A 115,343-nucleotide genomic window follows, 5' to 3' on the forward strand; every position below is an offset into this window, starting at 1 on the left:
CGGACTGGTGCATCCTCGACTTGGACGCCAAAGACGCCTCCTTCGAGCAGGCCATCGAGGTGGCGCGTTGTATTCATCGGTTGTGTGAAGGCATCGACCTGCCGAGTTACGTCAAGACCAGCGGCGCCACCGGCCTCCACGTTCTGATTCCCCTTGGCCGTCAGGTGACTTTCGAGCAGTCGCGGCAGCTCGCCGAGGTGCTCGCCAAGGTGGTGGCGGAGAAACTGCCGGAGATCGCCAGTGTCGCCCGCCGGCCGGCGGCGCGGCAGGGCAAGATCTATGTCGATTTTCTTCAGAACGGCTACGGCAAGCTACTGGTGGCGCCCTACAGCGCCCGGCCGCAGCCCGGCGCCACCGTTTCCATGCCCCTCGCCTGGGACGAAGTGCGGCCCGGTCTCGACCCGGCCGCTTTCGACCTTCGCACCGCGCCGCCTCGGCTGGCTGCCGAGGACGATCCTTTTGCCCGCTTGATGAACGCCGCGCCGGACCTGATGACCGCTCTCGGCCGCCTAGCCGAGCGCCTCTAGGAGGTCGCTGAAAAGGCCTTCGGCCGATGATTTCAGCTTCACTGCTCGTTTTCTTTTTCGGGGGCTGGGCGCCCGCACGCGGTCCGCCCCTCACCCGAAAATACCAGTGTTTTCGGGCTCAATCCTACGCGGGCCGCCCGTCCTCGGCGCCTCTGGCGCCGCCGAGCCCTGTGGGCTCGGTCGTAGGGTGCTGAACGTCCAATCGAAGTTTTCGGCACCCTGCTAACCGAGTGGCTCTGGCCGTTCTTCGGACGATTCGGGAAAGGTCTTCGCCATCGGGCCGGCGGTCAGGCCGTGGGCGAGGATGCTGAGCAGCACAGTGCAGGTGACGATGTGGATCAAGTGATCGTGCTCGCCCTGGGCGACTCCCTCGATGATCAACAGAGCGAACAGGATGGAGGCAATGCCGCGCGGTCCGAACCATCCCAGGAAGAGCTTCTCTTTGTTGCCGAGGCCAACGCCCAGGAGCGCCAGCAACACCGGCACCAAGCGGATCAGGGTCAGGCTGAGCAGGCCGTAGAGGAGGGTCGTCGGGGAGAGATGCGGCAGCGTTTCCGGCACCAGGGCGCCACCGAACACCAGGAACACCAGCAACGTGAGGAGCTGCGATTCGGTCTCCGAAAATTCCTCGATCTGGCACAGGGAGCGGGTTGAATTGCCGAGGGCCGCGCCGGCGCAGAAGGCAGCGATGAAGCCGTTGCCGTGCACCAGCTCGGCGCCGGCAAAGGCAAGCAGCGCCAAGCCGAGACCCGACAACCGGTGGAAGCTGGGATCCATCCAGCCGGTCTCCGTCGCCCGATCCACTAGGCGGCCGCCGAGCCAGCCCACCGCGATGCCCACCAGCGGTCCGAGGGTCACCTGGAGCAGGGCGAAGCGGACCCAGTACTCCACCGTGTGGACTTCCGCCGACGCGCAGGCGATAGACAACAGCATCAACACCAGCGGCAGGGCGATGCCGTCGTTCAGGCCGCTTTCTACGTTCAGGGACTGGCGCAGGCGCTCGGGCACCCGCGGGCTGGTCACCACCGCTTGGCCGAGGGCGGCGTCCGTCGGCGCCAGCACGGCGGCGAGGAGCGCCGCTTCCCAGAAGTGCAGATCCAGGAGCCACCAGGCCACCAGCGCGCCGGCGGCGATGGTCAGGGGCATGCCGATCGCCAGCAAGCGGATGGGGATGGCCCGCTCCATTTCGAGGCGCCTGAGGTCGATGCGCGAGGCATCGGTGAACAGCACCACCACCAGGGTGATCTCCGCCAGGGTGTGGATCAGCCCTTCCTCGTAGTCGAAGGGCACGAAGCCCAGTCCGCGCTCGCTGATCAGGTAGCCGAAGGCGACGAAGACCATGGGCGGCGTGATCGGGCTGCCCGTCAGGCGGCGCGACACCAGGCCGAAGCCCAGGATGCCGGCGGCGACCACGATGAACTCGAGATTCAACATGCGGATGCCCGCACGATGTCACAGCGACCCCGGCTCGCAAACTCCGGCGAGCAAGACACCAAGTTCCCGCCGATCGGTACGGTAGGCTCGACGCCTGAACACAGAGGAGATCTACTCATCATGACGAATGCCCGATGGAACTGTTCGATGCTCGTCCTCGCCGCCATCGCAGCGGCATTGCCGGCGTTCGGTGCCCTGAAGACCGAAGAGGTCACCTACCAGCACGGCGAAACGATGCTCAAGGGCTACCTCGCCTGGGACGACGCCAGTAAAGACTTGCGGCCAGGTGTGCTGGTGGTCCACGAATGGTGGGGACACAACGAGCACGCCCGAAGAAGCGCCGAGAAGCTCGCCGAAGCCGGCTATATCGCCTTCGCCGTGGACATGTACGGCGAGGGAAAGACGACGGATCACCCGCCGACGGCTGGCGAATGGTCGCAGTTCATTACCCAGAATCCAAAGATCGGTCAGGGGCGGTTCGATGTCGCCTACCAATTGTTGTCGGAGCACCGTTTGACAGCGCCGCGCCAGATGGCCGCCATCGGGTATTGCTTCGGAGGCACCACCGTCCTCACCTTGGCCCAAGGCGGGGTGGACCTGGACGGGGTGGTGAGTTTTCACGGCGGGCCGCCGGCCTATCCGCCGCAGAAGGCCATCGGTCCGAAAATTCTCATCCTGCACGGTTATGACGATCCCCTCGCCACCCGCAGCTCGATGATTCAGTACGAGAAGGCGCTCTCCGAGGTCGACGCCGACTGGCAGGCGACCTACTACGGCGGTGTCGCCCACAGCTTCACCAATCCCTCCGCCGACGGGCGCGGAATTCCCGGACTGCGCTACGACGCCGATGCCGACTGGCGCTCCTGGAACGCCATGCTGCTTTTTCTGGACGAGCTCTTCAGCCGCCGGTAGGCGGCAAGCACCCGGTCAGCGAGAGCGGATCGGGCAGACAAAGAAGCGCTTGTCGTCGCACCGGAGGCTCAGGGTGGGGTTTTGTCACAGCGGCGGAGGGTCCGCCGGGAGGTGGACGGCGGTAAGGCTGGCGGGTGTCAGGTTTCGGCGGGGGCGATTTCGAACAGCGGATCCCCGCCGTCGACGGCGTCTCCGGCGACGACGTGGAGCTGCTTGACAACGCCGGCCGTTTCGGCCTGGATCTCGTTCTCCATCTTCATCGCTTCGAGCACCACCACCCCCTGGCCGGCGGCGACGTCGGCGCCCTCTTCGGCCAGTACGGCGACCACCCGGCCGGGCATGTAGGCCTCCACCACCGCCGCTCGGCGACCCCCGGCGCCGCCGGCGCCGCCCTCCACCAGGGCGCTCAACGGGTCGAGGACGTCCACCACCGCCGCCCGCCACCGGCCGTGGACGTGCCGGCGGTGCTCGCCGGCGCGATGAACCGCCACTTCGTGGTGGGTGCTCGCCAGGGTGCGCAGGCTCAGCAGATTGACCGCCTGCACCGCCTCGACCCGATGCTCGACCTCGCCGATCCGGACGACATACTCGTCGCCGCTTCGCTCGACGGAAACCTGTTCCTCGCGCTCGCCGTGGCGGATGACCAGCTTCACGGATTCAGCTCCATTGGGGACTGCGCAGCGCTTCCCGGCGGCCGGCGTCCCGCCACCGGCTGGGTTGAGAATCCTGCGGCGAAGCGGCGGACGAGAGGACGCGGTGGGTGGCTTCGTACTCGGCGATCGCCGCCGCGATCAGGGGGATGTCTTCGAGCTGCTCGGGGGTGACGCTGGTGGTCAAGGTGCCTTCGGCGAGCTTGCGGTCGAGCATGCCGATGTCGAGGTCGCCGGCCAGGAAATCTTCATCTTCGAGCAAGGCCGCAAACAGCGGGGCGGTGGTTTCGATGCCTTCCACGCGCAACTCCGACAGGGCTCGCTTGAGGCGCGCCAGCGCCCGCGGCCGGTCCGCCGCCCACACGATCAGCTTGGCGAGCATCGGATCGTAGTGGATGGAGACTTCGCTGCCCTCGTAAACGCCGACATCGTTGCGCACCCCTGGCCCCGAAGGCCACCGCAGGTGGCGGATAGTGCCCGGCGACGGCGCGAAGTTGCGAAAGGGGTCCTCGGCGTAGAGGCGGACCTCCACCGCGTGGCCTCGAATGACGATGTCGTCCAACTCCGGCGGCAAGGGCTCGCCCTGGGCGACCCGGATCTGCATCTCCACCAGGTCGATGCCGGTGACCAGCTCGGTCACCGGATGCTCCACCTGCAGGCGGGTATTCATCTCCAAGAAGTAGAAGTTGCCTTCGCGGTCGAGCAGAAACTCGACGGTACCGGCGTTGGTGTAGTTCACCGCCTGGGCTGCCTGTACCGCCGCCTCGCCCATCCGCCGGCGCAGATCTTCGTCGACCACGATCGAGGGCGCTTCCTCCACCACCTTCTGGTGCCGCCGTTGGAGAGAGCACTCGCGCTCGCCCAGGGAGACGGCCCTGCCGTGGGCGTCGGCCAGGATTTGGATCTCGATGTGGCGCGGTTCGAGGATCAGCTTCTCGATGTAGACGGAGTCGTCGCCGAAGCTGGCTGCGGCTTCGGAGCGGGCGGCTCGGTAGGCGGCCGGCAGCTCATCCGCCTCGTGCACCTGGCGCATGCCCTTGCCGCCGCCGCCGGCGGCCGCCTTGAGCATCACCGGGTAGCCGATTTCCGCGGCGAAGGCTTGAGCGCTCTCCAGATCCGGCAGGGCGGAGTCGCCGCCCGGTACCACCGGCACCCCGGCCGCCATCATCCTCCGCCGGCTCTCGGTTTTCGAGCCCATCGCCGCGATGGCCTCCGGCGGCGGACCGATGAACACGATGCCCCGCTCCCGGCACATCTCCGCCAATTCCACCCGCTCGGACAGGAAGCCATAGCCCGGATGGATGGCGTCCGCTCCGATCTCCACCGCCAAGTCGGCGATCGCCTCGGCCCGCAGGTAGCTCTCCCGCGACGCCGCCGGCCCGATTGGATACGCCTCGTCGGCGAGCAGTACCGGCAAGGCGGCGCGGTCCGGCTCCGAGTAAACCACCGCGCCGCGGATCCCCATCTCGTTGACACCGCGCAGAATACGCACGGCGATCTCCCCCCGGTTGGCTACCAGGACCTTCTCGAAGCGGTGTTGCGGTGGTTGCGGTGGCATGAGGCGGGGCGAATCTTAACAGTGGATGGCGCGATTCTAAGGATTCCAGGTGGGCTTGGCTCGTTGGAGCGATCGTCTCGACCTTCACGCCGAGGTGTTTGGCGATGTCACCGGACCGATGGGGGCCGGGTCCCAGGGCTGCCATCGCCCGGAGGTAGTCCTTCTCCTTGGGCGTTGTTCGCTCGAACCGGACGAAGAAGAAGTTGTCATCCAACTGCGCCATGACGGTCGCGTGTGCTGCCGAGACATTCGGTTCAGAGATCGGCGACTTCTCCGCGACGTTCCACACGCGATAGCCCCATTCTTGGAGAAAGTATGGATATCCCCGGGCGTTCTCGACGATGCGATCGAGAGCTTTGCGTCGGAAGCGAACTCCATTCTTCTCGGCCGGGATGGCCAATGCGTCCGCGGCCTCTTCGGACTCGAGCGAACCGATCTCGGGGAAGTCGAAGAGCCTTTCGGTGTAGGACTTGGCCTCACCTGCCAGTCTGGGGAGTTGGGGGAGTCCGGCGCCGGCCATGACGACCGGTAGATCGAGTTGGGTGGTCCGGTGGATCGCTGTGATGAGAGCGGAAAGTTCCTCTCGATGGAGGTTCTGAATCTCATCCACGGCCAGAAAGAACCCCGTTCCGGACTCCTGAACCGCCTCGCCTACGGCGACGAGGAGATCCGTCAGGTCCTCCGTGAGGTCGCCCGAGTCCGCCTGGCCGGCCAGTGCTTCGAAATCCAGGCTGAAGGAAGAACCGTCGGGAAGGTGAACGGAGAATCCTCGCAGGACTCGAAGGGCTTTGCGAAGGGCGTTGGAAGGCTTGGATCGATGGAGGGCGAGCAGGCTCTTGCGGAGTCGATGGGCCAGTTTTTGGCCAAAGTCTCTGTTGCTGGAGGCTTCGATAAAGGAGGCTTCGAATCCTTCCTGCTCTGCAATGCCTGAAAATCGGTTGAGCAGGACGGTCTTGCCGACGCCCCGGAGGCCGATGGCGATGAGCGCCTTGTCGGGTTTGCGAGCCTGAGCGCGGCGAAGGGCAATGCCGAATTGATCGAGCAGCGCGTCTCTACCGATCAGGGCTGGAGGCTGGGTACCGGCTCCAGGCCGGTAAGGATTGATCGCTTCGTCCATTGAGTCAAAGCTTACAAGATTTATACGGACCTTACGGACCTTACGGAGCTTACGGAGCTTACGGACCTTACGGACCTTACGGACCTTACGGAGCTTACGGACAAGCTATTGCTTGCGATATGCCAACAGCGCCAGCAGCCCGAGAGCCCCCAGTCCCGTTCCCACCAGCGCCCGGTAAAACGGGCGCCGATTCAGTCGAACCTCCACTCGGTGCTCCCCCGGCGGCACTTCGACGGCCATGCGGTGGAGGTTGGCGACCTCGATGTCGGCCGGCTCGCCGTCGACTTCGGCTTCGAAGAGCGGTAGGTGGGCGCGCTGCCAAACCAGGACGCCGCCGTCCGGTGCTTTGATCTCAGCGCGCAGGAGAGTGGGGGACTTTTCGAGAACTCGCACCTCTCCGCCGGTGCCGAAGGCTTCGGGACCGCCCTCTCCGGGAAGCACGGTGGTGGTTTGCGGGTCAAAGGTCGCGCTCCCAAGCGCCGCGCGGGCGGCATTCATGTGGGGCGCGCGCAGGACACGGCGGGCCACGAAGACTTCCGGCGCCGGGTCCACGATCCGCCACACGCGCAGGGTCTTGCCGTAGCCGGGGCGCTCGGCTACCGGCCGCAGCAGGGCTCGGGCCGCGGGCTCCGGTTCGCGGGTGAGGAGGAGCCGGTCGACTCCCCAGGAGGCGAGCAGACGGATTCGCTCGACGTCGCTGCCGGCCTGGGCCACCGCCGCCTGGGCACTGCGGCTCAGAAACGAATCGAGGCCCTCCGGCGAGGCGTTCAAGTCGAAGCGCCGTTCCCACAGCGCGCCGGTGAAGGGGTAGACCTCCTCGAAGGCGCGCCGCTCCCACCAGCGGATATGAGGCTCCGGATAGTCGCCGTCCTGCAGGCTGGCGCGGCCGAAGAGGTCGTCGAAATCGCCGTGGACGCTGAGGCCGTCGGCGGGTAGGGCCACCAACAATTCCGGGTTCTGGCGGTAGGGCTCGGCGTCGTCCATGGGCACCACCGGCGCTAGGAAGAAGAGCTGGGTCGCCCCGTGGACGGTCAGCAGCAGGGCTCCGGCGTTGGGGCGGCGGGCGGTCAGCCAGGCGGTTGCCGCCAGCAGGCCGGTGGTGAGGGTGGAGAGCAGCGCGAGGCCGGCCCAGCGGATGCGCTCGCTGGCGACGAAGGCGTCCGGCAGCTCCCTTGGCATCAGGCTTCGAAGGATCGCTGTAGCGGCCTCCGGCGCGAAGCTCAGGAAGACCCAGAGGGCGGCGGTGACCAGACCGAGAAAGCCTAACGGCAACAGCGCTCGCCGCGCCCGCCCGTTCTCGCCGAAGGCTCGCTGGTAGCCGAAGCCGGCGAGGAGCGCCGCCCCCAGGGCCACCGCCAGCCACAGCTTGATCGGGTAGCGCAGGGCGTTCGATGGCCCGAGGGAGAGGAGCCAGGCGGCGACAGGGTTGAAGCGGCCGAGGGCGAAAAACACCCCACCGCCGATAGCGAGCCAGGCCCACCGGTGACCCCCCTCGTTGGTCCATGTCCCTCGCGGGCGTCCGGAGGCCACGACCAGAGCGAGGGCCAGGATGCCCGGATACAGGGTGAAGAAGAGCGGCGGGGTGTCGGTGTAGAAGGCGTGGCCCCAAAAGGTACCAGCGCCGGTCACGTCCGGCCGTCCGAAGGCGAAGGGCAGGAGCCACTCCAGGGTCTGGCGCGGGTCGAAACTGGCGACGGACCGGAGGGTCTCGCCATAACCCCGGTGGCCGCGGAAGGACAGCGGCAGGATGCGCAGGAATTCGACGATCTGCGGCAGGGCCAACAGGGTACCGGCGGAAACGCCGGCACCCAGGAGTGCCGCCGAGCGCAGGGCAGGGCGCCGGCTTGACGACCTACCGCCCAGCCGGGCGGCGGCAAGAGCCAGGGCGAGGGACAGGGCGGCGGTCAGCGGGTCGCCGCTCACGATCAAGAGTCCCCACAGCAGGCCGCAGGCGGCCGCTGCTCGCCGGCTGCCTCGCACCGTGTGGATCGCCGCCGCGCAGAGGGCCGGCGTCAAGGCCGCCGCGGCCACCAGGTTGTAGAGGTTCAGCAGCGAGAAGGTCCAGCCGCAGAAGGTCCAGCAGGCCGCTGCCGCCCAGGCCGCCGGCGGCGGCAGGCCGAAGGCGCGGCCGAGGGCCGCCATGGCAAACGGCGCGAGCAGCAGATGCAGCCAGAAGTGGGCGTTGTGGTGCCAGAGAAGCGGTAGCCCACGAAGCAGCCAGGCGTCCGGGTAGAGGGCGACGGTGTTGGGATTGGCGAGGAGCGGCTGCCCGCCGGCGCGGTAGGGATCGATCCACGGCAGGCGGCCGTCGCGCAGGGCCTCCGCCTGCGCCGCCTTCATCTCCAGGTGAGTGTTGAAGGTGTCGCGCAGAAAAAGCGTCCGATCGCCGAGAATGAGCGGCAGAGCCCACAGGACGACAAGGGCCGCGATCGGCAAGGCGAAGAGTGAGGAGCGGGGGCGGATCGTCATCGCTCATCTTGCGCCGTTTTTCGGCGGGGCCAGGCGAGGGCGACGATGCCCAGGAGGATTGCGAAGGAGCCCGCGGCAGCTGCTTTCTCGGGGTCCGAGGAGATCGACACTTCGACCCGATGTGTCCCCGGCGGCACATCCACGCCGAGCAGCAGGAGGTCCACCGGCAGGGTCCGGAGGTCGGCACTTTCCGGCGCCCCGGAACTCTGCTCTTGGACCAAGCGAGCGCGATACAGCGGCTGGTAGGCCCGCTGGACCACCACCAGACCCCCGTCGCTTTCCACTTCGAAGACGATGCGGTCCGGCTCCGCCGATACCTCTCGCACCGTGCCGTTGCCTTGCTCGATCGGTTCCGATGCCGTCACGGTGGCGGTGGGATCGAGCGTTCGGCTGGCGTGGACGAAGGCGTCGGCGGCCTGCGCTGCCACCACCCGCTGCGGCCACCACAGGAAGGGGGCAGGATCCTCGACGGCGTAGAGAGTGGCCGGAAGGCCCGGTCGCAGTTCAGTTCCCTCGCCGCGCAATCCCCTGGCCGGAGGATCGCCGAGGGCAATGACCGCATCCACCCCCAATCGCCGCAGCCAGCTTGCACGCTCCGCCATGGGGAGGGTGGGTAAATAGAGCAAGAGCGGCGTGTGGTTGGGAACCGCCAGGCCGTCGAAGTCCGCCGCCAGCGGGTACTGGTAGCCGCGCAGGACTCCCGGGACGCGGTCGAGATCGCGCGCTCCCAGGCGCAGCCGGCTGGTCACGGCGGAGTCCTGCGGCTGATAGGCGGCGCCGGAGCGGAAGGGGTCGTCCGCCGCCGCCGGCACCAGCGCGGCGCCGGCCGGCAGGTTCTCCGCCCAGGGCGAAGGCTGGCGGTAGGGCGCCGTGTGGTCGGTCATCACCAGGGGTCCCAGAAACAGCAGGGCGAGGAGCTGGGCGAAGGCCAGGGCGACCTTCGAGGGCCGCTCGACCGCCGCGCCGCAGGCGAGCAGCAGGACGGCGAGAAAGAAGGCCGAGGTGCCCAGCAGGGTGGCCTGCGCCGGCGCCGCACCGGCAAGGCTCGTCCAGGGAGCGAGGAGGCGTTCGCCGGCCACGAACATCGTCATCGCCAGGGCGAGAGCGAATCCGGCACCGACGCGACAGGCGGTGCGAAAGCGCTCCGGATTCGCCAGCGCTCCGCCGATCCCGTAGGCCGCCACGAGGGGCAGGGCCAGGGCCGGCCAGAACAGCAGTTTCTCCGGATAGCGGAAGAGACCGCCGGAGACGAAAGCGAGGATCGGTTCCCCGAAGCAGGCGCCGAGCAAACCCATTCCTGCGAGCATTGCCCAGCCCTTGGCCCTGCGGATTCCGGCGACAGCAAGGGCCAGGGCCGGGGCGCCGAAGTAGAGGCTGAGGACCAACGGCACCCGGGGCATCGCCGCGTCGCTCCAGAACCCCTGAAGCCCAAGATCTCCGGGCCGCCCGAAGGGCAGGGGCAGGGCGAGTTCGAGCAGACGCAAGGGAGATAGCGCATAGAGGCCGGCCGCCGCGCCCTCGGCGCCCATGACCGAGCGGAAGGTGAAGGGCAGAATGCGCAGAAAGGCCACAATCTGGGGCAGAGCGACCAGCGCTCCGAGGCCGGCGATGGCCGCGGCGATGCCGGCTCCTCTGGCGAGCCCGTGGCGGCCGATCGCCAGGCCGGCAAGGGGGACGAAGCCCAGGGCGACGATCTCCGGCGCCCCGGCCAGGAGCGCCATACCGCAGGCGAAGCCCCCCACCGCGACGCCGCTCTGCTGGCCGCGCACGCCTCCCCACAACACCAGCGGCCACCAGGCGGTAACGGCGATGATGTGGTGGAAGGAGAGGGCCGTCAGCGTCCAGCCGCCGCCGGCATAGGCCAGGGCGGCAACCACCGAGCCGGCACCGTCCAATCCCAGCGCACGGGCCAGCAACGCCATGGCCGCGAAGGCGAGAAGCCAATGGAGGGCGATGTGCAGGTTGAAGGCATTCCACACCGGCAACAAGCCGTAGAGCAAGTTGCTGGGGTAGAAGGCCGCCGCCTGGGGGTTGCCCCGGAACGGCTGTCCCAGGCCGCGGCCAGGCTCCAAGGCGGGGATCCGCCCTTCCCGCAACTGCTCCGCCCCAAAAGCCTTCAAGGGAAGGTGCACATTGAACACGTCGCGGTAGTAGAAGGTGCGGTGACCGGTGGCGAGGGGCACCGTCACCCACAGCCAGACGCCCAGCGCCAGGGCGATGACCACCAGCACGCCCCGCCGCTCGTCGAAGCGCCTCCGCACCTCCTCGGGATGGCTCATGGCCGCCTCCGCCAGCGGCGCGGCCGTGCGATCCAGCCGGCGGCGAACAGGGTGAGGAGGGCCGGAATCGCCGCCGTCACCTCCGGCCAATGGGCCACGTCGAGGATGACCCGGTGGCTACCCGCCGGCACGGCGATGCCGGTGAGGGTCAAATCTACCGGCAGCACTTCGAGAGGTGCGCCGGAGGCGCCATCGATGCGCGCTCGCCAGAGCGGGTGATAGGAGCGCTGCACCACCACCAGACCGCCGTCTCCGGAGACTTGCAGCACCCACCGGTCCGGTCCGGTGGACTCCACCGTGACCGCGCCGAGTCCTTGCCTTCGGGGTGCAGGCACGAAGGCTACGAGGGTGGGGTCCGTGCGCACCGCCACCGAACGCAAGGCGTCGAGAGGACCTTCGACCGCTGCGAGGCGCTCCGGCCACCAGGCTTCGGGCGCGGGGTCGTCCACGGCGAAGAGGGTCGTGGGAACGCCGGCCCGCAGGGTTTGGTCCAGTCGTTCCAAGCCGAGATCCGCCGGTTGGGGCGGCGATTCCGTCAGCACCGTGGCTTCGATGCCCAGGGTGCGCATCCAGGCGAGGCGCTGCGACCAGTCCATGCGGGCGAGGTTGAAGGTCAGGAAGGCGAAGTACTGGGAACTCAAGCCCTCAATGTCCGGATAGAGGGGGAAGGTCAGGCCCCACAGGGCGTTTGGGGCCGGCGCCAGGTCCGCTCCTTCGAGCCGTTCGAGGACCGCCTTGGAAGGGCCCTCCGCGCGATAAACCGGCGATGGGTGCCAGCGGGGAAAGATCAGGTGGGAAGTGAAAACGTTGGTGCGTTCCGCGGAGCGCAGCCGCTCGGCCCACTCCTCAGGCTGCCGATAGGGAGTTGTCCAGTCGGTGCGCAGCAGCGGCGCAAGCTGCAGGACGGCCAGGAGTTGAAGGGCGATCAGTGCCGCCGCCCAGCGCCGGCGCGCGGCGATCACCGCCGCGATCCACAGCCCGCCGCCCAATCCCAGGCCCAGCGCCCATATTCCCGTTTGGGCGCTCACCAGGTCGGCCGTCAGGGCGCCGCTCTCCGGTGCGAGGGCGGCCAACCGAGTGCGCGAGGCCAGGAGCACGCCGGCCAGGGCGATCATCACCGCGCCACCCGCGGTGGCGAGTCGCCCGCGGGGGCTCTCCGCCAATACCCGCTCCAGGCCCCAGCCGGTAAGCAGGGGCCAGGCGAGGGCGTAGAGCACCAAGAACTTCTCCGGATACCGGAACATCCCAAAGGTGAGGGCGATCAGCAGGTCGCCGTTCCAGCCGGCGATCCAAGACAGCAGCAGTCCCGCCGCGGCGATTCCCGCCCACAGGCGATGGCGTGGGGCCGCCCGGAAGGCCAGCCATAGGGCCGGAATGCCGCAGTAGAGGGTCAAGAAGAAAGGCAGCTCCGGCGCCACGTCCGCCGCCCAGAATCCGGTGGGTCCGAAATCCAGTGGCCGGCCGAAGGGAAAGGGTAAGAGCAGTTCCAGGAAGCGCCGCGGGTCGAGGGTGTAGCTCACCGCCTGGCTGGCGATCAGTCCGTGGCCGGCGCGAAAGGTGAAGCCGCTGACCCGCAGGGTCGCCACGATCTGCGGCAGGGCGATGACTGCCCCGACCGCCCCGACGGCGAGGGCGGTGAGGGTGCCTCGCCGAGGCCCATGGCGCTCAAAGGCGGCGGCCAGAGCAACGGCGCCGCCGAGGGCCGCCGTCACCGGCTCTCCGCCGAGGAGCGCCAGGCCGCAGGCGGCCCCGCCGAGGGCGATGCCCCGCCGGCCACCGCGCAGCACCCCGGTGAGCACCAGCGGCCACCAGGCGGCGACGGTGATCAGGTTGTAGAAGGACAGGCCGGAGAGAGTCCAGCCGCAGCCGCCGTAGGTGAGCCCCGCCAAGGTCGCGGCGGCGCGGCTCTGGCCGAACTCCCGGGCGAGCACGAACATTCCGAGGGCCGCCAGCAGCCAGTGCAGGGCGAAGTGCAGATTGAAGGCGCTCCAGAAGGGCAGCGCCAGGTAGGCCAGGCGATCCGGATAGAAGGCCTGAGCGCTGGGATTGCCGCGAAAGGGCTGGCCGAGCCCCCAGACCTCGTTGAACGCCGGGATCCGCCCTTCGGCGAGCTGCGCGGCGCCGTAGGACTCGAGTAGGAAGTGGTTCGAGAAGACGTCCCGGAAGAAGAGGGTGCGTTCCCCCAAGGCCAGGGGAATCGTCCAGGCGAGCCACAGCAGCAGAGCGGCGGCCTGGACGATACGAAGGCGGCGCGTGGCCGCGGGGTTCGAGGTCATGGCGAGAGCGCCATTCTCTAATAGCAAGTTGCTGAAAAGGGCTTCGCCCTATGATTTCAGCTTCCTTGCTAGGTTTTTCCTCGAGGGGGCTAGGCGCCCCCTCGCCTGAAAAGTACTGATTTTTCAGGCTCATCCCATCCTCGGCGGCTGCGCCGCCGCCTCGTCCGGGGGCGCCCAGCCCTGCGGGCTCGGAGCAGGGTGCGGCGACTTCGAATCAAACAGAAAGGGCCGGCACCGCACGGTACCGGCCCTCGATGAATCACCTGACCGAAGGAGATTGGCCTCCTTCTCTGAGCGTCAGATGGCAGTGCCGCGGAGGGGCACCTCGATCATCGGCTTGCGCTCGCTGTCGGTCCGAATCTGGATGGTGCCCTCGAAGTCGCCCTTCGGCATGTCCGGGGAGAGCGTCACTTCCAGGCTGAATCGGCGGCCTTCCTCGATCGGAGTGATCTTCAGATCCACGCCGGGCACGTTGGTCTCGGCGGAGGTCAGTTCGATCTCCTCGTTGGCGAAGGAGCGGATGACCATGCTGGCCTCGTTCTGCTCGGCGATGGCGATGTCCCCGAAGTCCGCTTCCTTCGGCGTGATGGCGATCATCGGCCGCACGAAACCGGATACCGGCACCTTGAGAATCGGCTGGTCCGGATGGTTGGTGTGGATGGTCACGTAGTCCGCCAGGGTTCCCACCGGCGCCTTGTCGTAGTCGAGGGTGAAGACGAAGATCCACTGGTTGCCGACGGCGTTCTCCCGCGGTTCGTCGTCCTCGGTGGCCTGGGTGTAGGTCACGTCGAGGAACGGATAGGGCGAATCCACCTTGAGCACCTGGAGATCATCGAAGGTGCGGGTGAAGAGAATCTGCTCCACCGATCCCGGATCGCTGTGCTGAGCCTGGATGAACCGCGCGAAGCCCGGCTGCACGAACAGATAGGGCTGGACGTCGGCCTTGATCGCCAGCTCTAGCCGCGGGTTGGCGGGATCATTGGTCAACACCGTGATGCCCTTGGAGATGGGGCCGGCGAAGGTGGTGGTGTCGAGCACCGCGTGGATCTTGCCGGAGGCGCCCGGGGCGATGGTCTTGTCGAACTCGGCGATGGTGCAGCCGCAGGCCGGGCGCACATCGACGATCATCAGATCCGCGGCGCCTTCGTTGCGGATCGAGAAATCGTGAGTGATCTTCTCGCCCTTGGGGGTGACACCGGCATCGAAAACCGGCTTCGGCAGCACCACCTGCGGCTGATCTTCGGCGAGGGCGCTGGGAACAAAGGCCGCGCCGGCTAGCAGGACTGCGGCGCAAAGTGTCAAAATGGCGGGGGTCTGAGCGCGATTCATGACCAATACTCCTTCAGGTACGTAACGAGGCTTCACCAGCAAGCTTCATCCACACAGTCGTTTCATCAACACATTGGGGCGAGATGAAAGTGTCTAAATCTTCAAGATCCGTGGGGCTCCGTCGCCGGTGAGCGGTACGCCGCGGGATCTGTACTTCATCGCAATCGGGGGCACCGGTATGGCGCCGCTCGCCTGTCTTCTGCAAGAGCAGGGCCACCGGGTACGCGGCTCTGACGGACCGCTCTATCCGCCGATGAGCACCCTGTTGGAGAACGCCGGCATCACACCCCATGTCGGCTGGGATCCGGCACACCTCCATCCGGCACCGGACCTGGTGGTGGTAGGAAACGCCGTGCCGCGCAGCAACCCCGAAGCCGAGGAGATGGAGCGGCGGGGCTTGCCGCGCCTCTCCATGCCCGAAGCCCTGGGGCAGTTCTTCCTCGTCGAACGGCGCCCGCTGGTGGTGGCCGGCACCCACGGCAAGACCACCACCACCTCGCTGGCGGCCTGGGTCTACACCGCCTGCGGCGGGGATCCGGGTTACCTGATCGGCGGCGTGCCGATCGGTCTTCCGGGCAGTTTTCAAGTCGGCGCCGGTGAGCGTTTCGTGGTGGAGGGGGACGAGTACAACGCCGCCTACTTCGACCGCGGCGCCAAGTTTCTGCACTACCGGCCGGAGACGGCGATCCTCACCTCCGTCGAGTACGACCACGCGGACCTCTACCCGGACTTCGATTCCCTGCGCGACGCCTACGGTCGCCTGCTGGAGCTGGTGCCGGACACCGGCCGAGCGATCCTGTGCGGCGATTCGGAAGAGGTGCGGCGTCTGGCGCCGCGGTCCGGCGGCGAGGTGGTGTTCTATGGCATCGGCGAGAACAACGACGTGCGCCTGGAGGGCGCCATCGAAGCGGCGGCGGGCGGCGGTACGCGCTTTCGGGTGCGCGATGAGGCGGGGGTTTACGAGGTGTCCTTTCCGATGACCGGTACCCATAACGTCGAGAACGCGCTTGCCGTGTGGGCGGCGGCGCGCGGCGACGGCTATTCGCCGGAGCAGGTAGCGGCGGCCCTCGCCGGCTTTCGGGGAATCCAGCGGCGACAGCAGGAGATCGGCACTGCCGGGGGGGTGACGGTGGTCGATGACTTCGCCCACCACCCCACCGCCGTCGAGCGCACCCTGGAGGGACTCCGCGCCCGCTACGGCGACCGCCCCTTGACGGTGCTGTACGAGCCTCGCAGTCTCACCGCCGCCCGCAGTTTCCTGCTCGACGCCTACCGGCGGGCGTTCCGGACGGCGGATCGGGTGTTGATCGCGCCCACTTTCCACGCCGGGCGCCTGGCGCCCGAGGAGCGGATCGATTTTTCGGCTCTGTCGGCGGAGCTGTCGGCACCCGGTGAGGCCGCGGCCCGGGCGTTCGATTCGATGGACGATCTCTTGGAAGCGGCGCTCGACGGAGCGAGAGCCGGCGACGTGCTGGTGACGATGTCGTCCGGTTCCTTCGACGGGATGCCGCGGCGATTGTTGGAAGGGTTGCGGGCGCAACCTGTGGGTCCGGCGGGTTAGGCGCCGGCGTCTTCCAGCGCCCATTCCACCACCTGGTGCCGTTCCAGGCGGGGCAGCCGCAGGTCGCGAGCCAGGTCGGCGAGATCGCCCTCCACCGCATGAGCCGGCAAGAGGCCGATCAGTTCGCTCTCATCGACCTCGGCTCCCGCTTTCCGCGCCCGGCTCTGCACCGCATCGAACAGCTCTCGCAGAGTCGTCGCCCGGGTATCCACCAGGTTGACGCTCACCTGCGCCCGCCGCCGGCTTTCGAGGGCGAGGCCGAGGGCTCGCACGCCGGCCAATCCGCCGGCGGCTTCCCGGATCTCCGCCGCGATGCCGCGCGCCAGGGCCAGATCCTCGCGGCTCAGTACGAAGTTGAAGGCGATCAGGAAATCCCGCGCGCCGATCACCGTGGCGCCAGCGGACGGATGCGGCCGTCGCGGGCCGAAGTCCGGCTCGCCGCCGGGTACTGCGAGGCGCTCGGCGAGTCTCTCGAAGCCCCCCCGGCGGACCTTCGGTAGGCGCTGCCGCTCCGGCCGCCGGGCCGCCTGTTCGTAGAGCAGTACCGGCAAACCGAAGCGTTCCGCGACGCGCCGGCCGAGGACCTCGGCAGCGGCGACGGCATCGGCCATCGGGCGGCTGGCCAAGGGCACGAAGGGCACCACATCCACGGCGCCCAAGCGCGGGTGGACGCCCCTCGGCCGTCGGAGATCGACTTCTTGAAGCGCCCTCTCGTAAAGGGCGAAGAGGGCGTCGATCAACGGTTCCGGTTCGCCGGCCAGGGTGAACACCGAGCGATGGTGGTCGGGATCCGAGGTTCGGTCGAGCAGCCAAACTCCGGGGCGGTTCACGGCCCTCGCCAGGCGGTCGATGACCTCCGGCCGCCTTCCTTCGCTGACGTTGGGAATCGATTCGAGCAACGGAAGGAGATTAGCAGCCGCGGCTTTGGTACGATGCGATCTCCGGTCGTCGGACCGAAAATTCCTTTGAGTTTTTCTTTGGGCGAGCGATCCCGCTATGACCTATTCTGGAAATCCCGCTCTCGCGCCTGATGTTCGCCAGCGCATCCTCACCACCTTCGAGCAGACCCTCGATCTGGCGGAACAGGGAAGCCGCAAGGAGGCGATTCTCGGTTGCGACTTCATCCTGAGGATGGATCCGCGCTTCCAGCCGGCGCGGGATCTCCTGGCCCAGCTCAACGACACCACCGGGCCGCTCGATGTGGCCCCCTACCGGGGCGCTTTGGACGGTGGGTCGGGAGAGGCTGCGGCCGATGGTCCCTCTGAGCCGGAGACGCTGGAGCCGAGCCCCGACAAGGCGCGCGATGCGGAAAGTCTCTTTGGCGATCTCGATGAACTGGACCTGGGCGACGAACCGCCGCCGCCCACCACCGTCGACGAGTTGGAAGCGGCTCTGTCGGCGAAGCTCGCCCGGCGCGACTTTTCCGGCGTCGCCCATCTCGCCGAGCGGTCGCCGCAGGAACTGCTGGCGCACCCGCGGGTGAGCGCGGTGGTGGAAGCGGCCGCCTCGCGCCGCGAGTCGGCCCCTTACGTTCAGAAGTTCCTCGAATCCGCCCGCCAGGCGGTGGATTCCGGCAACGTCGAAGAGGCGCGCTCCTTTCTCGACAAGGCCCATCAGCTCGACCCGACGCATCCCGGCCTACAGCCGCTCCTCGATCTGGCGGCCTCGCGCCAGGCGGCGGCCGCTGAGCCGGCGGAGGAGGCGGATGAGATGTCCGGCTGGGATCTCTCGGTGGAGGAAGAGGAGTCGCCGACAGCCGCGCCGGGGTTGGGCGCGGCCCCAACAGCCGCTGCGCCGGAAGCCGATCCGCTGGAACTCGAACCGCCGCCGCACCTCGAAACGCCCACGGCCAGTGTGCCTTCTCCCTCGGTGCCGGCTGCGGAAGCTCCCGGCAGGGCCTCTTCATCGACCACCCGCTCCGAGGGCGCGGAACGCATCGCCGGCCTGCTGGCCGAGGGGCAGGACGCCTTCGATCAAGGCCAGTACCAGACCGCCATCGACGCCTGGTCGCGAATTTTCCTGATCGATGTGGATCACGACGAGGCGTCGCGCCGCATCGAAGAAGCCCGGCGCCTGAAGGCCGAACAGGAACGCAAGGCAGAGGAGTTGTTCCACGATGCGGTGGGGCGTCTAGAGGCCGGCGACAGCGCCGGAGCGCAGAGTGGACTGCAAGAGGTGCTGGCCCTGCAGCCGGGCCATCTCACCGCCAAGGAGTACCTGGAACAACTCGCCGAAGGCGGCACTCCGGTAGTGGTGCGGCGCGACCAGCGGCCGACCACCGGGCCGTTCCAGAAGCCGGACCTCTCCTCCGGCGGTCCGGTCGTCGCGGCGCCGTCGACGTCGCCCGCTTCCGGTCCCGTGGCGGTGGAGGATCCCTCGCTGCCGGAGATCGAGGGGGGGGCGGACCTGCCCCTCGGCGCCGGGGTACCCACCGGCACCGTTCCGTTGCCCCCACCGAGCGCCTCGCTGGAGGTGGAGTCCCCTCCGACGGCACCGCCGCCGCGAGCCAAGGCGGATGGCGGCGCCGGGCGGCGCTTTTTGCTCATCGGAAGCCTGGTGTTCGTGCTGGCCGTCGCACTGCTCTATTTTCTCTACCTGAACCGCGGCCGTTTCTTCCCCAACGCGCGCGAGGAAACGACGGTCACCCAAGCGGCGGAAGATCCCATCGCCCGCGCCACCTCGCTGTACGAGGAAGGCCAAACGGATGTCGCCCTGAACCTGCTGCGCCGCATGCCGCCGCAGGCGCCTCGCTATGCCGAGGCGCGGGCGTTGATCTCCCAATGGGAGGCCGCCGAGCAGGCGGCGCAGGCGGCGGCCGAAGAGGTAGAGCCGGAGCCGGTGATTGACTTCGAGCGCCGCCAGCAGTTGATCGACGAAGCGCGCCGCCGGTTCGCCGGCGGCGAAGCGATCGCGGCCCGCGAACTGCTCGCCGAGGCGAAGAACATGGCGCCCTTCGAGGGCGAAGAGTTGGACTTCGAGCGCTCTGTCGATCAGCGGCTCGAGCCGCTGGAGCGCTACGTCGCCCTGTATGAAGGCGGCGACTATGAGTTCGGCCTGCCGGATCTCTGGCGGATGCACTCCAACGACCCGGACAATCCGGACGTTCGCCGCTTGATCACCGGTTCCTACTACAACCTGGCGGTGACGGATCTACAGCGGGGCGACGCCGAGTCGGCCTACGAGAAACTCGGCGAGGCCCTGGGAGTGACTCCCGGAGATCCGGTGCTGGAGCGACATCATCGTTTCGCCGAGGCCTATCAGGACCGCACCAAGGACCTGCAGTACCGCATCTACGTCAAGTACCTGCCGGTACGGTGAGGCGGTAAGTGAACGATCGCCGCGACGAACCTTGGCTGTTCGATCTCGACTTCGGAGACTCTTCCAAAGAAGAGCAGGAGGAAGACGAGGCGGGCGTAGACGAACCGAGCGTGGCGAGCGAGGAGTCCCAAGCCGCTGCCGCGGACGAAGCGCCCGCTCCCGCGGACTTCGCCTTCGGCGAGGAGTCCGCTGCGCCGCGCGATTCCTTTCCCTTTGACGATCCTCCCTCCGAACTCCCGAAGCCCCTGAGTCCCGACGAACTGCCGCTGTTTTCGGATCAGCCGTCAGAGGCGGTGACCGCCGTTCCTGCGGCGGCGGAATCACCCGCAGCGCCGGTCCTGCCGCTCGCAGACGACGGCGAGCCGGCCGCTGGTCCGGTGCCGGTCGAGGCCTCCGCCGAAACATCGGCCGGCGGCGGGATCGCCGCCTTCCGCGAGCGGGCGGTGGCGGTGGCGGTCGACGGCCTCCTGTTGGTGACGGTACTCGGACTGTGCCTGCTCGGCTCGATGGCGGTCGGCGGCCCCGGCAGTCCGTTGGCCCACGCCCTGCCCTTCGGCACCTTTCTGGTGGTCTTCTCCTTCGTCTACTCGGTGGTCAGCCTGGCCTTCTGGGGACAGACTCCGGGAATGGCGATCGCCGGAGTGGTGGCGCGGGCGCCGGGGGATCAACCGCTGACCTTCGGCCAGACCGGCATGCGCTGGCTCGGCGGGTTGTTGACGGTAGCCCTCGCCGGACTTCCTTTCCTCCTCTCCCTCACCGGCCGTTCCCTGGCGGACCGCCTGAGCGGCAGCGAGACCTTCCAGGTTTCCTAGCTGGATCGACCTAGGCGGTGCGTAACGGCGGCGCTCTGCTACTTGAGCAGAGCGCTTCCGAGCCCGAAGGGCGAGGCGACGCCAGAGGCCTCGAGGAAGGGGGTGAGCCTCCAAGAATGACCCTTCTTGGAGGCGAGGGGGCGGTCCCGCGTGCGGGCGCCTAGCCCCCGTGAGAACGCAGATAGCGGGCGACCGCCCAGGCCATCCACAGGTTGGCGACGAACGTTGTCAGGGCGAAGACCTCCAGCGAATAGCCACTCGGCCAGAGGGCCACCAAGCCGCCGCCCTGATAGAGCAGGCCGTAGGGCCGAAAGGCGCCGAGGGACAGGCCGCCCACGGCGTAGAAGGAGTGGCCGAGCAGCAACAGCCAGAGGGCCGGCAGCGCCCAGGCCAGCCCGGAGGTGAGAAGCAGCGCGGAGAGTGCTGCGGCGATCAGCGAGGTGTTGCCCTGCACCCGGAAGACCCAGCGCGACAGGCCGCCTTGGCCTTGGGCGGTCGGTCGGCCGCTGCTGAAGATGACCGCTCCTTCCACCGCGCCTCCGGCGAGCACCGCCACGGACCAGAGAATCAGCGAACCGGCGTAGCCGAAGGATTTGTGCACCGTGGTCGTCGCCAGGGCGGCCGCCGGCAGCAGGACTGCCCAGGCGATCCACGACCAGGGGCCTCGCAGGTAGGGTCGGCTGGCCTCCTCGAAGCGCGCCCGCACCTCGTCCAGGCCTTCCTGTCCGGAGGGGTCGGAAGAGCTGGCGAAGAGCGGATCGTATTCGGAAGGGGGCATGGTCGTCGGCCTCACGAGATCATACGTCCTGGCCGCGGCTCCGTTGGTCCGCGATGCCCGACGGGCGGGGTTGACCCTGGCTTTCGGCCGGTGATAGTTTTCTCTCGCCGGGACGGTGGTCTGGAAGGCGTTCGCCTCGACCCCAAACACCCCCGGAAAAACCAGCCGATCTCAGCGGGTATCCACTTCAAGACGACGACCACGGCTCGGAGACCTCCTCTGATCCCTCTTCGTCCGCCCCGCTCCAGGTCTCAGTCGCTCGCGATGGCTGGCGTTCATTGAGGAATTTTCGACGCATGGCGAAACGGACCCGCTCACCGGGCATGCGCTACCTCGGTATCGGTTTCGAGTTGGCGGCGGCCGTAGCGGGACTGACGCTTCTCGGTTTCTGGATCGACCGGCACTTCGGGAGTGAGCCGTGGGGCTTGCTGATCGGGTTGACGGTCGGTTTGGTCGGCGGTCTGTACAACCTGGTGCGAGGGACGTTGTCTTCGCTCAGGCGCGATGCCGAGCAGGCTTTGCCCTTGGATGAGGAGCGTTCGTGACGGATTCCGACGACGTGGGTAGTCCGGTGTCCCGGCGAATGCTCCGGTTCGCGCTCCTGGCGGCAGCGATCGCCTGGGTGATCGGGCTCCTCGGTTGGCTGCCGGTGCGCAACTGGGTGGGAGATGTCGGCCCACCGGCCCTGTGGGCCGCCTGCGCCGCCAGTTGGGTGGCGTCGATGGTCGGCGCGCTGCCGATGGTGGTGGGCCGCCGCGCCGGCGAACCGATCGTGGTTCGAGCGCTGGCCGCCACCGGCCTGAGGTTGATCACCACGCTGGTTCTTGGGCTGGTGTTCGGCGTCGGCTTCGGGCTCGAGCCGCGAGTGCTGCTGGTCGGTTTGGCGGTCAGTTACGCCGCCCTTCTGGCGGTGGACACCTGGTTCGCCCTCGGGCTGGCGAAGGCGGATTCGGCGGTGGGTTCAACGAAGTAGCGGGACGGAAGCTGCGAATACTGATGAAGGTGAACGAGAGATGAACCTCTTGAGTCTTGGACAGCACGGCTTGAAGCTCGACGGATGGGATCTGTTGGCTCGGTTTGGGTTCTCGCGGCTCGGTATGGGCTCGGGAGATCCCATCGATCACGTCGTTCAGCACCCGCTGCACACCGAGGAGGCGCATCTCGGAATGCTCACGCCGAACGGCGTGGTCACCCTGCTTTCGGATCAGATTGTGGTGATGATTCTCGCCGCCCTGCTGCTGATGATTTTTCTGCCCCTGATGGTGCGCAAGCGCAAGGGCAGCGACGAGGTCGGCCGGCTGGTGCCCGCCGGCGGCGCGAATTTGATCGAGTCCGTCTGCCACTACCTGCGCAAGGACATGGCCGAGCCGTTGCTCGAGGACTACACGGACCGCTTCATCAAATACATCTGGACCGTATTCTTTTTCATCCTGACGATGAACCTGCTGGGCCTGTTGCCCATCGCCGCCATCTCGATGGGGCTTTTCGGAAAGCACATCGGCGGCACGCCGACGGCCAACATCTGGGTCACCACGACCCTCGCCCTGACTACCTTGGGCATGCTGATCGTCAATGGTCTGCGGCTGGGCGGCCTCGACTACATCAAGCACTTCAATCCAGGTCCCTGGTGGATGGCGCCGCTGCTGGTGCCCCTCGAACTGGTGGGGCTGGTGGCCAAGGCGGCCTCTCTGGCGATCCGGCTGTTCGCCAACATGGTCGCCGGCCACATTTTGCTGGCGGTGCTGCTGGGCTTCATCATCTCGGTGGGCTCGGCGTCCGGCGCCGCCGCCGGCTTCGCAATCTCGCTGCCGGTGGTGGCCGGCAGCGTCGCGATCAATCTCTTGGAAATTTTCGTCGCCTTCCTGCAGGCGTACATTTTTACGTTTTTGACCACGTTGTTCCTCGGTATGTCGGTGATTTTCCACCACGAAGACCATGCGGAGGCGCACGCTCACTGATGTGAAGAATGTTGCGGAGGCCTTGGCCGAGAACGTCGGCGAAGGTGGAAGTGACTCGCACTACGAGGTCGATCGGAGGGGTCGGCCCACGGTTGACCAAGAAAGGAATTCTGGAGAGATGAGCAAGAAAGCTGCAAAGGTCGCATTGGCCATGTTCGTCGTGGGCTTGGCTCTGATGTTCGTGCCGACCCTCGCCGCCCAGGAAGCGGGTGGAGTGACCACCGGACTCGGACTGCAGAAGCTGGGTGGCGCCATCGGTGCCGGCCTGGCGGCGATCGGCGCCGGTATGGGTATCGGTCGCATCGGCGCCGGTGCTGTGGAGTCCATCGCCCGTCAGCCCGAGGCGACGGGTCAGATTCAGACCGCCATGATCATCAGCGCCGCGCTGATCGAGGGCGCCGCGCTGTTCGGCGTCGTCGTCGGCATGCTCGCTGTGACGGCCGGTTGATTCAACGCCGTTTCCGCGGGGCCGACGGAGGATCGGTCGGCCCCGGCGGCCATCCATTGAGGGCGCCTTCGAGGAGAGGGTGCCGTGTACAAGGGCATGGTGCTATGCGCAAGATCGAGACATTCTCGATGATCCGGCGGTGGTCCCTGATCGGGCTGTCCTCGCTGTTCCTGGTGGCCCCCGTGTGGGCGGCCGAAGGGGGCGGGGAATCCGGAAGTCTGTTCGCCGGCGACCTCGGCAACATGATCTGGACCCTGGTCATCTTCGTGATCCTGCTGGTGGTTCTCGGCAAGTTCGCCTGGGGGCCGGTTTTGAACGGACTCCAGTCGCGCGAGCAGTTCATCTTCGACTCTCTGGCCAAGGCCAAGGAAGAGCGCGATCTCGCTTCGGCCAAGCTGGCCGAGTACGAGGAGAAGCTGGCCCAGGCGCGCTCTGAGGTCGAAGAGATTGTGGACGAGGCCCGGCGCGATGCCGCCGTGCTTCGCCAGCGCGAGGAAGAAAAGGCCCAGGAAGAGGCGCAGAAGACTCTCGAACGGGCCAAGCGGGAGATCGAGATCGCCAAGGACACGGCGGTCAAGGATCTCTACTCGCGAGCGACCAGCTTGACCGTCGATGCGGCGTCGCGCATTTTGAAGCGCGAGCTGACGCCGAACGATCACGAGCAGCTGATCGCCGAGTCGATCGCCGCCATCGAGAAGATCAACCCGAACTGAGCCGGAAGGTCGAGGAACGAGCATGTCGAGCTTCAGTGACGACCAGATCGCCGTGGCGCAGGTCTACAGCAAGGCCATGCTGGCCCTAGCTCAACAGGCGGAGGCACAGCAGGCCGGCGCGGTCGATGACCTGCGCGAGGAGCTGCAGTCCATTGCCCGTCTGATCGAGCGCGATGAGACCTTTCGCGCCTTCCTGTCGTCGCCGTTGGTCGACTCCGACAAGCGGCGGGAAAGCTTGGAGAAGACCTTCCGCGGCAAGGCGAGCGATCTGCTGGTGGACTCCCTCCAGGTCTTGAACCGCAAGGGCCGCATCCACCTGGTGCCGGCCATCGCCTTTACCTATCGCCAGGAGTTGAACCAACTCCAGGGGCGGGTGGAAGCCCGGGTGATCTCGGCGGTGGCCCTTTCCGACCCGCAGCGCGAGCGGATTCGCGCGGCGGTCAAGGGAGCCACCGGCAAGGATGCCACCCTCGATGAGCAGGTCGATCCCTCGCTGATCGGAGGCATGGTGGTGCAGATTGGAGATCAGAAGGCCGATTCGAGCGTCGCCACGCGCCTAACCAACTTGAGCGACAAGCTCCTGAACCGTGCATCGCGCCAGATTCATCGCGGCGCGCACGTCGAGAACTGAGGAACCGCAAAATGAAGTTCAAAGTCGACGAGATCGCTTCCGTCATTTCGGAGGAGATTCAGCAATACCGCGGCGAGGCGGATCTCGCCGAGGTCGGCCGAGTGCTCGAGGTCGGTGACGGCATCGCCCGGGTCTACGGCCTGGGCAACGCCATGGCCAGCGAGCGGCTGGTGTTCGAAAACGGCGCCTCGGGCCAGGTGTTCAACCTGGAAGAGAATTCCGTCGGTGTCGTCATCCTCGGCGATTACCTCGGCATCAAGGAGGGCGACGAGGTGCGGCGCACCGGTGAGTTGCTCTCGGTGCCGGTGGGCGAGGAGATGGTCGGCCGCGTGGTCAACCCTTTGGGTGAGCCCCTCGATGGCCTCGGCGTGATCGAGACTCCGCATCGCCGTCCAATGGAGTTCAAGGCCCCCGGCATCGCCGAGCGGCAGCCGGTGACGGAGCCGCTGCAGACGGGCATTAAGGCGATCGACAGCATGATCCCGATCGGCCGCGGCCAGCGCGAGCTGATCATCGGCGATCGCAAGACCGGCAAAACCGCCATCGCCATCGACACCATCCTGAACCAGCGCGACAGCGGGGTGATCTGCGTCTACGTGGCGGTCGGCCAGAAGGACTCGACGGTCGCCGCGGTGGTCGAGAAGCTGCGCGAAGAAGGCGCCATGGACTACACCATCGTAGTGGCCGCTTCTGCTTCCGATCCGGCGCCGCTTCAGTACATCGCCCCCTACGCCGGCGCGGCGATGGCCGAATACTTCATGTACCAGGAAGGCCGCGCGACGCTGTGCGTCTACGACGACCTGTCGAAGCAGGCCCAGGCGTACCGCCAGCTCTCGCTGCTGCTGCGCCGGCCACCGGGCCGCGAAGCCTACCCGGGCGATGTTTTCTACCTGCACTCTCGCTTGCTCGAGCGTAGCGTCAAGCTGCGCGAGGAGTTCGGCATCGTGCCGCAGGACACGCCGGAGGATTCGACGGATCGTTCCATCGTCCGCAAGCATCCGGAAGGCCTGGCGGCGCCGGAAGAGCACCGTCCGGACGAGGCCACCGGCCTCTATCACCGGCACGAGGGCCAAGAGCGCGCCGAGGCGTGGCTCGCCAGTCTCGACGACAGGGACCAGTACCGGGTCCACAAGTACCCGGACAGCGGGGGTTCGATGACCGCCCTGCCGGTGATCGAGACCCTCGAAGGCGAGGTTTCGGCCTACATTCCGACCAACGTGATCTCCATCACCGACGGTCAGATCTACCTAGAGCCGGACCTGTTCTTCGCCGGCGTGAGGCCGGCGGTCAACGTGGGTATCTCTGTCTCTCGTGTGGGCGGCAACGCCCAGCGGAAGGCGATGAAGAAGATCTCCGGCTCGCTTCGCCTCGATCTGGCGTCCTTCCGCGACCTGGAAGCCTTCGCCCAGCTCGGAACGGAACTCGATGCCGCCTCGCAGCGTCAGCTCGATCGCGGCAAGCGCATGACGGAGCTTTTGAAGCAGCCTCAGTACGTGCCGTACAACGTCAACGATCAGATCCTCTCCATCTTCGCCGGCACCCAGGGATACCTGGACGACCTGCCGGTGGATCGTGTGCTCGAATTCGAGCATCGGCTGTTGGCTGTGTTCCGGGACGAATTCCCGGAGCTCGTCGACGAGCTGGACGAAAAACAGGCCATTTCTGACGAGCTGAACGAGAAGGTTCGCAACGTGATCGAGACCGCCAAGGCGGCCTTCGTGCGCGAGATCCAGGAAGACCAGGAAGACTGACCCATGGCCAACCGCCGAGCCATCGTCAAGCGCCGCAAAGCGGTGCGCAATATCAAGAAGATCACGCGCACCATGCAGCTCATCGCGACCGCCCGATTTCAGTCGGCGATGAACCGCGCGGTGCGGACGCGTCCCTACACGGACAAGCTGGCGGAGCTGATCGAGGATCTATCCGGCGTCACCGGCGACTACGAACATCCCCTGATGCAGCCGTCGGATTCCAAGCGCTCGGCGCTGGTGGTGTTGACCAGCAACCGCGGTCTGTGCGGCGGCTACAACGCCAACGTCATCCGCACCGCCAACGCCCACCTCAAGGCGCAAAAAGCGTCGGGTCTCGAGACGGACGTCTACATGGTCGGCCGCAAGGGCCTGTCGGCCTTCAAGTTCAGCGGCCGCGACGTCGAGCGCCAGATCCTGGACATCGACGACAAGCCGCGTTTCGAGCAGGTGGAGCCCATCGCCCAGGAGTTGATCGACGAGTTTACCGCCGGGCGCCTCGGCTCCGTTTACGTTGCCTACATGCGCTTCTACTCCCCTGGCAAGCAGTTGCCGGAGATCTTCCAGTTGTTGCCCCTGTCGCGCGAGGAAACCGCCGGCGAGGCGGAGGAAGAGACCGGAGCGCAGGGCATTTACGAAATTCAACCGTCCCCCGAGGAGCTGCTCGAGCGGCTGCTGCCGGCGGCGGTTCGCATGCGCCTCTTCCAGAGCTTCAACGACGCCGCCGTCAGCGAGCAGATCGCCCGCATGGCGGCCATGAAGGCGGCCACCGAAGCGGCGGAAGAGATGATCGGAAACCTAACGCGGGAATACAACCGGGCGCGCCAGAGCCAGATCACCCTGGAGCTGCTCGACATCGTCGGCGGCGCCAACGCCCTGGCTTGATGAGATTTTTCTAGAGAACACGAGGAAATCGTTCCATGGCAGAGACCAATTACGGCACGGTGACGCAGGTCATCGGCTCGACCCTCGACGCGCAGTTCCCGGAAGACCGGATGCCTGCGATCTACAACGCCCTCAAGGTGCCCGTCGAGCGCACGGTGCTCGGCGACACCTTCGAGGAAACCCTCTGGTGCGAGGTGGCCCAGCACCTCGGCGGCGGCCGCGTGCGCGCTGTCTCCCTGGGATCCACCGACGGCCTGAGCCGCGGTGCTCAGATCGAAGACACCGGCGCGCCGGTGAAGGTGCCCGTCGGTGAGGCCACCCTCGGCCGGGTGTTCAACATGGTCGGCGAGACCATCGACGGCCGCGGTCCGCTGGAGACCGCCGAAACCCGCGCCATCCACCAGCCGGCGCCGGACCTCTCCGAGGTTTCCGCCAAGACCGAGATGTTCGAAACGGGCATCAAGGTGATCGACCTCCTCTGCCCGTTGGTGCGCGGCGGTAAGGCCGGTCTGTTCGGTGGCGCCGGTGTGGGAAAGACGGTCATCATTCAGGAGCTGATCGCCCGTCTGGCCCGCTTCCACAGCGGCTACTCCTGCTTTGCCGGCGTCGGCGAGCGGACTCGTGGAGGCAACGACCTGTGGCTCGAGATGCAGGAAGCCAAGATCGGCGACACCGGCAAGCGAGTGCTCGACCAGACGGTGATGGTCTTCGGCCAGATGAACGAGCCGCCGGGCGCGCGTCTGCGCGTGGCGCTGTCGGCCTTGACCATGGCCGAGCACTTCCGCGACCAGACAGGTGCCGACACGCTGCTTTTCGTCGACAACATCTTCCGTTTCTCGCAGGCCGGTTCCGAGGTCTCGGCGCTTCTCGGCCGTATGCCTTCGGCGGTGGGCTACCAGCCGACGCTGACCACCGAGATGGGCGAGCTGCAGGAGCGCATTACCTCCACCGCCGCCGGCGCGGTGACCAGTATTCAGGCGATCTACGTGCCAGCGGATGACTACACCGACCCGGCGCCGGCCTCGGCCTTCACCCACCTGGACTCCACCGTCAACCTGGAGCGCTCCATCGCGGAGAAGGGCATCTATCCCGCCGTCGATCCCCTCGCTTCCAGTTCCCGCATTGTCTCGCCGGAACTCCTCGGCGAACGCCACTACGCGGTGGCCCGGCAGGTGCAGCAGATCCTCCAGCGCTACAAGGACCTGCAGGACATCATCGCCATCCTGGGCGTCGACGAGCTGTCCGAGGAGGACAAGGTCATCGTGGCCCGCGCCCGCCGCATCGAGCGCTTCCTGTCGCAGGCCTTCTTCGTGGCGGAGCAGTTCATCGGCATCCCCGGCGTGTACGTCAAGCCGGAGGACACCATCCGCTCCTTCGAAGAGCTCTGCAACGGCAAGTGGGATCATCTGCCGGAAGGTGCCTTCATGTACGTCGGCACCATCGAAGACGCGGCCAAGAAGGCCGAGGAGATGAAGTAGGCGTGGCGAGCAAGACCTTCAAGGTCAGCGTGGTCACCCCCGAAGGCGCCGCCCTCGAGGCGGAAGCCACCTCGGCGGTTTTTCCGGCCAACGACGGCGAGATCGGCATCCTGCCGAACCACGCGCCGCTGTTGTCGCTGGTGGGGATCGGCCTGCTCCGGGTGACCAAGGCGGACGGCGGCTCGGAGCGCCTGTATGTCGACGGCGGCTTCGCCCAAGTGGGCGACAACAAACTGGTGCTCTTGACCGAGCAGGCACGCGACCTCGACGACCTCGACCCGGCCGAAGCGACTCGCCTCGCCGCCGAGCACGGCGGACTCACCGTCGGTGAGAAGGCTCTGCAAGCCCGCGATGAAGCCGCCGAACGCGCCCGCGTCCAGCGGCGGCTGGCAAGGTAGCAGAGCCCAGCCGGTCGGTAAGCCTGAAAAGCCCCTTCGCTTCGGCGAAGGGGCTTTTTTTGTGGGCCACAGTACGATGTTGCGGCTGTCCCATACCCGTCCAGCAATCCGGCGGGTCGGACGGCCTCGTCGGTGCTCAGAGCCGAGTGAGCGGCTCCACTCGGTATTCGAGCGGCACCATCATGCCGTCGATGCGGGTGAAGACGGCCAGGCGATCGCTGCGCGCGCTGTAAACGATGTGGTGACCCTTGATACCTCCGGCGTTTTGCCAGTACGTCGCGTCGTCTGACAGCGGATTATGGGAAACGATGAAGGCCGTCGACTTCTTTTTCCCGAGGGCCCGGCGGAAGGCGACGACATCTCGCTTGCCATAGCCGGTGGGCTTGCCGGGGCGACGGAGCCGGATCCAGGTGAGCTGATGAGTCAGCTTCGGCTGGTGCCGGATGTTCACCACCGCCTGTCTTGTGACTTTCCCCAGCGGTGGCCCCGCATGACAGGCGATGAAGTCCTTGGAGAGGGCGACGTGCGGGCTCAGGCGGTAGAAGCGCCGCATCTCTTCGACGTAGCGCTCGCCCCTTGTCCGGTGTAGATGGGTTCGCCATAGGCGCCCCTGCTCGACTCCTCGCTTGGTCACCTCGTGGGAGAAACTGTCGTGATTGCCCAGTAGGTAGACCACGTGCCCCGGCAGGGCGCGCATCAGCCGCAGGATGAGGTCCATGGCGACGACGGAACTTCCCATCTCAGCGAGCTGAGACTCTTCCCGATGTACCGCATCGCCGAGGAGCACGAGGGCCGCTCGTTTTCGCTCCAGCTCGTCGAGAAAACGGTTTTCGGTCAGGATCTTGACCAGATTCTCCAATTTGGCGTGCAAGTCGCCCACCAGCACCGGCACGAGGTGGTCCGGAAGCTCGATCAGGCCGCCAGGTTCGCCGTCGCGGTTTGCGCGGCGAAGCGGGCTGGATTCAAGTTGCGCGTTGACGGCCTGAAGACATTCGAGGGCGCCTTTCGGTTCGAGCCGGTCGAAGGAGCCGCCGAAGATCTCTTTCAGCCTGGCCAACCGATGCGCTCGATCTGCAAGGAGAACCGGCTCCCCGGCTTCTCGCACCTCGCATCCCTTGGGGGAATGAAGATCGGCCAGGCACAGGTAGTCGCCTTCGAAGCTCATCTCCAGCCAGGGCCGAACATCCGAGGGAAGGGGGAGCGAAATCCGCTGGCTCGCTTCCCGTTGGCCGATGCGGGTGCTCTGGCCGGATCCGAGGCGGGTGAACCCGCTGATTCCTCGCCGGTACTCCGCGGGATCGAAGATCAACAGATCAGGCGACCACTCGGTACCGGGGGCGAGGGGATGATCCTGGTGGACCTGGAGCGCCTGGAAGCCGAGGTCGATCTCGACCGGAAGGGCCGATACCGGAATCCGAATCTGCTCTCCGGTGAGAGTCTGTCCATGCGGCACCTCGACGATTGGTGCGTCGTCACTCCGAATGATCCGCTTGAACGTGGTCTCGACGAGGCTGCGCCGGGGTCGCCTGGTGCTGCCGGCCGCTCCTGGGGACCGCTTCTCGGCGATGCGATGGGGTGGAGCTCCGAAACCGTCGCGAACGTAGACGGTCAGACCGGCACGGTGAAAAAGACGGGCGATCTCTCCGTAGATCCGCAACTCCTCGGCGGTCTTCTCCAGCGAAACCTCAGCGTCCACCGGGTGAGTCTGGAAGCTGGCGCGTTGGCGCCGGCTCTCGAAGACCTCTTCGGCCGGCGGCAGCAAGAACTCGAAGACCACCCTGCGGCGCCAGTCGACGAAGCTCCAGCGAGAAGGCTCCTGGGGTAGGTGGACGCGCTTCGGCTCGAGGACCAGCGCTTCTGGTGCTTCGAGAAAGTCCCTTTCGAACAGGGCCAAGGCCTGGGAGTAGCCGCGAAACGGAAATCCCAGATGGACTTCTCGGGGACGAAACGTCAGGATCCGCGACCGCCACCAGCGACTTTCGGTGAGATCGAGGAATCCTTCTTCCGGCCAGCCGCCGATGGATTGGATGAGGGTGGTCTTGCCGCAACCGTGGGGACCGGTAACCACGAGTTGCCGGTAGCCCGTGCCCTGGGCGAAGGGAATTCCGCGGATCTTCTGTAGTTCCCGGACGGGCTCGAGGTTCAGCTCGGCGTCTCTCATGCCAGGCATCTCCGCAGTCGCAAGGCGTCCGGACGCGGGATGAAAAGCACCCTGCTAGAGGAAGAGACCCTTAAAGAAAAAGAAGAAGAACGCCGCTAGCGCCGCTCCGATGGGCAGCGTGACCAGCCACGAGGTCACAATTCCCGCCACCACGCGCAGGTCGATGGCCGCAATGCCGCGCGCCAGGCCGACCCCCAGCACCGAGCCGACGATGATGTGAGTGGTCGACACCGGAAGGCCCAGACGCGAGGCGAGAACCACCGTCGAGGCGGCCGCCAGCTCGGCGCAGAAACCGCGGCTGGGGGTGAGTTCGGTGATCTTGGTGCCGATCGTCTTCATCACCCGGTAGCCCATGGTGCTCAAGCCGAGCACGATGCCGCCGCCGCCCAGGATCAGAATCCACAACGGCAGCGCCGAGGTCTGGGCCACCTCGCCGGTGTTGACGATGCTGACGATGGCGGCAAGTGGGCCGATGCCGTTGGCCACGTCGTTGGAGCCGTGGGCGAAGGCCATGGCGCAGGCGGTGAACACGCAGAGGGGGGCGAACACCTTCTCGACGCTGGCGTAGGCGAAGTCTCTTTCGGCCGAAGGGTCCACCTGAATCCGGCGCAGCAAGGTTCTTCCGACAAGGGCGACCAGCAGGCCGATGACGACGGCGGCGATGAACGACTGGCCGGTCGTGAGTTCGAGATCCAGGTGCTTGAGGCCCTTGAACATCGTCACTAGGGCGACGAGGGTACCCATCAGGAAGACATAGATGGGTCCGTAGCGTTTGGCGTTTTCGAACGGGGAGTCGGTATCCAGAATGAGCTTGCGCACGCTTTGTGTCAGCAGGAAGGCGATGGTGGCGCCGATCAAGGGCGAGATCACCCAACTCGCGACGATGCCGCCGACCTTCTGCCACTCGACGGCGCTCAGCCCGAGGCCGACCATTCCGAAGCCGACAAGAGCGCCGACGATGGTGTGGGTAGTGGAAACCGGCCAGCCGAAGTAGCTCGCCACCATCAACCACACTCCCGCTGCCAGCAGCGCCGAGAGCATGCCGTAGACCAGGATCTCCGGCGACGGCACGGCGGCGGCGTCAATGATGCCCTTGCGAATGGTGCCGGTGACATGACCGCCGGCCAAAAAGGCTCCCGCAAACTCGAAAATGGCGGCGATGATGATCGCCCGGCGAACGGTGATGGCGCCGGAGCCGACGGAGGTACCCATGGCGTTCGCGACGTCGTTGGCGCCGACACCCCAGGTCATGTAGAGGGCGAAGATGATCGCCAGGGTGACGAGAATCAGTGCATATTCCAAAGGGTCTCCCTCCCTGCAGTCCTCAGCGAGCGATCAAAAGTCGCAGGCGATCGCCGACGTTCTCGGCATAGTCGGCGAGGCGACCGATACGCTGGATCTGGTCATACCAAAAGACCACCGTCAGCGGCTTCAACTGGTCCTCGTTCTCGAACAGCGTTCGGCTGAGGTTCATGCCCATGTCGTCGGTCTCCGTCTCGAGAGCGTTCAAGGCATCGACCATCTCCTCTACCTTGTCACCGGCGCGACCGCGGAAACCCATCTCGATCAGCTCGTCGAGTTCGTGGATGACCTCCGCGCACTTGGCTACAGCGTCGCGGGTTTTCAGTACGTAGGGCAAGATTTGGCCTTTAAGAACGTCCGGCACCGTCATCTTTCTCAGGGTCAGAAGGCCGGCGACATCCTGAGCCGTGTCGGCGATGTTGTCCTGCGCGTTGAGAAGATCGAGCAGGTCGCGGCGATCGACCGGCAGGAAAAGGCCTTTAGGCAGGTGGGACCGGATTTCGTTCTTAATGCTGTCGGCTCTTCGTTCGAGTTCGAAGATCTCTTCCTTGCGTTCGAAGAGCTTTTCGTCGTCGCCGGAGGTTAGGGCTTTGAAGAGAAGAACGGTTTTCTCAACACACTCTTCGACGACTTCCATGTGCTGCTGCATGGGACGGAACGGAGATCTGCCGAACAGGCCGGCCAAGGTGCTTTTCGCCTTCATGCTGGGTCCTTTTGTTCGTCGTCCGGGGCCGGCGCGATGTCGGTCCCTATCCGGTGGCGCGATGCTTTCGACAGGCCGAGATTTCCTAGGCAAGGATCGGCGTCAGGCCGGTTTCTCGATGTAGGTAATGTCCGAGGCGAGACTACCACTCCAGGTGTCGCCGTGACCCGCGAGCGATTCGGTCAGACGTAGTAGAGGATCAAGCAGGCTGCGAGTAGCAGCGTGGCCCACAGCACCATGGTGCGGGTGGTCCAGATTCCGCCGAGCCAGCCGGTGGGGCCGAGGGCTTGGCCGGAGCGTTCGAGCAGGCGGTGGAGGCCGCCCACGAAGGCGGAGCGGAGAGCGCGGTCGACGGTGGCGCCGTGGCGGTGGAGCCACTCGGCCAAGGCGCGTCCCGGCTTCCTATAGAACCAGTCCGTGTCGAGCACCGTGGAGCGCAGCTCCGGTGGGTAGGCGCCGATGCGGTTCAACACCGTGAAGGCCAGGGCCGAGAACATCAGAAGCTGGATTTGGGTGATGACGTGGGCCATGGTGTACGGCTCATAGGTCACCGGGAAGGGCAAGAGCGGGTAGAGCAGCTTGTGCGGGAACATGCCGATGGCGAGGCAGGGCAACGCCGTCAGCGCCATCGCCCACAGCATGTTCTTAGGCGCCTCGCCTGCGAAGTCGCGCTTCTCGGGAGCGAACTTCTTCCACTTGCCGGTGTCGTGGTGGAAGAAGGCGAAGAAGGGGATCTTGATCCCCGAGTGGTGGAAAACGCCGGCGGAAGCAAAGAGCAGGATCAGGTAGACGACGGTGCGGTGCTGGTATGCCGCTTCGCTGAGGATCAACGCTTTGGCGACGAAGCCCGAGAACAGCGGGAAGGCCGAAATGGACGCCGCGCCGACGATGCAGAAGGCGGTGGTCCAGGGCATTTTCTTGTAGAGGCCGCCCAGTTCCGAGCCCTTGGCGGTGCCGGCGTAGTTCAGGACGGCGCCCATCGACATGAAGAGCAGCGCCTTGTAGAGGATGTGGACGAAGGCGTGCGCCGCCGTACCGTTCAGGGACAGCTCCGTTCCCAGGCCGATGCCCACCACCATGAAGCCGAGCTGGTTGTTCAGGCTGTAGGCCAGCACCCGCCGGAGGTCGTTCTCGATCACCGCGAAAAAGATTGGGAATGCGGTCATAGCGGCGCCGATGGGGATCAGAATCTCGGTGCCGGCGAAGCCGCGGGCCAAGGCGTAGATCGCCAGCTTGGTGGTGAAGGCCGAGAGAAAGACGGTGCCGGTGACGGTGGCCTCCGGGTAGGCATCCTGCAGCCAGTTGTGGAGGAGCGGAAAGGCTGCCTTGATACCGAAGGCCAGGAAGATCAGCAGGCCCCCCAGGGTGTCCAAGTTGAGGGCGCCAAAGGCCAGCGAGCCGGAATCCCCGAAGTGGTAGAGGGCGCCGGCCAGCAACAGCACGCCGGAACCCACCTGGGCCACCAGGTAGCGCATGCCAGCGTGGTGGGCGCGCTCGCGACGCCGCGCCCAGATCAGGAACACCGAGGAAAGGGCCGTCAGCTCCCAGTAGACGAACAGCGTCACCAGGTCGCCGGAGAACACCGCGCCGATGGCCGCGCCGGCGTAGATCAAACCGGAGACGTGCTGCAGGGTGTCCTCGACGTGGAAGGCGTACAGCGCGCTGACGAAGGCCGCCAGATGGAAGACATATCCCCACACCAGGCTCAGGCGGTCCACTCGCACCGGCATCAGCTCGTAGCCGAAGATCTCGTAGGCGACGGTGGTGCCTTCGGGCAAGAAACTCAGGAGGTGCCAGGCGCTCAAGAGCGGCAGGATGACCAGCGCCCAGCGCTGGATCCGGCCGCGCAACAGCGCGAGCAGTAGGCCGCCACCGATCAGCAGCAGACCGGGCGGCAGGGTGGCGAGGAAGTCAGCCATCGCTGGCCTCGCCATCGGAAGGTTTCTGCCCATCGCCCTCTTGGCCGTAGTAGTTCTCCGGCCGCTTGAGGATCAGGCGCATCGCCTTGGCGGCCATCACCAGGCCGATGGAGCCGAGGAAGCCGTAAAAGCCGAAGAAGCCGATCCAGCCCTCGAAGGCGAAGTGCGGGTGCTTGTCGTAGAAGAAATCGAGGATCACCAGAAGCCCGCAGGTGATGTACAGGCCGTAGACGATCTTGTCGACGTTCCGCGGCTCGTCGAGCCAACGACGATCCTTTTCCGGAAGGGGTTCGTGACCGCTCACGGCGAGCCTCCGGCGATCGGCATCAGGAGTTGATAGATGTCGTCCGCCACGAAGAACAGGGCGACGCATCCAAGAGCCGTCACCACCGGCGGCGCCACGCACAGCCAGGGCTCCTTGCGCTCGGGAAACGCTTTCGTGTCCGCTGCGGACAGCGGCGAGAAGAACGCCCGCACCGGGATCGGCATCAGGTACAGGATGTTCAAAAGCGAACTGATCATCAGCACCGCCACCAGGATCTGCTGCTCCGCCTCGACCGCCCCAAGGGCCAGAAACCACTTGCTCCAGGAGCCTCCCAGCGGCGGCACGCCGATCACGCTGAAAGCGCCCACCACGAAGGCGGCGAAGGTCCAGGGCATCACTCGGCCGAGGCCGGAGAGGTCGGGGATCTCTTTCTTGTGGGTGGCGACATAGATCGCACCGGCACAGAAAAACAGAGTGATTTTGCCGAAGGCGTGCATGGCGATGTGCATGCCGCCGCCGATCACCCCCCAGGCGTTGGCGAGCATCGCGCCCAGCACGATGTAGGAGAGCTGGCTGACCGTCGAATAGGCGAGGCGGGCTTTGAGGTTCTCCTTGGTCATCGCGACCAGTGAGGCGGCGAGTACCGTGAAGCCGGCGGCCCAGGCGATCCACAGGCTGATGTCCGTGTCGCGCAGCAGGTCCAGGCCGAAGATGTAGACCACGACCTTCAACACCGTGAAAACGCCGACCTTGACCACCGCTACGGCGTGCAGCAGGGCGGAGACCGGAGTGGGCGCCACCATCGCCGCCGGCAGCCAGCGGTGGAAAGGCATCAGAGCCGCCTTGCCGGTGCCGAAGGCGTAGAGGGCGAGGAGCACCGCCAGTACCGGAGTGGAGGCCTTACCGGCCAGAATGCCGCCGGGTTGAAAGTCGAGAGTGCCGGCGGCGAACCAGGTCCACACCACCGCCAACAGCAGGAAGGTGATGGAGGTGAAGAGCAAAACCCCCAGGTACACCCGACCGCCGCGCCGCGCTTCGGCCGTTCCGTGGTGGGTAACCAACGGGTAGGTCGAGAGGGTCAAGACTTCGTAGAAGACGAACAGGGTGAGCATGTTGCCCGCCATGGCGGCGCCGACGGCGGCGAAGATGGCGACGGCGAAGCAGGCGAAGAAGCGGCTTTGGTGGTCTTCGTTATTTCCCCGCAGGTAGCCGATCGAGTAGACCGTGGTGACGATCCACAGCATCGCCGCCACCAGCGCGAAGAGCATCCCCAAGGGTTCGACTTCGAAGGCGATGGCGAGCCCCGGCAGCATTTCGAACAGTTCGAGGGCTGGCCGCTCGCCGGCCTCGACCCGCGGCAGCAGCGACCAGGTGATCGCCAGCAGACCGCCGCCGGCCAGCAGGCTGAAGGTCTCCCGCAGATTCGGGCTGCGGTGGAACAGCGCTGAGGTGCCGGCGCCGGTAAGCGGCAGCAGCAGGGCCAGGGCGATAGCCGCGGTGGCGCTCACGGTCCGCCTCCGATGAGGGCCTGGGCGGCGCGCTGGGCAAGATCCACCGAGTAGGTCGCCCGGACGCCGAAGTAGACGCTGGCACCGATCAGAATCCAGGTGGGAATCAGCAGGCTCATGGGCGCTTCGGCGATTTGGCTGTGGCGCGACTCCGGAAGCTGGAAGTAGGCCACTTCGATCACCCGCCAGATGTAGATCACCGCCAGCAGTGAAGAGAGCAACACCGCCACGGCGAGGGGCCAGTCGCCGCCTCCGAGGGTTGCCCGCAGCAAATACCACTTGCTCACGAAGCCGGCGGTGCCGGGAATGCCGATCAGGCCGAGGCCGCCGATCACGAAGGCGAAGAACGTCCAGGGCATGCGCCGGCCCAGGCCGCGCAGGTCCCTTAGCTCCACTCGGCCGATACGAAGTACCAGGCAGCCGACGGCGAGGAACATGCCGCCCTTGGTCAGGGCGTGATTGAACAGGTGGGCGATCGAGGCGGTCAGACCGTCGACGGAAGCGAGGCTGGCGCCCAGGGTCATGTAGCCCACTTGGGCGACGCTCGAGAAGGCCAGCAGTCGCTTCAGGTCCGTCTGGTAGATGGCTACGCCTGACGCGAGGAACATCGCCGCCAGGGAAAGGGGCACCAGGATGTGGTGCAGTTCCAGCCGATCGAAAACAAACTCCACGCCGTAGATGGTGTACACGAAGCGCAGCAGGATGTAGAGGGACACCTTGGTGGAGGAGGCGGCGATGAAGGCCGACACGGTGGACGGCGCGAAGGCGTAGGCTTCCGGCAACCACTGGTGGAGCGGGAAGAGGGCCATCTTGAGGCCGATGCCGACGGTCAAGAAGGCAAAGGCGACGAGTACCGTGCGCAGGGACTCTCCCTCGACGATGCGCTCGACCATGTCCGCCATGTTGAGGGTACCGGTCATCTGGTACATCAGGCCGATGCCGATCAGGATGAAGGTGGCGCCCAGGGTGCCCATGATCAGGTACCGAAAGGCGGCGGTCAGGGAGCGGCGGTGCCGGCCAAGGGAGATCAGTCCGTAGGACGACAGCGACGAGATCTCCAGGAAGACGAACAGATTGAACAGATCGCCGGTGATGGTGATGCCGAGGAGCCCCGTCAAGCAGAGCAGGTAGAGGGCGTAGAACAGGTTTCGCTGGCTCTCCGCTACTTCCGCCGCCAGGCTGCGTGGCGCGTAGGTCAAGACCAGGGCGCCGATCCCCGAAACAAACAGCGCCAAGAAGGCGGCGAGTACGTCGATGCGGTACTCGATGCCCCAGGGGGCGCTCCAGCCGCCGAGGGCATAGACGATGACGCCCTCTTCGAGCACCCGTCCGAGGAGGGCGATGGACACTCCGAAGGCGCCCCAGCACACGGCGGTGGCCAGCACCGCGGCGGCGCGCCCGCGGCGGGCCATCACACACAGCGGCGCCGCTAGCAAGGGCAGGAGAACCTGCAGGATCGGAAGCTGCTCGATCAAGACGGGCGGTCCGGAGCGCCAGATGAGGACGACTGGAGTTGGCGTTGGTCGTCGAGGGCGCGGATCTCGTCGTCTTCGAGGGTGCCGTAGGCTTCGCGGATCCGCACGATCAGCGCCAGAGCGACGGAAGTGGTGGCAACACCGACCACAATGGCGGTGAGAATCAGCACGCTCGGCAGAGGATTGGTGTATACCTCGAATCCGTCGTCGACGATCGGCGCGGTGCCGTTTTGCACCTTGCCCACGCTGATGTAGAGCAAGAACACCGAGGTCTGAAAGATATTGAGGCCGATCACCTTCTTGACCAGGTTTTCCCGCGCGATGACGGTGTAGAAACCGACCATCATCAGGACGATCACGATCCAGTAGTTGTAAAGGCCGAGGATCAAGGACCCGGCTCCTCGTTCTCCACGTTGCCGTCGCCGTCGAGCAACGGCTCGGCCATCGGATCTTCCACCCGCTTGCGGCCGGCGAAGGCGTAGAAAATCGCCAGCATCACTGAGGCGACGGTCACGCCGACGCCGAACTCGATGATCAGGATGCCCAGGTGCTGGCCGTGTACCGGATCGTGCGAGTCCAGTGCGTTGTAGTCCAGGAAGTTGCCGCCGAAGAGCATCGAAGCCACGCCGGTGCCGGCGAAGATCAGCACCCCCAGGGCCAGGCCCGCTTCCACGGTGCGTTGGGGAACGATGCGGCGTGCGGCCCCGAGGCCGAAGACCAGGGCGTAGAGGATAAAGCCGGCGGCGAAGATCGCTCCCGCTTGAAATCCGCCGCCGGGGCCGTAGTCGCCGTGAAACTGCACGTACAGGCCGAATAGCAGGATGAAGGGAATCGCCAGGGTGGCGACTACTCGCAGAATCGACAGGCCCTTCATTTGAGAAGAGGGCGTTTGCGGTGGGGTGGTCACGATTCGTACTCCTCGCGCCGGCCCCGCAGCAACACCAGCACCACCAAGCCGGCGGTGAACACCACCACCGTTTCGCCCAGCGTGTCGTAGCCGCGATAGCTGCTGAGGACCGCCGTCACCACGTTCGGCACGTCGATGTCCTCGGCGCTGCGCTCGATGTAGGAAGGGTCCGGGTAGACCTGCGCCGGGGCGTTCGGATCGCCGATGTGGGGCATGTCGAAGGTGCCCCAGATCAGCGCCGCTCCGGTCGCCGTGACCACCGCCAGGGGAACCCAGGGCGGCCGTTTCGGCGGTTTCTCTTCGCGCGAGGTCAGTGCCAGGGTGCCGAGCATCAGCACCGTCGAGATGCCGGCGCCGACGGCGGCCTCGGTGAAGGCGACGTCCGGGGCGTCCAGGAGCATCATCCAACTTGCGCCGAGGAAGCTGTAGATGCCGGAGAGCATGACCGCTTCCCACAGTCCCCGGCGGCGCACGATGATCACCGCCGTGGCGGCGAGCAAAGCCAGCAGGACGACCGTCAACCACTGGGTCTCGTCGAAGGTCATTGGGTGGATGGCGGATCCTCCGGCGGCGCGTTTCTGCCTTCATCGTCCTCGTCACGGGGAGACTTTTCAATCACCTCCGGCACCAGGCCTTCGGCGAGGGCGGCCTTCGACAGGGCATGGCAGGAGGTGGGACTGGTCACCAGCAGAAAAAAGAGGATGATCGCGAGCTTGATGGTCACCAGGGAGATCCCTGACTGGAACATCAAGCCGATCAGCACCAGGCCGGCTCCCATAGTGTCCGTGATCCCCCCTCCGTGGGTGCGAGAGAAGAAATCCGGCAGCCGGATCAGGCCGATGCCGCCGATCGCCACGAAGGCCGCTCCGGAGACCAGAAACAAGCCGGTCAACACATCGAGGACGAGTTCCGGGTTCACTCGGAGTCCTCCGCCGCGAAGAATCCATGGCGGGCGAAGCGCAGCACCGCGATGATGCCGATGAAGTTCATCAAGGCGTAGACCAGAGACAGGTCCAGGAACTCGGGCCTGCCGCTCCAGAAGGCGAGCACCGCGATCAGCAACACCGTCTTGGTGCCGAACATGTTGACCGCCAGGATGCGGTCGAACACCGTCGGACCCAGCGCGGCGCGCACCAGGGCGAGGAGCATGGTGACCAGAATGCCGGCCAGGGCGGCGATGTAGATCACGCCTCGTCCCCGGTGCTAGGTCGAAACTCGTCGCCGTAGGCCTCTTCGAAGGTGATTTCGCCCTCGATGAAGCGAGCGACCTTGCGGTTCATCCGGCCGCGGCCGAGGGCATCGGCATTCTCTTGAGTCAGGGCGTGGACGAGCAGGTCCTCACCGTCCATGTCTACCGTTACGGTGCCCGGCGTCAGGGTCAGTGAATTGGCGTAGATCACCCGCCCGAGGTCGGTTTTCTGTTTGGCGACCACCCGCACGAGCTGCGGCTGGATGGGCATCGCGGGCGACAGGATGCGGCGCGCGATGTCGATATTTGTGCGGACGATGCGAAGGGCTAGCCAAGGGAGGTAGCGCACCAGCCGGGGTACCAGGGCGAAATGGCGCAGCTCGTCATCGACCGTCTCCATACGGTGGGTGAGAAAGGCGACGAACAGGCACGACGCCGCGCCCAGGATGATCACTAGCGGTTTGTAGATTCCCGACCACAGCAGCCAGATCGCCATCAGCGAGCCGGCGAGCAGCAAGGTGTTCCTCATCGGGCGCCCCCTCGCCGACTCCCGCGGTGGTGCTCGAAAAGCCAGCCTCGCAGTCGATTCATTGGCGGCAATCTACCATAGGGCCGGTACCCCGCCGGATGCCTTCTCAGGCCCCCTTTCAGCTTTTGTTTCAAGCCTTTGGACAGGGTTTCGGCCCCGACTCCGGGCACTCTTCGGCGCCTCGACAGGCGTCAAAACCTCCACCTTGCGGTGAGCCGGGCGGACCTCGGCTCGACCGGGTGGAAGTGTACGTCGTCAACTCCCTGGGCCGGCTCCCCCGGCAGGCGCGAGGGATAAAAATAGGCGATGTCGGCGTCCTCCCGGTCGAGCAGGTTGAAGCCTTCGAGGGCAACGCTGAGACCGCTGCGAAACGCATATCCGAGACGCCCGTTGACCAGGGCCGTGGCCCCGGACCGGACCGAGCCATCTTCGATCAGCGGGTAGTCACTGAGGTAGCGCAGGCGGATCGCGCCGAACCAGGGTCCCCGATCGGACACCGTGACTCCCGCCGCCACCACATGCTCGAGGGCTCCGGGGATCTCGTCACCGGTCGGGTCGCGATCCGTGAAACGGGCCTCGGTGAGGGCGACATCGAGATCGAACGAGATCCAGGGCAGCGGCTGGAAGAAATTGGTCCATTCAATGCCCGTTCGGCGGCTCGGGCGGCTCGCTTCGGTGCCGCCGGCATCGCCGACGAAAACCAGCTCCGAGTCGAGTTCCAGGAGGAAGACGGAGACGGTGCTTTGAAGATTCTGGATGCGGGTGCTCCGCAGACCGATCTCGGCGCCGCGGGCGCGGACCAGGGGATCGACCCGCCGGACGGGCTCGCCGGTCACCGGGTCGCGGCGGATGGTGGCGCCGCGTGCGTCGTTGCTGTGGAAGCCGCTTCCGAAGTTGACGTAGAGCTCGGTATTGCCCCAAGGCCCAAAGACCAATCCCGCCTTGGGACTCACCAGCAGGTCGTCGGCATTGCCGGAGTTGATGGCGCGGTTGCTCTCGACCTCCGCCCGGTAGAAGTCTGCTCGCAAACCCACGGTTCCTCGAAGCGAGTCGCTCCAGCGGATCGTAGCTTCGGCATAGGGACCGCCGGTCAGCAGCCGGATCGCGTCCTCCCGAACGGTGGCGAAACGCTCTAGCGCGGCCGTTCGGAACAACCCGTTTTCGATGTCGTCGAAGCGAATCTGCAGGCCGGTCTTGCCCTCGACCGGACGACTTCCGAGCCGAAGGCGGCGAGTGTGGCTGGCGTCGATGCCGCCCACCCATCGCCGGTCGGATTGCTCGAACTGATCCCCCCGCTCGGGATCGTCCAGGAAATAGGTGAACTGCGAGATCAGGCCGAAGTCGTAAAAGAGAGCGTAGGCCTCAACCCGCGACAGGGAATCGGAGTCGCCGCGATGGGCTGCGGCGGACAAGCTGTAGCGCTCGGTGGAGCCGCGAGGTCCGGGATCGATCAGGTCGAAGCGGTCGATTTGCCTCTGCTCGAGGGCGCGGCGCGGGATCTGGTCGGTCGATAGCCAGTCGCCGGAGTAGGCCATGGCGGTGAGCGAAGTGCCGCGCCCGGCGTCGCCCGTGGAGTAGCGAACCAGTCCGTTGAAACGCTCGAAGTCGTCTTCGCGAGTCCACGGTCCGTCGTAGTTGTAGATCTCGATCCCCGCCAGCAAATCGCCGCCGCCGAGAGAAAAGGAGTCGGCGATCACGGACCGCCGGAAACCGTCGTCGCCGCCGGAGACGGAGGCCAACCCCTCCGGCAGGGAGCGAAGCAGGTCGATGTCCACCCCGCCGGCGGCCGAGAAATCGCCCTTCTCGGCCGAATACGGTCCCTTGCGAAAGCGCACCCGGTCGATCAGTTCGGGGATCAGGAAGTTGAGGTCGGCATAGCCCTGGCCGTGCCCGTGGCTGGGCATGTTGACGGGGATGCCGGCAACGCTCACCGAGAAGTCGGTGCCGTGATCGAGGTTGAAGCCGCGCAGAAAGTACTGGTTGGCCTTGCCGCCACCGCTGTGCTGAGTGGCGATGACTCCCGGTACCGTTTCCACCACCTCGCCGGAGCGAAGAATCGGCCGCTGCATTAGTTGTTCGCCGCCGGTACTGCCCTCCGAGGCCGCTTCAGCGATGTGGGTCAGGTCGTCGCCGCGTTCGCGAACGTCGAGAACCTCGTAGATCCTCGGAACCTCACCGGACTCGGCGGGTCTCTGCTCCGCTGGTTCCGGTTCGGTTTGCACTTCGGGCGGCGGATGGTCACCGAAGGCCGACGCGGGCCAAGGGCCGAGGGTCAAGGCGACGAGCATGGTGGCCTTCCAGGTCGCCGGCGGGATGGGGGTCCTGCTCTCCGTAGTCTTATCTCTCACGAAGATTTCTCCTCATGGCACACAGATCTCTCGTTGCCGGGATCGGCCATGGTGAAGCCTCTCCGAGCACGCAAAGCTTGCTCGCCGGGATCGCCTTGCCGACTCGGGCAGCCGGCGGCGGGCGAGGTCAGGACGCGATCAGCGTCCCTCGGGAATCAGGGGTTGAGCGGAATCAACGAGAGCGCGGGCGGGCCGCGGGAGTGGACGGAGCGAAGGTTGGCGGTCCGCAGGGAGGGAGCGGCGGCCGGTGCAGCCGCTAGGGAGGGTGGATCGAGGGTTTCCAGGGTCGGCGATGAGGTGGGGATCGGAGGTGCGAACTGAAAGCCGACGAAGCGGCTGGATTCGCCGCCGTCCTGTTCCTCGCCGCCGGGCGCTTTCGGTGAAGGCGAAGACTTCCCGTGGCCGTGTTCGTGGCCGGGTTCCTCGCCATGGAGGTGATCGTGGTCGTGGCTATGCGACCCACCGTGGAGGTGGAAATGGAACAGGTCCCGGCCGGCGCTCAGGTGGTGGTGGCCGAAGGGCGCCAATCCGGCGAGCCCCAGGCCGACACCGGTGGTCAACAGGCAAAGGGCGAGCCCCAAGCGCGAGGCGATCTTGGACCGGAGGGTATGTTCCGGTCGTTCGCCTCCGCTGGGTTGATTCTCGTTCCTCGGATTCACGACAGCACTTTCCTCGGGTCCGCTTGGGCACGCTTCCAAGGAATTGTTCGGTGGCTACGGTTGCCTTGGATGCAGTGGGACAAGCGTATCCCGCCCCGGGTCGCGGCTCAGATGAGAGCCAGCGTCACCACCAAGACGGTCAATAGCGCCACCAGCAGGAGGAAGGAGTAGAGGACCCCCACCAGAATCGTCTTGAAGGCGGTGAGAAAGGAGCCCTGGCCGTAGACCCGTTTGAGGGCAAGAAACAGGTACAGCGGCAAACAGGTCATGGGAACGAAGCTGGCGAGTTGAGGGTCCCACGGCGTGGCTTCGAGCCCCCACTGCAGCAGCATCGCCACCAGCAGGGTGGCGAAGATGAAGGCGTGGCCGTGCACCGCGAACACCAGGTGCTCGACGTAATACACCTTGCGCCGCAGGTAGAGAAGCTTGAGCACCAGCGCCAGCATCGGAACCAGGAAGAATACGGTCTGCGGGATGCGCCGGCTGACCAGCCGATTGATCTCGTCCTGCGGATTTTGGTAGCGCACGGCAAGGCGGGTGAAGCGCCGCTCGAAGAAACCGCCGCCGGCGGATTCCGCCGCCGGGCCGGCGGCAGCCGTGGCCTTGGAATCCGTCGCGGGCTGGGCCGATTCTTCGGGTGGGGAGAGCGGGTCCGCCGGTGTTGCCTCGACCACCGGGGCGTTCCGGGAGGGCGTCTCGCTGAAGGTCACGATCTCCGGGTTGGCGAAGGGCATCGCCAGGAAGAAAAAGAAACTCACCAGCAGGTACAGTCGTACCGGCGGCACGAAAGCGTGGCGCCGGCCGGCGTTGTACACCACCGTCAGCCGGCCGGGTTGAATGAGTAGAGCTTTCAGGCTCTTCCAGATCCTGGCGTCGAAAGCCAAGACTTGATGCTGAAACTCTCCGAGGAGTTCTCGCAGAGGGCGCCGATGATCGAAGGCTTTCTGGCCGCAGTGGGAGCAGTACTGGCCCGAGCGGGGCCTGTCGCAGTTGGAGCAGTCGGAAGGAGCGATGTCGGGCATGGGTGAGTATTGACTATACGGAGGACAGGCGTGCCGATTCCCCTCGATCAGTGGTCCAAAGAGGATCCAGCCGAAGCGGAACTGCCCGCTGTGTGCCGCTGCAATCTTTAATTCAAGATTGATAGTTATAATGAATTTATGTTGGCGTGCGCGGAACGACGCCGTTTCTGAATGGGAGGCAGACGATGAGAGGCAACCGACGGCAGAGAGGCCGGAGCGGGGCGAACGCAGTCTTGGGGCTATTGGTCATGGGGCTACTGGTGGTTCCTCCAGTGGGGGGAGTGGCTATCGAGGTGGCCAGTTTCGCCTTGCCCGGCTCTACAACTGGCGTCTTTCGCACGGTCGACTTCAACTCCACGGTGTTTCAGGAGAACGGTGTGACCCCGCTGGTTTTCGTCATCCCGACGACGGCCGGTGGCCACCCGTGCGAGTTTCGTCTAGCGGCGGTTCGGCAGGACGGCTTCGACATCGCGTGTGTCGAGCCTCCCGGCCACAACGGTCCTCATACCAACATGGATCTGCACTACATTGCCATCGAGCCGGGTGTACACGCCATTCCGGCGACCGTTGGCGGCAGCCCGACAACGGTCACCATCGCCGCCGGCTCGGTCTCCACTGCGGCGGTTCAGCACGGCTGCTCCTCCCCTGTTGCATGTGGGGTGGAAGGCTCGATCTCGGTTTCCTTCGGTACCACCTTCGGCGTGCCTCCCAGCCTGCTGCTGGGCATTCAGAGTCTATCCAGTGAGAGCGGAGCGCCGCCGTCGACGGTCTCGATGCCCTTTCTTGCCGCCACCGTCGTCGAGGACGGTGCGGGTGCGCCGATCATTTCTACCACCGGGGCGGATATCGCCCTCGAGCGTAGCGAGGTCCAGCAGGGGACCGTGAGCGCCGAGACCATCGCCTGGCTGGCGGTTGAGCCCACGAGCGCCTGTACCACCCTCGATTTCAGCAGTTTTGGTGGCCCTGCCGCGGTGCCCTTTGAGGCGATCAACACGGCAGAGGTGATCGACGGCTGGAGCGATGGGTGCAATGCCGGCGAGGGGGCGACGTTCTCGGTCGGCTGTTTCGCTTCCGCTCCGGTGGTGGTGGCGAGCAAGCGAACTCGCAACGAGGATGATGGCGGTTGGTTGCGGCGCTGCACCGTTGGTTTCGGGACCGGTGCTGTGCGCTTCACGGTCGACGAGGACAACAACACCGGGGCGGGCAACGAGGGCGACGGTGAGCGCAACCACGTCGACGAAGCGGCCAGCGTACTGGCCTTCGGGGTCAACTTCTCGACCCCGGTGAGCCTGGCTTCCTTTACCAGTGAGGCTTCGCCGAACGGCGTCCGCTTCCGCTGGACGACGGCGACGGAGGTCGGCAACGTCGGCTTTCATCTCTACGAGAAGACCCGTCAGAGCTGGCGTCGCCTCACGGAGCACCTGGTTCCGAGTCAAGCTGTCGATTCGATCAAGCCGCGTACCTACGAGATCGAGATCACCGGTGCCGGAGGTTCTGAGTTTCGAATCGAGGATATCGATACTCGGGCTCGGCGGCGGGCCCACGGACCCTTTGAACTGGGCAAACACTACGGTCACGAGCCGGTGTTTTCGGAGATCGACTGGCCGTCGGTTCGTCGCGCCGAGGAAGATCGACGGCAGGCGGCTCGGGGACGAACGGTGGATCGGTTGGCACTGCGGCTGAGCGCGACAGGCTTCTATCGCGTGTCCTACGAAGAGCTGCGTGATGCTGGGATGGATTTGCTTGCTGTACCTGTCGAGTCCCTCGCCTTGACCTCGCGGGGTGTACCCTGGCCCCGTCGAGTCCTCCTCGCTCCGGAGGCGTCCTCCTTCGGTCCTGGGGCATCGATCGAATTCTACGGCGAGGCCATCAGCGGCTCTCTCTACACTCGCACCAACGTATATGTCCTCGAGCTGGACTCAACACTCGCGCGGGAGATGCCCCGGCAGCGGTTGAACGATGGCTCGGGGCCGCCGGCCGATTCTTACCTCGCCCGGGTCGTTGTGGAGGAAGATCGAGAGTACAGCTTTGCGTCACCGCGCAAGGAACCATGGTACGACCGTCGGCTCCTCGCCTACACCCAGCCGTTCGTGACCGATCTCGAGCTGATGGTGAATGATCTTGCGGTCGGTGAGGCCGGTGCGCGGCTCGACGTGAGTCTGTGGGGAGGAACGGATTTCCCGATCGCACCAGACCATCGGGTGGAATTGGCGCTCAATGGAGAGGCGGTGTGGAGCGGATCTTTCGACGGCGTCGCGGTGGTCGAGCCATCCATTCCCCTGCCTCCGGGGCTGGTGCGCGAGGGAAGCAACCGGTTGACCATCACATTGCCTGGGGATACGGGAGTTCCCTTCGATCTGGTCCACCTCGAGTCCTACGGCTTGACCTATCCGAGGAAGTTCACCGCGGAGGAAGACGAGCTACGGTTCACCGCCCGCGGCGAGCGCTTTGCGGTGGACGGTTGGCGAACTCCACCGCTCGCCGCCTATCGTCTCGAGGGCCGGCGCACCAAGACACCGGTTCTCCTGCCGATGGAAATCGTGCCTGGCGGCGCCACCTTCTCGGCGCATGTGCCGGGCCGGCCGGAAGCACCCTTCGAGCATCACATCCTGACCGCGGCGGCCTACCTCACGGTCGACTCCTTGACGCCGGCCGTTCCGGCGGAGATTCCCCAAGGGCCTTCCCAATTGACGGTCATCGGGCACGGCAGTTTGCTGCCAGCGCTCGATCCGCTGGTCGCTGCTCGGCGCGCCGAGGGTTACTCGGTCTCGGTGGTGGATGTGGAGTCCCTGTACGACGCGTACACCTTCGGAATCGTCGATCCGCACGCCATCCGTTCCTACTTGGCGGATGCTGCGAACCATCGTGGTGCCGAATTCGTACTGCTGGTCGGGGGAGATACTTACGACTATCTGGGCCACGGTCAAAGCGGCTCGATCAGCTTCGTTCCCACCCTGTACACGCCGACCGACGAGCTGATCCGGTTCACTCCTTCCGACTCGCTGCTAGCCGATATCGATCGAGATGGTTTCCCGGACCTTGCCATTGGGCGGATGCCCGCTCGCACGCCGGAGGAAGTGCGGATCCTGGTCGAGAAGACCCTTGCCTTCGGTTGGCAGGTGCCCGCCCGCTCCGCCCTCTTCGCGGCCGACGATGTCGATTCGATGACTTCCTTCTCGGCGATCAGCGATCAGTTGCTCGCGACCGCCTTGCCGGCTGACTGGCAGGTCGAGCGGGTCTACCTGGATGATCTGGAAATCGATGCGGCACGGGACGCCCTTCTGCGGGGTCTCAACGACGGTCCGACCCTGGCGAGCTTCATCGGCCACTCGGGCCCGATGAGCTGGACCTTCGACGGGCTCTTCGCATCATCCGATGCCGGCGAACTCGGCAACCCAAATCCCATGGTCCTGGCTCAGTGGGGGTGTTGGAACACCTACTATGTGGCGCCGGGCTACAACACCCTAGCCCATAGGTTGTTGCTGGCTTCGGAGCACGGTGCGGCGGCGGTGCTCGGGGCGTCCACCTTGACCACCATCGAGTCGGAGCGGTTGCTGGCTGCGCGCACCCTGTGGCGCATGCTGAAACCCGGTGAGCCGCTCGGCCGCGCCGTGCAGCAGGCCAAGGAGGATCTCCGACGAAGCCGTCCCGAGCGGCTCGACGTGCTCCTCGGATGGACCCTCCTGGGCGACCCAACGCTGGTGGTGAACCCGCGCTAGGGTGTCGGTGATGGCCCTCACCGCTTGATCCGGCCGCCCTTCTCCTCCACCTCCAGCACCCAGCCCACCACCTTGCCCGGCTGGATCTGCCGCCCGTCGTGCCAGAAGCGGTGGTTGCGCATGTAGCGGCTGGAGGAGTCGTGCTCGGAGATCGACTCCACCTCGTCGTGGATGGCGCGGAAGCGCTCGATCCAGCGCCGGCAATTGTCCAGTCGCAGGTCCACCCAGCCGTCGTGGACCCAGGCCTCCAGGCGTTTCGGCGTCACCGGCACGTCCTCGGCATCGGAGGGCACGATCACCTCCGGGCCGCGCACCACCTCGCCGGAATCCAGCAGGATGGGGATGCCCACCGCCACCACCTGGTTGGCGACTTCCGGTTGCTGCCGCACCAGAGCGTCGAGGCGGTCCCGCAGGCCTTCCGCCGTGGCACTTCGAACGTCGTTCATGTTGCCGTAGGCTTCGCGCAGCAGGTGGGCTTCGAACAGCAGCTTCGAAACCCGCGGCGGGCCGAGCATCTCGAAGGCGACGGAGCGGGTGCCGTGCTCGTTCTCCAACTCGTTCATCCGTTCGAGCGCCCAGTGGCGCAGCAGGCCGGCGCGGTAGGTCGGGCCGAGCACCGCATTGTCCAGGGCATTGATGATGTCGTGGCCGGTGTTGCCGCCCTCCAGCTCAAAGATCAGGTAGCGGGCGATCTCCTCCGGGGTGACGAACTCCATCTGTTCGGCGGTGGTCAATGCCGAGAACTCTTCCAGGCTGAAGATGCCGTTCTCGCCGGTGTCGATGAAGGCGCTCTCCAGCACCTCGTCGCGCACCCGGGCGGCGTCCGGTTGGCGGCTGGAGAAGCGCTCGCCGAGGGTGAGCGGTTCGGCATCGACCAGGTGGATGGCGCGGCCGCGGCGGTGGATCGGGCCGTGGCCGATGCGCTTCCAGGCAATCGCCGCCGCCGGCTTGATCTCCTTGGTCATCGGGGCGCCCGGCGTGCGGGCCATCAGGAACAGCAGCATCGAGTGCGCACCGGCAATGGCGCTCTTCGATAGCAGCACGCGGCTCGGCTTTTCCTCCGAGTGGGTGTAGGGAATGTTCAAGCCCATACCGCCGGTGCCGCTGGTGCCGACCTTCATGTAGGCGCGGGTGCCGGCGTCGATCATGCCGCGGTAGAGGACCTGGATGTGGCGGATGAGGCGCGGTGTGTAGAGGGCGGAGAGCAACCCCTCGACGGTTTCCTCGGACACCCTGCCCTCGGCCAGTTCCCGGTCGGTCTTTTCGGCGGCGCTGAAGATGTCCCGGTAGGCGATGCCGGTGGCGGTGTTGACGCAGTCGATCACCACGTCCGGCTTCGTCTCGGCGAGCAGCTTGTAGAGGCGAAAGGACTCCAGCTTGTCGTCAGTGAGCTGCTGGATCTGCGCCCGGATGCGCTGGTCGAGGGGCGCTTCCTCGGCCAAACCGAAGATGTCGCCGCCGGAAACCGACAGCGCCACATCGCCGGCCTCCGCCAGCAGTTCCTCGCGCGCCGCCTCGGACTCCTCGATGCGTAGGCTGTGGAGCTGAATCTGCTGCGGCCGGCGAGGTAGGAGTTCCCGGCACACGGCCATTCCCACCAAACCCGGACCGCCGAGCACCAAGACTTTGCTTCCTTCGATATTCAACTTCGACCTCCTGGACGCTCGCGCGGAGCGCTACAACACCGTTGTTTCCGGGGTTTCCGGGCACCACGGGAATGGATGTGAGATCGCCCGATCGGGCGCTTCGGGATTGTATCCGACGGGACGATGCCCCTTCACCGGCCGGCGGCTTGGGGCTCCGCCGGGGAGCGGGTATGATCCGGCTTTGTTCTAGCTTTTCCGCGAATCCCGGGATTCTCCCCCTCCGCGAGGTGATCGATGCGTCATGAAGGCCCTTATGTTGCGCGTGCTGGACTCGAACGTCACGGCATTGAGAAGGCAGGAACTGTCTACTGGAACCTGCCGCCGGCACGGCTCTACGAAGAGGCTTTGAAACGGGGTGAGGCGATCCTCGCGGCGGACGGGCCGCTGGTGGCCGAGACCGGCGCTCACACCGGCCGCTCCCCGAACGACAAGTTCACCGTGCGAGAGCCGTCGAGCGAGAACGACATCTGGTGGGGCGCGGTCAATCGCGAGATCTCGGCGGAGGTCTTCGAGCGTCTGTACCGGAAGGTGCTGGCCCACTACCAGGGGCGGGATCTCTTTGTCTTCGACGGCTGGGCCGGCGCCGACGAGCGCTACCGCCTGCCGGTACGGGTGGTCACCGAGCAGGCCTGGCACAACCTGTTCGCCCGCAACATGTTCATCGTCGAGCCGGACGGTGCCGCCCTCGAAGCCTTCGAGCCGGGTTTCACGGTTTTGAACGCCGGTACCCTCGAGGCTTCGCCGGAGGAGGACGGCACCCGCAGCCCGACCTTCATTCTGGTGAATCTGGCCGCCAAGCTGGTGCTGATCGGCGGCACCGTCTACGCCGGCGAAATCAAGAAGAGCATCTTCAGCGTGATGAATTATCTGCTGCCGAAACGCGGCATCATGTCGATGCACTGCTCCGCCAACTACGGCGCCACGCGCGACGACGTGGCCCTCTTCTTCGGCCTGTCGGGCACCGGCAAGACCACCCTGTCAGCCGACCCGGAGCGCGCCCTGATCGGCGACGACGAGCACGGCTGGAGTGATGACGGGGTGTTCAACATCGAGGGCGGCTGCTACGCCAAGGTGATCCGCCTCGACCCGGAAGGGGAGCCGGACATCTTCCGCACCACCCGCTCCTTCGGCTCCATTCTGGAGAACGTCGGTATCCATCCCGAGACCCGTGCCCTCGACTTGAACGACGATTCGAAGACCGAAAACACCCGCTCGAGCTACCCCATCTCGCAGATCCCCAAGGCCGACCTCCGAGGCAAGGCGGGGCATCCGAAGAACGTCGTCTTCCTGACCGCCGACGCCTTCGGGGTGCTACCGCCGATCAGCCGACTGGACGAGAACCAGGCGATGTACCACTTCCTGAGCGGCTACACCGCCAAGGTGGCCGGTACGGAGCGCGGGGTGACAGAGCCCAAGGCCACCTTCAGCGCCTGCTTCGGCGCACCCTTCATGCCGCTGCATCCGGGGGTGTACGCGAAGCTGCTGGGGGAAAAGGTCGCCCGCCACGGCGCCAAGGTGTGGTTGATCAACACCGGCTGGACCGGTGGTCCTCACGGCACCGGTGAGCGCATGAAACTGTCCTACACCCGCGCCATGGTGCGGGCTGCCCTTTCCGGTGCCCTGGACGACGTGCCCACCGCCCCCGATCCGGTTTTCGGGGTGGGGGTGCCGGAGCGCGTCGAGGGGGTGCCCGTTGAGGTGCTGAAGCCGCGCGCCACCTGGGCCAACGGCGCCGCCTACGACGCCAAGGCGGCGGAGCTGGCGGCGATGTTCCGGAAGAACTTCGAGCAGTTCGCGGACGGGGTTTCCGACGCCGTGAAGAACGCCGGACCGAAGGCCGAGCGGACGGCGGGCTAGACCTACTTTTCGGACTCCGCTCTTTCCGGCACCGGCGGCTCCAGGGCCGGCGGGGCGGACTCCACGGTGACCGCCCAGTTCCGCGACACCCGCCCCACCCGGTCCGTCGCCTGCACTTCCAAGCGCTGACCGTCTTCGCCGGTCGGCGGAGTGAGGCGCTGGCCGCTCCAGGCCGTCCACGGTCCGTCGTTCCAGCGGAAGCGAATCTCCTCCACGCCGGACACGTCGTCCTGCCCTTCGAGGGAGAGGGAGCCGCCGGGGCTCAACTGCACGCGGCCGTCTTCGAAGGCCCGCCCCGGACCTTCCACCCGCACCGCCACCGCCGGTGGTTCGAGGTCCGGTCGCGGATTGAGAATGGTGAGGGGCCGGGGTCGCGAGGGGTAGCCGTCGAGGCCCGAGGGGGCGACTGCCGTCACCCGCCAGAAGTGTTCGCCGGTGGGCAGCACGCCGGCCTGCCAGGCGGTTTCCTCGAGGGCTTCCGCTCGCTCCAGAAGTTCTCCGCAGTCGGCGTCGCCACACACCTCCACCACGTAGCTGCTGGCGCCGCCTACGGCGCGCCAGCTGAGGCGCGGATTGGCAAAAGGCCAGCGATCCATCGCCGGGGTGGGGCGCGGCGCCGACAGCAACTTTTCCGGCGGGCTGGGCGCCTTGCCCTGCTCGACGGAGGTACCCATGCCGCGCGGCACTTCGACCGATTGCCCCGCCGCGGCCACCTCCGACACGCCTTCGTAGACCATCAGTTGGGCGGCCCCTTCGGTCCTTCGCAGCCGTCCCTCGGCCACCCCCGCGGCGGTCGGCCGCGGTCGGGCGGTGGTGTCGCCGATGACGATCTCGATCTCCGACGAGCCCGGTTTTTCCGGACGGCTCACCAGGTCCGCCTGGCCTTCGACGATCTCGATCGTCTCCTGGCTCACGCCGGTCAAGGTCTTGCCCACCCGGCGCAGGAAGATCAGCGATTGCTCGGTCATCGTCAGGCGGGTGCCGTCGTCGAACTCAATCTCCGACGAGGATTGCTCGAAGGTGTGGACGCCGTCCGCCTCGCGCAGCAGATCGCCCTGCCGGGCATCCGTCCAGGGATTGGGCTGGGGCTTCTTCTCGACTCGCCGGGAGACCTGGACGATGCGCGCCGCTCGCGGCGGAAGCTGCCGGTTGAGGATCACCCGGAGCTGCTTGCCGATGGGCAGGAAATCCGGATTGGCGACGTCGGGGTTGAGGCGCCAGTTCTCCCGCCAGAGACTTTCCGTGCCGAGGTAGCGCTGGGTGATGCCGCGCAGCGTGTCCCCCGGACGCACCGTGTACCAGCCCACCTCGTCGCCGGATCGCGGCTGGGGGTCGCGCGGCGTGGAGGTGTCCGTCTGGGCGGCGAGAGCCAAGGGTGTTGCCAGGGCCGCGAGCAGCACCGTCGGCAGCATCCTTCGGATGGTGCTCATTCTCCACCTCCCGCGGCGATCTCGGCGCCGCTCGGGTCCAGCCGAACCAGGCGGAGGTTGCCGACCCGGTCGAGGGCGCGGAGGGTGATGCCCTCCGGCGGCATCGGCACCGGGCCGATGGGCGCGATCTCCGTCCAGCGCTCTCCGCTGTGGGACCAGGCGACGGATGCGATACCGGCGCCGGCATCCGTTCCCCGGGCCTCGACCCGCAGTCGGTCACCGTCCTGGACGATTCGCCAGGAGAGTTCCGGCGGCGTCAGGTCAACGGTGAAACGAATCTCTTCGAGGTTGGCGCGATTCCCCGCGTGGTCGACGGCCACGGCCTGCGCCGTGTGCTCCCCTTCGCTCCACGGTGGATTCCAGGCTTCCGGTGCCACTTCGGTCCCGTCCAGGCGGTAGTCCTCGAATCCCGCGAGGCCGCTTTCGCGGTCCCGGCCGCGCGGTGCGAGGCGCGCCTCGGGGCCGAGGAATTGCACCCCACCACGCCGCGTCCAGGCGCCCTCGATGAAGATGCGGCCGGTCGGCGGGCGGGCGTCGACGTTCACTTCGAGAACCATCGCTGCGGAACGGTTGCCGACGGCATCCACGCCGACGGCGGAGAGGGTGATCGTTTCCGCGCTTCCGGCGGGCTCGCCGAGAGGGCCGCTGGCGCGGTTGCCTTCCTGCCGCAGGGTGCGGCCGCCCTCTCCGTCGTCGAAGGTCAACTCCACCGCCCCAGGGCCGGCTTCGGAATCCTCGGCGAGGGCGGTGACCGTGGCGCCGGGAGCGGCCCATTCCCGGCCGAGGCTGTCGGCGATCGGCAGTGGGTCGAGGGAAAGAGTCACCGTCGGCGCCGTGCCGTCGACCCGCAGGCGAGTCCAACGGAGCGGCGAGCGCAGCCCCGCCGCGTCGCGGGCGGCGGAGATCAACCAGTGGTCGCCGGCCTCCGTCGGAGCGGTCACCTTGCCCTCCGGCGCGGGCACCAGCAGGCCGCCTCCGATGGCGGCTTCGACAATCGTTCCGGGCGCTTCGGCGCGCAGCCGCACCGTATCGCCGGGTCCGACGATCAGCAGGTCTTCGGCCTCAGGGGTCGGCGCGGCCTGAGCGGGCTTCGCCGTGAGGGCGGGTACCAGCAGGGCGGCCACTAACGTCGTGATGGGGAATCGTGTCCAGCAGCATGCTCTTTGGGGCGTCATCATCTTCCACGGGCTCCGTTTCGATCTGCGATGGAATCTCCAAACTCCAGCGCGCCTCCAAGCGACGCGCAACGGCATCCAGCGTCTCGGCGACGGCCAGGGTGTTCTCCGGCCGGTCCTCGGGATCCTTGGAGAGCAACCGATCCAACAGCTCACCGAACGCTTCGGGGGTTGCCCGCGCGACGTGGTGAACCGGGGGCACCGGATTTCTGAGGGTCCCGTTGATGATCTGCTTGAGCGTTCCCGTGCCGAAGGGCTTGAGCCCCGTAAGGCATTCGTAGAGAACGACTCCGAGGGAGAAAAGGTCGCCGGCGGGAGTATAGCCCAGCCCCTGTAGGGCTTCCGGCGGCAAGTAGCCCGGGGTGCCGAAGACCTGTTCGACATCGCGATTGATGGTCGAGATGGCCTGCGCGATGCCGAAGTCCGCCACCTTGATCGAGCCGTCCACCCCCAAGAGAATATTGGCCGGCTTCACGTCGTGGTGGACGATGCCCGCCTTGTGGGCTTCGGCGAGGCCGCGCGCCACCGCCGCCCCGAGCAGGGCCGCGTCGCCGGCCGCCAGCCGGCGGTGCTCGGCGAGGTAGCGTTCGAGGGTCACTCCGTCCACCAGCTCCATCACGATATAGGCGCTGTCCTCGACGTCCTCCAGGTCGTGGATCGCGACGATGTTGGGATGCTGGAAGCGTGCCGCCGTCACCGCCTCCTGCAGCAGCCGGCGGGCTTGGTCCTGTTTGCGGTCTTCTGTGCCATCCGCATCCAGGTGGACGGTCTTGATGGCCAGCGGCCGGCGCAGCTTGGGGTCCCAGCCGCGGAACACCATTCCCATCGCCCCCTGGCCCAGCACGCCGAGAATTTGATAGCGGCCGAGAAAGATGCGTTCGAGCGCTTCCCGGTCACGCACCCGCTGCTCGAGACGGGCGAACGAAGAGCGCAGGTCCTCGATCTCGTTGCCGCGGCCGCTGCCCGGCGCCAGCCCCACCAGCTCTCGCTGGTCGCGTCCCAGTTGCCGGATCGGGCGGACGATGGTGACGTAGGCGGCGGCGGAGAGCAGCACCATCAACAGCAGGGCCAGGCCGAGGGCCGTCGTCGAGTCGCGCAGCATGCGCGCCGAAACCCGCTCGGCGACCGCTGTCGGCTGGCGCGAAACCACCGTCCAGGGAGTGCCCGGCACCGGATCGAAAGCCGACAGGATCTCGCGGCCGTCGGCGGTGGTGTGGTTCTGGGCTCCCTGGATGCGATCCGTCGGGTTCATTTCCGTGAGCGTCGGCGGCATCTCGTCTTCGGACATCGGGGTGCCGGCGATCACGCCGCCGTGTTCGTCGACCAGCGCCAGAGCCGCCTGTTCGCCGATCAGGTTGCCGGCCAGGGCATCGGCGATGGGCGTACCGTCGGCCACCACCCGCAGAGTCCCCCGGCCTTCCGGCAGCGGCACCATCAGGCGCAACCACTGCCCGTTGTGGACCACCAGTAGCGGCGACTCGGCGGAAGGATCCGCCAGGATGCGGCTCGCCACCTCGGCGGCTCCGCGCCGCTGAGCGCGCACGATTTCGTCGCCCAGGGGATTGAACAGGGCGAGAGCGTTGAGGTCCGGGCGGGCTTCGAGGAAGGATCTTAGGAAGCCTGTAGCTTCCGGCGCCAGGGGATTGGTGTAGACGGCGGGGTTGTTCGCCGCCGCCTGGGCGAGGGATCGCCGGCTTTCGACCAAGTCGGCGATCTGGGCCGCCGTCGTGCTGGTGGCGGCGACGTTGGTGCGCAGCACCTGCTCGCGCATGCCTTCCCGGTTGATGTCCACCAGACGCTGCGTGACCACGGCGAGGGGGAGGAGACCGACGGCGGCGAGGGCCAGGGCGATGCGAGGTAGAAGGCGCAAGCTCGGATACGTATCGATTTACAGGCGGGGAAGGATTCTCGCCCGAGTCGGAGTCTCGCCGAGGTTTTGTGCTTCGAATCGGCGGCAATCTGGAGTATAACTATCGGAGTTGGATAGGGGGATGTTCAATGTGTTTTTCTGCCGCTCCTTGGTTCCTCGGGGGGACATAAGGCTCCCCTTGCCGCGCAAAGCCTTCTCGCGGTGCACCGCTGTCCCGGGTTACGACGCTAACGAGTACAGGAGCTTTCTGCGAGTTCACTGAAGACTCATGGAGCCACGAAGAACCATCCAGGTATTGCTGACCGAAGGCGGTCGTCCGCAGCGGATCCTGCTCGAAAGGGATCTGGCGGGGAACGGCAAGGTGGCCGTTTCCATTCTCGATGGCGATCAGCTCCCGGCGCAATGGAGCGACGCCTTCGACCGGGTGCGACAGAACTTCCAGATCGCCGGTTCCGGCGCTGAGGACGGGGCGATGCTTTTGGAGCGCGGCTCCGCCGATCACGGCGAGATGGTGATGCTCTCGGCGGCCTCCGAGGGCCGGCTTCCGAAGCCCGCGGAGAAGGTTCCCTACGCCTTCCTGACCCGCCCCCTGACCCGCATTGAACTGCAAGAGATGACGGCCGGCGAGGAGAAGGCACCAGTTCGCCCGGGCAACGGATCGATCCTCGGCGAGAGTTCCGCCGTGGAGACGCTCCTCGACACCATCGAACGGGTCGCCGCCGCTCCCGCCTCGGTGTTGATCCACGGCGAGACCGGCACCGGCAAGACCCTGGCGGCACGGGCCATCCACGACGGCAGCGACCGCCGCGACCAGCCCTTCGTGGTCGTCAACTGCAGCGCATTCCAGGACCAACTGTTGGAGAGCGAGCTGTTCGGCCACGAGAAAGGGGCCTTCACCGGCGCGGTGGCGGCCAAGCGCGGCCTCTTCGAAGTTGCCGACGGCGGCACTCTCTTCCTCGACGAGGTGGCCGAGATGTCCTCGGCGATGCAGGCAAAACTGCTCCAGACGCTCGACGACGGTGCGTTGCGGCGGGTCGGGGGAACCAAAACCCATAAGGTCGATGTGCGCATCGTCGCCGCCTCAAACAAGGACTTGCGGGCCGAGGTCAAGGCCGGGCGCTTCCGCCAGGATCTGCTCTTCCGGCTGCGGGTGGTGAGCTTGGAAGTGCCGCCTCTGCGCGAACGCAATGAGGACATACCGCTGCTGATCGACGTGTTCCTGGAGCGCTATCGCCTGCCCGGCCGGCCGGCGAAGACCATCGCGCCGGGGGCGGTGAAACTCCTCCAGGAGTACGCCTGGCCGGGCAACGTCCGGGAACTGATGAACACCGTCGAAGGTCTGGTGTTGCTGTCGCCGGAGAACGAGATCCGAGCCGAGGATCTACCTCCCAACCTGCGGCCGAGCGCCGATGTCGACCTACCGGATGCCGATGCCCCGCTGCCGATGGCGGAGATCGAACGCCTCCATGTCGCCCGGGCCCTGCGCTACACGGAGGGCAAGAAGGCGCCGGCGGCGAGGCTCTTGGGCATCGACGTCAAGACGTTGAACAGCAAGATCAAGAATTACAACATCCAGTTGTGAACGCTGACCGTCCCGCGATCGAACCCGGAGAGGGTGATGGGAAAAACTCCATGGCCCCCCATTCTTCCAGGGCCGCGAGGCGGGGCGAGGTGTCGTCCAGGTATTCTGGTACGGTCAGAAAGTCTTTTCGAATCTTGGGTTTGACCGAGATGAGGTTCAGTCCCGGCGAGCATTGACCGAGCTGGCAGCGGACTTGCTGTAGAAGGGATTGGAAGAAGTGCGTCAGCCAAAAGGTATCTTCTGGGGAGCCGCCCACCGGTGAGGTCGCTTCCCACCGGAACCGAAGCTCCGGAGTTCATTCATAGGTATGCAGTGGGCAGTCGACACTGCACTCAACGCCAAGATTTCAAAGGGGGCCACCTTGTCTTCACCTTTCGAACTATTGCAGCAGTCTCTCGGCGGCGATGCCGTTTCGCAGTTGAGCCGATCCCTCGGCGCGGATTCCGCCGCCACCCATCGTGCGGTTTCGGCGGCGGTTCCGATGCTGATGACCGCCCTGGCCGGCAATGCTTCCCGCTCCGGCGGGGCCGACGCCCTGCTCGGCGCCTTGGATCGTGACCACGACGGCAGCGTGCTGGATGACCTGGGGGGCTTCTTGGGCAACAGCGGTGCCGCCGTCGGCGCCGGCGACGGCATCCTGCGCCATGTTCTCGGCGGCCGCCGGGCCACCGCCGAGGGTCAGCTCGCCCAGGCGAGCGGACTGGACGCGGCAAGCGCCGGAAAACTTCTCGCGATGCTCGCGCCGCTGGTCCTTGGCGCCCTCGGCAAGAGCCGCCGATCCGGCGGCCTCGACTCCGGCGGCCTCGCCGACCTGCTGGGGCAGGAGCAGCGCAGAGCGCGCCAGAGCATGCCCTCCGGTATGGGGGGATTGCTCGGCGGCCTGCTCGACGCCGACGGTGATGGCGAGGTGATGGACGACGCCCTCAAAATGGGCGGAAAGATGCTCGGCAGCCTGTTCAAGCGATAGAAGACCAATTTGTAGCAAGAGTATGTTCGGGTACCTCGGACGGTGCTGTCGGCGCCGTCGGGGGACTCGCTGACGATGTTGTCACCAACTTTGAAAGGAGATTCTGTTATGGGTCTTATCGATTTCGTCGTAAACGCCGGTAAGAAGCTTCTCGGGAAGGACGACCAGCCGGAGCCGCAGCCCACCCAGACCGGGCCGCTGCCGAACCCCCGGCTCGCTTCGTCGATCGAGAAGTTCATCGGAGACCTCAGTCTGGATGTGGAGGATCTGCGGGTCGACGTGGTGGGTGATGTGGCGACTGTCCGAGGTTCGACGCCTAGCCAGGAAACGCGCGAGAAGATCGTTCTCGCCGTTGGAAACGTGGAGGGTGTCGCCCGGGTCGATGATCGGTTGGAGGTCGAGGCGCCGGAGCCGGAGGCCGTGTTTTATACGGTCAAGAGAGGCGACACGCTGTCGGCGATCGCGCGGGAGCACTACGGCAATGCCGGCAAGTACCCGGTGATCTTCGAGGCCAACAAGCCGATGCTCTCCGACCCGGACAAGATTTACCCGGGTCAGGTCCTGCGCATTCCGCCGATCGACGGCTGAGCGGCGTTGAGGATCCTTTCGTCCTGGGATTTACGACGAAAGAGGGGCATGGATGAGTTATCGAATCGAGCGGGTTGAAGGAATCGGTCCGAAGTACGCAGAACGGCTCCTGGAGTTGGGGATCGAAACGACCGATACTCTGCTCCAGCGGGCCGGTACGCGCCGCGGGCGAAAGGCATTGGCGGAAGAGGCCGGCGTGGCCGAGAAATTGATCCTCCGCTGGGTCAACCTCGCCGACCTGATGCGTATCAACGGCGTCGGACCGCAGTTCAGCGAGTTGCTCGAAGCCTCGGGCGTCGACACGGTCAAGGAGCTCGGTACCCGCAGCCCCGACAACCTGGCGATGACCTTGGCGAAGGTGCAAAGGGAGAAGCGGATCGCACGAACCGCTCCTCCCGGCACGCGGGTGCGGCGGTGGATTCTGCAGGCCAAGTCCTTGGATCCCGCCGTCTCTCACTAGCAGTTTGCTGAAAAAGGCCTTCGGCCTATTCTTTCAGCTGCCCTGCTAGTTTTTTCCTTGAGGGGGCTGGGCGCCCCCTCACTCGAAAACACTGGTGTTTTCGAGTTCACCCCGTCCACGGCGCCTTCGGCGCCACCTCGCTTTTCAGGCTCGGAGCTGGGCGCTGACGAGTTTTTCAGCACCCAGCGAGCGGCGCCATCGGTAGGGTAACGAATTTTTCGGTACCCTCCTGAGGCGCCAAATGGTCTAGAAGCGGGGCTCTTCGGAGCCCCGCTTTTACTTTTCTGGGTTTCCCGCTCGTCTATTTGTGCGATTTCGGGAGTTGGATTCTCTTATGTGACGATATTCATAAACGTCCCGCCCCGGCGACCTGGCGACACCTTGGAAAGTGCGACGCCACTGACAAACCCCGGTGATGCCGGGGTTGCCTTCCCGCTGAGTACTACTTCCGAGGAATCGTCAACGTGACCACTCCGGCCCTTGCCCCCTTGTTCTCCAGTCCGTCCCCAGAAATCTCCTTCTCATCCGGAGCGCGCAGCCTGCCGCTAGCCGCCATCGACTGGCTGGGCGAGCATGGGTTTTTGCAGCCGGAGCCCCGCTCGCCTCTCGCCTTCTGGCGCGAACTCGGTCGCCGCTCCGGGCAGACCGCCCGCCATGCGGCCGGAGTGGACCTGGTGCGCCGAGGCTTCGTCAGGGCGGACTGGTCACCGGAAGTTCGCCGCCGGCGTTTGCTGTCGAGCGGTCCCTTGGGGGAGGCTCTGGCGGTACTCGAGCGTCCGGAGGTTCGCCTGCGGGTGGGGGTTGGCCGGCCCGATGGCCCGGCCCAGATCGCGGAACTCTACATCGCCGGCGAGCGTGCCACCCTCGGCGTGCTCGAAGGCGACGTTCTGCAGATCGGACCGGCCTTCACGGTGGAAGCTCTGATCGACTCCCTGGCCGATGAGCTGGCGACCCGAGGCGCTCCGGAGTCCTTCGTGCTGTGGCCGATGCTCTACCGCTTGACCACCGCTCTGTGGTCCAACGGCGAAGGCGGCGCGGGCGAGGTCCTCTCACCGGACGTCCTCCGAGCGCAGGCGACGAGCGCCGAAGCGGCGGACGAGCTGTCCGCGCAGATGCTCGATGCCGGAGTGGTGGAGGGAGACATCGCCTCGGGCCTTCGCCTCACCCAGGCTTACCGGCGCTGGCTGGCGCCGATGTGGTCCGGAAGCGTGTTCGAACTCGAGCGGCGAGAGATCGAGCGTCAGCCGGATGAGGACGCCACGGAGCGCTCGTGTCTCTTTGTTGGGCCTCCGGGGCAGCGCATCCTGTGCGAGGAGCTGTCGAGCACCGAGGCGTTGGGCGATCCCACCATGGTGTGGCCGGAAGAATCGCTTCTGATGCTCAGTGCCCTGAGCCGGCAGGAAGTGCGCGGTCGCCTGGCCGATTTGGTCGCGCCCGGCCGAGCGCAGAGATCCGCCTGCGCCGTCGTCCACTGAGCGACCGGACCTCCGGTACGGTCCTGCCGGGCCAAACATCCCCAGAATCCTTCGCGGCATCTTTTCGCGGCGCCTCGGGCGAGGTGGAATAGAGTTCCGAGTCCTTCGTACCGGGGTGGCGTAGGCTTTGCGGGCGGGCTGCTAGGATTCCCGCCGAAGTAGAACTTTGGAGGATGGATTGATGACCGATGGCTTCGAACAAGCGAAGGCACAGCGCAACGCCCTCGAGCGACTGATCGAACGGATTCCCGGCTTCCGCGGTTTCCAGGATCGTGAGTTGCGCCGTGAGGTGGACAAGATGCAGCGCGAGGCGATGGCGACGGAGTTTGGTCGCCTGAATGCCTTGCTTCAGGGCCTCGCCCGTTCCTATACCGATGCCGGCAAGATCGGCTGGCTCGATCGCTTCGGTCGACTCGACCGTCGCCTCGACGGCTTGTCCCAATCGATTCGCTTCAGCGACTACGGCGCTACCGGCTTCTTCGACCCGGTCAAGGTCGACGAGCAGGCTTTGGAGAGGCTGTACGCCTTCGATCTGGAGTTGCTGGACGAACTGCAAGCCTTCGAAACCAAGATCCGCGCACTGCCCAAGCCCGGCGATCAGGACCCGACGCCCGCCCTCGATCAGCTACTGGCGGACGTGCAGGCGATCGAGGATCGTTGGGCAAAGCGCGAGTACGTGCTCAGCGACGTCGTCAAGGTGAGTTCTTAGTCCCAATCGGCCGAACCAGGAGGTCCCACGATGGAAGTCATTCAGCATCAAGATCCCACCGGCCAGACGATGGTCGCGCGTCAGCCGCAGGAAGGCACTTCGGCGATCAAGTTGGGCAGCCAGTTGGTGGTCGAGGAGAGTCAGCAGGCGGTTTTCTTTCGCGACGGTAAGGCCCTCGACACCTTCGGGCCGGGACGACATACGCTGGCGACCCAAAACCTGCCGTTGCTGACCGAGATTCTCGGCATTCCCTTCGGGGGTAAATCGCCTTTCCAGGCGGCGGTGGTTTTCGTCTCCGGCAAGACCTTCCTGGACCTCAAATGGGGCACCAAGGAACCGGTGATGTTCCGCGATTCGGAACTCGCCATGGTGCGCCTGCGGGCCTTCGGCAAGTTCGCCGTGCGGATCGTCAACGCGCAGACCTTCGTCAACTCCGTGGTCGGTACCATGGGGGTCTACACCACGGACGGGGTGGAGACCTACTTCAAGGACGTCATCGTGGCGCGCTTGAACGACCTGCTGGGCGAGAACCTCACCTCGATCTTCGATCTCCCCAAGGTCTACGACGAGCTGGGGGTGGGTCTCAAGGCGCGGGTGCGCGACGACTTCGCCAAGTACGGCATCGAACTGGTCGACCTGTTCCTGGGTGCCATCACGCCGCCGGAAGCGGTGCAGGCCATGATCGACGAGCGGGCCGGCATGGCCGCCCTCGGCGATATGAACGCCTACATGAAGTTCAAGGCCGCCCAGGCGATGGGCGATGCCGCCAAGGGCGGCGGCGGTGAGGGCGGTGGCGGCGGCGGATCCGTCGCCGAAGGCATGGGGGTCGGCGTCGGTGCCGGCCTTGGCATGATGCTGCCGGGCATGATGAAGGACGCCATGCAGGGTGGCGGCGGGCAGAATCCTCCACCGGCCAGTCCCTCGGTCGCTGCCCCGGCCGCGGCGGCCGCCGCGGCGAGTTCTTCCGAAGGCGAAGGCGGAAGTGGCGGCGGCGCGGCGGCGACCCCGCAGCGCGAGGTTTTCCCGGCGGCCGATCCGTCCGCCGGCGTGGCCACGGCCTTCTGCCACCAGTGCGGTCAGAAGCTACCCGAGGGGGCCAAATTCTGCCCGTCCTGCGGCACCAAAGTCTCGGCATCCTGACTACCTATCGCGCCGCTGAGGGACTGACGCCGTGAACCGAGCTCACGCCGCAGCGGCAATCCTCACCTGCCCGCAGTGCGGCGGGAAGAACGCCGTCGAATCCGGCGAGCGCTTCGTCGTTTGCGAGTACTGCGATACGACGCTGTTTCTCGATGGCTCCGGGCTGGTTCTCCATTACCGTCTGCCCCGCTTGGTCGACGAACCCTCGGCGGGCGAGGCCCTGCGCCGCTGGATGGCCGGCAACGAGACCGTCAAGCATCTCGACCGCGACGCCAAAATCGAGGAAATGACCGCCGTCTCGTTTCCGATGTGGTTCTTCCGCCACCGGGCCGGCGGCGCCGAGACCACCCGCGTCGAGCCGGCGGCGCCGACCGCCATTGGCGATGTGGCGGGCCTCGATGTGCCGGTCGGTCAATTGGAAACCTACACCCCGGAAGAAGGGGCCGAGATCGTCGAGGCGGCGGTGCCCCTCGAAACGGCGCGCCGCTGGCTGCCCGACGACAAGCTGTCGGAACTGGCCGAAACGGCGCTGGTCCACATTCCCCTGTGGCGCAGCCGCTATCGCTACCGCAACCAGACCTATGTCGCTCTGGTGGAGGGCTCCACCGGCACGGTGCTGACCTCGGTCTTCCCGGAAAAAGCCGAATCGCCGTATTACCTGATCGCCGGTCTCGGCCTGCTGCTGTTCGGTGTGGAAGGAGTGGTTCTCAGCAACCTGGTCGCCAAGTTCGCCGCCTACGCCGTAACCGCCGTGCCGCTGACGCTGGTTGCGTTCTTGATCGCTCGTAAGGTCTGACGTTGGAAGCGACGATCTCCCCGCCGGAGACCCCCGACAGCGCCGACGCCGTGGAGGTCGACGATCGCCTCGCGCCGCGGGTGGCCGGACTCGGCTGTCCGAATTGCGGCGCGTCGATGGAGGTGGCCCCCGGGGTGCGGGTGGTGACCTGCCCCTTCTGCGCCTCCCGTTCGCTGGCCACCGGCGATCGCGGTACCCGCCGCTTCGCTGTCGAGCCGCGGATCGACGCCGAGGCCGCCCGCCGGGCCCTGCACCGCTGGCTGGCCCGCGGCTGGAGCAAGGATCCGAAGCTTCGCCGGGAGGCCGAGATGGGCGAGGCCTTCCTCTGTTTCCTGCCCTTCTTCCGGGTCGAGGCCGATGCGGTGGGTATGGCCCTCGGGGTGGTGCGCGAGCGGCGCACCGTCAACGGCAAGACACGCACCGTCGAGAAGGACGTCGAGCGGCTGGTGGAACGGCACCTGGACCAGACCTTCGCCGCCGTCAACGTCTCCGAATGGGGCGTCAGTCAGGTGGATCTGACCGGCGATCCGCTGGTGCCCTACGACGGCGGGGCACTCGAGCGCCAGGGCATGGTGTTTCCGCCCACCGTCTCGGAGACCACGGTGCGCCGGCAGGCGCTCGAGAACTTTGCCACCCAAGTCGACCCCGCCTCCGGCCTCCATCGGGTGCGCTTTCGCCTCCTCGACACCTTGCGTGACCGGCTGTCGGTGATCCATTACCCGCTGTGGATCGTCCGCTACCGCTTCAAAGGGCGCTCCTATCAGGGGGTGATCGACGGCGAGGACGGCTCTCTCTCCTTCGGCAAGGCACCGGGCAACGATTGGTTCCGTGCCCTGGCCCTGGTCGGTTCTCAGGCGCTGGCGTGTTTCGCCATCACCACCGGCATACAGAGCGACACCGGTGGCTTCGGTTGGGTGCTGGGCGGGGCGATCTTTCTGGGCGCTTTCCGCTGGGGTTGGCGCAAGTTCCGCTACGGCGCGGTGGTGATCGAAGGGACCGGCGCGCCGCCGGAGAGCAAACGCTTCGGTTGGTTGAGAAGGATGAAGCGGTGACTCTCGGCTTCCGGCTGGTAACGCTCGAGTGTCCGAATTGTGGCGAGGCGCTGGCCGGCGAGGCCGAGGACGTCATCTTCTACTGTGTCGCCTGCCGTTCCGGTTTCCGCATCGAAAACGATACGCTCCTCCCGGTGACGGTGCACTTCGCGGCCTTGCGCCACCAGGCGGCGGAGGGTTGGTTGCCCTTCTGGACGCTGCCCGTCCGGGTCGACATACGGCAGCGGGACGCCTCCGGCGGTTTTCTGCGCAGTTTGATGGGGGGAGGAGACGGGGATTCCGTCAGCCGCCTGGTGGTGCCGGCCTTCCGCTTGCCGGTGGAACGGGCCGTCGAGGCGGTGCTCCGGCTGAGCCGAGACCTCGACGCCGCCGACGAACGCCTCGGCGAGCACCTGGTGGGCGGCAATGTCGATGTCGATGACGCCCGGACCCTGGCACGTTATTGCCTGCACGCCGCCGAAGCCCGCAAGGCGGACATGTTGAAGAACATCGATCTGGTTGTCGAGTTCGGTTCCGCCGGCCTCGTCGGCGTGCCCTATCGTACCGCCGGTGGCCGCCGGGTGGATGCTCTCCTCGGTGTTCCCCTGTAGATCATCAGCGATATCGCTACAATGGGCGCCTTGGAGGATGTTGGCGTGAACCCCTACCAACCGGGCGCTTTGCTCGACGGCAAATACGAGGTCCAGAGGTCGCTCGCCAGCGGCGGCATGGGATCCGTGTACCTGGTGCGCCACCTCCACCTCGATGAACTGCGGGTGGTCAAGGTGTTGCGCCAGGACATCGCGACGGACGAGGTGCACCGCAAGCGGTTCCTGCGCGAAGCGCGCCTCGCCACCCAGATCAAGCACCCCAATGTCGCTATCCTCTACGACTTTTCGCAGCTCGCCGAGGGCAGTTTCTACATGGTTTGGGAGTATGTGGACGGTGCCGAGGTGGCCAGCGAACTGGCGGAACGCGGCCCCTTTCCGGTGCCGCTGGCGATCGAGCTGGGGATCCAGGCACTGCGCGGCCTGGAGACCATTCATTCCGCCGGCATGATCCACCGGGACCTGTCTCCGGACAACCTGATGCTCACCCGCGATCTGCGCGGCAAGCCGCGGATCAAGATCATCGATCTGGGCCTCGCCAAACACCTGGCGCCGGATCCCAACTTCGAGATCACCCAGGCGGGCACTTTCATGGGGAAACTCCGCTACTGCTCACCGGAGCAGGCCGATTCCGGCAGCGAGAATCTCGACCGGCGAACGGACCTCTACTCCTTGGGGCTCGTCCTTTACGAGATGATCTGTGGCCTGTCGCCTTTCGAACAGGGCGATCGCCCGGCCTTCGTTTTCCAGCGCTTGACCTCCAAGCCGCTGGCGCTTTCGGGCCGCAATCCGGCGGTCGAAGTGCCGCCGGATCTCGATCGGGCGGTGCTCCGGGCCCTCGAGCGCGACCGCGATCAACGCTATCCGGATGCGATTCGCTTCATCGAAGCGCTGGAACGCGTCGCCGCCGCGTTGGGCTAGGCGACGCCGAGGGTCTCCGGGGAGCGCCCCAAGCCCGTCGCTGCCCCCGCAGCGTCCGGCGTCCGATCCGAGTCGCGTGAGCTGTCCTCGGCGGAGCGCGAGTCGCTTCTTCAGCGGATCGATCGCGCCGCCCACCGAGTGCGCGAGACCACCGAGACCCTCGATCGGGTACAGCTTCAGATCGATGCCGGCCAGCTCGTCGAAGCGCGCCGCGACCTCGAAGCGCTCGAAGCGTCGAACCCGGCCGCGCCGCGCTTGCCGGCGCTGCGCCAATCGCTGGAGGAAGCGGAGCAGAACCAAGGCCGAGAGCGTTCCTTGGCGGACCTCGAAGGGATGCTCACCCGGTATCTGAAGGACAAGCAGCTTCCCCTCGCCGAACTGGCCCTCGACTCGATCCTCGAGATCGATCCGGAGCACCCGAAGCAGGCGGAGTGGAACGGCTGGCTCGACCTGCTGCGCCAGGAGCTGAAACGCGACGAGAAGGCCCAGGACTTGCTCGACGCCGGCCGCGGGGCGCTGGAAAAAGGCAAAGAACGGGCCGCCAAGCGCAAGCTGGAGGCGCTGCGCAAGATCGATCCGGAAACCGCTGAACTCTTTGAGCGAGAGGTGGAGGGCGCACTCACGAAACGCCGGCAGGACGCGGCTCTGGAGTCCGAGAGAACGCGCTTCGAAGACCTCTTGAGGGCCGGAGATCTCGGTGCCGCCCAGGCGAGCCTCGTCCGTTTGGAGTCTCTCGGCGCCACCCGAGTCAGCGTGGAGTTCGCCCGCCGCCGGCTGGAGGAGGAGGCCGCCAAGGCCGAGGGCCGTGAGCGAGCCGACAAGCTGGAACACCGCTTCCGGGAGCGGCTGGCGGTGGGTGATTTCCAGGGTGCCCGGGAGGTTTCTCGGGAGCTGGGGACCCTCGCCGGCCACGGTCCAAGGTCGGCGGAGATGTTCGCCGAGGCGGCGCGCCGGGAAGGGCAAGAGGAGCGGCTGAACGCCGTACGCCAGGGTGAAAAGCAGGTCGACGAGCTGATTCGCCAGGGCTCCCTCGATCAGGCGCGCCTGGCCCTCGGGGTCCTGGTGCGACTCGATCCCGAAAACCGGCGCCGGTCGGCCTTCGAAGCCCGCATTGCGGCCCTCGCCGCCGAAGGATAGGATCTGCGCTTCTCACCGGCGCTCGTCGCCGACGCCCATTCCCTCACAGCGCAGGTACTTCACATGGCATCCACTGAACGGCTACGCCGCTACGCCTTCATGAAGTTGGCGCGGGATCTCGACGCCCGCTTCGAGAATCTCTTGAAAACCGGACGGGTCACCAAGTGGTACAGCGAGGTCGGCAACGAGGCCACCACCGTACCGGCGGGGTTGCTGCTCGAAGCGGGCGATTCCCTGTGCACCCTGCACCGCGACCTGGGAGCGATCCTGGCGGTGTATCTGGACGCCGCGCGAATTTTTCCGGACTTTGGCTTCGGCGAACCGGACGGCCGCCGTCCGGAGCCGGTGGAGGTGATGTACCGCTTGTGCTGCCAACTCTTGGGCAAGGGCGATGGCTTCTCCCAGGGCGTCGAGCGCTCCTTCCACTATGGCTACCTCGATCCGGCGGCGGGGATCCACCACGTCGGAATGATCAGCCACCTCGGCTCGATGATTCCGGTAGCCGCCGGCTGTGCCTTCGCCCACTGGCGGAACGGCTCCGACCGTCTGGCGATCAACTTCATCGGCGATGGCGGCACCTCCACCGGCGACTTCCATGAGGGCCTCAACATGGCGGCGGTGTGGAATCTGCCGCTGATCCTGGTGGTCGAGAACAATCGCTACGCCTTCTCCACCCCCACCCGCGATCAGTTCGCCTGCGAGCGCCTGAGCGACCGCGGCGCCGGCTACGGCATCGCCGCCGAGACCGTCGACGGCAACGACCCGGACGCCATGGCGGCCGCCCTCGGCCGCGCCGCCGCCCGCGCCCGGGCCGGCGAAGGACCCACCCTGATCGAGGCCATGCTCGGCCGCATGCGCGGCCACAGCGAAGGCGATGATTCGCTGAAGGTGGTGCCGTCGGACGAGCTGGACCGTTACGTCTCCGAGGATCCGGTGCCCGCCTACGGCCGGCGCCTGCAGGCAGAGGGCGTGCTGACGGAGGAGACCTGGCAACGCCTGGACCAGGCCATCGGCTCCTTGGTGGAGGAGAGCCTAGGCCGCGCCCTGGAGGCCGCCGCTCCGCCGCCTGAAATCGCTCAACGGCCGGTTTTCGCGGAGCCTTCGGTGGCCCAGCCCAAGGCCTCGCCGGTGGAGGCCCCGGCGATCACCACCGGCGGTGACACCAGCTACGTGGACGCCATCAACCGGGCGCTGGCGGAAGAGATGTCGCGGGACGAGTCGGTGGTCCTGATGGGACAGGACATCGCCGCCTTCGAGGGCGCCTTCCGGGCCACCAAGAAGCTTCACGCCACCTGGCCGGAGCGGGTGTTCGACACGCCCATTGCCGAGAGCGGCACTTTGGGCATCGCCATCGGCGCGGCACTCTCCGGCTATCGGCCGGTGGTGGAGATGCAGTTTGCGGACTTCGTCTCCTGCGGCTTCAACCAGATCGTCAACGTCGCTGCCAAGCTCTACTACCGCTGGCGGGTGCCCTGCCCGCTGGTGGTGCGGTTGCCCTCCGGCGGCGGCGTCGGGGCCGGTCCCTTTCACTCGCAGAACCCGGAGGGCTGGTTCTCCCACGTACCGGGATTGAAGGTGGTGTGCCCGGCGACGGCGGCGGATGCCGGCGGTTTGTTGAAGGCGGCGATCCGCGACCCCAACCCGGTGCTCTTCTTCGAGCACAAATTCCTCTATCGGCGGATCAAGGAATCCCTGCCGTCGGCCATCGAGCCGGCGGAAATCGGCCGTGCCCGAGTACTGCGCTCCGGCGACCGGGTGACGCTCGTTTCCTACGGGGCTGCCAGTTGGACCTGCTTGGAGGCAGCGGAGACGTTGGCGGTGGACGGCGTCAAGGCCGAGGTGGTCGATTTGCGGACCCTGGTACCGCTGGACTTCGCAACGGTTCTCGAGTCGGTCAAAAAGACCTCCCGCGCCTTGGTGGTGCACGAGGATCACCTCACCGGCGGCTTCGGTGCCGAGGTCGCCTCCCGCATCGCCGACCAGGGCTTCTCCTGGCTTGACGCCCCGGTCCGCCGCCTGGCGACGGAGGACCGGCCCAGTCCCTACGTCAAGAGCCTGGAAAGGGTCCTCCTGCCGACGCCGGAAAAGGTGGTGACGGCGGTCGGTGAACTCCTGACGTATTGACCAAGGCTGCCCTACGGCCTCCAATATCTCTGCTTGATAGCGAAATTTCGCCCTGTTGACAGGGTTGAAGTTCGTGTATGCTATCCGCCCGACGCATCAAATCACGAGTCCTTGAAGGTGGCGAGGTTGAGCCACCGGGGTGCTCAGTTATTCGCGGCGCGGAGTCGGTCCGCTGGGGACGGATTCCGTCGCCGAGGTGCCGCGAGCGGTAAGCCCGACGCGGTGAGTGCAAGGCCTGAGGAGCGGTTAACCGCGCGGGCCGGTGAGCCGGTCGTGAGTTCCTGATTCTCGACGGTCGGGTTCCCGGTCCGCTGGAGAACGGAGGTTATCGATGAGCAATCTCAGCAAGAAAACCGTGGGTTGGATGGCGGCAGCGCTACTCTGCCTGATGCCGATGGCGGCCCTGGCGGAGTCCGCGGACGGCTTCCCGGAGTACGCCGAGACGGAGTACGAACAGTCCATCATCACCATCCCGATCTTCGCCGGAGAGGATTTGGAAAATCCGGTGGAGATCCTCAAGCTGACGGCCTTCATGCGCCTCGAGCGCGAGCTGCCGAAGCGCAACGGCCTCGGCCACCGGCAGATTGAGTTCACCATCGCCGATTGGGAACTCTACGGCTACAGCGAGTTCCTCGATGCCGACGTCACCTTCAAGCTGTCCGACGTGCCGGTGCAGCCGAAGAGCCTGGTGATCTCCTTGACGGAAGAGTCCGACTACCCGGCGATGATCGTTTACAACGCCATCTACGACATCTACATCGGTCAGAAGCGCGTGGCCAAGGATCGACCCGGTGTCGCGTTCGCCAAGAATGTCTACGAGATTCCGCCGCGCAACATCACCGTCGCCTTCTCGAAGCCCTTCCGCATGGAAGACGAGAAGTCCGGACGGGATGCGGCGGTCGGCGACGAAGGGAACATTGATACGGGTGAAGAATGCCCCGGCTGCCCGTGCCCTCGGGCAGGCTGCTGGGATCCCGGCACCTGCGAGGACATGTTCCAAATCACCAAGGCCGAGTTCGACAAGGGTGTGAGGATCTCCCAGGCCATTCGCGCCGGCCGGATGACCCTGCGCCCCGAGTAGGCGTCGCAGGGTCGACGGAGAACCCGGGCCGCGGTGGGATGCCCTATCCTTCCGCGGCCTCTCCATCGTAGGATTCTCTTTATTCCAACGGATGAGGAGATCTGTATGCGCTGGCTAAGAGGTCTTGCAATGGTGACTGTCGCGAGTCTGGGAACGTTCTCTCTAACGTGGGCCGACCATCACGAGGAGGAGGCAGCCGAAACGCCCCACCGCATTGCCGAACTGGCTTTTATGGCCGGTTGCTGGGAGGGCGAATTGGGCGGCGGAACGATCCTCAAGGAAACCCATACGGCGCCGAACGGCGGGGTGATGCTGGGCAATAGTCAAGTGGTCAGTGAGGGGGAGACGCAGTTCTTCGAGTTCATCCGCATCCACGAGACGGAAGATGGCGTGAGCTATCAGCCCTTCCCCGGCAGCAAGCAATCCGTCGAGTTTCCCCTCGTCGAGGTGAGCGACAGTCACGTCGTATTCGAGAATCCCGATCATGACTACCCGCAGCGCGTCAGCTATCGGCTGAGCGAGAGCACCTTGACGGCCCGCATCGAGAAGGTCGACGGCACCAAGGCACAGACGTTCACCCTGCAGGCGGTGCCCTGCGGCGGGGAGTCCCACTTGAGCCCGCCGGCTCCCCAGCCTTGAACCCATAGCGCGAGTCCCTTGCGAACGGCTTCATCCAGCGATCGTCGTGGGCGCGCCGCCAGCCACAATTGGGCGGCGGTTTTCTGCGTTGTCGTGGCCTGCACCACGAGCAGCGCCGCCATTTCCCCTTCTTCCATCGCCGTCGAAGCGGACTGCGAGCCACCGTCTTCGGTGTGCTCCCTCGCCGACGGGATCCGCGCCGCCAACGCCTCCGGCGAGGCGGTGGTGATCACCCTCGGACCGCAATCGGTCCACACCCTCGAGACGGTGGATCATCGGTCCGAGGGGGGAAACGGTCTGCCGGCGGTGACCGGCGAACTTCGCATCGAAGGCCAAGGGGCGCGGGTCGAGCGCTCCCCAACGTCCGACACGCCCGTCTTCCGGCTGTTCCGTGTGGCGCCCGAGGGGAAGTTGACCCTGCGCGACCTCACCCTGACCCACGGTGCCACCGAGCGCGGCTTCGACGGCGCGGCGATCTGGAATCTCGGTGAGCTCCGTCTCGACCGGGTGGTGATCGAGGACAACCATTCCGGTGACGACGGTGGCGGCATCCGCAACGACGGTGTGCTGGTGATCGAGGATTCGGTGATCCGCAACAATTCGGCCCGCTGGCGCGGCGGCGTCGGCGGCGGCCTCCAGAATGCCGAACAGTTCGGTCCAGCGGAGCTCAAGGTGGAGCGCTCGTCGTTCATCGGCAACGAGGCCTGGGCCTCCGGTGGCGGGCTTTGGTTGGAGGGTACCTCGCGCTTGCGCAACACGACCGTGAGCGGCAACCGCGCCGGCGAGCGCGGGGCCGGTATCCACAACTACGGAGAACTCGAACTGCGCAACTGCACGGTGACCGAGAATCGTGCCCACGTCACCGGCGGCGGTCTCTTCACCTTCGGCTCGGTGGTGATCGGCAACACCATTCTGTCCGGCAACGAGGCGATGATCTCCGGTGAGTGCAAGGGCATCCTGCAGTCCACCGGCCACAACCTGCTCGGCAAGCTCTTCGAGTGCACCGTCGCCGGCTTGTCCGAAGGCAACCTGCTCAACACGCCGCCACTCTTGGAGTCGCTGTCCGGCGATGGCGCTCCGCCGGGCCACCGTCCTCGGGCGGAAAGCCCGGCCCTCGGCGCCGGCAGCGGCGAGCCGTTCAGTTCCGCCGACGCCGCGTGCAGCGAGCGCGACCAGCACGGCGTCAAGCGTCCGGCCGGACGCTGCGACATCGGCGCTGTCCAACGGCGCTCCGCCGAGGAGGCCGGCCGGTGATCCCGCGCGCGCTGGCGACCTCGGTCGCTCTGCTGTTGGTCCTGGCCGGAGGACCCTCCCGAGGCGAAGAGGATCCTCATCGCCAGGCCGTGGAGCAGCTCATCCAGTGGGGCGCTCAGATTCAAACCCAGAAGGATCCAACGGGCGGCTCCGGCGAGGTGATGATCTCCACCGACGGGCGCTGGCGCGGCGGCGACCAGGGCTTGCGGCTGTTGGCCTCGGTGGATGGGCTGTGGAAGCTCCGTCTTGCCGGCAAGATTTCCGACGCCGGCCTGCGCCACCTGGCCGAGGTGCCGAACCTCCGGTCCCTCGATCTGCATCTGCCCGGGGTGACCGATGCGGGCGTTGCACACCTGGGCGCCTTGACGGACTTGCGGCGTTTGAATTTGACCTACACCAAGACCACCGATGCGGGCCTCGAACCACTCGCCGGGTTGAAGAATCTCCAGTGGCTGGGGTTGATCTACACCCGGGTGACCAAGGCTGGGGTCGCGAAGCTCCAGCGGGCGCTGCCGGACACGGTCATCGAAGGCGACTTCTCGGGGGCAGGAAACGAGGGCAAACGAATGTCGGAGGAGGGGTAGAGATGACGACAGCGAAGGGTCGGTTGGGAAAGGCGGTACGCAGCGGTGCGGTGCTGGTCGCGTGGCTATTGGCCGGCGCCGGAACCCCGGCGGCCGGTGACGAAATGGCGGCTGGCAGGGCGCCCGATGTGGCGGCCGACGGGGCGAAACCGGTGATGAGCTACCTCTACAGGTGGGGGGAGCCGGGTACCGGAACCGGCCAGTTCCGCGCCATCCGCGGCATCGTTGCTCACGATCGCAAAGCGAGCGACCGGATCGTCGTCGTCGTCGCCGACACCGGTCGCGATCTGGTGCGCGCCTTCACCTCGGACATGATGTTCATCGACAAGTGGGGCGAGAGCGGCAGCGGGGCCGGCGAATTCTCGGAGCCGCGCGGGGTGGCCATCGACGGTGAGGGCAAGCTGCTGGTAGTCGACGCCGGCAACCACCGCATCCAGAAGACCGAGGTAGGCACCGCCACTTTCCTCGAGCGCCCCGGCGAGAGCCTGTCCGCCTTCGGCCGCCGCGGTTCCGCCGACGGCGAGTTTGAAATGCCGACGGGCGTTGCGGTCACCGCCGACGGCGAGATCCTGGTGGTGGACACCGGCAATCACCGGGTCCAGCGCTTCGATGCCTCGGGCCAGTTCTTGTCGAGCTTCGGCACCGAGGGCGACGGGGACGGGGAGTTCCGCCACCCCACCTATGTGGCGATCGACTCCGCCGGCCACCTCTACGTCTCCGACACCGGCAACCACCGTCTCCAGCGCTTCGATGCGGAGGGCGTCTATCTCGGGCAGATCGGCAAGGTCGGTCGCGAGCCCGGTCATTTCGCCGAGCCGAAGGGCCTCGCCGTTGACGGCGAAGGCAATCTCTGGGTGGTCGACCGACGGAACCATCGGGTGCAGAAGTTCGATCCGCAAGGTCGCTTCGTCGGCGCCGTCGGCCAGCAGGGCGGGGGCAACGGCGACTTCAACTTCCCGGAGGATCTCGCCATCGATTCCCGCGGCCGGATTTACGTCACCGACGGCATGAACAGCCGGATTCAGGTCTTCAAGCCGAACTGATCCGCTCCTCGTCCGGTCCCTCCTTTCGCTGGGCGATCGAGCGGCCCCGCCGCGCCTTCGCCCTCTTCGCCTTGATCCTGGTGCTGGCGCTGCCGGGGCTCTTCCGGCTGCATCTGCGCCTCGACGGTCGCTCCCTCGTCCACCCGGACTCTCCGGCCCTCGCCCTCGATCGGGAGATCCAGGCCACCTTCGGCACCCGCGACCCCATCGTGTTGCTGCTCGATGCGGCGGCCCCGGACGGCATCTTCGATGCCGAATTCCTGCGCTGGGTCCGGCAGGTCTCCCTCGATATACGACAACTGGAAGGCGTCGAGGGGCGCGACGTCGTCAGTTTGGCGACCCAGTCCCGCGACCGGGTGGACTCGATCGACACCCGGCCCTACCTGGTGCCCCTGCCGGAAACCCCAGCGGATTTCGAATCCCTGCGCGCCGACCTCGAAGCGGCGGCGATTCCCCTCGGCATCCTGGTGGGCCAGCAGTGGGACACCGCCGCGGTGTGGGTACGGGTTCCTCCACAGATTGACCGCGCTGCCCTCGTCTCCTCCTTGGAACGTCTGGTGGCGGCCTCGGCGGAGGATGCGCCGGGCCGGGCCTGGGCGGTGGGAGCGCCGGTGGCGGAAGTGCTCCTCGGCCGGCACCTCCTGCTCGATCTCCTTTGGCTCCTGCCGCTCTCCTTCGCCTTGATCGCGGCGGTGTTGTGGGGGGTGTTCCGGCGGCCCTGGGCGATACTGCTGGCCCTCGGCGAGGTCGCCGCCGGTATCGTTTTCACCTTCGGCCTGCTGGGCTGGAGCGGTCAGCCGGTGTACCTCACCACCGCCATTCTGCCGATCGTTCTGGCAACCCTCGGGCTGACGGACGAGATCCATGTGCTCTCCGCCTGCCAGCGAAGGGTGCGGCGGTCGGGGCCAGGGCTGTCGCATTCTTCCCTCGCCGCGCGAGTGTTGGATGATCTGGCCCGTCCGATGGTGCTCACCTCGGCGACCACGGTGATCGGCTTTCTCTCCTTTCTCGCTTCGGATCTACCCTCGGTGCGCTCTTTCGGGTTATGGGCCGCCGTCGGCATCGCCTTCTGCCTGGCATGGTCCCTGTGGTTGACGCCGGCGGCCGTGCGAGTGCTCGGGGCAGAGCGCTTGGTGGCGCCCGGCGAGGGGTGGCTAGAGTCCCCCCTGCGTCGGGTACTGGAGCGCGCTTCCGTCGGCCGCGGCGCCTGGGTCGTGCTGTTCGGTGGGCTCTTCCTGATCGTCGCCGGTGCCGGCCGGATCGCCGTGCAGGACGGTTGGGTGAGCGGCTTCGCCGCCGGCAGCGAATTCCGCCGGGGAATGGAGCGGGCGAACGAATCGCTTCTCGGCACCCACCGGTTGCTGGCGCGCGTCACCTTTGCGGAGGGGAAAAAACCCTTCCACGACCCGGCGGTCCTCCACGCCGTCGGGAGCTTCGAGGATCGACTGCGCCGCGAACCTTCGGTCGGAGGCGTCCTCGGTCCCTTTGGCTACCTCTCCTCGATCACCTACCTGGCGAAAGGCCGGCCTTCGGCGGACCGCGCTCCACCGGATAGCGCCGAGTACATTCGCCGCATGTGGCGGCGGATGGAACTCGGGCTCGGCATCGAGGGTCGGCGCGAGGTGGTGACGGACGAGCGAGATGGCGGCCTGGTGACCCTGCTCCTCGGCGAAGCCAACTACCGCGACACGCGGGACCTGATCGAGCGAATCCGTACCCTCGAAGAGGACCACCTGGCGCCTCTGGGGGGACGAGTGGATCTCGGCGGGGACGTCGCCGTCAGCCAGGCGATGATCGGCTCCATCGTCCGCGGGCAGCTGGCTTCTCTGACGGTGGCTCTGGTGGGCATCTTCTTCTTTCTGTGGCTGGTGTTCGGGCGGTTCGCACTGGCGTTGCGGGCCATCTTGCCGTCTTCGGCGGCCGGCGCCGTCGCCCTGGGGGTGATGGGCTGGAGCGGCATCCCCCTGGGGGTGGCGACCTCGATGTTCTTGGCCATCGCCTTGGGGGTGGGGGTGGACTTCGCGATCCACTGGATCGAGTGGCAACGCCGCGAGGGCCATTCCGCGGCCCGGGCCGCGGTGGGGCCGGCAATTCTGGTCGATACGCTGGCGATCGCCCTCGGTTTCGGCCTCCTCATCGCCTCTCGGGTGCCGGCCAATGCCCGCCTCGGGCTGCTGGTCGCCCTGGCGATCGTGGTGTCGTGCGGGGTGACGGTGTTCGGTCGTGAAAAGAAGAGGGGTGCTATTCTTTAATTTCGAAGGTGAAGCGAATCGATGGCCTTGCCAGTGGATCGATGTCTCCGTGGGTCGCGGGCGAGGCGGAAGGAGACTGCGATGAGTCTGCGACGCTGGTTCCGACGATCCTTCCTCGCTCTGTTGCTGGTGAGCGCCGTGGTCCCGGTCGCTTCGCTATCGAGCGCCAGTCCGAGCTGCCACTACTACGAAGACTCCGAACCCGGCTGGGTGCAAGGGCACGGGGCTGTGTGCATGGGTACCGGCTCTGGTTGCCAGGAGTGCTACGGCGACGGGACTACTTGTGTCGATTCAGGTGGTGAGGAGGCGCCTTGCCTCGAATATCGGTACTGATGAGGGGACTCCGGACTGCTGCCGCTCTGGCGGCCTTTTGTCTGGTGGGGGTAGCGGCTAGCGGCGCTACTGTGAGCAGTGACCAAGAATCGCAACCGGCAGATCAGCCCGCGATTTCCGTCACTGCTGAGTATCCGATTCCAGATCTTCTGAATTGGGCCTTCGATGTGCGATGGCAAGATGCTCAGAACGTGATCTTGGCGGCCGGACAGAAGGGGGTGTTCACCGTTTCATCCGACTCAAGGACCAAGGCGCTGAGCCGGATCGTGGCGGGGCGGGGAGAGCCTGGCGGATGGTGGCTATCCTCTCATTTGGGAGTTTCGCCCGACTTGCTGGTGGTTTCGTCGGCTGGACTCTCTTATGCCTGGGCCCCCAAAGCATCGCTGGAGCTCCGGGAGGGCGATTTCCAATCCGATGCACTCGACTCGATTGTGGATGTGGACTTGCTCGGCAAGGATTTGCTGATTCTCGGGGGGTGGCGAGGTGACCAGGGTGCCTATGCGCCGGATGGTTCGATTGCCTGGCTGCTGGAACTCGGGGGCGAATCTACCGTGAGGCGTCCGGTGTTCTATTCGCGAAGTGGTCCCGGTACCCCTTCAATGGGGGCATGTGGAGGGTTGGCACTGGGTGCTGCGCGCTTTATGAGAGATGGCGCTTTTGTGCTCGTTCCAGGAGTAGAGGACGGTGTTTTCTGGTACGACGCTGAAGGCCAGCTCCTTCGAACCTGGGAAAGTCGCGAGTTTGGCTTGAGGGATGAGTGTGCCGCGGCCCAACGGACGAAAGAACGTATCCGTGCCGATCCGGTGGCCCGTAACCGATGGCACAACCAGCGAATCCTCGTGGATGAGGTGCTGCCGCTGACGACCGGTTTCGGCCTCGTTCTGCGTTCCGTAGAAGACGGCGTCGCAAGCTGGCGGTTGGCTCGTGCTCACCGCGACGGTCGCATCGATTGGTTCGATCTCCCTTTCACCGGCGGCTCGTGGTCGTATCTGAAGGGAGACGTACGAGATCATCGGGCAGTCTTCCTGATCGTTGAGCACAGCGCGAGCCTCGATCCTCCAGCAACCCGCCCTCGCCTGATATTCGCTGATCTGCATCTGCCTGAGTTGGAGGTTGAGCGGAAGGCCCAGCCCGCCGCCAGGCCGACTTTTGAATCAGAGCCGGCGTCGAATTGATGTGCAAAGGACTGATCGGGGCGCTTCTCCTCGGCTTGGTGGGAACTTCAATCTTTGCCGCGACCGAGCCGCCAGTCGAAGTCGGACGCGCCGTGGCGGTCGCTGCCGGGCTTGAGGCCATTCCGTTGTCCTGGAGCGAACGCCTAGATGCCGGTCGGCACTCGCAATTCACCGCCTTCTGGCAGTGGTCCAACGAGTCTCCACCCACGAGGTCTTCGGTCGCGGATCCTCCCCCGGAGACCTTCGACGAGGCTCTAGATTGGCTCGACATCAGCGTGGAGATGGGCGAGAGTCCTCTGCCGAAGGGCCTTTCTTTGATCGCGGCACCGGTCGAAATGTGGCGCGAAGTGCCAGAACCGCTGTTGCCCTCCTGGCGAGTGCCGGCCAGCGGGCGAGTGCGGATTCCCTCTTCCGATGTTCCTTGGCGAATCCGCCTCTTGGGGGAAGGCTTCGGGACGGATTGGATTGAGCTGCCCGGAACGATTCGAAACCAGGTGTTGAGACTGACCCCGGCGACCGACCGGCGGTTGCGGTTGGTCGATCGAGCCGGCGACCCTCGGGCCGGCGAAGCGCTACAGATCTTTCGCACCGGCAAGGGTCGCGGGAATCGGGTGAGCCTTTTCCGGTCCGACGCCGAGGGAACTGTGGTTTTGCCATCCCTTCCCGGTCCACTGGAACTGGAAGTGATGGTTCTGGGGGAGACCACCGCCGCTCTGATCTGGCGGGGCAGGGCTTCGAGCCTGCCGGAGACACTGGTGCTTTTGCCGGGGGCGGCGCTGGAAGGGTCGGTGATCGACGCCCGTTCCGGTGAGCCGCTCGCCGGTGTTCGGGTGGCCGTGAGGGCGTTCACGGCTCCCGGCTCTGAGCGGGTGGTGGCACGCGGCGCCGTCAGCGAGGAGACTGGAGCTTGGCGGGTGGAAGGATTGGCGATCGGGAAAGCACAGGTTGCTTGGTCGCATGAGGGGTTTGCCCACCAGTCCAGGGTAGTGGAGTTGAGAGAAGGCGTGATGTCCCTCGGCCGAGTTCCGATGGAGTCCGCACAAACCGTCGAACTCCATATTCTCGGCCCCTCTGGAATCGCCGTTGCCGATGCCGAAGCGTTGACCTCCGAGGGTCGGCGATTTCCTGCCGACGCTCACGGGATACTTCGCATCGAGGGGATGCCAAAGGGTCGCGCGGGGCGCGCCACAGTGAAGGCCCCAGGCTTTCTACCCGAGCCGGTGACCCTTCCCCGTCAACCGGGGCCGCCGATCGAAGTCCGCTTGCGCCGGACCTTTCAGGTCGTGGGTCGGGTAGTGGATGCTTTCGGAAGCCCCGTTCCGGAAGGTCGAACGACCTTGTCTCTGGGAAATCGATCCTGGACCGGGGAGATCGCCAGCGATGGTGCCTTCATCCTGGATGTGCCTCCCCGAACCGCCGCGGTGCTCGAGCTATCGGTGCCGCAGAGGGTGGCATCGAGGATCGATCTGGAACCGGGGGAGGCCGGTGAGCGGCGGGATCTCGGAGACATCGAACTGTCCGCTGGGCGAGCGATCGCTGGGCAGGTGGTGCGGAAAGAGGACGGATTGCCGGTGGCGGGGGCCCGGGTGTGGACGGTGCGGGCGCCGGAGAACCTGCTCCTTGGTTGGCTGGAAGGGGATCTTCTCGAAGCGAGAAGCGATGCCGAGGGGTTCTTCGAACTCCCCGGATTGGCGCGCTCCTCGGTGGCGTTGCAGGTCGAAGCTCCGGGCCGGGCGCGGCGCCACCTCGATGTGGCATTGCCGGACGGCGCCGAGCGCCATGATCTCGGTCCGATCGAACTCATCACCGGCTGCCGGGTGCGGGTGGTGGCGACCGGGGTCGAAGAGTCAGGTGCGACCGCTCGGCTCGATCTGCGGGGTCAGTGGCACGAGAGCGACATGCTGACGGCGACGGTCTCCGGCGGTGCTGCGGTCTTCGCCCATGTGCCGCCGGGCTCGGCGTTGCTGTCGGTGATGCAGGGAGCCGATCTGGTCTGTGAGCGCCGCATCGAGGTGCCGGAAGAGGTGGAATTCGAGGTGGCCTGCGATGAGTCTCCGGGAGAGGTGCGGGGAGTGGTGCTCGCCGGCGACCGGCAGGTGGGTCCCGGCTGGCTTTCGTGGAGCACCACCAGCCCGCGGGCGCCGGGGGTCGTTCTCAAGAACCGAGTCGGCGAACTCGAATCCTCTCGGGTGCTCTGGGGCGGTCGCCCCGATGTGCGGGTTGAAGTCGCGCCGGACGGCCGATTCGCCTGCCGGCGATTGAACGCGGGTATTTGGAGAGTCACTTGGACCCCGGAGCAGGGATCGACCTTCGGTCGACCGATCGAAGTTCGCCTGGAAGACGCCGACGAGCAGGAGGTGGTTCTGCGCTACTCACTTCACACGGTGGAGGGCGTGGTCACCGATGGTGAAGGTGTACCGGTGGCCAGAGCGCGAGTCCGGGAACTCGAAAGCGGAGGCTTCGCCCTCAGCCGTGACGACGGCACCTTTGGGCTCCACGGGCTCGAGCCCGGCGTCTTGCGCTTGCGAGCCCGCTCGGGCGATGCGGTGAGCGAAGTGGCGGCGGTGACTTTGACCCCCGAGAAACCCCTACCGCCCGTTGAATTGGTGCTCGGCGAGGACCACGATGCGGTGAGGATCGAAGTGCGCGATGAGTCCGCGGACGGGGTGCCTGGAGCGCTGGTCTTCGTGCAGTCTTCCGAGGGTTCCGTGCGCCTTTTGACCGCCAGCGTCGCCGGCCGAGTGGACGTGCCCATCGAGCCTCCGCAACCGTCCCATTTGAGGGTCGCGGCCTTTGCCGGCGGCCGGTGGATGCTGGGCGAGTGGGTGTCCCTCGACCGGGCTCTTGAGGGATTGGTTCTCGAAATGGGCAGGGTCGGCGAGGTGGCGTTCACCTGCGAGGAAACCTGTGGGCCGATCGCGCTGCAAGGCGCTGGGGGATGGGATCTTTCGGCGCTGAGTCTGCGCCTCGGCCGGTTGCTTTCGGTGGAGGCCGAACGACCGCAGGAAATCGCAGGCCTTCCCATCGGTAGCTACAGAGTCCTCGTCGCTGGGAAAGAGGTGGCTTTCGAGGTCGAGGGTGGGGAGAGCGAGCGGGTGGCTCTCCCCTAGCCCGACCTTCTCTCCAGCCTTCTGCTGCGAGGGCGGATGCACCTGCATCTGCAGCGTCTCTTGGTCTCTCCGCTCCTCGACGTACTGAAAGTACGACTGCGTCGCTTCGGGCACCTAGTTCCCCGAGCTACAGGCACCTGCGCCCTCTCGCTACGAAGTTGGTGAGAAGGTCGGGCTAGGCGCAGAGGTTGAATGGGGCCAGGAAGGCTTCGATCGTCGCCGGGTCCGCCGGGGTGCCGCGCCAGTTGGCTTCGGCGGCGGGGGTTTCCGGCGTCGGGTCCGCGGCGAACCACAGGCCGATGCGCAGGGCGTCGTCGTCCGGGCATTCGATCAGCAGCATGGTGGCAATGCCCGGCTCTTTGGGCGGATCCGCTTCGGCGGGGAAGCCGAATTCTCCCTGCGAGATGGTCAGGGGGCCTCGGCGGGCGTAGTAGAGGACCTCTGCGGCGTCGCTCTGTAGGCTGCCGCGGGCGATTTCCTCCCGCGCCTCGAAGGACACCTCTTCTTGCTCGATGCCCTGGCCGTCCTGGCCGAAGGCTTCGGTCAGTTGCGCCTTGCGGCCCAGCCAGTTGCGCATGCGCACGAAAAAGAAGCCCGAACGCACCCGCGCCGGTGGCGGCTGGTCCGGCGTGGCGTCGGCCAGGAGCGCCATGCGCAACATCCCCGGAACGCGCATCCCACCGAGGGGCTGATAGCCCTCCGGCAGACGGTCGTAGGGCAGCACCTGGCGGAATCCTTCGGTGCGCTTTTCAGGATCCGTCATGGCGTCCCGGAACTTCTCATTGGCGCGGTAGTTGGCGACCGTGAAAGCCACGATCACCAGCATCACCAGCGTGAAGATCGAGGCGCAGCCGCAACCGACCCAACTCGCCTTGGGGAGGGCCTCTGGAGAGTCAGCCATCGGCAGCTACATGGACTCCGGCAAGGGGATGCCCAGGAGGTTCGCCAACTCTTCGAGGCCGCGCCGGAAGACCAGCGCCGTGGCCAGGCGGATGCGCCGGGCGGAGGCGTCCTCTTCCCGCAGGATCGGGTGTCGGTGGTAGAAGGTGCTGAACTTCTGGGCCAGGTCGAGAGCGTGGCGGGCGAGCAGCGACAGCTCCAGATTGGCGCCCACCCGCTCCACCTGGTCTTCGATGCGCAAGGTGTCGAACACCAGGTCCCACAGGTCGTCGGACCACAGCTCCGCCGCCTCGTCGCGCACGTCGTCGCCGCCGACCGTCGATTCCAGGCCCTCGTCCGCCAACCGCCGCTGGATGTTTTTGACCCGCACTGCCGAGTACTGGAGGTACGGTCCGGTTTCCCCTTCGAAGGACAGTGCCTCGTCGAGATCGAAGGCGATCAGTCGGGTGGTGGTGGCCTTGACCATCAGGAAGCGCAGCGCCGCGGTGGCGATCTGCCGGGCCAGGGCGTCGAGCTCCGGTTCCGCCATGTCGCGGTTGCGCTGGGCGATTTCGTCTCGGCTTTTGGCGACCAGTTGATCGAGCAGATCGTCGGCCTTGACGCCGATGCCCTTGCGGCCGGACATCTCCAGGGTCTCATCGGCGCCGTCGTCGAGGTATCCGAGCTGCCGCGCCGTGGCCGACGACAGGGCGACCATTTCATAGGCGAAGTGGATGGATTCCTTGGCCTCGTCGGTGTGCCCCAGCGCTTCCAGGCCGGCCTTGACGATGCGCTGTAGGTAACTCTGGCGGTTGTCGATGACGTTGATCACCCGGCCGGCCTTGCCGAACTCCGGCGCGTTCTCCGATCCTCCTGGCACCCCTTCCGGTGCCGTTTCCCAAACCCCTTCCTCCTGCCAGCGGCGGTAGTGAAAATCGCGCCCGAGGAGGCCGAATTTCCAGAGCTGGTAGGCGATGTCTTTGCCGACATAGGTCACCGTGCCGTCGGAGCGGACGATCACCTTGTCCGGGTCTTCCAGGCCGGCGAACTCTTCGCTCTGGGAAAGAGGCATCACCCAGCAGCCGGCATTCTTGCCCTCTGCTTCGAGGCGGATGGTGCCGCGCTCTTTGAGGCTTTCGAAGGCGAGGGTGAAAAAGTCCCGCCGCAGCACCTCGCTCTCCATCGTCAGCAGGTCGTAGCCGACGCCGATGCGGGCCACGGTCTTCAGGTGCCGATGAACGATGCGCCGCGCCACCAGGCGCCCCATCTCGGCCCGGGGGCCGGTGCCCTCCTCCAACTCGTGGAGGGTCGTGCGCCGCAGCTCTTTGTGCTCCGGATGTTCGTCGTACCAGCGGCCGACCCGGCTGTAGAGGTCCCAGCAGTGGAAATCGAACGGCTCCGGCAGGGCAGCCACCTGATCGTAGGTGTTGCCTTCGAGGTCGATGAACCCCACCACCACATCGGCCAACTGCACGCCGGTATCGTCGATGTAGTTCTGCACTTCCACCGGAAAACCGAGGCACCGCAGGGTGCGCACCAGCACGTCGCCCAGTACTGCGTTGCGCAGGTGGCCTATGTGTGCGGCCTTGTTGGGGTTAATATTGGTGTGCTCCACCACGACTTTCGAGCGAGTTTCCTCGCTGGAGGAGGGGTCGAGGAGGTCCACCTCGAGCATGCGAGCGGCTATTTCCCGCCGATCGAGGAAGAAATTCAGATAGCCGGCACCGGCGATTTCGGCCCGGTCCACGATGGCCGGCGGCTCGAAGGCCGCCAGAATTTCCTGCGCCGTTTGGCGGGGATTCTGTTTGAGAACCCGCGCCAACTGGAGCGGTGCCGGGAAGGCCAGGTCGCCGAGTTCGCGCCGCGGAGCGAGTTCGGCGGTGACCGGGTGGTCCACTCCGTAAAGCGATTGGATCACCTGTTCGAGTTGCTGCGAGAGTTCTGATTTGAGGGCCCTGAGCATAGCGCCGAGGAGTCTATGACGAAGGAAGGGGCAAAGCCAGTGCGAAGGCTGGTATAATTCAAGGCTTTGGAGGGAGCTAAGTATCGATGGCTGAGAAGATAGCGCAAAATCGAATTCTACTGACCCTGGAGAATACGCAGCTCGAGATTCTCGAGGGGGACATCACCGAAGTCCAAGTCGATGCGGTGGTCAACGCGGCCAACGAGGATCTCAAGCTGGGATCCGGGGTGGCCGGGGCCATCCGCGAGGCCGGCGGTCCGTCGATTCAGGAGGAATGCGATCGCATCGGACACACCCCAGTGGGCACGGCGGTGATGACCGGCGCCGGCACCCTGCCGGCCAAGCAGGTGATTCATGCGGTGGGCCCGCACTACGGCGAGGGCGATGAGGATCGCAAGCTCTCCTCGGCGGTGCGCTCGGCCCTGGCCCTGGCCGACCGCAACGGCCTCCGCACCATCGCCCTGCCGGCAATCTCCACCGGTGTCTTCGGATTTCCGGTCGATCGGGCGGCCCGCATCCTGCTGACCGAGGTCCACCGCTACCTACAGGGCGGTACGAAGCTGGAAAAGGTCGTGCTGGTGCTGTTCGACGACGAGACCTTCAAGATCTTTCGGCGCGAACTGCGTCGCGGTTTTCGGTAGCCGTCACCACCCCTTAGGACAGAGTAGATCTGCACCTGCGTCCCGGGCGAGTGCGCCTTGCCCGGGGTGGTGCGTCCTGCCTCTTTATTCGGCGCTGCCCCCACGCGCAGGCGGCCTGGTCAGGCCGTCACGCGCCGCACCCGCCATAGGGCGAAGGCGGCGAGGAGCAGCATCATCAGGCCCATGCCCCACTCGCTCAAGGTCGGAATGGCGACGATCGGGTCACCGGCCACGCCGACCAGCAGCTCCGGCACAAACGGTGCCGGACCGCCCGGGGGGGTCGTCACCTCCGGATCCGGCGGTCCCTCGCGGCTGATGAAGCGCTTGGCCGTCGCGTCGGTCGGATCGCCGTCTTCGACACCGACGATGATCCAGCCGTGGTTGCTGGAGGGATCGTCCACCCAGGCCTGGACGTCGGCTGCAAGCTGCGCCGAGGTCCAGCTATAGGCGCCCGCCTGATCGACGGTGGTGGTGGCGCTGGCGGCGGCTACGAAATCGCCTCCGGGGGTGGTCCACAGGTCCGTGTCGAAGAATCCGTGAAGCCAGGTGGCGTCGCCGATGGTGGCGAGAGCCCCGCCTCCTCCGCCACCGCCTCCTCCGCCGTCGACTTCGGAGTTCGAAGTGCCTTCACCCCAGGCGGTGGTCACCGCGTGTAGAGAGACGTCCGTCGGTCCGGCGATGGTGCGGTCCATGAACAGTTTCAGGGTGACCTGGTCGATCTCGGTGCCCGGTGCGACGCCGCTCAGATCGAAACGGACCAACCCGCGCCGCAGATCGCCGGCGCGGCCGGCGAAGATGTGTGGACCGACGCCGTTGCTGTTGAGAATGATGCCGCCCAAGGTGGTATCCGGTTCAATTGGCTCCCAGATGGTGTTGTCCTGATCGGCGGCGAAGGTTAGGGTCTGGGCCGCCGCCGGCACGGCGACGATCAAGAGAATGGCGAAGGTGAGAATCAACCGGTGGTGCATGGTAGAGAATCTCCTCTCGAAGGGGGTCTTGGCGATGAATGCAGTTGGAATTCGCGTCCGGAGACGGGTAGATCGGCAGGTGAATCGTCCGCGAGTCTAGCGCAGAGGAAATGAATCCATGAAAAAACTCTTGTCACACAACCGCAGCGCCTGGGACGACATGGTCAAGGAGGCCAATCAGTGGACCGTGCCGGTGACGGCGGAGCAAATCGCCGCCGCCCGCCGCGGCGAGTGGTCGATCGTCTTGACCTCGACCTTGCCCGTGCCGCGCGAGTGGTTTCCGCCGATCCAGGGCCTCGATGTCCTCGCCTTGGCCTGCGGCGGCGGGCAGCAAGGTCCGATTCTGGCCGCCGCCGGCGGTCGGGTCACGGTGTACGACCTGTCCCCCGGACAACTGGCCCAGGACCGCGCTCTGGCCGAGCGCGAGCACCTCGATTTGACCGCTGTCGAAGGCGACATGTGTGACCTGTCGGCGTTCGCGGACGGCTCTTTCGACCTAGTGTTCAATCCCGTGTCGAACTGCTTCGTGCCGGAGGTGCTCCCCATGTGGCGGGAAGCCCACCGGGTGCTACGTTCCGGCGGCTTGCTGATGACCGGCTTTGCCAATCCCTGCTTGTACCTGTTCGACGAAGGGGATGAGAGCCTGACGGTGCGCCACCGGATCCCCTACTCGGATACCGCCGGCAAGACGGCCGAAGAACTGGCCGCGCACCAGGGACCCCTGGAGTTCGGCCATTCCCTGGAGGACCAGATCGGCGGCCAGCTTGCCGCCGGCTTCGAGCTGACGGCCCTCTACGAAGACGCGGCGCCGGAAGAGCCGCTGTCGCGGTTCTTGCCGAATTACTTGGCGACCCGTGCAAGGAAGTCGGGCTAGCAGGGGGTCTGGGCTTCGCCGTCGTCCTTCCGGGCTCGGAAGGTGCTCCGTCGGTGAGGGCGCGGTGTACGATCAGGCCGTGCTCGCCCGACGGAAGGTCTCACCGCTGGTGGTTCGACTCCTGATCCTAGGCTGCGCGTTGGCCGCTGTCCTGTCGGCCGCATCCCCTTCCACCGAAACTCCACCCCTCGCTCCCGCCTTCGAACGTTGGTTGGAAGAGGTGAAACCGCTGATCTCCGACGAGGAGAGGGCGGTCTTTTCGGAGCTTCCTCAGGACTACCAGCGCCGAGCCTTCATCGAGGAATTCTGGCGGGTTAGAGATCCCCATCCGGAGACGGCCCGCAACGAGTTGCGCGAGGGCTGGGAATCGCGCCGCGAAGAGGCCGCCCAGCGCTTCGGGGCGGAGGGCGATGATCGCGCCCTGATGTTCGCGGTGTTCGGTGAGCCGGCGGAAACCCTCCCCGGCCGTTGTCCGGGGGTGATCGAGCCGCTGGAGATCTGGCGCTTCGCCGGCTTCGGGCGATCCCAGGGCGAGTTCCACCTGGTGTTTATTCGGCGCGGCGGCCGGTACGAGCTGTGGAGCCCGTCCCAAGGCATCGGGCGGCTCTCCGTAGGCCTCACCGGATCGGTGCTCAACGACGGGGGGTTCGTGCGGGAAGTGGCCGAGAACTGCTTCCGCGGCCGCGCCGTTGCCGCCGCCCTGGTGAGCGCCGTGGACTACGAAAAGCTGCGCGACAGCGGCGATCTGTTTCCGGCGCCCGGCGAGGAGTGGCTGCAGTCCTTCCTCGGGCGCACGACGGACTTGCCGCAGGACGGCGAAACCTTCGACGGTGAATTCGCCCTCGACTTTCCCGGCCGCTACCAGAGTCGCACAGTGCTCCAGGGAATCATTGCCGTGCCCCTCGAGGCGGTCACCCCGTCGGAGCACGAGAAGTATCCGTCCTACGATTTCGTGCTCGATGGCGAAGTGCTTCGCAAAGGCGAACTGTTCGAAAACTTCCGCTACCGCTTCCACTTTCCGGTGGCGGATGTTTCCGGCGAGATCCCGCTGCTCTTCCAGCGCTATCTGCGTCCTGGCACCTACGAACTGGTGTTGCGGGTGCGCGATCTCGGCTCCGGTCGTTTCTACCGTCACGACGAAGATCTCGAAGTCCCCTTTGCCGCCCGTGACGCGCGGCCTGCGGCCGTAACGCCGCGCGATGTTTCGACCCGCGAAACGGCCTTGCGGGAACTGGCCGAAGAGGCCAACGCCTCCCTCGGTCGAGGCGACTGGTCGATCCGCCTGCTGCCGCCGCCGCCGACCCTCCAGGTGGGCAACACGCGGGTCGAGGCGGTGACCGCCGGTGAGGGCATCGCGCGGGTGCGCTTTTCATTGAACGGCCGGCCGGTGCTGACCAAGGCCCGACCTCCCTACAGCGTCGAAATCAACCTGGGCGAAGCTCCCCGCATTCACGAAGTGGAGGCCGCGGCCCTCGATGCTGCCGGCGAGGTGCTGGCCCGCGACCGCTTCGAAATCAACGCCGGTCCGCATCGCTTCGACGTGCGATTGGTCGAGCCCCAGGCCGGCAAGACCTACCGCGAGAGCTTGCGGGCGATGGCGGAGGTCCAGGTGCCGGAGGGCGACCGTCTGGACCGGGTGGAGTTCTTCTTCAACGAGCAGCCGGTGGCGACCCTCTATCAGCCGCCTTTCGCCCAGCCCATTCTGCTGTCGTCCTCGAAGGAGCTGGACTACGTGCGGGTGGTCGCCCACTTGACCGACGGCAACTCGGTGGAGGATCTGGTGTTCATCAACGCACCGAACCCCATCGACGTGGTGGACGTGCAGGTGGTGGAACTCTTCACCACGGTCCTCGATCGGCGCGGGCGCCCGATCGACGATCTGCCGAAGGAGGCCTTCGCGGTGACCGAAAACGGCACGCCGCAGGAGATCCGGCGGTTCGAGCGGGTGATCGATCTGCCGATCTATGCCGGCATCCTGCTCGACAACTCTGCCTCCATGGTGGAGGAAATCGAAGAGGCTTCGAAGGCGGCGCTACGGTTCTTCGAAACGGTGGTCACGCCGAAGGACCGCGCCGCGGTGATGACCTTCAACCACCAGCCGGAGCTGCTGGTGCGCTTCACCAACAACCGCGAGGTGCTGGCCGGCGGGGTGGCGGCGATCACCGCCGAAGGCGGCACCGCTCTGTACGACAGCCTGATCTACGCCCTCTACTACTTCTCCGGCATCCAGGGGAAGCGGGTGGTGATTCTGCTCTCCGACGGCGACGACCAAGTGAGCCGCTACGGTTTCGACGATGCTCTGGAATACGCTCGCCGCTCCGGTGTGGCGGTGTACTCCATCGGCCTCGGACTGCCCGGCAAGGACACCCGCATCCGCATGCTGCTGCAGCGCCTGGCCGACGAAACCGGCGGCCGCTCGTTCTTCATCCAACGGGCAACGGAACTCGGCCGGGTCTACGAGACGATCGAAGAAGAGCTGCGCAGCCAGTACCTGCTCACCTACCAGTCCACCGACACCAGCGACGAGGACGTCTTCCGGCCGATCGAAGTCGAGGTCGACCGTCCCGGCGCCGAGGCGAAGACGATACGCGGCTACTACCCATGACAGGTTCTGTCTCACGACGAAGTTGACGAGAAGAGAGACCTAGCGCGATGAAAGTGACAAGAGATCCGGGCCGAGGGCCTCTCATACTTGCCTCTGCCTCACCGCGCCGGCGTGAGCTGCTCGGTCATCTGGGTCTCGCCTTCGAGGTGCGGCCGATGGACATCGACGAAACGCCCCGCCTCGGTGAGGCGCCGGCAGCCTACGTCGCGCGGCTGGCGGCGGAAAAGGCCGCGGCGGCGGCTCGGGACGGCGAGTGGGTGCTGGCGGCGGACACCATCGTGGTGCTCGACGGCGAGATTCTCGGCAAGCCGGTGGACGAGGCCGACGCCCGCGCCATGCTCGGCCGCATCGCCGGTCGCGGCCACATCGTGTTGACCGCCGTGGAGTTGCGGCACGGCGTCGATCGAGCCGGTACCGTCGAGCACACCCGGGTGCGCATGGCGGACCTCTCGAAAGAGCGCATCGCCTGGTACGTGGCGACCGGCGAGCCGATGGACAAAGCCGGCGCCTACGGCATCCAGGCCCTGGGCGCCCTGCTGGTGGAAGAGGTCGAAGGCAACTACAGCAACGTGGTGGGCCTGCCGCTGCCGGCTACGGGCAGGTTGTTTGAGCAGCTCGGCGCCGACCTGCTGGAGTTTCGGCCGTGACGGATTCGAGGAGCCGGGCACCGAAGGACCTGCCCCGCACGGTGTTGTCCCAGGGGGTGCAGCTTCCGGTCTTTCGCCTGGCGGCGCGCTACCTCAAGGAGTACGAGGAGAAGATTCTCTACTGCACCGGCCGCCTGAGCGAAGACGAGATCTGGTGGTGCCCGGGTCCGGACAATCCGGCGAGCGGCCTCAACAGCGTCGGCAATCTCCTGCTCCATCTGAAGGGCAATCTCTCGCTGTGGATCTTGAGCGGAGTGGGCGGCTATCGCATTGAACGCGACCGCGCCGGCGAATTTTCCGCCTACCGGTCCCTCACCCGGAAGCCCCTCGAAGAGGACCTGTCGATGGCGGTGCGCCGCTCCGTCGAGGTGTTGGAGCGGCTGGATCCCAACGCTCTCGAGGTGCCCTTGAAAATCCAGGGCTACGACACCGACGCCCTCGGCGCCACCTTCCACGCGGTCGAGCACATGAGCTACCACACCGGCCAGATCGTGCTCCTCACCAAACAGCTCTTGGGCGCCCGCACCCACCTCGAGTTCTATCCCCAGCACGCCGACGAATAGCGGCCCACCGAAGCTCCGTCATGAGAAGTGCGGACTCGAGGGTTTTCAACCGATCGACGAGAGAACCCTCAGGGCCTCCTCGGCTCGCCGCGCGGCCAGCGGCGCGCGTTGCCGATCGAGCCGCGAGTGGCCGGCCTGAAGCAGGGCGGTGGCCTGTTGGGCCGATTGCCCGCCGCGGCGTTGGCCGTCGCGCACCACCCGCTTCGCGACCTGCCGGGTCAAAAGCAGTCCATGGTCAATTCGCGCGATCGCCGAGTAGAAGGCCTCGCCGCGCTGGCGGAACGCGGCGGCGGCTCGCCGGAAGCCACGCCCCGCGCCTGCCGCATCCTGGTGCGCCAGCCGCAGGGAGCGAAGGTGTAGGGCGTGAGGGGATCTTCGGACGACGGGGTCGTCCTCGAAGGCACGCTCGATGATCTCGGCGGCGTTTTGCTCGCCGGTGGCGAGGAGCGCGCGGCCGTGGAGGGCCCAGCCCAGGGACCGGAGATCGCAGACCAGGGAGTCGGCGTATCGCTCCGGCGTGATGCGCCGACCGGCCTCCGCCGCCAGCGCCGCGAGGGCGACGGCCTGAGGATGGTCCCGCCAGAAAGACCGCTCGGCTTCTTCAACCAACGCCGACGCCAGAGACCAGGTCCAGGGGCCCCGGTGGTTCCAGGCCAGCAGGCGGCGCTGCGGCGCCGGGTGGCGCCGCCAGTTTCCAAGAGTTCGCTCGGCTTCCTCGCGTTCCGCGGCCAGAGCGGCCCGATGCCCTTCGACTTTCCCCAAGGCGCGCTCGAAGGCGCCGTCATAGGAACAGCCGGCAGGCGTTCGGCTGAACAAGAGAACGGAACTCGCGGCAGATTCGGTGGATGGGTTGACTGAGCTCATCGATTCCCCTCGAGCTGGTTGGACATGACGACCATAGCTCATATTACAGACTTATCTAAAATATAGCACAACCGTGTGGCAAATGTAACGGGGACCCTCTCGAAGGGCTCCCACGAGCGGTCGGGGCCGGTGATATGATCGCGCGCTAATGGTCGCTCCCCCCGAAGTTCCCCGAGGTGCGCCGAGGCACCGAAACGCCATGAAACCCAACGTACCTCCGAAGAATCTGATCTTCGATTCGACCCCCGAGATCCATGCCACGGACGCGTCCGGGAGCTTCTTTTTCCCCTTCGCCGTCCAAGGCGAAACGCGCCTTGACGCTGCGGCCTTCGACGAGATTCGCTTTGTCGTGTCGGTTTGGCATCCGGCGGGCACGCGCTCGATCGACCTAGATCGCGCCTACGTGGAGCTGCAGGCGAACTTCGATCCGAACGACCCCCACTGGACCAAGATCGCCGAGATCGAACCGGTGGTGCCGGCCTACAGCGGCGGTGATACGTTCGATGGCTGGATTGTGCTGCCGGTGCTGGGTAGCGACAGCGCCTTCGCCCTGGTCGGCAGCGGCTTCGATCCGCGCGCCCGGCTCCAGATCCGCGCCACCGGCTACATGGTGGCCTAGCCCGTCCATCTCAGCAAGGTTCTACTGCGAGAACGTATGCACCCGCATCTGCCTCGTCCTTTGCCCTCTCCGCTCCTCGACGTACTCCAAGTATGCCTGTGTCGCTTCGAGAACAAGAGTCCTCGCAGCTACAGGCGCCTACGTCCTCTCGTTACGAACTTGCTGAGAAGGACAGGCTGATGACGTCGCACCACTACGATTTCCTTGCCCGCCTCGCCCGGCCCGGCGAGCGCAAGGTCGTCCTGCTGGTGCTCGACGGAGTCGGCGATCTGCGCTCGGCGGAGCAGCCGAAGACCGCCCTCGAGGCTGCAGCGACCCCCAATCTAGACGCCCTGGCAACCCGCTCAGCCCTTGGGCGGATCGTGCCGGTGCTGCCCGGCGTGACCCCCGGCAGCGGTCCGGGGCATCTGGCGCTCTTCGGCTACGACCCGACGGAACCGGCGACGGACATCGGTCGCGGAGTGCTCGAAGCCCTCGGCCTGGAGATCGAGATCGGCCCCCGGGACGTGGCGATCCGCGGCAACTTCGCCACCGCCGACGGCGAGGGCAATCTCTCCGATCGGCGGGCCGGCCGCATTCCGACGGCAGAATGCCGGCGTCTGTGCGAGCGGTTGCGGGAAGGACTGGCGGCGGAGCCGATTCCGGGGCTGGAAGTACTGGTGGCGGCCGGCGAGGGCTACCGATTCGTCCTTCGGCTACGCGGCGAGGATCTGTCGGCGACAGTGGCCGACACGGATCCCCAGAAACTCGGCGTGCCGCCTCTCGACCCGCGCGCCACGGCGCCTGATGGCGAGGCGACGGCGGCTCTCTTGAAGGACCTCATCGCCCAGCTCCACACCGTCCTGGCGGACGAGCCGAAGGCCAACCGGGTGCTCCTGCGGGGCATCTCCCAGCGGCCGGACCTGCCCTCCATGGCGGACCTCTACAGGATGCGCCTCGGCGCCTTCGCCGGCTACCCGCTGTACCGCGGCGTGGCCTCCGTCTGCGGCATGGAGGTGGTGCCCTGCGGCAAGCGCATCGGCGACATCTTGGATACCGTCAGCGAGCGCTGGGCGGACTTCGACTACTTCTTCCTGCACGTCAAGCAAACGGACATGATGGGGGAAGACGGCAACCTGGCCGGCAAGGTCGAGGTGCTCGAAGAAGTCGACGCGGCGCTGCCGCGGCTGTTGGAATTGGGCCCCGGCGCCCTCGCCATCACCGGCGATCACTCGACCCCGGCGCCGATGAAAGCCCATAGCTGGCACCCGGTGCCGCTGCTCCTCTCCTCCAAGCGCTGCTTCGTGGATGACACCTCCGCCTTCGACGAGATCCAGTGCACCCGTGGCCACCTTGCCACCTTCCCGGCCCACCAGCTCCTCGGCCTGATGCTCGCCAACGCTGGCCGGCTGGCGAAGTTCGGCGCTTAGCCGGTCTGGTTTTTTTTCTTCCGCACCTTCCGCAGCACCCACGGCAGCGCAAGGAGCCCCAGGGCCACCGCGAACCACAGCGTCGCCACCCGGATGATGAGGGTGGCCGAGGCGGCGTCGGCGGCGTTGAGGCCTTGGGCGCCGAGGAGGGCGGCAAGGGTGCCTTCGGAGGCCAGCAGGCCGCCGGGGAGCATGGAGAGGGCGCCGGCCAGGGTGGAGGCGGCGTAGTCGAAGAGGCTGGCGAAGAGGCCCATCTGCGGCGCGTAGTCCCGCGCCACGACCAGGAATCCCACCGCTTCGGCGCCCCAGGCGACGGCCGAGAGAGCCAGCCCGGCGGCCATCAGGCGGGGCGACACCAGGGTGCGCAGCAGGTCGTACATCTCTTCGAAATGGTGGACGAAGCGGCGGATCAGGGGCAGGCGGCCGACGGCGTGGAGCACCGCCAGGGCGCCGCGGCGCCAGGTGAGGAGGCCGCTCGCCGCCAGCACGCAGGCGACGCCGCCCAGGGCGATCCAGCGGCCGCCGGGAAAGGGCAGGGCGCCGACGGCCAGGAGCAGCACCACTCCGAGGAGGTCCGTCACCCGCTCCGCCAACACCGCCGGCACCACCCGCCGGGCGGGGCCGCCGCCGAGCTGCCGTACCAGCCAGGCTTTGCCCAGTTCACCGGCCTTGCCGGGGGTCACCGAGAGCACGAATCCCACCAGGAACACCGCCAGGCTGCGGCCCAGGGGCAGCGACACGCCGAGCGCCGAGAGGTACATCTGCCAGCGTACGAAGCGCAGGACGTAGTTGACCAGCGACAGGCCGAGGACCGGTGCGAGGAGCGCCGGATCGAAGGACTTGAGGCTGGCCGCCAGGTCCTTGGCGTCGGCGAAGACGGTGAGCCCCACCAGCGCCAGCAGACCCAGCACCGCCGGCAGCAGCAGGCGACGGCCGAGGTGGTCGAGGTCCGGACGGCTGTCGTCCGGCAGGGCCGGTGATGCCGGATCGGGGGCGTCGAGGGTGGACATGGTGATTGGGGGGCGGCCCGCCGGCTGCGGCGGGCCGTTGCCGACGGTGCGTCGACTAGGCCACGGAGCGTTTCTCGTCGGCTTCCGGATAGGTGTCGAACAGCTTCATCCACTGGCTGTTCTTCTTGTAGTGCTCGATGCGCTTTTTGCCCACCGTCGGGTACCAGGCGTAGTCGTGGTAGAAGGCCGAGCCGAAGACGAAGAAGTAGAGCAGCGGGGTGCGGAAGAGCAGCTTCTGGATGCCCTTCAGGGGGCCGAACCACACCAGGTCGCCGAAGCGGCTGATCATGTTGTCGCCGACCGAGAAGCGGTAGTTCCAGCCGCTGATGTCTTCGCCTACCACCTCGATGTCGCGCGGATCGCCGCAGCCGAGGCCGGCTTCGTGGGCCAGGCGGATGTACTTGATGGACATCGGATCGAAGCCCATGATCTTGGCGGCCACGGCGTCGATGGCCACCTGGTCGCCGGAGGCCAGCAGGATGTTCTTCTCCTCCGGGATCATGGTGCGCGGCCCGGGGCCGTTACCGCAGGTGGTGCCGTCCTTGACGCAGAAGAGTCCCGAATGGATCTCCTTCTGGATGGTCAGTAGATCGACCAGGGTTTCGTGGATATAGGAGTGAGTGTAGTGCCGGCGAGTGTTCAACAGGCCGCCGAAGGCGTTCTTCATGGCGCCGGTGGTGGTGGTGTAGATGTGGCACTTGACCGTCGGCAGGTGGACGATGTTCTTGCCGTGGAAGAACTCCGGGATGGTGATGCCGTCGGGATAGATCTTCGGCAGCACCAGCATCTTGCCTTGAGGCTCGTAGCGCTCCCATTTGAGATCGTCGGCGAAGCAGTTGTAGCGCACCGGCACCTTGTACTGGTCGAGCACCGGCAGGTAGCGGTTGAGGCGCTCGCCCTTCTTCGGGTCCGTCACCACCGTGTTGTTCTGCACGCACACCAGGTCGTCGTAGCCGTCCGCCCGGAGTTTCTGGATGGTGCCTTCGAGCTGCCACGGAGTGGTGTTGGCCCCCGGGTAGGGGAAATGCCAAGAAATATTGTCCTTGAGAATGGTGGTGGCCGCCGGGTCGAGGTAGCTTTTCGCCTCGCCGAGGTCCATGGTGCGGCCGATGTCCTCGAGGACGGAATCAGGTCGGGTCTTGACGACCGCGACGCGGGCTTTGCTCGTCATGTTTTCTTTCTCCGGCTGAGTCGTCGTCGGGAGGGGCAGCAGCTCGGGCTGCTTCGAACGACCGGGCTATTGTATACGCGATCAAAGGACGGAGAAGGAGGGTAGGTGTGAGACGACGGATCGCGGTGTGGTTGCTCCTCGGGGCAGGGTTGGTCGCCGTGGCCCTGTGGCTGCGGGAGAGCCCTTGGCCGGGAGGGGAATCAGCCATAGGCGCCGGTGTCGAGGCGCCGCCGGCCGGGCGCTGGCGTCCGCTGCCGCCGGATCGCCGGACCGCCGGTCCGGATGATGCCGGTCCCGCCTCATCCGCCCGGGGCGACGCCGAAGAGCGGGCGCGGGTGCTCTCCCTGCCCTACGCGGCAGGGGTGCGCCGGGCGGAGCCGGGCACTGTCGTCGGGGTGGTGGCCTGGGCGCCCGTAGCGGCCTGGCCGGGGGTGAACCTGGAGGTCTCCGGTCACGCATCCGAAGCGGTGCTGCGGGCGATGGACGGCGAGGTGCTCCACCGCTGGCGTATGCCCTTCGAGCGGGCCTTTCCGGAGATCGCTCCCAATGCCGAAACGGTGTTTTTCCGCCGCGCCGCGCTACGACCTGAGGGCCGCCTGATCGCCCTCTATCAGACCGGCGGCTTGGTGGAACTGGGGCCGCAATCGAACATCGTGCGGCGCTGTGCCGGCAGCTTCTACAACGATTTCTTCGTGCAGCCGGGCCGGGATGAAGCGAATGGAGACGAAGGCGGCGAGATTTGGTGGTCCCTCGCCAAGGAGGCGCGGCGGGACGAGGCGGGCCGCGAGGTGCTGGAGGACTTCGTGGTGGCTCTGCGGCCCGGTGAGGGCACAACCGGTGCTTGTGAAGAGCTGTGGCGGATGTCCGTGCGCCAAGCCCTCTCCGACTCGCCCTTCGCGGCCGTCCTCGAGCCGCGTCGCGCCGAAGGCGACGTCTTCCACTCGAACACGATCGAGGTGTTCGACGGCTCCCTGGCCGATGCGTCGCCGCTGTTTGCCGCCGGTAATGTCCTCGTCTCCCTGCGGGAGATCAGCACCGTCGCGGTGCTCGACGGCGCCACGGGCCGGGCGCTGTGGGCGCAGCGCGGCCCTTGGCGGCTGCAGCACCAGCCGACGCCCCACAGGGGCGATTCCGGTGGCGGCCGGCTGCTCATCTTCGATAATCGCGGGGCGCCGGAGGGCTCCCGCTTGCTGGAGATCGAACTACCGGGCGGTGAGGTGGTCTGGCGGTGGCAGGCGGATCCACCGCGCGCCTTTTCCACACCGGAGGCCGGGTCCGTCGAGCGGTTGCCCAACGGCAACCTGCTGGTCACCGAGTCGGAACGCGGAAGGGCTTTCGAACTGAGCCCCGGCGGACAGGTGGTGTGGGACTTCCAAACGCCCCATCGGGCCGGCCGCGACAACGGCCTCGTCGCTACCCTGATGGAGGTGGTGCGCTACCCTGCGGCGCTGTGGGAGCCGCCGCGGGACGAATAGCCGGTCAGGACGAAAAGAAGGCAGCGATCGCTTCGCACACCTCGTCGACTTCGTCGGCGGTGATCTCCGGAAACATCGGCAGGCAGACGAGTTCTTCGGCGGCCCGCTCGGCCACCGGCAGGGAAGCGCTGGCCGAGGCGGTGCCGGTGAAGGCCGGCTGGTGGTGGAGCGGCGAAGGGTAGTGGATGGAAGTGCCGATCTTCCGGCCGGTCAGGAACTGGATCAGATCGCTCCGGCGCCCGCTGCCCACCGCCATCTGGTGGTACACGCAGAGGGCGTCTGGGGGGTCCTCCGGGAAGCTCAGGTCGCCCACTCCGGCGAGGTTCTCCCGGTAGCTGCGGGCGGCTAGGCGGCGGGCTTCGTTGTCGGCATCGAGCAGCGGCAGGCGGCAGTTGAGGACCGCTGCCTGCAGACTGTCGAGGCGGCTGTTGGTGCCGATCTCCAGGTGGTGGTAGCGCCCTTCCTGGCCGTGGTTTGCGATCCGCCGCACCCGTTCGAGGAGGGCGCCGTCCGGGCCGGTCACAGCGCCACCGTCACCGAAGCAACCGAGGTTCTTGGACGGGTAGAAGCTCCACGCGGCAAGGGTGCCCAAGGTGCCGACGGCGCGGTCCCGCCAGCGGGCGCCCTGCGCCTGGGCGGCGTCCTCGAGCAGCCATAGGTCGTGGCGCTCGCAGAGCTCGCCGAGGGCGGTGATGTCGCAGGGGCGGCCGTAGAGGTGGACGCCGACGATGCCGACGGTGCGGGCGGTCACCGCCTGGCCGGCGCTCGCCGGGTCGAGGTTGTAGGTCCTTGGATCGACATCCGCGAAAACCGGGGTGGCGCCTACCAGGGAGACCGCTTCGGCGGTGGCGAAGAAGGTGAAGGCGGGCACGATCACCTCGTCGCCGGGCTTCACCCCGAGGGCCCGCAGGGCGACCACCAGGGCGTCCGTTCCGTTGGCCACCCCGACGCAGCCGGCGGCGCCGAGCCACTGGGTGAAGGCCTCCTCGAAGGAGCGCACCTCCGGTCCCAGCACGAAGGCTCCGCTGTCCAACACCTCCTGCCAGCGGGCGGTCACTTCCTGGGCGACCCGCTGCTTGGCGCGGGCGAGATCGAAGTAGGGAACGGCCATGGGAATTCTCCTGTCCGGCGGGGTGAGTCGGGCGATCAGTTTAGCGGTTCGGGCGGCGTCGCACCGGACGACGGCGTCGACGGCGTAGCGCGACGAAGGAAGATCTCGGGCCGGGTCCACGGGGTGGTAGCGACGACGATGCGGTCGGAACCCAAGGTGATGTTGCCCGGCACCTCCACCACGAAGAGCACCGGGAACTCCTCCGGGCGATCCTCCAGAACCCGGAACCAGGTGTCGAAGACGAGCAACAGATCCGGCCGCTGTCGCTCCAGAAACGACTCCATGCCGGCCCGCCCGATGGGATCCGCCGGGCCACGGGCGGAGCGCACCGCCCGCTGCACTTCCGGCGTGGCGATGCCGGCCAGGTCGACCAGGCGGTTGGGGGTGAAGAACCCGAAGGCCCCGATGTCCTGCACCGCCAGGACAGCGTCGGGGTGAACCTCCGCGCGCACCCAGGCGGCGAGGGTGAGGTCGCCGTCGCGCACGTTTGCCACGTTCTGGGCGAAGCGGCCGGCGCCTTGTGCCAAGGCGCCTAGGGTGGGGATGAGCAGCAGGGCCGCCAGCAGCGCCCGCAGGGGAATGGCGAGCCGCCCCAGGTGGAGGGCCGGACCGACCCGTTTCGCCAACCGCTCCCCGGCCAGCACCGCCAGTACCGCGGCGACCGGGAAGAGCGGAAAGAAGTAGCGCCCGAAGTTGCCCACCAGCGGCCGGCCGGAGGCGCTCAGCACCGAGTAGGCTAGCGGCAGGGCGATCCACCACAGACCTGGCAGCAGGCCCGGGTGGCGGCGTCCGGCGACGCGCTCGAAAAGCAGGGCGGTGCCGACCAGGGCGAGCACCGTCATCGCCGGCTGCGGCCGGAAGAGGATGCCGAAAACGGTATCGAGGTAGGCGGTGCTCGGCAGCCAATGATCCGGCTCCACCTTGGCGCCGAAGGTGGTCGGCAGGGCTTGGCCGCCGACCCAGCGCAGGGCGAGGAGGGCCGGCGCCAGGGCCACCAGGGCTGGCAGCAATCCGCCGAGGATCGGGCCGCCGGGCCAGCGCAGGCGGGCGCTGGAATCGCTCGTCGGCAGCTCGAAGGAGCGGTCGAAGGCCGCCAGCAGCAACAGCAGGAAGCCCTCCGGCCGGGCCATGGCGGCGAGGGCCAGCACGGCGAAGGCGAGCGGTGGCAGATCCGGCTCCAGCCGCTCCCGGGCGTGGCGCGCCATGCCCGCGACGGACAGGAAGGTAAAGAGGCAGATCTCCATGCCCGAGAGGGCAGACCAGGCCATCCAGGAGGTGAGGGCTACCAGGGCGCCCGCCACCCAGGCGGCGACTTGGCCTACGCCGTGCCGGTGGGCGAGCCGCACCGTCGCCGACAGGCTCGCCAGGTGAAAAAAGATCGCCGCCACGGTGGGCCACAGGACGGGGTGTCCCGGCAGCAGGGTCAGCAGCGCCAGCAGGGCCGTCCACAGCGGTGAGGTGGAGCCGGCGACGGGTTCGCCGGGGTTGTAGGACAGTCCGAAGCCCGCGGCCAGATTCTCAGCGAAGGTCAGATGGATCCAGGTGTCGTCGAGGGGAAACCCCACCTCGCCGGACAGCAGCATCCATTCGCTGGCGAAGTAGCCGGCCACCACCAGCAGTCCCAAGGCCCAAAGTGCGAAGGTGGGGATCCAGGCGGTTCGGCTCAGGTTGGGCATGGTCGTCGGCGGTCCCTTGAGAAAGCGCCGGCAGTTTACAGGGTAGGGCCCGGTCCCGCAGCCGTGTCCGTTCAGGAGAGCCGCTTCTGCTGCTAGGATCTGCGGCGCTCCGGGGCGGCCCGCCGCCGCGCCGGGTGGCTCACCATGAACCGAATCTCGGAACTCACTCGCCGCCGCCGCAATAGCGCCCGGCTGGCGTTGTACGTCAGCCTGCTGCTGGTGGGGCTGATCGGCGTCGGGCTCTTCGCCTGGATCCAGAATCTGCTGGCGATACGTGATTTCAAGGCCTGGAGCGAGGCGGACTTCGAAGGCCATCCGGCGGTTGTCCTGCTGCAGGAGTACATCGCCATCGATACCAGCACGCCGGACGGCAATGCCGCCGCCGGGGCGGAGTTCCTGGCGGCGGAGCTGGCCGAGGCCGGCATTCCCTCGACCCTCGAGCGGGTCGGCGCGACGGACGCTAATTTGTGGGCGATCCTCGAGGGGGACGATCCCCGGGCGGTGGTGTTCCATCACCATATCGATGTCGACCCGGTGTCCGATCTCTCGGTTTGGAAGTTCCCACCTTTCGAGGGCACCCTCTCCGGACCGTGGCTCTACGGCCGTGGCGCCTTCGATATGAAGAGCGTCGCCGTCGCCCAGCTCGAAGCCTTCCGGGAAGTCGCCCGCCGGGCCGCCGAAAGCGGCGAGCGGCCGGCCCGCACGCTCATTTTTCTCGCCACCTCCGGCGAGGAGATCGGCAGCGACCTGGGGATGCGATGGCTGTTGTCCCAGCGCCCGGAGCTGACCGAACGCTTCGCGGTGGTGCTCACCGAGGGCGGCGCCGTCGAAGGCCGTTCCGAAGACGACGTCAAGTACTGGGGAACGGAATTCGTCCAAAAGCGGGTGGTGAGTGTTCACCTGTGCAGCGACCGTCGGCAACGCCTCGAAGACTTGCGCCGAGAGCTCATTGCCGAGGGTCGGCCTTCGACCGGGTTGGTGATCTCTCCGGAACTGGAGGTCTTTCTGGAGCACTACGCGGAAACTCGCGACCGCGATGATTGGGTGCAACTGTTGGCGGCGCCGCGGCGCTTGGTGCACGATGTGCTGGCCTTCGAGCAACTGCCCGGCTATCTGCAGTCGATGTTCCGCAACGAGGCGGTGCCGTTTCCGGTCGAAGAGGTGAACGGCGGTTTCGAGATGCGGGTGGCGCTGCAGCTCGCTCCCGGAGCCGATCCGCAATCGGCCTTCGAGGCGCTGCTGCCGCCTTGGCGAACCCACGGGCTGGGCCTCTGGGTCGAGAACGACGGCGCCGCCGACGCCGGCAGTTCGGCGGATCATTGGATCCTCGACGACATCGAACGGGTGATCGATCGGCACTATCCGGGGGTCCCTCAGGGGCCTCTGTTTCTTCCCTGGACGATGACCGACGCCCGCTTCTTGCGGGCGAAGGGCATCGCGGCCTACGGCTTCTCGCCCTTCATGGTGCTGACGCCGGAGGTGCTCAACCTGGTCGCCCGGGGCACCGTCAACGAGCGCATCGCCCTGCCCGGCTACGTCGAAGGGGTGGAGATCTATCGTGACCTGGCTCTCCACCTGGCCGGTTTCGAGAGCGCTTCCGAAGCGATTGACAAAAAGTGACACTCGGCCGACGAGCAGCGTCACAGTTTCGTAGGAAGAGATGGTGTGGGTCCGCCATTTGCGGGCCTTTTGGACTTGGCACAGTCCATGCTTTGTAGGACACCCGAAGCGGTATCGATGGCACCTTGAAGCCGGAACGTTCTGGGCTGGTCGCCACGAGTAATCATAAGGAGGATTGATCTAATGTTGAGTAAACTGACTCGCAAGCGGCAGCGCGGTTTCACCCTGATCGAGCTGCTGATCGTCGTCGCCATCATCGGCATCATCGCCGCCCTGCTGGTTCCCAACTTCATCGACGCGCTGCAGAAGGCCAAGCAGAAGCGCACCGTCGCCGATGAGCGCGACTGGGGCGTCGCCGCCATGTCCTGGCTGACCGATCAGGTCGGTGCCGCCGCCGCCGGCGCGAACACCACCGTCAACCTGGGCGACTGGTCCGGCAACTCGAGCCTCGCCGCCATTCGTAGCGCCCTGGTGCCGCGCTACATTCAGGACGTCCCGCCCCGCGACGGCTGGAAGAACACCTTCGCCTACGAGTTGGATATTGACAACCCCCTCGCCGAGCGCGTGATGATCGTCGGTAGCGGCGGCCGCGATGGCCGGAGCTCCGCGATCTCGCTCTCCGGCACGATCACCGTCGGCAACTTCGACCCGACGGACTACGATCAGAACATCCTCTGGGCGGACGGTTACTTCCTGCGTTGGCCTGAGAAGGTCGACCCCTGATTCGATTCCTTACAGGTTTCGTTGAGTAATCTGTCGAGGGTACCTTCGGGTACCCTCGTTTTTGTTTGTACGAGTCCTTGTTTCTCACCAAGTTCTACTGCGAGAACGTATGCACCAGTATTTGCGGCGCCCTTTGTCCGCTCCTCGACGTACTTCGAGTACGCCTGCGTCGCTCCGAAGACAAGAGTCCTTGCAGCTACTGGCACCTACGTCCATTCGCTACGAACTTGGTGAGAAGCAAGGCCTGACGAGATTCTCTCGGTGCGATTCAACAGCACCCTAGGCATCGTCCTTGCGGTAGCGGCGCTATGCGCGGCGACGACCGAGGCCCAGCCGCCGCTATCGGAGGTGGGCCGCTGGCTGCAAGGCTATCTGCGCATCGACACCACCAACCCTCCCGGTGACGAGCATCGCGCGGCCTCCTACCTCGCCGACATACTCCACCGGGCCGGTATTTCCACCCGGCTGCTGGTGACCGCCGAGGGGCGGACCAGCCTGTACGCCGAGATCGAAGGCAAGCGCTCCGGAGAGGGCCTGCTGATGATGCACCACATGGACGTGGTGCCGCCGGGCCCCGGCTGGACCTTCGAGCCCTTCGCCGGCGATCTGGAGGCGGGTAAGCTGCGCGGCCGCGGCGCGATCGACGTCAAGAGCCTCGGTGTGGCCCAGGTGGCGGCGCTGGTGGCGCTCAAGAAAAGCGGGGTGCCCCCGGAGCGCGGCGTCGCCCTGTTGGCGGTGGCCGACGAGGAGACCGGCGGCGGCCAGGGGACGGCGTGGCTATGGGAGCACCACCCGGAGATCTTCGACGGCGTGGCGGCGGTCCTCAATGAGGGGGGCAGCAACCGCAAGCCTCCGGCCGGCCTTTTGTGGTGGGGGGTCGAAACCTCCCAGAAGCGGCCCCTCTGGCTGCGGGTCTCGGCCCAGGGCCGTGGGGGGCACGGTTCCGGCCTCAATCCGCACAGCGCCATGCACAAGCTCATCCGAGGCCTGTCGCGGCTGGTGGATCGGCCTCCGACCTATCGGGTGACCGAGGCCGCCCGGACCTACCTGAGGGCGATCGCCGATCTCGAGAGCCCGATGTTCCGCGGGCACTACCGCGATGTCGATGCCTACGTCTTACCCGACGGGCCAACGGGACCGATGCTGCCGGGGGTCGCCAACCTGTTTCTGGACACGGTGCAGGTGACGGTGATCGAGGGCAGCGAAGGGATCAACATTGTACCGGAGCGCGCCTCGGCGCTGCTCGATGTGCGCCTGTTGCCGGAAACCGATGCCGACGCCTTTCTCGCCGATCTGCGCGCCGCCTTGGGCAGCGGTTTCGAGGTGGAGGTGTTGGTCGCCTCACCGCCGGCCGATTCCTCGTCCACGGACACTCGCCTCTTCCGGGTCCTCACCCGCGTTCTCGAGCCGGAGGCTCCGGTGGTGCCGGCGTTGATTGCGGGCTTCACGGATTCCCGCTTCTTTCGTGAGCGGGGGATTCCCACCTACGGTTTCTCACCCTTCGTTCTGAGCGGACCGGAACTCTCCGGCATCCACGGGCCGGACGAGGAAATCCCGGTGGCGGAACTCGATGCCGGCACGGCTCGCCTGCTGCGGGTGGTTCAAGAGTACGCCTATGAGCAATGACCCCTGAGCGCTGCAATGGAACGGAAGGGGCCTGACACAGTTTGTCAGTCCGTCTCGAAAAGCCCCATTTTCTTTGGTGGATTTGCCGGTATGCATTTTGCTTCTTAAGGAGGCTGTGGCGAAAGTCCTATGGATCTATGGGTCGTGCGCCACGGCTCCTGGCATGGGAAGTCATTGGAAGGGAGGGGTTGAATGTTTTTTTTGAATCGTCGCAAACAGGGTTTCACCCTGATCGAGTTGTTGATCGTTGTCGCCATCATCGGGATCATCGCGGCTTTGCTGGTGCCCAATCTGATCGACGCGCTACAGAAGTCCAAACAGAAGCGGACCATGATGGATGCCCGCAATGTCGGCAATTCGATGATGGCCTGGTTGACGGATCAGGCAAGCGCCGCCGCCGCCGGTGCTTCTAGCACCATCGACCTCGGCGACTGGACGGGGGTCAGCACGATTCCCGCTCTGCGTTCGGCGCTGGTCCCCCAGTACATCCAGGAGATTCCGGTGCGGGACGGCTGGAAGCGGACCTTCTACTACCGCATGGATCTGAGCGGAGTCGGCAAGGAGAAGCGCTTCATGATCGCCAGCGGTGGGCGCGATCTCAACCTGCCCGCGGGCACCTACACGGTGGGTTCCTTCGACCCGACGGACTACGATCAGGACATCCTGTGGGCCGATGGATTCTTCCTCCGCTGGCCTCAAAAGTAGCGACTTCTCGGGCGCTGCCGGGTCCATTCGGACCCGCCTGACGGCCGCGGGTTAGACTCCCGCTCATGGTGCCTTTTGCGCACAGGCGCGGCTTGCCGGTGGTGCTCGGGGCCACCGTGGTGGGTTGCTTCTTCGGGATTCTGGCCCTACCCGATCGCCTCCTCGCGACCCGCGACTTCGCGTTCTTCCACCTTCCCCTGCGGCTGAACTTCGCTCGCCTCCTCGGTGAGGGGGTTCCGTACTGGAACCCTTGGATCCATGCTGGGCAACCGCTGCTGTCGAATCCGAGCTACGGGGCCTTCTACCCGCTCAGTTGGATCGTCCTGGTGTGCGATCCGGGCTATGCCCTCGGTTGGCAGGTGCTGCTGCACGGGGGGATCGCCTTCGGCGGCGCCTGGTATTTGGCTCGGCGGTTGGGGTGTGGGTCGGGCGCGGCGGCCCTGGCAGCCATTGCCTACACCGGCGCCGGCGCTTTCCTTTCGCTGCTCCACGCCTACACCATGTTCGGTGGCATGGCCTGGTTCCCCTGGATTCTGGCGGCCGGCGACGCCCTCGCCGCCGCGGGGCCCTTTCGCTGGCGTCCGGCTCTTGCCGCCGGCGGTGCTCTGGCGATGCAACTCCTGAACGGGGAGCCGACCACCGCCCTTCTCGGGGGGCTCGCCCTGGTCGCTTTCGTCGTCCGCGGTCCCCTTTCTCCGCCGGGTCTCCTGCGCTCCGTCGCCCGGGTGGCCGTGCCGGTGGTCCTGGCGCTGATCCTGGCGGCGCCGCAACTTCTCGCCACCGGCGCTCGGCTGGCAGACTCGCCGCGCCAGGAGGCTCTCGATGTCGCCACCGCCACGGTTTGGTCCGCCCCGCCGGAGCGCTTGGTGGAGTTGATGCTGCCGCGCGCCTTCGGCGATCCGGTGCGCTGGGAGGAGGGGCTCTACTTCGGCTCCGATCTGCACGACCGGCAGTTCCCGTACCTGCTCTCCATCTACCCCGGTCTGCTGGTGGCCTTGCTGGCCATCGCCGCCCTGTGGCGCGGCTGCCCGCGGCGCAACGCCTGGCTGGCGATGCTTGCCGGCGGCCTGTTCCTCGGTCTCGGTCACCACAATCCCGTCTACCCGTGGCTGCATGAGCATCTGCCGCTCCTCGGCCGCCTGCGCTACCCGGAGAAGTTCTTGCTGCTCGCCCTCGCCGCGCTGCCCTTCGTGGCGGCCCTCGGCTGGCAGCGGCTGCTCGACCAGCGGGGTCGAGGTGAAGAACGACTGCCCCTGGTCCTCACGCTGGTCGCGGCGGCGGTGGCCCTGCTGGTGGCGGTGGTTTTCTGGTTGGGACCGAACGGGCTGAGTCCATGGGTGGTGTCCGGCTCCCTCGCCGTGGCCAGCGCCGCGGCGGTGTCCGAGGCGCTGGGGTTTCTCGCGCGGCAACACGCACTGACCGTGGGGGTGGCGGTGATCGGCGCGGCGATCCTGTGGTGCGTGCGCCTCCGACGGGTACCGGCGGCAGCGCTGTCGGCGGCGTTGGCGCTGCTGGTCGGTGGGGATTTGCTGTGGACCGGGTCGGGGCTGGTGCGCACCCTGCCGGCGGCGGACCTGGCCCGCCCGCCGGCCGCCATCGCGCCCTTTCTGCCGCTCGACTCCCGGTTGTTCGTCGACGAACTGTTCCACCCGCTGGGCGGCGGTTTTCGGCGCGATGCCGGACCGCGGCCGGGGCTCGCCTACGAGTACACCAAGACCGCCCGCCTAGACCCCTACGTCGGCAATCTTTGGGACGTGCCCTACGCCCTGCACGCGGACTACGACCTGATGCTCACCGAGTGGGGGCGCCACGGCCTCCACCGGCTGCGGTTGGACGCCTCCCACACGGTCCGCACCGCGGCTCTGCTGGGGGCCTGGAACGTCGGGTATTTGATTCTGCGCGGCGCTGAGCCGGAGGCCCCGGTCGAGGTGCGGGAGAACGGCTGGGCTCTGCCGCGCTATCGCTTCGTGCCGCGGGTGCACTGGCACCGTGAGCGCCAGGCGGCGGTCGACGCGCAGCGCGCCGGGGCGATGGACTACCGGGCCCTCGACCACTGGATCGTCCCCGCGGGCGCGGGGCTGGGAGAGCGGGTGGAAGAGCGCCCGGAGGCTCGCATTACCTGGCTGTGGGACCGCGGTTCGCGCATCGAACTCGACTACGAGGCGGCGGCCCCGGGCGGGTTTCTGGTGATCGCCTCGACCTTCGATGACCACTGGCGCGCCAGCGTCGATGGCGAGGTGCTGACGGTGGTCCCCACCGCCCTCGGGCAGATCGGCGTCGTCGCGCCGCCGGGCGCTCACCGGCTGGAACTCTCCTTCCGCGATCCGATGGTGGATCTCGGCGTCGTCATCGGCCTGCTCGCTTGGGGAATTCTCGCGCCCTTGATCTGGTGGCGTGGCGGCCGCTCCTCGGCGCCGGTGGCGTAGAATCCCGGCGTCGTGCTCTTCGACCTTCTGGCGAATGCCTACGCCGCAGTCTTCGGCCTCGCCATCGGCAGCTATCTCAACGTCGTCATTCATCGGTTGCCGCGCGGGCTGTCGACCATCGCTCCCCGTTCCCGCTGTCCCGTCTGCCGTTCGGCGATTCGCCATCGGGACAATGTTCCGGTGCTCAGCTATCTGTTGCTCGGCGGCCGCTGCCGCTGCTGCTGGGTGCCGATCAGCCCGCGCTATGCGCTGGTGGAGGCGCTGACGGCGGTGCTCTTTGTGGGCTGCCTGCAGGCCTTTGGCATTTCCCTGGGCGCTATGGTGGCGATGCTCTTCGTCAGTCTCCTCGTCGCCCTCGCCGGCATTGACCTCGACCACTACATCCTGCCGGACCGGTTGACCCTGCCGGGCATCGCCGTCGGCCTGCTGCTTCAGCCTTGGGCGCCCTGGACGGACTTCGCCGGTGCGCTGATCGGGACGCTGGCCGGCGGTGGTGTGTTGCTCGCCGTTTGGGGCCTCTGGTACCTGCTGCGCCGGGAGGAAGGGATGGGATTGGGAGACGTCAAGATGCTGGCGATGGTCGGCGCCTTCCTCGGCTGGAAGGGCATGGCGGTGACCTTTCTGGTGGCCACCGCCGCCGGCGCGCTGATCGGCGTGGCGCTGATCGTCTCCGGCCGCTCCGGGCGGCGGGCAAAGCTGCCCTTCGGGGTGTTTCTGTCCCTGGGCGCGCTGGTCGGCCTGTTCTGGGGGCCGCCACTGGTCGATGCCTATTTGGAGCTGCTGTGACGGAACCGTCGGCGGCGAGAAAGGCGAGGGGGTTGCGGCGCTTCGGCCGCCTGGGGCTACGCGGCGAACTGCTGGTGCTGCCACCGACGGCTCTGCTGCTGCTGCTGGTGTTGTCGTCCTTCACCCTGCTGTCCTATCGCAGCGGCCTCGATCTGCTGGCCGAAGAGCGCCGCGACCGGGCCGCTCGCCTGGCCGCGGCGGCGGCGGCGGAGCTCGCCTCGGCCGGCGGCGCGGTGAGCGCCCGCGAGTTGAGCCGCCTGGCGCCGCAGGCCCTCGGTGTCGCCCTGCTCGACCGGCGGGGCGTTGCGCGAGTGCGCACCGGCACCCTTTCCGAGGATTCGCCGGCGCTGCCGGCGGGTGCCCAGGAGATCGTCGGAGCGCGCGGCTATGGCCCCAATGGCCGGTTGCCCTACTCGGTGGTGGGCATCGCGCCCCTCGGACCGGCCGCGAACCGGCGCTTTGTGCGGGTGGATCTTGAGGCGGCGGAGCTGGGGGCGCAGCTACGCAGTTCCCGGGTGCTCGCTTGGGTGGTGCTGCCGGCCAATGCGGCGGTGCTGCTGCTGGTGCTGTTTTTCCTGCGTCACTCCCTGTCGCCCTTCGAAAAGCTGCTCGAGCGCGCCCGCAGCCTGCGGGACGAGGGCGGAGGAGAGGTGGCCGGGGACGACGAGGTGCAGTTCCTCCTCGCCACCTTCGAGCGCGCCCTGGCCTCCCTCGGAGCGGCCCACGCCGGCCCTTCGCCGGGCGGCGGCGAAGAGGAACTCGAAGCGATCAGCCGCACCCTCACTCGCAGTCTCGACAGCGGGGTTTTGCTGCTCGACGCACAAGGCCGGGTGATCGCCCTCAACGAAGTGGGGGCGGAGCTTCTCGACATCGAGCCGCCGCCGTCCGGGACGGCGCTGCGCGACGCCCTGGCGGAGCGCTCGGCCCTTGCCGAGGTGCTCGGCGAGGCGGCCGCCACGGGTCGCGGTTTGCGGCGCAAGGAGCTTCCCCTGGCGACCGGCGACGGCCCTCGCACCATCGGCATCACCCTCCACCCGTTGCGCCGTGACGACGGGGCGGTGCGCGGTCACCTGGCCCTCTTTGCGGACCTCACGGAGAGTCAGCGGCGGGCCCGGGAAAACCACCTGACGGACAGCCTGGAACGCCTCGGCGAGCTGGCCGGCGGCGTGGCCCATGAGCTGCGCAACAGCCTGGCGACCTTGAAGGGGTATCTGACCCTGATCGACCGGGCGCCGGAAGACGAGTCGATCCGCGACTACCTGACCGAGATCCGGCGCGAGGCGGATCACCTGCAGCGGGTGCTGGAGGACTTCCTCGCCTTCGCCCGGCCCGGGTCGGTGCGCTTGGAGGAGATCGCTTTATCGGAGCTGGTGCGCCGGGCGGTAGCCGATCCGGCCCTGGGCGGGGCCGTTCGGTGGGTCGGTGGGGAGGAGAGTCGCGGACCGACCATCGAGGGCGACCGGCAGCTCCTCGAGCGGGCGGTGCGCAATCTGCTGCACAACGCAGTGGAGGCGGAGCGCGAGGCCGGGCGCTTGCCGGCGCCGGAAGCTTGGGTGGAGGACGCCGAGGGCGGTGCCTCCGTGCTGGTGGCGGATCGCGGCGCCGGAATCTCGCCGGAGATGCGCGAACGGCTCTTCCACCCCTTCGCCACCGGCCGGCCCGGCGGTGTCGGGTTGGGACTGGCGCTCAGTCACCGCATCGTGACCCTGCACGGCGGATCCCTCGTCCTCGAAGATCAGTCCGGCGGCGGAACACGGGCACGGATCCATCTGCCGTATGACGCATCTGTTACGATTCGTAACGATTTGGATTGAAACGGTACCGTCGTCAGAATGGACTTGGATGGCTTAACGTACTGGAATCAAGTTCTTTATGAGGCAACCGGTGGTTCCGCCGAGGGCTGGCAAGGCCTTTGCTCCTCTCTGCAGCCGTCAAGGAGAAGGTATGAAGAGTCGAAAGTTTCACAGAAGGGATGGGGGCTTTACCCTGGTCGAGATGCTGATCGTGGTGGTGTTGATCCTGGTGATCGCCGCGATCACCTGGCCGGCCCTCCATCGCATGCTGCTGCGCAACAAGATCCAGGGGGCGGCGCAGGAGTTCTCGATGCAGGTCCAGCGCGCCAAGATCGAAGCCGTCAAGCGCGGCGTACCGGCGGTGGTGCGGGTCGACTTCGCATCCGACGAGGTGTATTCCTTCGTCGACCTGGACAACAGTGGAACCTTCAATCCGGTGGGTGGTTCCCAGCCCGGAACGACAGACTTCGAGATCAATCGACGCCAGATCCCCACCACCCTCGCCTTCTGGGCGCCGGCGGACGGCGCACCGGAAGGGGTGACGGCGGTGAATGGCTTGACGGCGGTGCCCGGTTCGCCGGGCGATCCCCATCAGGCGGTGCTGGAGGCGGATGGTTCGGTGCGGGACGTTGGCGCCTTCCGATTGGCGGACACCTACGGCAACTTCTTCGAGATTTGGATCTCGCCGGAGGCTTCAGCCTTGGTTCGGTTGCGCAAATGGAACGGCACGGCATTCAAAGAGCAAGGTGAAGGGGGAACGTCATGGAAATGGACCTACTGATGGCGACCGGGAGGCGCGCGCGTCGGCCATCGCGCGGTGAGGCGGGAATCGGCTTGGTGGAGGCGCTCATCGCCATGGCGCTGTTGCTGGTGGTGGCGATCAGCATTCTGCCGCTCTTCACCCGCTCGATGTCCAACAACGTGGCCGGCAGCCAGTCGACTCAGATCGCCAACCAGGCGCGTCGGCAACTGGAAAGCCTTTATCAATTGCCCTTCAACAATCAGGCGCTGGAGATCACCGCTGGCAGCGAGCGGTTGACCACCGACTACTTTTCCTCCGGCGACCCCAAGGTGGAGGGCGATGAGTACTGGACCGCGACGGCGCCCAGCGGTACCGCCCGCACCGTGTGGACCCGCGACACCACCATTCGCCAGTACTCCCTCGGAGGAACGGTGACGGATTCCGACGCCGACGGCGTGCTGGACTTCATCCCCGGCCTCGAAGACAGCGACGATCCCGGTGACGACGACTACGGCTATTTCGATTCTCCCCTGGATGCCGGTACCGACCGGGGCTTCATCCACATCAAGGAAGTCGAAGTCCTGCTGCAGTACTCCGAAGGGGACCACACCGGCGAAGGCCTGGTGGGGCCGGTGCCGGACATGCGCATTCGAGTGCTGAAGCCTTTCTGATGTTCACTTCGCCTACGAGAGATCTCATGTTGATCGCACGACCTTCACGTCGCCGCCCATCGCACTTCCGCCGGCGCCGGGGTGGCTCCAGGCAACGGGGCTTCACCCTGACGGAATTGCTCATCACCCTGTTCGTCGTCGCCGAAATCTTGGTGGCGGCTTCGCTGCTGTTCGACGTCCACAACGAACTGGCGCGGGTGCAGACCAACGTCGCCAACATGCAGCAGTCCCTGCGCGGCGCGCAGCGGGACATGGTTGCGAAGGTGCGCATGGCGGGCCGCGGCGGCGTGCCGGCGCAATTGCCGACGGGACCCTCCGGTGGTCAGCCGATCTCCCGCGGAGTGGCGGTGTCGGTCACCAACAATGTCGGCGCCAACGTGCGCATCGTGCCCGCCGATACGGAGACCGCGGTGGTACCGGGAACGGACATTCTGCGGGTGCGGGGCATCTTCGAAAACCCCATCTATCAGGTGGTCTCTACGGCCCTCGGGGCGAGCGCCTCCCTCACCCTGCTGCCGGACGACGAAAGCCCGGCAACGGCCACCAGCGGCACCCTGCAAATCAACAATCCGTCGCCGACCGGGGTGCCGCAGGATCTCGAGGCGTTGGCCCCTCTTGGCGTCACGCCGAATCCCAACCTGCAGCGTGCCTTGATGCTGGTGAGCCCCCTCGACGACACCATCTACGCGGTGGTGCCGATCACCAACATCGCCAGCGTGCGCAGTGCCGTCACCGGCCAACTGACTCAGGTGACGCTCACCTTCGCCACCACCAGCGGCACTCACAACACTTCCTTTCGCACGCTCTTCACATCGTCCGGCAACCTGCCCAACAACCTCACCGGTGTGGCCTTTGCGGGCTTGCTCGAAGAGCACGTCTATTACGTGCGCGAAGTGCGGGCGATCCCCGGCGACGCGACCAGCGAGTTGACCCCGAAGCTCTCCCGGGCGGAGCTATTCCCAGGCACTAACGTGCCCCTGTCGGTGGAGCGCGGCAAGATCGATGTCGCCGACAACGTGATCGATTTCCAGGTCGCTCTAGGCTTCAACAGCAGCCTCCAGGGATACTTCGATCAGTCGCAGCTCGAACAACTGGTGATCACCGAGACGGCCGATGGCCAGAACGACGACTGGCTCTACAACTCGACCGCCGATGCGGACAGCAGCTCGCCTTGGGTCGGTCCTTGGGCGCCGGTGCCCGGCACACCGATGCCGGAATTGAACTACGTGCGGCTGTCGACTTTGGCCCGCACCGATCGCCGTGACTTTCAATACATCTCTCCGCCGATCGGCGCGATCGAGGATCGCGTCTACGGTGAAAGCGCTACGCCGGGGTCCGACGCCGAGCGTAGGGATCGAATGTTCCGCCGGCGCCTTTTGCAGACGGTGGTCGACCTGAGGAACCTCTAATGGTTTTTGACTCGAAACGCCCGCAAAATTTCTTCCACTGGCCAGGCCGGACTTTGCATTTCGCCGGCCGGCAGGGGGAACGCGGCAGTGCGTACATCGTGGTCTTGCTGGTGTTGGTGGTGCTGACCATTCTGGGCCTGTCCCTTGCCCTGCTGACCCAGACGGAACGTCAGATCGGCTCCAACGAGAAGACCCTCCAGCGCATCTTCTATGCCGCCGAGTCCGGCGTGGGAGTGGCCGTCAGCAAGGCGTTGACGCTGCCCGACAATCAGGCCATCGATTTGCGCCTGACGGAGCCGGTGGTCGGTCAGGTCGCCCTGCGTCACGATGTCCAGGTGTCGGCCATGCTGCCGATTCTCGACGCTCCCTGCAATCTCTGCCAAATCAATGAGCCGGCGGCCTTCAAAGAGATCAACCACGCCCTCGGCGCCACCGCCCGACGGGTCGGTTGGACCGGCAACAATCCAGACGACACGACCCTGCTGAGTCAAAAGTCGCTCAACTTGCAGATCGAAGTGCAGCCCTGGCAGGGGGCACCGCAGCAAATCTCCGACGGCCTGAACAATTCCGCCGGCATCGACCGCATCGTCCCGTGAGCGGGCTTTGATTTTCTTGGAGGTCTTTTGACATGAGCCGCAGCAAGCTTTTCTCGAATCCCTGGCTACGGCTGGCGTTGTGCCTGTCGCTGGTGGCCGGCATGGTCGCCGCCACGGCGAGCGCCGACGATCGCAGCCTGGTCAAGAGTCAGGAAGCGACGCCCTATGTGTTCATCCTGTTCGACACCACCGGCTCGATGAACTGGCCACCGGATCGAGCGGTCGATTTGCCGGAAGGCGTAGACAGCACGAACTCGCGCATGTACCAGGCCAAGCAGGCCATCTACAGTGTGCTGTCGACCGTCGACAACGTGAATTTCGGCTGGGGGACCTTCCCGAATCACAACGAACTGCGGGTAGCCAGCAAGCAGGTTTGCAACAGTCCGTCGGCGGGTTCCCTCTGCTTCAATCGCAACGACACCTGGTTCGGCGCCGGGGTGTGTGACGGCTGGGAGCCGAACGACGATTCTGACGATGACGACTTCCTCGGCGTCAACCTCAAGCAATTGACGATCGACAACCCTTACGACGCCAGCCTGCCGGCCGTCATGGACCACGGCGACGTGATCCCGATGCACTGGGATCGCGACAACCGGACCCTGATCCGCCGGCGCCTGGCCCCGAACCTCAATCTCGACGGCGACGGCGACGGCGTGGCGGCCTGGCTAGATAGCGATGACCCGGAAGCCACCCCGAGCTTCGGCGCCAGCCGGTTCATCAACGACTTCCCCTTCTTGGGGGACGGAGCCGACTTCTTCAACCGTGCCCTGGGGCTGGTGAATCCCGTTGCCAAGCCGCTGATCGGCCGCGGCGCCACGCCGCTGGCTGCGGCGCTGCGCAACTTCAACAGTCACTACGTCCTGTGGGAGCCGGTCGCCAAGCAGAACGACGCCCGCTTCGGCTGCAAGCAGGTCTACGTGATCCTGCTGACGGATGGTGAGGACACCTGCCAAGCGGACGACGGCTCGCGCGAGACGGAGCCGGTCAAGGCGGTGCAGGAGCTGTGGGGTGATCGCAAAGTCAAGACCTGGGTGGTCGGCTATGCGGTCAACAACAAGACCGTGCTCAACAACATGGCGCAGGCCGGCCAGACGAGCGCCAGCTCGGTCGATTCCACCACCACCGACGACGCTTTCTTTCCCAGCAATCAGGCGGAGTTGGTGAACGCCTTCAACAACATCTTCAACGGGATTCGCCGGGAGGCCCAGAGCTTCGCCTCGGCCGCCGTGCCGCAGTCCCAGGCGAACTCCGCCGACAAGATTTTCCTGTCGAGCTTCCTGCCGGTGGCGGGGGCCGAAGTCTGGCCCGGTACGATCGACGCCTATCTCCGGCCGTTGCCCCTCAAGGATCAAACGGTGACCCTGCCAAACGGTACGACGGAGGTCCGCCAAGTGCCGGATCGCGACGAGCGCTGCTCGGCTTCGCGGCAGAGCGCATGCCGCCTGTGGGACGGCGGTGAACAGCTCCTGCTGCAGGCTCCGAGCGAGTCTCAGCTCGATGCCAGGCAGTACAACCTAGGGCTGGGTGCGAACCAACGGCGGGTGTATTACGGAGGGACCAACGCCAGCGGAGACGCGGTGCGCCGGCGCTTCGTCAACAACACTCTGTCGAACGGCCGCGCTCGCGAGATCATGCGTCTGATGGGTTGCGGCCAGCTCGGTTCGGTCTTCCCGGACTGCACCGCCAGCACGGCCAACCTGGACGAGCTGCACAAGGTCCTGCGATTCGTGCACGAGGTCAAGTCCTACGAGGATCCGGACCAGGCGGGGGTCGACATCGACTACCTGCTGGGCGAGATT

96 protein-coding genes (2 of these 96 cut by a window edge) are annotated in these 115,343 nt (G+C 66.4%); 59 read left to right on the forward strand and 37 right to left on the reverse strand.

Features of this window, described 5'->3' with window-relative positions; translation table 11 throughout:
- Window positions 1-527, forward strand: the 3' end of a protein-coding gene (gene ligD / locus AAF481_05025; protein MEM7480513.1) for a DNA ligase D. The gene continues 1,987 nt to the left of window position 1, outside the view; the window shows 527 of its 2,514 coding nt (coding positions 1,988-2,514); its start codon lies beyond the left edge, outside the window; it ends in the stop codon at window positions 525-527.
- Window positions 528-749: 222 nt separating this feature from the next.
- Here ligD and AAF481_05030 read toward each other — a convergent pair whose 3' ends face one another.
- On the reverse strand, window positions 750-1,961 hold the full coding sequence (locus AAF481_05030) for a cation:proton antiporter (protein ID MEM7480514.1): 1,212 nt from the start codon (window positions 1,959-1,961) through the stop codon (window positions 750-752).
- 120 nt (window positions 1,962-2,081) lie between these two features.
- Between AAF481_05030 and AAF481_05035 the strand changes: the two genes are divergently transcribed.
- The gene (locus AAF481_05035) at window positions 2,082-2,873 is read left to right on the forward strand and encodes a dienelactone hydrolase family protein (protein MEM7480515.1); all 792 of its coding nucleotides are present in this window, start codon (window positions 2,082-2,084) and stop codon (window positions 2,871-2,873) included.
- 137 nt (window positions 2,874-3,010) lie between these two features.
- Here AAF481_05035 and AAF481_05040 read toward each other — a convergent pair whose 3' ends face one another.
- Window positions 3,011-3,526, reverse strand: a complete 516-nt coding sequence (locus AAF481_05040; protein ID MEM7480516.1) for a biotin/lipoyl-containing protein — start codon at window positions 3,524-3,526, stop codon at window positions 3,011-3,013.
- A 4-nt stretch (window positions 3,527-3,530) separates the two neighbouring features.
- Window positions 3,531-5,081 (reverse strand): acetyl-CoA carboxylase biotin carboxylase subunit, encoded by a 1,551-nt coding sequence (locus AAF481_05045; protein ID MEM7480517.1) that lies wholly within the window; start codon window positions 5,079-5,081, stop codon window positions 3,531-3,533.
- A 586-nt stretch (window positions 5,082-5,667) separates the two neighbouring features.
- Here AAF481_05045 and AAF481_05050 point away from each other — a divergent pair.
- Complete coding sequence (locus tag AAF481_05050) at window positions 5,668-6,012, forward strand: hypothetical protein (protein MEM7480518.1); 345 nt, start codon at window positions 5,668-5,670, stop codon at window positions 6,010-6,012.
- A gap of 291 nt (window positions 6,013-6,303) precedes the next feature.
- Here the strand turns inward: AAF481_05050 and AAF481_05055 are convergent, their stop codons facing one another.
- The 4 genes from AAF481_05055 to AAF481_05070 form a co-directional block, all read right to left on the reverse strand.
- The gene (locus AAF481_05055; GenBank protein MEM7480519.1) at window positions 6,304-8,667 is read right to left on the reverse strand and encodes a hypothetical protein; all 2,364 of its coding nucleotides are present in this window, start codon (window positions 8,665-8,667) and stop codon (window positions 6,304-6,306) included.
- Window positions 8,664-10,946 (reverse strand): hypothetical protein, encoded by a 2,283-nt coding sequence (locus AAF481_05060; protein MEM7480520.1) that lies wholly within the window; start codon window positions 10,944-10,946, stop codon window positions 8,664-8,666. The genes AAF481_05055 and AAF481_05060 overlap by 4 nt, the downstream gene beginning before the upstream one ends.
- The gene (locus AAF481_05065; GenBank protein MEM7480521.1) at window positions 10,943-13,222 is read right to left on the reverse strand and encodes a hypothetical protein; all 2,280 of its coding nucleotides are present in this window, start codon (window positions 13,220-13,222) and stop codon (window positions 10,943-10,945) included. The genes AAF481_05060 and AAF481_05065 overlap by 4 nt, the downstream gene beginning before the upstream one ends.
- A gap of 297 nt (window positions 13,223-13,519) precedes the next feature.
- Window positions 13,520-14,551 carry a DUF1573 domain-containing protein gene (locus AAF481_05070; GenBank protein ID MEM7480522.1) on the reverse strand — a complete coding sequence of 344 codons (1,032 nt, stop codon included), beginning with the start codon at window positions 14,549-14,551 and terminating at the stop codon, window positions 13,520-13,522.
- 127 nt (window positions 14,552-14,678) lie between these two features.
- Here AAF481_05070 and AAF481_05075 point away from each other — a divergent pair, with 127 nt between their 5' ends.
- Entirely contained in the window at window positions 14,679-16,112 is a 1,434-nt protein-coding gene (locus AAF481_05075) for a Mur ligase family protein (GenBank protein ID MEM7480523.1), read from the forward strand.
- On the opposite strand, the gene ftcD is transcribed toward AAF481_05075, so the two are convergent.
- Window positions 16,109-17,011, reverse strand: a complete 903-nt coding sequence (gene ftcD / locus AAF481_05080) for a glutamate formimidoyltransferase (protein ID MEM7480524.1) — start codon at window positions 17,009-17,011, stop codon at window positions 16,109-16,111. The two genes, AAF481_05075 and ftcD, sit on opposite strands and share 4 nt — an antisense overlap.
- Before the next feature lie 97 nt (window positions 17,012-17,108).
- Between ftcD and AAF481_05085 the strand changes: the two genes are divergently transcribed.
- Entirely contained in the window at window positions 17,109-19,430 is a 2,322-nt protein-coding gene (locus AAF481_05085; protein MEM7480525.1) for a hypothetical protein, read from the forward strand.
- Window positions 19,431-19,438: 8 nt separating this feature from the next.
- Window positions 19,439-20,242 carry an RDD family protein gene (locus AAF481_05090; protein ID MEM7480526.1) on the forward strand — a complete coding sequence of 268 codons (804 nt, stop codon included), beginning with the start codon at window positions 19,439-19,441 and terminating at the stop codon, window positions 20,240-20,242.
- Window positions 20,243-20,402: 160 nt separating this feature from the next.
- Here AAF481_05090 and AAF481_05095 read toward each other — a convergent pair whose 3' ends face one another.
- A complete protein-coding gene (locus AAF481_05095) occupies window positions 20,403-21,020 on the reverse strand; it encodes a hypothetical protein (protein MEM7480527.1) in 618 nt (205 codons plus the stop codon).
- Between the two features lie 296 nt (window positions 21,021-21,316).
- Between AAF481_05095 and AAF481_05100 the strand changes: the two genes are divergently transcribed.
- From AAF481_05100 to atpC, 10 genes are all read left to right on the forward strand, one after another.
- Window positions 21,317-21,565 carry an AtpZ/AtpI family protein gene (locus tag AAF481_05100; GenBank protein MEM7480528.1) on the forward strand — a complete coding sequence of 83 codons (249 nt, stop codon included), beginning with the start codon at window positions 21,317-21,319 and terminating at the stop codon, window positions 21,563-21,565.
- Window positions 21,562-21,993 carry a hypothetical protein gene (locus AAF481_05105; GenBank protein ID MEM7480529.1) on the forward strand — a complete coding sequence of 144 codons (432 nt, stop codon included), beginning with the start codon at window positions 21,562-21,564 and terminating at the stop codon, window positions 21,991-21,993. Before AAF481_05100 ends, AAF481_05105 begins: the two co-directional genes overlap by 4 nt.
- A gap of 40 nt (window positions 21,994-22,033) precedes the next feature.
- Window positions 22,034-22,978: a F0F1 ATP synthase subunit A gene (gene atpB, locus AAF481_05110; GenBank protein ID MEM7480530.1), complete on the forward strand. Its 945-nt coding sequence runs from the start codon at window positions 22,034-22,036 to the stop codon at window positions 22,976-22,978.
- A 175-nt stretch (window positions 22,979-23,153) separates the two neighbouring features.
- Window positions 23,154-23,426, forward strand: coding sequence for an ATP synthase F0 subunit C (gene atpE, locus AAF481_05115; protein MEM7480531.1), 273 nt, complete (start codon window positions 23,154-23,156; stop codon window positions 23,424-23,426).
- A 104-nt stretch (window positions 23,427-23,530) separates the two neighbouring features.
- The gene (atpF, locus tag AAF481_05120; GenBank protein ID MEM7480532.1) at window positions 23,531-24,139 is read left to right on the forward strand and encodes a F0F1 ATP synthase subunit B; all 609 of its coding nucleotides are present in this window, start codon (window positions 23,531-23,533) and stop codon (window positions 24,137-24,139) included.
- A 22-nt stretch (window positions 24,140-24,161) separates the two neighbouring features.
- Window positions 24,162-24,770, forward strand: a complete 609-nt coding sequence (gene atpH, locus AAF481_05125; GenBank protein MEM7480533.1) for an ATP synthase F1 subunit delta — start codon at window positions 24,162-24,164, stop codon at window positions 24,768-24,770.
- An 11-nt stretch (window positions 24,771-24,781) separates the two neighbouring features.
- Window positions 24,782-26,521, forward strand: coding sequence for a F0F1 ATP synthase subunit alpha (gene atpA / locus AAF481_05130; protein MEM7480534.1), 1,740 nt, complete (start codon window positions 24,782-24,784; stop codon window positions 26,519-26,521).
- Window positions 26,522-26,524: 3 nt separating this feature from the next.
- Entirely contained in the window at window positions 26,525-27,403 is an 879-nt protein-coding gene (gene atpG, locus AAF481_05135) for an ATP synthase F1 subunit gamma (protein ID MEM7480535.1), read from the forward strand.
- 35 nt (window positions 27,404-27,438) lie between these two features.
- Window positions 27,439-28,881, forward strand: a complete 1,443-nt coding sequence (gene atpD, locus AAF481_05140) for a F0F1 ATP synthase subunit beta (GenBank protein ID MEM7480536.1) — start codon at window positions 27,439-27,441, stop codon at window positions 28,879-28,881.
- A gap of 2 nt (window positions 28,882-28,883) precedes the next feature.
- On the forward strand, window positions 28,884-29,279 hold the full coding sequence (gene atpC, locus AAF481_05145; GenBank protein MEM7480537.1) for an ATP synthase F1 subunit epsilon: 396 nt from the start codon (window positions 28,884-28,886) through the stop codon (window positions 29,277-29,279).
- Between the two features lie 136 nt (window positions 29,280-29,415).
- Here the strand turns inward: atpC and AAF481_05150 are convergent, their stop codons facing one another.
- The 16 genes from AAF481_05150 to AAF481_05225 all read right to left on the reverse strand — a co-directional run bounded on the left by AAF481_05150 (window position 29,416) and on the right by AAF481_05225 (window position 45,266).
- Window positions 29,416-31,440: a metallophosphoesterase gene (locus tag AAF481_05150; GenBank protein MEM7480538.1), complete on the reverse strand. Its 2,025-nt coding sequence runs from the start codon at window positions 31,438-31,440 to the stop codon at window positions 29,416-29,418.
- Between the two features lie 54 nt (window positions 31,441-31,494).
- Window positions 31,495-32,691 carry an inorganic phosphate transporter gene (locus AAF481_05155; protein ID MEM7480539.1) on the reverse strand — a complete coding sequence of 399 codons (1,197 nt, stop codon included), beginning with the start codon at window positions 32,689-32,691 and terminating at the stop codon, window positions 31,495-31,497.
- A gap of 73 nt (window positions 32,692-32,764) precedes the next feature.
- The gene (locus AAF481_05160; protein ID MEM7480540.1) at window positions 32,765-33,445 is read right to left on the reverse strand and encodes a TIGR00153 family protein; all 681 of its coding nucleotides are present in this window, start codon (window positions 33,443-33,445) and stop codon (window positions 32,765-32,767) included.
- 182 nt (window positions 33,446-33,627) lie between these two features.
- Window positions 33,628-35,364 (reverse strand): Na(+)/H(+) antiporter subunit D, encoded by a 1,737-nt coding sequence (locus AAF481_05165; GenBank protein ID MEM7480541.1) that lies wholly within the window; start codon window positions 35,362-35,364, stop codon window positions 33,628-33,630.
- Complete coding sequence (locus tag AAF481_05170; GenBank protein ID MEM7480542.1) at window positions 35,357-35,668, reverse strand: hypothetical protein; 312 nt, start codon at window positions 35,666-35,668, stop codon at window positions 35,357-35,359. Before AAF481_05170 ends, AAF481_05165 begins: the two co-directional genes overlap by 8 nt.
- Window positions 35,665-37,137 (reverse strand): monovalent cation/H+ antiporter subunit D family protein, encoded by a 1,473-nt coding sequence (locus AAF481_05175; protein ID MEM7480543.1) that lies wholly within the window; start codon window positions 37,135-37,137, stop codon window positions 35,665-35,667. Before AAF481_05175 ends, AAF481_05170 begins: the two co-directional genes overlap by 4 nt.
- Window positions 37,134-38,612, reverse strand: coding sequence for a monovalent cation/H+ antiporter subunit D family protein (locus AAF481_05180; protein ID MEM7480544.1), 1,479 nt, complete (start codon window positions 38,610-38,612; stop codon window positions 37,134-37,136). Before AAF481_05180 ends, AAF481_05175 begins: the two co-directional genes overlap by 4 nt.
- A complete protein-coding gene (locus AAF481_05185; protein ID MEM7480545.1) occupies window positions 38,609-39,001 on the reverse strand; it encodes a cation:proton antiporter subunit C in 393 nt (130 codons plus the stop codon). Before AAF481_05185 ends, AAF481_05180 begins: the two co-directional genes overlap by 4 nt.
- Window positions 38,998-39,519 carry a Na(+)/H(+) antiporter subunit B gene (locus AAF481_05190; GenBank protein MEM7480546.1) on the reverse strand — a complete coding sequence of 174 codons (522 nt, stop codon included), beginning with the start codon at window positions 39,517-39,519 and terminating at the stop codon, window positions 38,998-39,000. Before AAF481_05190 ends, AAF481_05185 begins: the two co-directional genes overlap by 4 nt.
- Window positions 39,516-40,064 (reverse strand): DUF4040 domain-containing protein, encoded by a 549-nt coding sequence (locus AAF481_05195; protein MEM7480547.1) that lies wholly within the window; start codon window positions 40,062-40,064, stop codon window positions 39,516-39,518. The genes AAF481_05190 and AAF481_05195 overlap by 4 nt, the downstream gene beginning before the upstream one ends.
- Window positions 40,061-40,438, reverse strand: a complete 378-nt coding sequence (gene mnhG / locus AAF481_05200) for a monovalent cation/H(+) antiporter subunit G (protein MEM7480548.1) — start codon at window positions 40,436-40,438, stop codon at window positions 40,061-40,063. Before mnhG ends, AAF481_05195 begins: the two co-directional genes overlap by 4 nt.
- On the reverse strand, window positions 40,435-40,704 hold the full coding sequence (locus tag AAF481_05205; protein ID MEM7480549.1) for a monovalent cation/H+ antiporter complex subunit F: 270 nt from the start codon (window positions 40,702-40,704) through the stop codon (window positions 40,435-40,437). The genes mnhG and AAF481_05205 overlap by 4 nt, the downstream gene beginning before the upstream one ends.
- On the reverse strand, window positions 40,704-41,237 hold the full coding sequence (locus tag AAF481_05210; GenBank protein MEM7480550.1) for a Na+/H+ antiporter subunit E: 534 nt from the start codon (window positions 41,235-41,237) through the stop codon (window positions 40,704-40,706). Before AAF481_05210 ends, AAF481_05205 begins: the two co-directional genes overlap by 1 nt.
- Window positions 41,238-41,428: 191 nt before the next feature.
- On the reverse strand, window positions 41,429-43,585 hold the full coding sequence (locus AAF481_05215; protein MEM7480551.1) for a TonB-dependent receptor: 2,157 nt from the start codon (window positions 43,583-43,585) through the stop codon (window positions 41,429-41,431).
- A 155-nt stretch (window positions 43,586-43,740) separates the two neighbouring features.
- Window positions 43,741-44,244: a hypothetical protein gene (locus tag AAF481_05220; GenBank protein ID MEM7480552.1), complete on the reverse strand. Its 504-nt coding sequence runs from the start codon at window positions 44,242-44,244 to the stop codon at window positions 43,741-43,743.
- 107 nt (window positions 44,245-44,351) lie between these two features.
- On the reverse strand, window positions 44,352-45,266 hold the full coding sequence (locus AAF481_05225) for a DUF3667 domain-containing protein (GenBank protein MEM7480553.1): 915 nt from the start codon (window positions 45,264-45,266) through the stop codon (window positions 44,352-44,354).
- A gap of 377 nt (window positions 45,267-45,643) precedes the next feature.
- Here AAF481_05225 and AAF481_05230 point away from each other — a divergent pair, with 377 nt between their 5' ends.
- Window positions 45,644-48,985: a C25 family cysteine peptidase gene (locus tag AAF481_05230; GenBank protein ID MEM7480554.1), complete on the forward strand. Its 3,342-nt coding sequence runs from the start codon at window positions 45,644-45,646 to the stop codon at window positions 48,983-48,985.
- A gap of 17 nt (window positions 48,986-49,002) precedes the next feature.
- On the opposite strand, the gene AAF481_05235 is transcribed toward AAF481_05230, so the two are convergent.
- The gene (locus AAF481_05235; protein MEM7480555.1) at window positions 49,003-50,631 is read right to left on the reverse strand and encodes a short-chain dehydrogenase; all 1,629 of its coding nucleotides are present in this window, start codon (window positions 50,629-50,631) and stop codon (window positions 49,003-49,005) included.
- Window positions 50,632-50,865: 234 nt separating this feature from the next.
- Between AAF481_05235 and pckA the strand changes: the two genes are divergently transcribed.
- The gene (gene pckA, locus AAF481_05240; protein ID MEM7480556.1) at window positions 50,866-52,488 is read left to right on the forward strand and encodes a phosphoenolpyruvate carboxykinase (ATP); all 1,623 of its coding nucleotides are present in this window, start codon (window positions 50,866-50,868) and stop codon (window positions 52,486-52,488) included.
- Between the two features lie 2 nt (window positions 52,489-52,490).
- Here the strand turns inward: pckA and AAF481_05245 are convergent, their stop codons facing one another.
- From AAF481_05245 to AAF481_05255, 3 genes are read right to left on the reverse strand one after another with little or no spacing between them, the layout of a single operon-like run.
- The gene (locus AAF481_05245) at window positions 52,491-53,918 is read right to left on the reverse strand and encodes a FecR domain-containing protein (protein ID MEM7480557.1); all 1,428 of its coding nucleotides are present in this window, start codon (window positions 53,916-53,918) and stop codon (window positions 52,491-52,493) included.
- A complete protein-coding gene (locus tag AAF481_05250) occupies window positions 53,915-55,042 on the reverse strand; it encodes a hypothetical protein (protein ID MEM7480558.1) in 1,128 nt (375 codons plus the stop codon). The genes AAF481_05245 and AAF481_05250 overlap by 4 nt, the downstream gene beginning before the upstream one ends.
- Window positions 54,981-56,963 (reverse strand): serine/threonine protein kinase, encoded by a 1,983-nt coding sequence (locus tag AAF481_05255; GenBank protein MEM7480559.1) that lies wholly within the window; start codon window positions 56,961-56,963, stop codon window positions 54,981-54,983. The genes AAF481_05250 and AAF481_05255 overlap by 62 nt, the downstream gene beginning before the upstream one ends.
- 268 nt (window positions 56,964-57,231) lie before the next feature.
- On the opposite strand from AAF481_05255, the gene AAF481_05260 reads away from it, so the two are divergent.
- From AAF481_05260 to AAF481_05360, 21 genes are all read left to right on the forward strand, one after another.
- On the forward strand, window positions 57,232-58,545 hold the full coding sequence (locus AAF481_05260; protein MEM7480560.1) for a sigma-54 dependent transcriptional regulator: 1,314 nt from the start codon (window positions 57,232-57,234) through the stop codon (window positions 58,543-58,545).
- Window positions 58,546-58,906: 361 nt separating this feature from the next.
- Window positions 58,907-59,512 carry a DUF937 domain-containing protein gene (locus AAF481_05265; GenBank protein MEM7480561.1) on the forward strand — a complete coding sequence of 202 codons (606 nt, stop codon included), beginning with the start codon at window positions 58,907-58,909 and terminating at the stop codon, window positions 59,510-59,512.
- Between the two features lie 108 nt (window positions 59,513-59,620).
- Window positions 59,621-60,100 (forward strand): peptidoglycan-binding protein LysM, encoded by a 480-nt coding sequence (lysM, locus tag AAF481_05270; protein MEM7480562.1) that lies wholly within the window; start codon window positions 59,621-59,623, stop codon window positions 60,098-60,100.
- Between the two features lie 52 nt (window positions 60,101-60,152).
- Window positions 60,153-60,560 carry a DUF4332 domain-containing protein gene (locus tag AAF481_05275; GenBank protein ID MEM7480563.1) on the forward strand — a complete coding sequence of 136 codons (408 nt, stop codon included), beginning with the start codon at window positions 60,153-60,155 and terminating at the stop codon, window positions 60,558-60,560.
- Window positions 60,561-61,024: 464 nt separating this feature from the next.
- On the forward strand, window positions 61,025-62,035 hold the full coding sequence (locus AAF481_05280) for a hypothetical protein (GenBank protein MEM7480564.1): 1,011 nt from the start codon (window positions 61,025-61,027) through the stop codon (window positions 62,033-62,035).
- Window positions 62,036-62,216: 181 nt separating this feature from the next.
- Window positions 62,217-62,744 (forward strand): hypothetical protein, encoded by a 528-nt coding sequence (locus AAF481_05285; GenBank protein MEM7480565.1) that lies wholly within the window; start codon window positions 62,217-62,219, stop codon window positions 62,742-62,744.
- 30 nt (window positions 62,745-62,774) lie between these two features.
- A complete protein-coding gene (locus tag AAF481_05290; protein MEM7480566.1) occupies window positions 62,775-63,884 on the forward strand; it encodes an SPFH domain-containing protein in 1,110 nt (369 codons plus the stop codon).
- A 31-nt stretch (window positions 63,885-63,915) separates the two neighbouring features.
- Entirely contained in the window at window positions 63,916-64,680 is a 765-nt protein-coding gene (locus AAF481_05295) for a hypothetical protein (GenBank protein MEM7480567.1), read from the forward strand.
- Between the two features lie 2 nt (window positions 64,681-64,682).
- Window positions 64,683-65,732, forward strand: coding sequence for a hypothetical protein (locus tag AAF481_05300; GenBank protein ID MEM7480568.1), 1,050 nt, complete (start codon window positions 64,683-64,685; stop codon window positions 65,730-65,732).
- Window positions 65,729-66,322, forward strand: coding sequence for a hypothetical protein (locus AAF481_05305; protein ID MEM7480569.1), 594 nt, complete (start codon window positions 65,729-65,731; stop codon window positions 66,320-66,322). Before AAF481_05300 ends, AAF481_05305 begins: the two co-directional genes overlap by 4 nt.
- Window positions 66,323-66,367: 45 nt before the next feature.
- Window positions 66,368-67,240: a serine/threonine-protein kinase gene (locus AAF481_05310; GenBank protein MEM7480570.1), complete on the forward strand. Its 873-nt coding sequence runs from the start codon at window positions 66,368-66,370 to the stop codon at window positions 67,238-67,240.
- Window positions 67,241-67,378: 138 nt separating this feature from the next.
- Window positions 67,379-68,377, forward strand: a complete 999-nt coding sequence (locus AAF481_05315) for a hypothetical protein (protein MEM7480571.1) — start codon at window positions 67,379-67,381, stop codon at window positions 68,375-68,377.
- Window positions 68,378-68,440: 63 nt separating this feature from the next.
- On the forward strand, window positions 68,441-70,501 hold the full coding sequence (locus tag AAF481_05320; GenBank protein ID MEM7480572.1) for a dehydrogenase E1 component subunit alpha/beta: 2,061 nt from the start codon (window positions 68,441-68,443) through the stop codon (window positions 70,499-70,501).
- A 331-nt stretch (window positions 70,502-70,832) separates the two neighbouring features.
- On the forward strand, window positions 70,833-71,582 hold the full coding sequence (locus AAF481_05325; protein ID MEM7480573.1) for a hypothetical protein: 750 nt from the start codon (window positions 70,833-70,835) through the stop codon (window positions 71,580-71,582).
- A gap of 129 nt (window positions 71,583-71,711) precedes the next feature.
- Window positions 71,712-72,221: a DUF6265 family protein gene (locus AAF481_05330; GenBank protein ID MEM7480574.1), complete on the forward strand. Its 510-nt coding sequence runs from the start codon at window positions 71,712-71,714 to the stop codon at window positions 72,219-72,221.
- 93 nt (window positions 72,222-72,314) lie between these two features.
- Complete coding sequence (locus tag AAF481_05335; GenBank protein ID MEM7480575.1) at window positions 72,315-73,475, forward strand: right-handed parallel beta-helix repeat-containing protein; 1,161 nt, start codon at window positions 72,315-72,317, stop codon at window positions 73,473-73,475.
- Complete coding sequence (locus tag AAF481_05340) at window positions 73,472-74,059, forward strand: hypothetical protein (GenBank protein MEM7480576.1); 588 nt, start codon at window positions 73,472-73,474, stop codon at window positions 74,057-74,059. The genes AAF481_05335 and AAF481_05340 overlap by 4 nt, the downstream gene beginning before the upstream one ends.
- A 2-nt stretch (window positions 74,060-74,061) precedes the next feature.
- Entirely contained in the window at window positions 74,062-75,102 is a 1,041-nt protein-coding gene (locus AAF481_05345; protein ID MEM7480577.1) for a 6-bladed beta-propeller, read from the forward strand.
- 80 nt (window positions 75,103-75,182) lie between these two features.
- The gene (locus tag AAF481_05350) at window positions 75,183-77,354 is read left to right on the forward strand and encodes an MMPL family transporter (protein ID MEM7480578.1); all 2,172 of its coding nucleotides are present in this window, start codon (window positions 75,183-75,185) and stop codon (window positions 77,352-77,354) included.
- 404 nt (window positions 77,355-77,758) lie between these two features.
- On the forward strand, window positions 77,759-78,862 hold the full coding sequence (locus AAF481_05355; GenBank protein ID MEM7480579.1) for a hypothetical protein: 1,104 nt from the start codon (window positions 77,759-77,761) through the stop codon (window positions 78,860-78,862).
- Window positions 78,862-81,972, forward strand: coding sequence for a carboxypeptidase-like regulatory domain-containing protein (locus AAF481_05360; GenBank protein MEM7480580.1), 3,111 nt, complete (start codon window positions 78,862-78,864; stop codon window positions 81,970-81,972). The genes AAF481_05355 and AAF481_05360 overlap by 1 nt, the downstream gene beginning before the upstream one ends.
- A 175-nt stretch (window positions 81,973-82,147) precedes the next feature.
- Here AAF481_05360 and AAF481_05365 read toward each other — a convergent pair whose 3' ends face one another.
- Both AAF481_05365 and AAF481_05370 read right to left on the reverse strand, forming a co-directional pair.
- Window positions 82,148-82,873: a hypothetical protein gene (locus AAF481_05365; GenBank protein MEM7480581.1), complete on the reverse strand. Its 726-nt coding sequence runs from the start codon at window positions 82,871-82,873 to the stop codon at window positions 82,148-82,150.
- A 6-nt stretch (window positions 82,874-82,879) separates the two neighbouring features.
- Entirely contained in the window at window positions 82,880-84,814 is a 1,935-nt protein-coding gene (locus tag AAF481_05370; protein ID MEM7480582.1) for an arginine--tRNA ligase, read from the reverse strand.
- Between the two features lie 86 nt (window positions 84,815-84,900).
- On the opposite strand from AAF481_05370, the gene AAF481_05375 reads away from it, so the two are divergent.
- A complete protein-coding gene (locus tag AAF481_05375; GenBank protein MEM7480583.1) occupies window positions 84,901-85,455 on the forward strand; it encodes a macro domain-containing protein in 555 nt (184 codons plus the stop codon).
- A gap of 119 nt (window positions 85,456-85,574) precedes the next feature.
- On the opposite strand, the gene AAF481_05380 is transcribed toward AAF481_05375, so the two are convergent.
- Window positions 85,575-86,423, reverse strand: coding sequence for an IPTL-CTERM sorting domain-containing protein (locus AAF481_05380; GenBank protein MEM7480584.1), 849 nt, complete (start codon window positions 86,421-86,423; stop codon window positions 85,575-85,577).
- A gap of 118 nt (window positions 86,424-86,541) precedes the next feature.
- On the opposite strand from AAF481_05380, the gene AAF481_05385 reads away from it, so the two are divergent.
- The 4 genes from AAF481_05385 to AAF481_05400 all read left to right on the forward strand — a co-directional run bounded on the left by AAF481_05385 (window position 86,542) and on the right by AAF481_05400 (window position 91,112).
- Window positions 86,542-87,297 carry a class I SAM-dependent methyltransferase gene (locus tag AAF481_05385; GenBank protein MEM7480585.1) on the forward strand — a complete coding sequence of 252 codons (756 nt, stop codon included), beginning with the start codon at window positions 86,542-86,544 and terminating at the stop codon, window positions 87,295-87,297.
- A 64-nt stretch (window positions 87,298-87,361) separates the two neighbouring features.
- Entirely contained in the window at window positions 87,362-89,902 is a 2,541-nt protein-coding gene (locus AAF481_05390) for a VWA domain-containing protein (GenBank protein MEM7480586.1), read from the forward strand.
- A 47-nt stretch (window positions 89,903-89,949) separates the two neighbouring features.
- Window positions 89,950-90,549 (forward strand): Maf family protein, encoded by a 600-nt coding sequence (locus AAF481_05395; GenBank protein ID MEM7480587.1) that lies wholly within the window; start codon window positions 89,950-89,952, stop codon window positions 90,547-90,549.
- Window positions 90,546-91,112: a DUF1572 family protein gene (locus tag AAF481_05400; GenBank protein ID MEM7480588.1), complete on the forward strand. Its 567-nt coding sequence runs from the start codon at window positions 90,546-90,548 to the stop codon at window positions 91,110-91,112. The genes AAF481_05395 and AAF481_05400 overlap by 4 nt, the downstream gene beginning before the upstream one ends.
- A gap of 45 nt (window positions 91,113-91,157) precedes the next feature.
- Here the strand turns inward: AAF481_05400 and AAF481_05405 are convergent, their stop codons facing one another.
- Window positions 91,158-91,976, reverse strand: coding sequence for a hypothetical protein (locus AAF481_05405; protein ID MEM7480589.1), 819 nt, complete (start codon window positions 91,974-91,976; stop codon window positions 91,158-91,160).
- A gap of 199 nt (window positions 91,977-92,175) precedes the next feature.
- On the opposite strand from AAF481_05405, the gene AAF481_05410 reads away from it, so the two are divergent.
- On the forward strand, window positions 92,176-92,595 hold the full coding sequence (locus AAF481_05410) for a hypothetical protein (GenBank protein ID MEM7480590.1): 420 nt from the start codon (window positions 92,176-92,178) through the stop codon (window positions 92,593-92,595).
- 179 nt (window positions 92,596-92,774) lie between these two features.
- Window positions 92,775-94,004 carry a 2,3-bisphosphoglycerate-independent phosphoglycerate mutase gene (locus tag AAF481_05415; GenBank protein MEM7480591.1) on the forward strand — a complete coding sequence of 410 codons (1,230 nt, stop codon included), beginning with the start codon at window positions 92,775-92,777 and terminating at the stop codon, window positions 94,002-94,004.
- Here AAF481_05415 and AAF481_05420 read toward each other — a convergent pair.
- The gene (locus AAF481_05420; GenBank protein ID MEM7480592.1) at window positions 94,001-95,014 is read right to left on the reverse strand and encodes a lysylphosphatidylglycerol synthase transmembrane domain-containing protein; all 1,014 of its coding nucleotides are present in this window, start codon (window positions 95,012-95,014) and stop codon (window positions 94,001-94,003) included. The two genes, AAF481_05415 and AAF481_05420, sit on opposite strands and share 4 nt — an antisense overlap.
- Window positions 95,015-95,069: 55 nt before the next feature.
- Window positions 95,070-96,185: a DUF362 domain-containing protein gene (locus tag AAF481_05425; GenBank protein ID MEM7480593.1), complete on the reverse strand. Its 1,116-nt coding sequence runs from the start codon at window positions 96,183-96,185 to the stop codon at window positions 95,070-95,072.
- A 107-nt stretch (window positions 96,186-96,292) separates the two neighbouring features.
- On the opposite strand from AAF481_05425, the gene AAF481_05430 reads away from it, so the two are divergent.
- Entirely contained in the window at window positions 96,293-97,660 is a 1,368-nt protein-coding gene (locus AAF481_05430; protein ID MEM7480594.1) for an arylsulfotransferase family protein, read from the forward strand.
- A 4-nt stretch (window positions 97,661-97,664) separates the two neighbouring features.
- Here AAF481_05430 and AAF481_05435 read toward each other — a convergent pair whose 3' ends face one another.
- Window positions 97,665-98,771 (reverse strand): DegT/DnrJ/EryC1/StrS family aminotransferase, encoded by a 1,107-nt coding sequence (locus tag AAF481_05435; protein ID MEM7480595.1) that lies wholly within the window; start codon window positions 98,769-98,771, stop codon window positions 97,665-97,667.
- Window positions 98,772-98,806: 35 nt separating this feature from the next.
- A complete protein-coding gene (locus AAF481_05440) occupies window positions 98,807-100,447 on the reverse strand; it encodes a hypothetical protein (protein ID MEM7480596.1) in 1,641 nt (546 codons plus the stop codon).
- Between the two features lie 144 nt (window positions 100,448-100,591).
- On the opposite strand from AAF481_05440, the gene AAF481_05445 reads away from it, so the two are divergent.
- The 12 genes from AAF481_05445 to AAF481_05500 form a co-directional block, all read left to right on the forward strand.
- On the forward strand, window positions 100,592-102,067 hold the full coding sequence (locus AAF481_05445) for a M20/M25/M40 family metallo-hydrolase (protein MEM7480597.1): 1,476 nt from the start codon (window positions 100,592-100,594) through the stop codon (window positions 102,065-102,067).
- 183 nt (window positions 102,068-102,250) lie between these two features.
- Entirely contained in the window at window positions 102,251-102,790 is a 540-nt protein-coding gene (locus AAF481_05450; GenBank protein ID MEM7480598.1) for a prepilin-type N-terminal cleavage/methylation domain-containing protein, read from the forward strand.
- A gap of 261 nt (window positions 102,791-103,051) precedes the next feature.
- Window positions 103,052-104,416 carry a M20/M25/M40 family metallo-hydrolase gene (locus tag AAF481_05455; GenBank protein MEM7480599.1) on the forward strand — a complete coding sequence of 455 codons (1,365 nt, stop codon included), beginning with the start codon at window positions 103,052-103,054 and terminating at the stop codon, window positions 104,414-104,416.
- Window positions 104,417-104,608: 192 nt separating this feature from the next.
- Complete coding sequence (locus AAF481_05460) at window positions 104,609-105,121, forward strand: prepilin-type N-terminal cleavage/methylation domain-containing protein (GenBank protein ID MEM7480600.1); 513 nt, start codon at window positions 104,609-104,611, stop codon at window positions 105,119-105,121.
- 65 nt (window positions 105,122-105,186) lie between these two features.
- The gene (locus AAF481_05465) at window positions 105,187-107,547 is read left to right on the forward strand and encodes a hypothetical protein (protein MEM7480601.1); all 2,361 of its coding nucleotides are present in this window, start codon (window positions 105,187-105,189) and stop codon (window positions 107,545-107,547) included.
- Between the two features lie 12 nt (window positions 107,548-107,559).
- Window positions 107,560-108,333: a prepilin peptidase gene (locus AAF481_05470; protein MEM7480602.1), complete on the forward strand. Its 774-nt coding sequence runs from the start codon at window positions 107,560-107,562 to the stop codon at window positions 108,331-108,333.
- Window positions 108,330-110,147, forward strand: coding sequence for an ATP-binding protein (locus AAF481_05475; protein MEM7480603.1), 1,818 nt, complete (start codon window positions 108,330-108,332; stop codon window positions 110,145-110,147). The genes AAF481_05470 and AAF481_05475 overlap by 4 nt, the downstream gene beginning before the upstream one ends.
- A gap of 130 nt (window positions 110,148-110,277) precedes the next feature.
- A complete protein-coding gene (locus tag AAF481_05480; GenBank protein MEM7480604.1) occupies window positions 110,278-110,907 on the forward strand; it encodes a prepilin-type N-terminal cleavage/methylation domain-containing protein in 630 nt (209 codons plus the stop codon).
- Window positions 110,907-111,539, forward strand: coding sequence for a hypothetical protein (locus tag AAF481_05485; protein ID MEM7480605.1), 633 nt, complete (start codon window positions 110,907-110,909; stop codon window positions 111,537-111,539). The genes AAF481_05480 and AAF481_05485 overlap by 1 nt, the downstream gene beginning before the upstream one ends.
- Before the next feature lie 26 nt (window positions 111,540-111,565).
- Entirely contained in the window at window positions 111,566-112,948 is a 1,383-nt protein-coding gene (locus AAF481_05490; GenBank protein MEM7480606.1) for a prepilin-type N-terminal cleavage/methylation domain-containing protein, read from the forward strand.
- Between the two features lie 53 nt (window positions 112,949-113,001).
- Window positions 113,002-113,544, forward strand: coding sequence for a PilX N-terminal domain-containing pilus assembly protein (locus tag AAF481_05495; GenBank protein MEM7480607.1), 543 nt, complete (start codon window positions 113,002-113,004; stop codon window positions 113,542-113,544).
- Window positions 113,545-113,576: 32 nt separating this feature from the next.
- On the forward strand, window positions 113,577-115,343 hold the beginning of the coding sequence (locus tag AAF481_05500) for a PilC/PilY family type IV pilus protein (protein MEM7480608.1). Its footprint extends 1,908 nt past the window's final position; only the first 1,767 of its 3,675 coding nucleotides appear in the window; the start codon lies at window positions 113,577-113,579; its stop codon lies beyond the right edge, outside the window.

Source organism: Acidobacteriota bacterium (assembly GCA_039030395.1).
Lineage (GTDB): Bacteria > Acidobacteriota > Thermoanaerobaculia > Multivoradales > JBCCEF01 > JBCCEF01.

Bases quoted from the DNA above. Each gene is read 5' to 3' on its own strand.
- atpH (MEM7480533.1), top strand. From the start codon at position 24,162: ATGTCGAGCTTCAGTGACGACCAGATCGCCGTGGCGCAGGTCTACAGC.
- AAF481_05415 (MEM7480591.1), top strand. From the start codon at position 92,775: ATGACGTCGCACCACTACGATTTCCTTGCCCGCCTCGCCCGGCCCGGC.
- atpA (MEM7480534.1), top strand. From the start codon at position 24,782: ATGAAGTTCAAAGTCGACGAGATCGCTTCCGTCATTTCGGAGGAGATT.
- AAF481_05330 (MEM7480574.1), top strand. From the start codon at position 71,712: ATGGTGACTGTCGCGAGTCTGGGAACGTTCTCTCTAACGTGGGCCGAC.
- AAF481_05195 (MEM7480547.1), bottom strand. From the start codon at position 40,064: ATGACCTTCGACGAGACCCAGTGGTTGACGGTCGTCCTGCTGGCTTTG.
- AAF481_05325 (MEM7480573.1), top strand. From the start codon at position 70,833: ATGAGCAATCTCAGCAAGAAAACCGTGGGTTGGATGGCGGCAGCGCTA.
- AAF481_05445 (MEM7480597.1), top strand. From the start codon at position 100,592: ATGAACCGAATCTCGGAACTCACTCGCCGCCGCCGCAATAGCGCCCGG.
- AAF481_05490 (MEM7480606.1), top strand. From the start codon at position 111,566: ATGTTGATCGCACGACCTTCACGTCGCCGCCCATCGCACTTCCGCCGG.
- AAF481_05275 (MEM7480563.1), top strand. From the start codon at position 60,153: ATGAGTTATCGAATCGAGCGGGTTGAAGGAATCGGTCCGAAGTACGCA.
- AAF481_05155 (MEM7480539.1), bottom strand. From the start codon at position 32,691: ATGACCTGGGGTGTCGGCGCCAACGACGTCGCGAACGCCATGGGTACC.
- AAF481_05465 (MEM7480601.1), top strand. From the start codon at position 105,187: ATGGTGCCTTTTGCGCACAGGCGCGGCTTGCCGGTGGTGCTCGGGGCC.
- AAF481_05100 (MEM7480528.1), top strand. From the start codon at position 21,317: ATGGCGAAACGGACCCGCTCACCGGGCATGCGCTACCTCGGTATCGGT.
- atpF (MEM7480532.1), top strand. From the start codon at position 23,531: ATGCGCAAGATCGAGACATTCTCGATGATCCGGCGGTGGTCCCTGATC.
- AAF481_05410 (MEM7480590.1), top strand. From the start codon at position 92,176: ATGAAACCCAACGTACCTCCGAAGAATCTGATCTTCGATTCGACCCCC.
- AAF481_05485 (MEM7480605.1), top strand. From the start codon at position 110,907: ATGGCGACCGGGAGGCGCGCGCGTCGGCCATCGCGCGGTGAGGCGGGA.
- AAF481_05030 (MEM7480514.1), bottom strand. From the start codon at position 1,961: ATGTTGAATCTCGAGTTCATCGTGGTCGCCGCCGGCATCCTGGGCTTC.
- AAF481_05385 (MEM7480585.1), top strand. From the start codon at position 86,542: ATGAAAAAACTCTTGTCACACAACCGCAGCGCCTGGGACGACATGGTC.
- AAF481_05065 (MEM7480521.1), bottom strand. From the start codon at position 13,222: ATGACCTCGAACCCCGCGGCCACGCGCCGCCTTCGTATCGTCCAGGCC.
- AAF481_05420 (MEM7480592.1), bottom strand. From the start codon at position 95,014: ATGTCCACCCTCGACGCCCCCGATCCGGCATCACCGGCCCTGCCGGAC.
- AAF481_05360 (MEM7480580.1), top strand. From the start codon at position 78,862: ATGTGCAAAGGACTGATCGGGGCGCTTCTCCTCGGCTTGGTGGGAACT.
- AAF481_05035 (MEM7480515.1), top strand. From the start codon at position 2,082: ATGACGAATGCCCGATGGAACTGTTCGATGCTCGTCCTCGCCGCCATC.
- AAF481_05405 (MEM7480589.1), bottom strand. From the start codon at position 91,976: ATGAGCTCAGTCAACCCATCCACCGAATCTGCCGCGAGTTCCGTTCTC.
- AAF481_05045 (MEM7480517.1), bottom strand. From the start codon at position 5,081: ATGCCACCGCAACCACCGCAACACCGCTTCGAGAAGGTCCTGGTAGCC.
- atpD (MEM7480536.1), top strand. From the start codon at position 27,439: ATGGCAGAGACCAATTACGGCACGGTGACGCAGGTCATCGGCTCGACC.
- AAF481_05085 (MEM7480525.1), top strand. From the start codon at position 17,109: ATGACCTATTCTGGAAATCCCGCTCTCGCGCCTGATGTTCGCCAGCGC.
- AAF481_05440 (MEM7480596.1), bottom strand. From the start codon at position 100,447: ATGCCCAACCTGAGCCGAACCGCCTGGATCCCCACCTTCGCACTTTGG.
- AAF481_05290 (MEM7480566.1), top strand. From the start codon at position 62,775: ATGGAAGTCATTCAGCATCAAGATCCCACCGGCCAGACGATGGTCGCG.
- AAF481_05320 (MEM7480572.1), top strand. From the start codon at position 68,441: ATGGCATCCACTGAACGGCTACGCCGCTACGCCTTCATGAAGTTGGCG.
- AAF481_05050 (MEM7480518.1), top strand. From the start codon at position 5,668: ATGGAGGTTCTGAATCTCATCCACGGCCAGAAAGAACCCCGTTCCGGA.
- AAF481_05345 (MEM7480577.1), top strand. From the start codon at position 74,062: ATGACGACAGCGAAGGGTCGGTTGGGAAAGGCGGTACGCAGCGGTGCG.
- atpG (MEM7480535.1), top strand. From the start codon at position 26,525: ATGGCCAACCGCCGAGCCATCGTCAAGCGCCGCAAAGCGGTGCGCAAT.
- AAF481_05260 (MEM7480560.1), top strand. From the start codon at position 57,232: ATGGAGCCACGAAGAACCATCCAGGTATTGCTGACCGAAGGCGGTCGT.
- AAF481_05380 (MEM7480584.1), bottom strand. From the start codon at position 86,423: ATGCACCACCGGTTGATTCTCACCTTCGCCATTCTCTTGATCGTCGCC.
- AAF481_05055 (MEM7480519.1), bottom strand. From the start codon at position 8,667: ATGACGATCCGCCCCCGCTCCTCACTCTTCGCCTTGCCGATCGCGGCC.
- AAF481_05425 (MEM7480593.1), bottom strand. From the start codon at position 96,185: ATGACGAGCAAAGCCCGCGTCGCGGTCGTCAAGACCCGACCTGATTCC.
- AAF481_05070 (MEM7480522.1), bottom strand. From the start codon at position 14,551: ATGAATCGCGCTCAGACCCCCGCCATTTTGACACTTTGCGCCGCAGTC.
- AAF481_05095 (MEM7480527.1), bottom strand. From the start codon at position 21,020: ATGCCCCCTTCCGAATACGATCCGCTCTTCGCCAGCTCTTCCGACCCC.
- AAF481_05285 (MEM7480565.1), top strand. From the start codon at position 62,217: ATGACCGATGGCTTCGAACAAGCGAAGGCACAGCGCAACGCCCTCGAG.
- atpB (MEM7480530.1), top strand. From the start codon at position 22,034: ATGAACCTCTTGAGTCTTGGACAGCACGGCTTGAAGCTCGACGGATGG.
- AAF481_05150 (MEM7480538.1), bottom strand. From the start codon at position 31,440: ATGAGAGACGCCGAGCTGAACCTCGAGCCCGTCCGGGAACTACAGAAG.
- AAF481_05370 (MEM7480582.1), bottom strand. From the start codon at position 84,814: ATGCTCAGGGCCCTCAAATCAGAACTCTCGCAGCAACTCGAACAGGTG.
- AAF481_05365 (MEM7480581.1), bottom strand. From the start codon at position 82,873: ATGGCTGACTCTCCAGAGGCCCTCCCCAAGGCGAGTTGGGTCGGTTGC.
- AAF481_05450 (MEM7480598.1), top strand. From the start codon at position 102,251: ATGTTGAGTAAACTGACTCGCAAGCGGCAGCGCGGTTTCACCCTGATC.
- AAF481_05245 (MEM7480557.1), bottom strand. From the start codon at position 53,918: ATGAGCACCATCCGAAGGATGCTGCCGACGGTGCTGCTCGCGGCCCTG.
- AAF481_05160 (MEM7480540.1), bottom strand. From the start codon at position 33,445: ATGAAGGCGAAAAGCACCTTGGCCGGCCTGTTCGGCAGATCTCCGTTC.
- AAF481_05395 (MEM7480587.1), top strand. From the start codon at position 89,950: ATGAAAGTGACAAGAGATCCGGGCCGAGGGCCTCTCATACTTGCCTCT.
- AAF481_05210 (MEM7480550.1), bottom strand. From the start codon at position 41,237: ATGAGGAACACCTTGCTGCTCGCCGGCTCGCTGATGGCGATCTGGCTG.
- AAF481_05480 (MEM7480604.1), top strand. From the start codon at position 110,278: ATGAAGAGTCGAAAGTTTCACAGAAGGGATGGGGGCTTTACCCTGGTC.
- pckA (MEM7480556.1), top strand. From the start codon at position 50,866: ATGCGTCATGAAGGCCCTTATGTTGCGCGTGCTGGACTCGAACGTCAC.
- AAF481_05225 (MEM7480553.1), bottom strand. From the start codon at position 45,266: ATGCCCGACATCGCTCCTTCCGACTGCTCCAACTGCGACAGGCCCCGC.
- AAF481_05375 (MEM7480583.1), top strand. From the start codon at position 84,901: ATGGCTGAGAAGATAGCGCAAAATCGAATTCTACTGACCCTGGAGAAT.
- AAF481_05060 (MEM7480520.1), bottom strand. From the start codon at position 10,946: ATGAGCCATCCCGAGGAGGTGCGGAGGCGCTTCGACGAGCGGCGGGGC.
- lysM (MEM7480562.1), top strand. From the start codon at position 59,621: ATGGGTCTTATCGATTTCGTCGTAAACGCCGGTAAGAAGCTTCTCGGG.
- AAF481_05460 (MEM7480600.1), top strand. From the start codon at position 104,609: ATGTTTTTTTTGAATCGTCGCAAACAGGGTTTCACCCTGATCGAGTTG.
- AAF481_05165 (MEM7480541.1), bottom strand. From the start codon at position 35,364: ATGGCTGACTTCCTCGCCACCCTGCCGCCCGGTCTGCTGCTGATCGGT.
- AAF481_05435 (MEM7480595.1), bottom strand. From the start codon at position 98,771: ATGGCCGTTCCCTACTTCGATCTCGCCCGCGCCAAGCAGCGGGTCGCC.
- atpE (MEM7480531.1), top strand. From the start codon at position 23,154: ATGTTCGTGCCGACCCTCGCCGCCCAGGAAGCGGGTGGAGTGACCACC.